Genomic DNA, 115,343 nt, shown 5'->3' with positions numbered 1-115,343 from the left:
TTACAATTAGCCCGTAGCTTGCCGGACTTAAACCTTGCAGTCATAGGCAACACTATCGCCCTAGAATCAGGTCTAAACGTGACGAAAGATGCTATTTTCGTTGAGGAATTGGATGAGAATGCCAATGGCACGATCAATGTGATTGCTACTGCAGCAGGCAACGAAGACGATGAAAACATACAGAAATTGTCTGATTTATACCATTCTGAAGAAGTTCAAGACTTTATCTCTGAAGAGTTCGATGACACCAAATTAGAAGTCCAAGTGCCGATTGAAGACGTTTGGTCAGCGGAATAGGTCGTCGGTGTGTCAAGATCAGTGTCATATTTCCTGTCATCATTGGAGGATAAAACGACTTTTTTGGTTAAATGTAATATTATTTTATACAAATAATTGATTTTATGCAAAGTACAGAATCTATACAAAATCTGATTTTACGCGTTTTTTATGTATATGAGAAAACTTTAATTTTTCGATTAAAGATAATTTTGCAATCTTAATAACTTATATAATATGTTAGGCGAAGCATTGATTTAACAGTATTTAAAACCATTTTGTTAGCGAAAGGGTATATTTAATAATTTTAAAGTTTAGTCATATGCAAACTTTTGCAAAGAATTGACGGATTTTGATAAAATCCGCTAGTTTTCAAAGCATTTTGTGATTGTATTTGGTAGATTTTACTTATATACTTGAAACCGGATACAAGTGTCCAAATTTTATTTAGGGAGGTTTAATAGGATGATAGGAATTATTTTAGCGAGTCACGGTAAGTTCGCTGAAGGTATTAAACAATCTGCTGAGATGATTTTCGGAGAACAAGAAAATCTGCAAGCAGTGACCTTTATGCCTGAAGAAGGACCGGATGATTTACGTGCCCATCTTTTAGAAGCAGTCGAATCTTTCGATGACACGTTACAAATTCTATTTTTAGTTGATTTGTGGGGAGGTTCACCATTCAACCAGGCCAATGCTATTCATGAAGAAATGCCAGAACGCACAGCAATTGTAAGTGGGTTAAATCTACCAATGCTCTTAGAAGCTTTGGGTCAACGATTTGGTTCTGACCAAGTGGCGGATGTTGCCAAACACATTTTGACAAGAGAAGTGTCAGGTATTCGTGTAAAACCTGAAGCACTTGGGGAAGGCATTGACGCCCCAGCAGCTGCAGCTAGCGAAGGTAGTCAAGAAGAGGAACAAGTTGGTACCTTAAAACCTGGTACTGTATTAGGTGATGGGAAGATTAAGTATGTCCTAGCACGCGTGGATACCCGTTTATTACACGGTCAAGTAGCCACTGGTTGGGTAAAATCAGTTAACCCTAACCGTATTATCGTTGTATCGGACAAGGTTGCCCAAGATGACATGCGTAAATCATTGATTCAACAAGCAGCGCCAACAGGTGTTCGTGCCAACACAATTCCAGTATCTAAATTAGCGGAAATTGATAAAGACCCACGTTTTGGTAAGACAAAGGCATTATTATTATTTGAAACTCCACAAGACGTATTAGCAGCAATCGAAGCTGGTGTAGATATTAAGGAAGTAAACTTAGGTTCAATGGCGCATTCTAAAGGGAAAACAATGATTTCAAGATCATTGTCAGTAGACGAGGAAGATGTAGCTACTTTACAAAAATTAAAAGACCTTGGGGTTAAATTTGACGTACGTAAAGTCCCAGCAGACTCAGACGAAAACTTAGATAAACTGTTGAAAAATCATAACTTGATTTAAAAGGGAGGTCGACAGAAAAATGGATATTTCAATTTTTGCAGCTATAGCTATTTGTGTTATTGCATTATTCGCTGGTTTTGAAAGTGTGTTGGACTCATTCCAATTACACCAACCAATTATTGTTTGTACATTAATTGGTCTTGCAACAGGAAACTTAACTGAAGGACTACTATTAGGTGGTCAATTACAATTAATCGCTTTAGGTTGGATGAACATCGGGGCAGCGCAAGCACCAGATGCTGCCTTAGCAGGTGTAATCGCTGGTATCTTAGTATTAACTAAAGGTGCTTCTGTAAACGAAGGTATCGCCATTGCAGTGCCTTTAGCAATCGCTGGTCAAGTATTAACAATCTTCGTTCGTACAATGACAGTAGGTTTGGCACATTATGCGGATGCTCAAGCAGAAAAAGGCTCTATTCGTGGAGTTGAATCTGCCAATATGATGGCTTTAGGTCTTCAAGGTTTACGTGTAATGATTCCAGCAATCGCTACATTAGCTTTACCAGCTTCAGCTGTACAAGGCGCTTTAGCAGCCATTCCAGACTGGATCACAGGTGGTCTAGCTGTTGGTGGTGGTATGATCGTTGCTGTAGGTTACGCAATGGTTATCAATATGATGGCAACCAAAACAACATGGCCATTCTTCTTTATCGGTTTTGCTTTAGCAGCCGTTACAGAATTGAACTTAGTGGCAATGGGTATTATCGGTTTGGCCTTAGCACTTATCTACATTGAATTGTCTCCACAATTTAATGGCGGTGGCGGTTCAGGATCTGGTGGTTCAGGTTCAGTTGATGCCCAGTTAGACGCCATTTTAGAAGACTATTAAGGAGGGGTAGACATGACTGAAGAAGTAACAAACCGCGTAACATTATCAAAACGAGACCGGATGGTCGCAAACTGGCGATTAACTTTCGTTCAAGCTTCATGGAACTACGAGCGTATGCATAACGTTGGTTGGGCTTATGTACTAGCCCCAGCAATCAAAAAATTATATACAAGTAAAGAAGACCGTACGGCAGCTTTACAACGTCACTTGGAATTCATCAACTCTCACCCATACGTTGAGGCACCAATTTTAGGGGTAACCTTAGCCATGGAAGAAGAGAAAGCAAATGGTACAGTCATTGAAGACCAAGCTATCCAAGGGGTTAAAGTTGGGATGATGGGTCCTCTTGCTGGTGTGGGTGACCCAATCTTCTGGGGTACTTTACGTCCAGTAATCGGTGCCTTCGCTGCATCGCTTGCTTTAAGCCAATCAATCATTGGACCAATCTTATTCTTCGTACTTTGGAACTTAATCCGTGTAGCCTTCACTTGGTACACACAAGAATTAGGTTACCGTGCAGGTTCTGAAATCACAAAAGACTTGTCTGGTGGTATCATTCAAAAAATCACTGTTGGGGCATCTATTCTAGGGATGTTCGTTATGGGGGTATTGGTACCTCGTTGGACAACAATGAATTTCCCAAGAGTAATTTCTGAGGTAACAAACCAAAAAGATGCTATTGTAAACTTTGATGGTTTAGTTGAAGCAGCTAACAACAGCAATGTAACAGCTGACAGCTTCCGTGATGTGATTAACCAAATTTCATCAGGTCAATTAGTAAATACAACAACAGCAACAACATTAGGTGATGTATTCAACCAATTATTACCTGGTATGATGCCATTACTATTAACATTAGCATGTATGTACCTATTAAAACGTAAAGTGAGCGCAACTACCTTGATTTTCTCTATCTTTGTGATCGGTATCGTGCTTTATGTATTAGGTATCATGGGTTAAGATGACAGCTCAATTAAATACAGAAGTAACGTTCGTCTCCAAAGCGAATGCGATGATCAACCCTATCGACCCTAAGTCAGGCTTACTGATGGTGGGCGATGAGGGTGTTGAATTTCGCGAGGAGAACGGACCAGGCTTCATTCAAATTCCATGGGTTAACATTACACGCATCCGCGTGCAAATGTTCTTCAAAGGACGTTACGTCCGCGGCTTCTATTTTGAAACCGATGAAGGCCAACTCCTGGAATTTGTTGTCGATGAAGCTAAAGATAGTCTTCGGGCAATGCGCAAGTACCTGCCCCGAGAAAAATTCGTCGCACAACAAAGTAACCTAGCTAACTTATTCAAAAACCCCTTTAAACGAGGGAAGAAAGACAAGGAGTAGTGACGATGCAAGAACCCATATTCTTAAAAGCCTACCTAGAAGAAAAAATCTGGGGTGGACAAAAATTACGCAGTCAATTCAATCTAGACATCCCTTCAGACCAGACGGGAGAAGCGTGGGTCATCTCAGGACATGAACATGGGCAATCTATCGTGACGTCACCTGAATCCCTTGCCGGCTTAAGTCTATCTGACTTGTACCAAAAACACCCAGAAATCTTCTTGGGAGAAGCGGCTGACCGTTTTCCATTATTAATCAAAATTATTGATGCCAAGGAAGACTTGTCCGTCCAAGTGCACCCTGATGATGAATATGGACTAGCCCATGAAAATGACCTTGGGAAGACGGAGTGTTGGTATATTATGGACGCTGATCCAGGTGCCTATCTGATTTACGGCCACAATGCCCAAAATAAACAACAGTTCTTAGAAATGGTCGAAGAGAACGAGTGGGATCAACTGTTACGTAAAGTGCCCGTTCATGCCGGTGATTTCTTCGCCGTGCCAGCAGGGACTATCCATGCTATCGGTGGTGGCGTATTAATCCTCGAAACCCAACAAAGTTCTAACACCACCTACCGGGTTTATGACTACGGACGTAAGGACGCAAACGGTAATGAACGCGACCTACACATCCAACAGTCAGCGGATGTCACCACTTTCCCGCACCAGGATACCCTAGCGGATGGGCACATCACTGAATTACCAGGCGGGTCTATCCAGGAATTTTGGACCAATGAATACTTCTCCGTGGCAAAATGGACTGTCGAAGATAACTTGCACATCAAATTATCCGACAAGTACCAATTGTGTACAGTTCTTGACGGCCAAGGACAAATCACTGTTGGCGACAAGACTTGGGACGTGAAAGCAGCAGATGCTTTTATCCTACCAAGTGGCCTAGGAGAAATTACATTGACAGGCCAATTCAGTTTGATGGTAGCAGAAGAAGCATAAATGGCTAGCGGTTGTTCAACCTGTTGAACGAATAAGAACCATAAAAATAGACCAAGGAGACATCAAAGCAGATGCAACCCTTGGTCTATTATTTTTTTAGGATGTTCTATGTAAATCGCGCGGTATTCTTTATACTTTTCTGGATAACTCATCATCTGGACTTAGTCGAGATATCCTGTTTCTTCACTATTTAGGAAGCTATACCCTAGCCCCATGATAACACCGCCACCTACTAGATTGCCCATAAAGGCGAAGATCCAATTAATCAACACGGCCATCATATCCATGTCATTACCTGAGAAGAAAGCGATACTCATTAGCGAGAAATTCGCGATTACATGTTCAAATCCGCCATAAACAAAAAGGAAAATAACAGCTACGATAAATAGCAAGCGGGCGGAATCATCCTTCATTTTCATCTGCCCCATAATGGTGATATTGACGAAGATATTTGCGAGAATCCCGTCTATGAATAAGGTCCAAATGTCTTTATCCAATTTCGCATTAATCATGGTCATGATCGCAGAATCAGCATTAAAATAATGTGCGATACTAGAATGCCCAATGAGTATACCAACAATAGCAGCCCCTAGTAGGTTCATGCATGTGCAAATAAAGATAATGGTTAATGCTTTTGACCAAGATAATTTCCGGCGATGCGCACCTGCGAAAAGGTACATCATATTTGAAGTAGCCAACTCACCGTTCAAATAAATAATCATGGCTAAACCTAGCGGAAATATCAAAGCGTAGCTTATTTTACCTAAAGACGTGTAGTCTACAGCAATGGCATCCCAAACCAAGACACCAATAGCGGTTGGCAGGGTTAAGAATATACCCGCGTAAATAGCCCGCAACAAATATCGGACTTTTGATTGGTCAAAAAGGGCATCCTTCTTGGCAACTGCACCGTCGATTTTACTCATGAAATTCGAAATATTCATATCGCTCATAGCTTGTCTCCTTACAATATTTTTTTAATATTATAGTCAAATTTCTCATAATGGTAGCCTAGCACAAACGTGAAGCGATTGTTTAAAAAACAAGACATTAAATAGTTATAAGTTATACAAAGAGAAGTGTTTTGATAATTTTTTCACAATATCGACAAATCATGTACGGGATTGTATTAATTGGATTCGTAATATTGTGGGCGCAAATGGCATAAAAAAATCGTGCAAAATACCGGGAGAATAGATACTATTGAAGGTGAAAAGCAAATATTTTGGAGGCGAAATATATGAAAGACAAATCAATTTGGATCGACCACTACAAGATGGTAGGACATGAAGAAGGCGGCTTCTTCTATCAAGTATTGAAATCAGACCAAACCACCCAGCTAAAAGGCCAAAAACCACGTGCCCTATATACCAGTATCTACTTTCTCCTAACAAGCAACAATCCATCAAGATTCCACCGTTTAACAGCCGATGAAATGTGGTACTACCACTACGGTAGCCCACTAACTGTCCACATGATTACAGCAGAGGGTGACTATCAACAAGTCGCTTTAGGCACAGACGTCGAACAAGGGCAAGTTCTTCAAGCAGTCGTACCAAAGGGGACTATTTTTGGCTCAACAGTTGAAGACGCAGATAGCTATTCACTAGTCTCATGCATGGTTAGTCCAGGATTTGAATACGATGACTTTGAACTATTCAAACGAGCAGATTTACTGAATCAATATCCAGATTATGCAGATATTATTCACCGACTAACCCTAGCAGATTAGGCATACCGACTACCTTAAACTATTCCTAAAGAAAACATCATATAAACACCATAATTTGGATTGAGATGTTCACCATATCTTCAAACGTATCGCCTATTATATAAGCATACCCAATAAAGAACCAAACTTTTTTCTTCATAAATCTTTCTCCTCCTAAAACGAAAGATTACAAGTAGACCAGTCGTCCTCCCAACGGCTGTTTTTTTTTATTGTTGTTTGAAAAAAGGTTTAAACTTTTATACTTTTAAAGTCATAGAAACAACACAATTTTTGACGAAATCTTCACAATATCTTCAAAGCTATCGCCTATTATATAAGCATACCCAATAAAGAACCAAACTTTTCTTCATAAATCTTTCTCCTCCCAAAACGAAAGATGACAAAAAACCAGTCGTCCTCCCAACGGCTGGTTTTTTAATGCCCATATTTGAAAATAGACATAGAAATATTTTTGGCAATACAAACTATTTTATAGACCATAGTTGAATAAGCTTAGCAAAGACTACATTTTATATTCAATAATCTTGAAAATCCTTATTTATGGATTATTATTTAATGAGAAATTCCAAGTCATGAGATCTGTAATATCAAAGCTAAGGCTGACGCTTTCCTAGCATGCCTTAGCAGTAAAAAGGAGGGATGGCCCACAACAATCTGTTTGGCGTGTACGCCTTACAGATTGTGTCGCCAGACAAGTCTTCAAACCGAGACTGAAGACGGTCCTACTGCTTTTAAGGCAATGATAGGAAAAAGCAGAAGCCGAAGGCTTAGAAAATTTACTACACCTCTTTAAAACTTACTAATTTACTACATAATGTATAAATACTACTTCTATCCCTTTCTCGTGATAAAGTTGAAATGTCTACCAGGTGTTTTGTCTAAGCGGTATGAAAAACCATCAACCATTGCTAAAGTATCTTGATCAGACAAACGAATATTGTCTGCCAATATACCAACACGTTTTAATTGCTCTGCAACCGTTGCTTGATTATCCACTAAATACTTCCCGTGACCATCATCCCATTGAATAAAATCATCCGCATAACCAAGCGCCTTGAATTGGTCAGCAACATCTTTGTCCACTTCAAAAGATTTCTGTGCAATCGAAGGACCGAGAATAACTTTGATGTTACCCATGTAAATATCTGGGTTTTCATTTTTGATTTGTGCAAAAGTGGCTGACACGATATCTTGAACAGTCCCTTTCCAGCCTGAATGGATGGCACCGATTAAACCAATATCTTCGTCATAAAAAATCACAGGTACACAATCTGCCGTAAAGACGCCAACAACCACATCGCTTTCGTAAGTGTACAAGGCGTCCACATCATCCACCGCATCTTCAGTCGACAGACTACCGCGTCCCCGGTCCCAAGCTTTGACACGATAAGCTTTTTTGGAATGGGTTTGATTAGCGAAAACGAACTGGTCGGCGTCAACCTGTAATGCATCCGCTAAAGTTTGTCGATTTGCCACAACTTGCGTCGGATTTTCTCCAGTATGTAAGGCCAAATTGCCGTTAAGGGCTTGGTTGGGATCTTTTAAGGTCGTTCCGGCAGTAATATTTTCTGGTGTGTCATAGAATTGGCTCTTCATAAAAGTCATCCTTTCTTGGTTGTTTTATTTCTATTATAGCAAATAAGCGGTCTGACTAATAAAGTCCTGCAAAAACTGTTAGAATAGAAGGAAACAAGAAAATGACCGATAAGGAGATAATTCTATGACAACCAGCTTGAACACAGGGGACCAAATGCATGGTTTCACCCTTGTAGACAGTCAATTTATTCAAGATGCTAATGCCCAAGTCCACACCTTTGCCCATGATAAATCTGGCGGCCAAGTGATTTGGGTTGAAAATGACGACCAAAACCGTTCATTTGGGATTGGTTTTAAAACACCACCAAAAGATTCAACTGGTGTTGCCCATATCGTGGAACATTCAGTCCTTTCTGGGTCACGTAAATACCCAGCAAAAGATCCATTTATGACCATGTTGAAAACGTCAATGAACACCTTCCTAAATGCCATGACTTTTTCAGACATGACCATTTACCCAGTGTCATCTATGAATGAAGAAGACTTCCATAACCTAACGGATGTCTATTTAGACGCCGTTTTCTTCCCTAAAATGACCAGTGAAGAAAATATTTTCCGCCAAGAAGGATGGCATAAAGAGTTATTCGACAAGGATGAGCCAATAGTCTATAACGGAGTCGTTTACAATGAAATGCGTGGAGCTTATTCAGATGCCGAGCGCATTATTATGCAAGATGTTACGGCAAATATGCACCCAGGCTCGACCTATGCCCACGAATCAGGTGGCTATCCTTACGACATTCCTGACTTGACCTTTGAAAACTTTAAACAATTCCACGCCGACCACTATCGTCCAGACAATGCTTTAGCCTATGTCTACGGAGATATTGATATCGACCGTACTTTGAGTCAAATCAACGGCGATTTCTTCAGCGAATTCTTGAAAAAAGACCAGCAAGTTCTATTTGACTTGCCAGAAACAAAGAATGGCCACAGCGAGTACCAGGCCTTTTATGACGCTGATGAGCGCAAGACAGCCGAACATGATTCTTATCTTACCTACATGACCCATGTAGGCGCATCTACAGACTTGACCAATAATTACGTGGCCAATATTTTAAGCGACGCTTTAATTGAATCTGAAGCTGCACCAATTCGCCAAGCCCTTATCGAAGCAGGGCTAGCGGAAGAAGTTGAAGCCATTGGGTCAGACGGTTACTACCTAGATTTCGGTCTAGTCCTGAAACAGTTCAATCCAGCCAACAAGGACAAGGCCCTTGCTGTAATCAATGAAACCCTAACTGACCTAGTAGCCAACGGGATTAACCGCGACCTACTCGAAGGGGTCATCAATACGCGCGAATTCGCAGCCCGTCAAGCCGGCGGTGCCATGAAGGGGATTACCTATGAGATCCAAATGACTATGGCATGGCGGTATGGCATGTCTCCGACCGAAGTCCTTCATTTTTCGAAATATTTCGACGATTTAAGAGCGAAATTAGCCACTGACTTCTATGAAAAATGGCTTCAAGACAACTTGCTAGCGGCAGATGCCAGCTTAGTCGGTATTTACCAACCGAAAGTTGGCTTATTCAAAGAACAGGACGACCAACTAGAAGCCAAGTTAGCTGCTGAAAAAGCCGCAATGACTGACCAAGACATTCAAGCATTAATTCAGGAAAACCAAGCACTGCGGGTCTACCAAGACACACCGGATACCGAAGAAGCTCGTCAAGCCCTACCGCAATTAGATATTTCTGACGTACCGCGGACAACCCAAGCGATAGCTGAAGAAACATTAACCGGCCAACAAGGGGTGCCCGTCCTTTTCCATGAACAAGACGCATCAGGCATTCGGTATGTACAAATGGCTTACAAATTAGACCATATTACAGCGGAAGACTTGCCATACGTGAATTATCTAACGATTTTATTAGGGTTATTGGACACGGAAAATTATGATTATCGTCAAATGGACATTGAAATGATGAAGGCGACTGCTGGAATTTCTATGCGACCTAAAGTCTTTATTCGTGAAGGTTCCAAAGATGATTATGTGCCAGTTTTAGTGTCATCATTTGCAGCAATTGGCGACCATTCTGCTCGTGGTTTTGAACTATTGCAAGATACGATGAAATTCACTGACTTTTCTGATAAGGCCCGCATTTTAAATGTCTTGCAACGGGTGAAATTCAATATGAGTCAGTCATACGAAGGGGCTGGCCACCGCGTAGCCATTTCTAGACTGCGGTCATTCTACTCACAAGCAGCCAAGTATGAAGACGTCATTTCAGGCCTATCATTCTATGACCACATGACCGACTTAATCGAAAACTTCTCGACCAAGGCAGATGACTTTATTGCTAAATTGATTGAAGTGAATGACAAAATTTGGGATCCTCGCATGTTGACAGTTAGTTTAACAGCAGATTCAGCGGATAAAGCCACATTACTTGAACAAGTTGATCAGTTTATCGATCAAGCTGACCAGACGGATAGCGTTGAACCCGTATCTGTTGAGTTTGATTTAGCGGGCAACAACTACCACGAAGCTATTCAAACAAATGGTAACGTCCAATACGTATCCGTAGGTGGTCGCGTGCCAATTGAAGACTACAATGGTCGTTATGTTGTCTTCGCCAATATCTTATCTAAAGACTACTTACACGAAAATATTCGTGCCAAAGGTGGTGCCTATGGTGCGGGCATCAGTCTAACATCATCAGGTGACGTCACAACCTATTCATACCGGGACCCGAACGTAGATAAGACAGTAGATGTATATCATAAGCTACCGGATTTCTTAGCCAATCCAGGACTAAGTCAAGACGACCTTGACCAACTTATTATTGGTTCAATGACCGCCTTCCATTATCCACTAACACCAGCTAGTGTGAATAACTTGATGGTGACACGTCACTTTAGGGGCATGAATAAAGATATGGTAGATGAACGATTAAGCCAAGCATTAGATACCAAGGTTGCGGATCTAGTTGCCTTTAAAGATCAAATCCAAATCGCACTGGACGCAGATAATTTAGTCGTTTTTGGTAACAAGCAAAAAATCGACGACTCAACGCAAACATTCAACAACAAACGTACGATTTAAGCAAAAAAATTAAAAGAGAGAAAAAAGATTTCACTTCGAAATCTTTTTTCTCTCTTTATTTAGTTAATTGAGATTTGTATTGTCCCAGTCTCAACTCAATATTTAAAAGATAATATTCCACGGCATACAATAAGAATAACAAATAAATAGTTTATTTGGAAAATGTTATTCATTTTGCTTATTGAAGTCCTAGTGCTTCACCAAATGTGAGCGCAACAAAGGCCAAGAGTAATAAGACGCCACCGACCACCTTTAATCGGGCTTGTTGGGCGGCAGTCATACCTTCAGGGGTTTGCCCCTTCCAGACAATATATATGTTAACTAAAATACATAAGATGGCAAAGATGGTTCCAACTAAATAACGGCTCATATAGGCTCCTTTAATTATAATTGTGACAATTTCACTTCGACGGAAGTTGTCAAAGTTTGATTGTTGATACGACTAGTCCCAGAAATGGTCCACTCGATTGATTTAATTTCATTCGTATAACGGTCAGTCACCAATTGAATTTGGTGGACAGCGTCGTTGTTGTAAGACTCCCTCACAATACCATTCAATAAATTGGTTAATGGCTCATTTTCCCCAGAGAAAGAAACGGTTTGGTCACTTAAAGAACCGGTCCATTCACCAATCGTATCAAGCGTCGTTAATATACTATGGATTTGACTAAGAGATAGGACATTTAAACGGTCCAAGTGAGAGTCATTGGTTAAACTTTGTTGCCATTCGCTGCCATTTTCCTTGTAGGTAGATTGGGCGTCATGTGTTTCAACTTGTAAGATGGCATCATCACTGTCAGAAGTAAGATCTTTTTGAATAAGTGTTCCAGAAAAGTTATCAGCATTATCATAAGAAAGGGTCGACATAACCGTTTCAGTGTTTGCGGGTTCAGATGTTACCTGTTTGATTGTTGTGGACTGCTTGTAAGCAGTTATTTCAGACAAAGTTTCGTTAATAGCATTACCTAGTTTAGTAGAGGATTCGCGCGCTTCAACGTGGTTACCAACTAGTAACATGATGCATGCTAATAAAACCCATTTTAATAGTTTTCGCATTTCAGGCACCCTTTATATTTATATTTTTAATATTTCGAAGATTGGGAATGTTTATGGCGATATACGCCAAAGGTGGTTTCACCTAGTGTCTCCATTCTATAGGACTTTTGTGAAGATTTAAAGACCATTTGCTTAAAATATCACATTAATTTTCATTGATTTCAACCACTTGGAAGGGGTCACAGATTTTGAAAAATTATTTGCAGTATTTTGCTGATTTATGATGTATAAACTAGTAAGGGCTTTAAAAAAATGCTAATACGATAGCTTGGCGAAGCTAAAATTATCTCATTGAAGAAAATTTCGGTATAATAACTGTAATGTGATATTGAATCTCATCAATCACAAAGCAAGAAACTGAAATTGAGGCGTGAAATAATAGAGATAGACATTAAGATTAGGCGAAAGCGGAGGTTAATGATATGGTGATGAATGGCGTATTAATGCAGTATTTTGAATGGGATTTACCGGACGACGGGACTTTATGGAAAAAGTTAGCGGAAGATGCTGAACACTTGGCATCAATTGGGATTTCTCATGTGTGGATGCCGCCAGCAACTAAAGGTCAATCGAGTGACGACGTTGGCTACGGGACTTACGACTTATTTGATATTGGGGAATTTGATCAAAAAGGGACGATTCGTACCAAATACGGGACTCGTGCAGAATACCAAGCGGCAATTGATGCCTTACATGAACAGGATATTTGGGTGCTAGCGGATGCCGTTTTAAACCATAAGGGTGGGGCTGATGAAACGGAAGTATTTCAAGCCTATCCAATGAACCCAACAAATCGACAAGAAAAGCTTGGTGAAGCTCGGGATATTGAAGGTTGGACCAAGTTTACCTTCCCAGGCCGTAACGGGGAATATTCTGATTTTATTTGGGATTTTAACTGCTTCTCTGGGACTGATTTTGATCAAAAAACGGGTGAAAGTGGCATCTTTATGATTAAAGGTGAGAATAAAGGTTGGGCAGATGATGAAGCAGTGGACGGAGAGAATGGTAACTTCGACTATTTAATGTTTGCAGATATCGATTATGGTAATCCTTATGTTCAAGAAGAAGTCTTAAAATGGGCGTATTGGTACTTAGATTCTTTTAATTTAAATGGCTTTAGAATGGATGCCTTAAAACATATCGATTTTGCTTTTGTCGACCAGCTAATATCTGCTTTACGAGAAAGTAAGCCAGATATTTATGTTGTAGGGGAATACTGGCAAAGTAATACCGGTGTACTTTTCGATTATTTAGCGGAAACGGATTATCAAATTGACCTATTTGATGTGGCCTTACATCAACGTTTTAAACAAGCGGCGACTTCTTGGGATCAATTTGATATGGGATCACTGCTTGAAGGATCATTATTAAAAGAACGACCTGATTTAGCTGTGCCTTTTGTCGACAACCACGACTCACAACCAGGGCAATCCCTTGAATCTTGGGTGGACGAATGGTTTAAACCCATTGCTTACGGGGTGATTTTGCTGCACCAATCCGGCCTACCAGCTATTTTTTACGGAGATTATTATGGTATTGAAAGTATCGACTACAAAGGTTTCCAAGATACCTTAGATAAGCTTTTAGCCTTAAGACAGGAAAATGCCTACGGTGATCAACATGATTATTTTGACCATAAAAATTGTATTGGTTATACCCGAACTGGCGATGATGAACATCCAGATGGACTCGCTTTTATCGCAACCAATGGTGAACAGGCGAAGAAGCGTATGTATGTAGGAGAACTTCATGTAGGAGAAGAGTGGGTAGACGCGATGGGTGAAATTGAAGGATCGGTAACCATTGAAGAGGATGGTACTGGTGTATTTAAAGTACATGCTGGTTCAATGTCCGTTTGGGTCAACAAGTCTGATGCAGAGCATATTGACGGTGAAGCAGATGAAGATTTTGAAGATACTAGCTATTTTGAAGAAACCCCTACTGAAGAAATGGCTGAACCGGATGTAGAAGCAGCACAAGTGGAGGATGATGAAGTGGTTGCTGCTGACCAGAGCGAGTAAGTAGCACTGAATCCACATGGTCTAACGTTTAGAAATCTGCTAATCAATGGTACAATAGGTCAGTAAAATTCAAGTATGCGTAGTAAAGGATGGAATTTGTTTATGACAGTAGAAAATACACGAGGATTTGAGAAAATCTCGGCCTATGCTAATGATGAGGCAATTACATTACCAAGACGATCAACAACTCTATCGGCTGGCTATGATATCGCAGCGGCTGAAGATATTATTGTACCGGCAATGTGGAAGACCGGTGTGAAGCATGTGCTAAAAGACCTTGCTCATTTAAATGTAGCAGGTGAAGTAGACGAAAGTGCTATGAAACCAGTGCTAGTGCCAACAGGTTTGAAAGCTTATATGGGCGAGAATGAGTACTTACAATTAGCTTGTCGGTCTTCAAACCCCCTTAAACGTGGGCTTTCATTACCTAATGGGATAGGTATTGTTGATGCAGATTACTACAATAATGAAAGTAATGAAGGTCACTTATTTGTTCAATTAGTAAACTTTGGTTTACGTGACGTTCAGATTAAAAAGGGTGAGCGTATTGCGCAAGGGATTTTCCTTTCTTTCTTAACGACTGCTGATGACCAGCCAAGTGATCAAGTGCGTGCAGGTGGTTTTGGCTCTTCCGGTCAATAATAGTCAGTTGTCATTTTTCAAATAAATAGAAAGGAGTGAAGTCCAATATGGCGAAGAAAACGACAACGAGATATGTGTGTCAGGCTTGTGGTTATGAGAGTGTGCAGTTCTACGGCAAGTGTCCAAATTGTGGGGCCTGGAACCAAATGGAAGAAGAACGCTTATATGGAAAGACTATTGATCATCCTGAAACACGCGCTGGGCAAGCCAATTCAAGCCGGATGAAGCCACAAAAATTAGCGACGGTTAAAGGGGAAGAAACCCCGCGTATCCAGACCCAATTAGGCGAATTAAATCGCGTCTTAGGTGGCGGTGTGGTGCAAGGTTCGCTGGTTTTAATTGGTGGTGACCCAGGAATTGGGAAGTCAACCTTGATGCTACAGGTATCTGCTGAATTACATCAGAGTGCTGGGCCAGTTTTATATGTGTCGGGAGAGGAATCGATGCATCAAATCAAACTACGAGCAGACCGACTAGGATTTGAAGGTGCAGATTTCTATGTTTATGCAGAAACGGACATGGCGGCTATCCAAGATGCTATTTATGACTTACAACCGCGCTTTGTAGTGATTGACTCTATTCAAACTATGACCCACGAGGATGCGACATCAACGGCTGGATCAGTTGGCCAAGTCCGCCAAACAACAGCAGAGTTAATGAAATTAGCCAAGTCACAAAATATCGGTATTTTTATCGTTGGGCATGTGACGAAAGAAGGAAACATTGCTGGACCGCGTATTCTAGAGCATATGGTGGATACTGTACTGTATTTTGAGGGTGAGAAGCATGATACTTTCAGGATTTTACGGGCAGTGAAGAACCGGTTTGGATCGACCAATGAAATTGGGGTCTTTGACATGCAACAAGACGGCTTGCATGAAGTGGCTAACCCGTCTGAACTCTTCTTAGAAGAACGGCTAGCTGGCACTAATGGATCAGCGGTTGTTGCCTCGATGGAAGGAACACGACCAATTTTAACGGAAATTCAAGCGCTACTTACACCTACCTCATTTGGGAATGCCCGTAGAACAGCTTCTGGTTTAGATTATTCACGGGTATCACTAATTATGGCCGTACTAGAGAAACGAGCGGGCTTGATGCTCCAAAACCAAGATGCCTATCTTAAATCAACTGGTGGTGTCCGTTTAGATGAACCAGCGATTGACCTAGCTATCGCAGTAGCTGTGGCTTCTTCATACCGAGAAAAAGAAACGAAACCAACTGATTGTTTTGTTGGTGAAATTGGTTTGACTGGCGAAATTAGACGGGTAACAAGAATTGCGGAACGTGTTCAAGAAGCTGAAAAATTAGGTTTTGAGCGGGTTTTTATCCCTAAAAATGCCTTATCAGGTTTAACTGGCAAACAAAAAATACAAGTAGTTGGTGTAACTACTGTAAGAGAAGTGTTGAATGCGATTTTTCCGAAATAGATAAATACTGGAGAGTTTGGACCGAACAGTAGCCAAGCTCTCTTTTTATCTAGAATATGCGTCATATGTTAATTTCAGGTTAAGATGATAAATACTGGACTGTATTTTAAGTCAGCTTATTGTGTAAATGTATACAAAAAGTTATACTATAAAAAGCGGTAGTATAGTAAAGAAACCGCTTCATAATTTATTTTTTTAGAAAAGGAGGTGAATAAAATGAACGAAAGATTTTGGAAAATATTGTCTCGCGTACTCACTGTGATACTAGGGTCTTCAATAGGTTATTATGTATTACCGTTACTTTGGGACATGATCAATATCAACATTAGCTTTTTCTATTCTCCATTGTTTAACATCGTACTTGGTGCAATTATTCTTTTTCTTATTTACGGGTTAACACAGCCTTTATTGATGCGTTTTATTCGCAATATCGAGCGTGACATGCGTCAGTTATCGATCGAAAAGGTTTTAGTTTCTGCAGTAGGTGTTATTATTGGACTAGTTTTAGCTTGGTTAATCAACATTCCCTTAGTGGCGATTGGTTGGCCATTCATTTCAAATATCTTGCCAATTGTCTTAACCATTGTTTTAGGTGTATTAGGTTTCTATATCTTCTCTAATAAGAGCGTTGAGATTATGGAAATGCTTACCCGTTTTCCGCAGGTGAGACGTAGTGAATCAGCGGATACGGCTATTACTGAGGATGTACAATTAGATAAGGAAACACGTGAAAGTGACTTATCAACTCACTCAGAAGACCTTGATATGTATACGGATGCCTTACTATCACTTAGACAAGCTGCAGATGAGGCTTACCAACCCTATAAGATTTTAGATACATCAGTGATTATCGATGGACGGATCTTAGATGTCTTAAAAGCCGGATTTATCGAAGGCGTGATAGTGGTACCCAACTTTGTATTGAAAGAATTACAATACATTGCAGATTCAGCAGACTCATTGAAGCGAGTTCGTGGCCGACGCGGTTTGGATATTTTAAATCAAATTCAAGCGCTAGATGATGTAGTTGTAGATTTCTACACGGGCGATTTCGATGATGAACCGGAAGTAGACTTAAAATTATTGCGTCTAGCCAAATTAGTTGATGGTGTTGTGGTAACCAATGATTATAACTTGAATAAAGTGAGTCAATTCCACAAGATTAAAGTATTAAACATTAATGAGTTAGCTAATTCAGTGAAATCTGTTGTGATTCCTGGCGAAACGATTTCTGTACATATTGTAAAAGCTGGTACAGAGCGACAACAAGGGGTTGCTTATATGGATGACGGGACGATGATTGTTGTTGAAGAAGGGAAACATCATATTGATGAAACCCTTTCAGTAGAGATTACATCAGCCATTCAAACCAATGCAGGACGCATGGTCTTTGCCAAAATAGCTGACTAGATATATAATTATAATGATGGAAAATTAGGTTGGTATTTTTACCAGCCTATTTTGATTGAAAGCACAAGATAAAAGGAGAAATCAACATGTCAGATAAAGTACGCGTACGCTATGCGCCAAGTCCAACTGGCCATTTACATATCGGGAATGCTCGTACCGCCTTGTTCAACTATTTATTCGCTCGTCACAACGGCGGGGAATTTATTATTCGTATTGAAGATACCGATACAAAACGAAACCTTGAGGACGGAGAAAGATCTCAACTAGAAAACCTACAGTGGTTGGGTATTGAGTGGGATGAAGGTCCAGATAAGCCAGGTGAATTTGGACCTTACCGTCAATCTGAACGTAAGGAAATCTACGACCGTTACCTAACAGAATTACTAGATAAAGGCTTAGCTTACTATGCATTTGATACTTCTGAGGAAATCGAAGCAGAACATGAAGCCCAAGTCGCAAACGGTGAAACACCACGTTATATTGGTAAATGGCGCGATAAATCACAAGAAGAAATCGACGCAGCACGTGCAGAAGGTCGCCCAGAAACAATCCGTTTCCGCGTACCTGAAAACACCACTTATACCTTTGATGACATGGTAAAAGGGGACATCTCTTTTGAGTCAGCAGCCATTTCAGGTGACTTCGTTATCCGTAAACAAGACGGTATGCCAACTTACAACTTCGCCGTTGTTGTTGACGACCACTTGATGGAAATCACTCACGTATTACGTGGTGACGACCATATTGCGAACACACCTAAACAATTAATGATTTATGACGCTTTAGGATTTGAACGTCCAACATTTGGTCATATGACATTAATCGTTAACGCTGAAACAGGTAAAAAATTATCTAAACGTGACGGGTCAATCTTACAATTTATCGAACAATACCGTGACTTAGGTTACCTACCGGATGCAATGTTCAACTTCATTACATTATTAGGTTGGTCTCCAAAAGGCGAAGAAGAAATCTTCTCACACGATGAATTGATTGAGATCTTTGATACAGACCGTTTAAGTAAATCACCAGCAGCCTTTGATAACAAAAAACTAGAATGGATCAATAACCGTTACATGAAAGCTGCAGAAGCTGAAGATGTAGCGAAATTAGCGATTGAACATCTACAAAGAGCTGGCCGTGTATCTGAAACTTCTACAGCAGAAGAACGCGCTTGGACTGAAAAATTGGTTTCATTATACAAAGATGAAATGTCATATGCAGCTGAAATCGTTGATTTATCAGATATGTTCTTCCAAGATGAACTACACATCGCAGATGATGCTAAAGAAGTATTAGCTGGCGAAGGTGTGGCGGATGTTTTAAAAGCCTTCCAAGCGAAATTAGCGGAAATTCCAGCTGATGACTTCAAAGAGGAAAACATTATGGCAGCCATCAAAGCTGTTCAAAAAGAAACTGGCGTAAAAGGTAAAAACTTATATATGCCAATCCGTGTAGCCACTTCAGGTGAACAACACGGTCCTTCAATTGGTTTAACAATTGAAGTATTGGGTAAAGAAAAAGTAGCCCACCACTTAGACCAAGCATTAGCAAGTCTATAATCAAACATTTAATACCCCCTATCTAAGCGTAAAAACTTGGATAGGGTTTTTTTTTATATTTAAACGCTACAAAAAGACGTGTATAACTTAATAGTTTAAAAAAAGCTATAAGTAAATACAAAAATTGCTTACATTTTATCGAAAATCACCATCGTATTTTTGTATAAAATATAAAACGTTTAAAGACCCCTAATTTATCATATTCTATAAAAATTAGAAGATACAATTTGTTATTTCTTTTATGGAACTTGTGAATAAGGATTGATAATAGTTCATCTCCACCCCTATACTATGACTAGATTAAACACAATATATAGGGTTAAAAAATAAACAAAGCACAATTTATTGTGTTTTTTAATAAAAAGCGAGGAGTAATGACCATGACAATCACAGTTTATGCAAAGAGTGGCTGCCCACAATGTGTATTTGCTAAGAAATACCTTGAAGCTAAAGAGATTCCTTTTGAAGAGAAACGGGTAGATCTAGAGGACATGTATCTAGATGAAGTAAAAGAATTAGGTTACTTGTCTTTACCAGTAATTGCAGACTCAACAGGAAACCATTTCAATGGTTATGTACCTGAAAAGATGGAAGCTTTGGTGGAAGCATGGCAAGCATAGTTTATTATTCATTGACGGGTCAAACTAGACGTTTTATCAATAAAGTTCAAGGCTTCGATACTTATGAAATTTCATCAGCAATAGCACCAGTGACAATGACTGAGCCTTTTATTATGGTGATTCCATCATATGAAAGTCATGTGTATGGTGACGTGATTGAAACGGCTGAAGAATTTTTAGAATGGGCGGATAATGCTAAGTTATGCAAGGGCTTTTTTGGTGGGGGTAACCGCAACTTTGCCCAATTATTCTGTGTAACAGTAAAAGAACTATCTGCTGAGTTCGATATTCCTGTCTTACATGGATTTGAGTTCCAAGGATCTGCCTATGACGTGGCTAAGTTAACAGAGGAGTTAGAGAAAATTGACAGATACCAAGAAATTAAAAATTGAAAATACGAAAGACATTACTTACTTTAAGCTTAACAATATGGTAAATATCCCAACTGCTGACAAGAAAATCCAATTAAATAAAGATCGTGAAGCGGTTAGGGCTTATTTCTTAGAATATGTGAACCCAAATACGGTTTTCTTCCATACATTAGAAGAAAAATTACAGTATTTAGTAAACAATGATTATATTGAAGAAGGCTTCTTAAATAAGTATTCTTTCGATTTCATCCAATCCTTGTTTGATCATTTGTATAGCCATAAATTCCGTTTCAAGAGCTTTATGGGTGCTTATAAGTTTTACACGCAATATGCGCTAAAAACCAATGACAACAAACGATTTTTAGAAAGATATGAAGACCGAATTGCTTTTACTGCTTTGTATTTAGCAGATGGCGATGAAGATTTAGCTTGGCATATTGCTGAAGAGCACATTGAACACCGTCTACAAATGGCGACACCTACCTTCTTAAACGCAGGTAAGAAGCGTCGCGGTGAGATGGTTTCTTGTTTCTTAATTGATGTCCAAGATAATATGGAGTCAATTGGCCGTGCAGTAAATTCCTCACTTCAACTGTCTAAACGCGGTGGTGGTGTAGGAGTTAACTTGTCTAACCTTCGTGAAGCCGGTGCCGCAATAAAGGGTATTGAAAATGCGGGTTCAGGCGTCGTGCCAGTCATGAAACTTCTAGAGGACGCCTTTTCTTATGCTAACCAATTGGGGCAACGGAATGGTGCTGGGGTTGTTTATTTAAACGCCTTCCACCCGGATGTGTATGAGTTCTTATCTACTAAGAAAGAAAATGCAGATGAGAAAATTCGTGTGAAGACCCTGTCTTTAGGACTGGTTGTGCCGGATAAGTATTACGAACTATTGAAAACAAATGAACCCATGTACTTGTTTAGTCCATATGACGTGGAAAGAATCTACGGCGAGCCATTTGGTTACGTGGATATCACTGAACACTACGAGGATATGGTCGCCAACAAAGAAATCAAGAAATATAAAATCAATGCCCGGGAACTAGAACAAGAGATTTCTCGTCTGCAACAAGAGTCTGGTTATCCTTACATCATGAATGTGGATACGGCCAACCGTGAAAATCCAGTCAACGGGACCATTACCATGTCTAACTTATGTTCTGAAATCATGCAGGTCCAAAAACCGTCTATTTTAAACGAGGACCTCACTTACGAGGAAGTCGGACTAGATATTTCATGTAACTTGGCTTCAACTAATATCACGGAAATGTTGAAGATGAATGACTTTGAAAAAGCTGTGGATACAGCTGTACGGGCTTTAACTGCTGTTTCTGATATGACATCAATCCAAGCTGTGCCAAGTGTTGAACGTGGTAACTCAGCTTATAACTCGATTGGATTAGGAGCGATGGGATTACATACAGCACTGGCAACTAATCAAATCCACTACGGTTCGCCAGAAGCGTTAGAGCTAACGGATGCTTACTTTATGGCATTACGTTACTATGCTTTGAAAACTTCAAACCAGATTGCTAAGGAACGTGGAGAAAGCTTCTTTGAATTTGACCAATCAGCTTATGCCGATGGTTCTTACATTCGTGAGCGTTACATTGATAACCAAGAACCGTTCGTTTTCCAATCTGAGAAGGTCGCTAAGCTATTCGACCATATCCATATCCCAACACCAAATGATTGGGCGGCATTAAACCAAGCCATTATGGCGGATGGACTATATAATGCTTACCTATTAACAGTTGCACCAACCGGATCGATTTCATATATCAATGAAGCTTCATCCTCTATTCATCCAATTGTGCATTTAATTGAAAACCGTCAAGAAACGAATATTGGTTCAATGTTTTATCCAGCACCATACTTGGATAATGATACTATCCAGTACTACAAATCTGCTTACGAAACGGATATGCGTCAAGTAATCGATACTTATGCAACAGCACAAAAACATATTGACCAAGGGATGTCCTTGACCCTGTTTATGCAATCAACTATTCCACAAGGTTTATATGAATGGAAAAATGGTAATACGGACAAAATGACTACCCGTGACCTTAACCGCTTGCGTAATTATGCTTGGGCACAAGGGATCAAATCGATTTACTATGTGCGGACTTATACAGATGACTCCGATAAAGAAATCGGTGTTGACCAATGTGAATCATGTGTGATTTAAATCGTAAACGAGAGGAAAATTAATAATGACACAAGAAAATAAAGAATACTTTAACCAGATTTTGAACGGTGAACCAACCAACCACAACGTTTTATACTACAAATCAATTGATTGGGACCGCGTAGAAGATGCGATTGATAAATCAACTTGGGAAAAATTGACCTCACAATTTTGGTTGGATACACGTATTCCAGTTTCAAACGACCGTGATGATTGGCGAATCCTAACTGACGAAGAACGCGATGTAGTTAACAAAGCCTTTGCTGGCTTAACAGCTTTAGATACTCTACAGTCTGAAGAAGGGGCAAACGTTATGCGTGATGCTGTTCGGACACAACACGAAGAAGCTGTATTGAACAATATCCTATTTATGGAGTCAGTACATGCTAAATCTTATTCAACAATTTTTATTTCATTGAATACGACTCGTGAAATTGATGAGATTTTTGACTGGGCTAACAACAACGAATACCTTCAATACAAGGCACGTCGTATCAACGAAATTTATCAAAATGGAACCGGATTACAGCAAAAGGTTGCTAGCGTATTTCTAGAAACTTATCTATTCTATTCAGGTTTCTATGCACCATTATGGTATTTAGGTAACAATAAACTAGAGAATGTCGCTGAAATTATCAAGTTGATTATTCGCGATGAGTCTGTACATGGTACTTACCTGGGCTACAAATTCCAATTAGGTTACAACCAACTTTCAACTGATGAACAAAATGAATTAAAAGACTGGATGTACGCGCTGCTATTTGACTTAATGGAAAATGAAGAGAAATATACCGAAGAAATCTATACACAAGTAGGATGGACGAAGGAAGTTAATACCTTTGTACATTATAATGCCAATAAGGCCTTACAAAACTTAGGATTTGAACCTTTCTATCCAGATGGTACAGCAGAAAATGTTAACCCAATTGTGATGAATGGTATCTCAACAGATTCAAGTAACCATGACTTCTTCTCACAAGTTGGAAATTCATACTTGATGGGTGAATCAGAAGCGATGGGCGACGATGATTACGACTTTTAAATTTCCAATCAATATATGTAAAAAAACTGGTTCTCAAGCCAGTTTTTTTGTGGTTAAATAAGCTTTTTATCCGGATCAACCGGTATCCATTAGAAATTGTTCGTAGGTTCGCCGAACAATGCCTTGCAATTGGAATATATTGTTCGTACAATGGAAGTAACAAAAATAAAGGGGCTATTTATCATGAACTACTTACAAAAACGTATTTTAAAAGACGGTCAAGTCATCGATGAAAAGATTTTGAAAATTGACTCATTCCTAAACCACCAAATCGACCCGAAAGTGATGCATGACATCCAAAGTAACTTTTTTGATTACTTCAAGTCACGTGAAATTACCAAAGTATTAACCATCGAAGCAAGTGGTATTGCACCTGCTATCATGGTGGCTGCCCACTTCCAAGTGCCAATGCTTTTTGCCAAAAAATCTGAACCATCAACACTTGCTGGACAAGATAAATTCTCAACATTAGTACATTCATTTACTAAGAATAAAACAAGCGAAATTATCATCTCTAAAGAATACTTAAATGAAAATGATAAAGTACTGATCATTGACGATTTCTTAGCGAACGGTGAAGCGAGTCTAGGGTTAATTGACTTAGTGAAACAAGCTGGTGCAGAAGTGGTTGGTGTGGGTATCTGTGTAGAAAAATCATTCCAACCTGGACGTCAACGCCTTATTGATGCGGGTGTAGATGTTTACTCAGTTTGCCGTATTGCTTCATTAGCAGGTAATAAAGTGACTTTTGTAGATGAAGAAGATGAAAAGTTAGCATAGCGGGTGGCCATTTTGAAGAATATAAATTTTAAAGATGTCTTCTCAGCTAAAACTACTTTTCTTTCACTACAACATTTACTAGCCATGTATGCCGGTGCTATTGTGGTACCGTTAATTATCTCAAGTTCTCTAAACTTCACAACCCAACAGACGCTATACCTTGTCTCAGCAGATATTGTTATCTCAGGGATTGCAACATTCCTACAACTTTACCGGGGTAAATTTATCGGTATGGGCTTACCCGTTGTAATGGCTTGTTCATTTACAGCTATTGGGCCAATGGTTCAAGTGGGTGGTCAATATGGCTTAGGCACCATGTTCGGTTCAGTCCTAGTAGCTGGTGTCATCATCCTACTATTGGCGCCGATCTTTGCTAAACTATCCCACCTATTTCCACCGCTAGTGACAGGGACTATCGTGACCTTAATTGGTGCGACCTTGATTCCTGTTGCGATTAATAATCTAGCAGGTGGCGAGGGTAGTGCAGACTACGGGAATATCGATAATCTAATCTTGGGGTTAATGACTTTCTTGATTATCCTCTTACTATATCGCTTTACTAAAGGCTTTCTTCAATCTATCTCTATTTTGATTGGACTAGTTGCGGGTATGATTATTGCTATCTTTATGGGTAAAATGGACATGCAGCCTATTTTAGAGGCATCATGGGTACAACTACCGATGCCTTTTGCTATCGAATCTCCAAGCTTCAATCCGGCAGCGATTTTATCGCTAACAGTGGTTGGTATTATTTCTATGATTGAAGTAACAGGTATCAACTATGCTTTAGCTGGAATGTACGATAAAGATATCGATGAAGCAGATCTTCGTCGTTCATATTTCTCAGTAGGGATTGGGTATTTACTTGCTGGTATCTTCAATACATCACCACAAACTGCTTTCTCTCAAAACGTTGGGGTAGTACAAATGTCAGGTGAAAAGCGGAAATCTATTTTCGTTAACTTGATTATCCTAATGCTACTATGTGGGTTAATTCCAAAAATTGGTGCTATTGCAACTTCGGTACCGTCAGCCGTATTAGGTGGTGCCATGATTTTCTTATTTGGTAACGTATTATCATACGGAATCAGCGTATTAGGTGCTCAAGATTTAGCAGATAATCGTAACCAACTGATCATTGGCGCTGCAGTTACAATCGGTTTAGGTGTAGCTATTGCACCTGCAGCCTTTGCGCAGTTGCCAGAATGGATTTCTTGGTTAACATCTTCAGGAATCGTAGCTGGTGGTGTAACAGTGGTCTTATTAAACGCCTTCTTCCATGGCGTGAAGAAATAAATTATTTTAAAAATATCTCGTTTAAATAGACGATAAAACTCCTTGAATTTAGTTATGCTAGCTAAATTCAAGGGGTATTTTTATGGCTATGATCTTTGCAATTTTAGTCATAAATGTTAAATTACTGTGTAAAAAAACGGATAATTGCTATTGACTAAGGATTGAAAGCAATATATGATAGCGTAATTGTGGTGTTTCCATTAAAAATGCTTATAGAGAGGTTTATATATGTTTAAGAAAATAAATAAAGTACCTGCAGGGATGTTTTTGATTCCCTTGGTAGTATCACTGGTATTAGTGTCTATCTTTCCTAATATGTATGATGCAATCGGTGGTACAACACAACAAACGTTTCAAATGGGGACGAACGTTGTTATTGGGTTATTGGTATTTTCAGCAGGGACAAGTTTAGATTTAAAACAAATTGTGCCCTTACTAAAACGTCATTTACCAATGATTCTATTTAAGTTAGTGATTTCAACAATCTATATTTTAGTTTTCTACTGGTTGTTTGGTTTAGATGGCATTTTTGGCATTAACCTGTTGGCTTTTGCTTGTGTGATCTATTCTTTAAACCCAGCCGTAGCACTAGCTATCCATTCAAGTTATGGGGATAAACAATTTGGTGCCGTATATGGTATTATGGGCCTGATTGGTATGCCTTTTGCACCTTTAATTTTATTAAGTATTTTAACGGCAGATGGTGGGGCAGCCGGGATTGACTGGCAACCGATTATTTCAATCTTTGTGCCTTTAGTAGCCGGTACTATTCTAGGTAATCTAGATAGAGATTTCACCGACTTTTTTGTGCCGATGATTGCGCGTTTACTACCTTTCTTAGGGTGGAACCTAGGTGCAGCGATGAATATTCAATCAGCTATCGCTGCAGGATTGCCAGGTATTTTGATGGCCGGAATCTTCATGGTGTTATTACTACCCCTAATTCCATTTGACCGCTACATCATGAAACAAAACGCAGGGGTAGATGGTGCAGCTATTTGGAATGTAGCAGGCATGTCAGTAGCTAATCCTGCTAGTATCGCGTCTGCCTTACCATTAGTCTTCGCGGATCAATCAACAAGTGCTACAGCTATTGTAATGATGGTATGTATCATTACTTCAATCATTTCACCTATTGTTGCACAGAAACTATATGTAAAAGAGTATGGTATTCAATCATTATAATTATCTCAATGCTTACAGAAGAGTCATGATTACATGGCTCTTTTTTGATGTAATAAATTCATATATTTAAAAAGGCCAAATTGGACAAATAAGGCATTCAAAACCTAGGCTTATTGCAATGTAATTATGGCTTTGTATGCGATAATATAATATACGAGTGATAATTTTGCCGAAATCATTTACCTGGTGATGACACAATTTTATCATGCGCAATTTTAAATGATCTACATACACCTTGTAACTTGAAAGGAGTTATCATGAACGATTTTTTCTTAACGTTAATGGAACGTAAAGACCAATTATTCACTGCTACTTACGAACATATGGCTATTTCCTTACTTGCCTTGTTCATCGCCTGTGTTATTGCAATTCCACTAGCCATTTGGCTGAGTGACCACCGTAAATATGCGGAACCCGTATTACAATTTGCTAGTATCTTACAAACGATTCCCTCATTGGCTTTGTTGGGATTGTTAATTCCCTTAGTAGGGATAGGTTCAGTACCTGCACTTATCGCCTTAGTTGTCTATGCGATTTTGCCTATCTTACAAAATACCTATACAGGTTTTGTAGAAATTGACCCGACAATTGAGGAAGCTGCAATCGCTTTTGGGATGCCTAGACGGCGTCGCCTCTTTAAGGTGGAATTGCCGATTGCCATGCCGGTGGTCATTTCAGGTATTCGGACCTCGTTAGTATTAACTATAGGAACAGCGACCCTAGCGACTTTAATCGGTGCTGGTGGCCTTGGGTCTTTAATTATGTTGGGGATCGACCGAAATGATAGCAATTTAACTCTTATCGGTGCTATTGCATCATCTTTATTAGCGATTATTTTTGGTGCCCTCATTAAATGGTTAGAAAATAAGAAAATGAAAACCGTCCTTATTAGCTTGCTTGTTTTATTTGTAGGAATTGGTGGGCCAATATTAGCGCAACGATTGACTGGTCAAGTTACGAATGTCACTATCGCCGGTAAATTAGGGTCAGAACCAGAGATACTAATTAATATGTATAAAGAAATAATTGAAGCAGATAATGACGATGTCAATGTTGATGTAAAAGCCAATTTTGGTAAAACAACCTTCCTCTTTTCTGCCCTAGATAATAATGAAATCGATATTTATCCAGAGTTTTCAGGTACAGTCCTTGAAAGTTTAGTTGACGTAGATGAAGCTACTGATACAAGCGACTTCGACCAAGCAGATACCTATCAATTAGCGCGTGACTTATTAAAAGAACAGTATGATATGACTTTTCTAGAACCATTTTCTTTTGAAAATACCTATGCATTAGCCGTGAAACGTGATTTTGCGGAGGAGAATAATCTAGAAACGATTTCAGATCTAGCGAAAGTCGAAGACGAGATCACAGCTGGCTTTACGTTAGAATTTATTGACCGTCAAGATGGCTATGCTGGTATTCAAGAATTATACGGGTTGACCTTCCCATCAGTGAAAAGTCTTGAACCTGCGCTTAGATACAATGCTATCAATAACAATGAAGTCAATGTGGTTGATGCATATTCGACTGATAGCCAAATTTTAGAGTATGATTTGGTTACGCTTGAAGATGATTTAGGGCTCTTCCCTGATTATCAAGGAGGTCCATTGATGAATGTAGACTTCGCTGAAGACCATCCAGAAATTGTGGCATCTCTAAACAAATTAAGTGGGTTAGTAACCGAAGATGAGATGATCCAAATGAACTATGCTGTAAACGTTGAAGGGCAAGAGCCTAGCCAAGTAGCCCATGATTTCCTAGTCGACAAGGGCTTAATAGGGGAGGATGCATAATGGCGAGTATAATTGAATTTAAAGATGTAGAGAAAGCATATGAAGACAAACGTGTGATTGATGACTTGAACTTAACCATTCATGAAGGAGAATTTTTTGTCTTAGTGGGTCCTTCAGGTAGTGGGAAAACGACGTCACTTAAAATGGTAAATGGCTTGACTGAGCCAACAGGTGGAGATGTTTACTTTAAAGGACAAAAAATTAAAGATCATGATATTGAGAAGATGCGCTGGAATATGGGGTACGTCTTACAAAAGATTGCCCTTTTCCCAACAATGAATGTTAGTGAAAATATTGATGTTATTCCAGAAATGATTGGTTGGCCAAAAGAGAAACGTGTAGCTAGAATTGACGAACTACTCAATTTAGTAGGTTTAGATCCCGAAATTTACCGGAACCGACCAGTTGATGAATTATCTGGTGGGGAGCAACAGCGAATTGGTATTTTACGTGCGATTGCAGCTGAACCGGATATTATTTTAATGGACGAACCTTTTTCAGCCCTAGACCCAATTTCTCGTAACCAGTTACAAGACCTCGTAGTCGATATTCATCAGCGGTTGAAGACAACCATCTTATTTGTCACACATGATATGGATGAAGCCATTAAATTAGCTGACCGAATTGGGATTATGAACCAAGGTCGCTTAATTCAAGTGGATACGGCTCAGGAAATTCTGACAAATCCAGAAAACCAGGTAGTGGCTTCCTTATTTAACCAAGAGAAAGAAGATGTCTTTGGCTTAAATATCTTCCGACCAGATATTCAACCACTTTCAGGAGACCATCCAGATTATCCGCAAATTGATATCGCTAGCCATCAAAAAGATTTATACGCCTTACTAGCGGCTGATGAGGTAGTTGAGATCACGGAAAATGATACAAGTTTAGGAACGCTAGATAGACAGGCTGTATTTGCTCGGCTAAAAAGTATATAAGGTGTTATGATATAAAGAAAATCAGAGAGGTGTGGTGGCATGTTTCAAACCCCAATTGATGACAAATTATCAATCAAAATATTAGAAGAGCGTGATGTAGAAGCTTTGTACAAGTTAATTGATCATTCACGTGATTACCTCGGTGAGTACTTACCTTGGGTGAAATTCATGAAAGCTACAGAAAATGAATTACCTTTTATTAAAGAGGGGCTACAACAATTTGCCAATAACGATGGTTTTCAATGTGGGATTTGGTTTGAAGGTCAATTAGCTGGTGTGCTTGGTTTGCATTATATTAAACACCTAAACAAGTCAACTTCACTAGGTTACTATTTAGGAGAAGAATTCCAAGGTTCAGGGATTATGACCAAGTCTGTAGCTTTCCTACTTGATTATCTTTTTAATGACTTAGCCTTAAATCGTGTAGAAATTCGAGCAGCGGTTACCAATCATAAAAGCCAGGCGATTCCAAAACGTCTGGGCTTTACTGAAGAAGGGATTCTTAGACAAGATGAACAACTAGATAGTGGGCCATCAGACTCAGTGGTATTTTCCTTACTAAGAGATGAATACTTAGCCCAAAAGGGATCATAAACTTAATAGATATATAAGGATATGGGACGAATGACTAATGTAGAAAGTCATTGGTCCTTTTCATGGTCCTTTGACTTTTGCGATACTTCGGTTGAGAAAGTTACTAAGTGTGGGATATCTTTTAGATGATCAATCGTGAATAGATAATAATTTAGCCTAAACAACAAAGTAAGAGAAATAAAAAAGTGGATTAATTGAACAAGCGGTATCACAGGCAAATAACTATTATCAGTTGATTTATAGGACATTATTAAATCAGAATATGCGTAGCTAGTGATAGCATTAGGCTATCAAGGATAATGGTAATTTAGTATCTCGATTGAATTGCAATGATGATTGGTTTTTCCTACAATAAATGAATGATAAAAAATCATTTGGAGGCAATATTATGAAGAAAATTTTCCGTGCATTGGGATTGGCACTAGTGGTATTAGTGTTAGCTGCTTGTGGCCAAAGTGAAGAAACGACTAAAGTGAAACTAGGTGTGGTTGGCGATAAAAACGACCAATGGGAGTACCTACAAGAAGAATTGCTAGAAAAAGAAAACATTGAAATTGAATTAGTGAAATTCACTGACTACCGTCAACCAATCGTATCATTAGACGATGGTTCAATCGATATGCATTCAGCTCTAACAGAAATTTACATGGATTCAATTAACGAAGAAGGTGGGTATTCAAACACAACACTTGGCTATACAACCTTAAATCCAATGGGTGTCTTCTCTGAGAAAATTGACTCTTTAGATGAATTACAAGACGGTGCCTTAGTCGCAATTCCAGACGACGTATCAAACGGATCGCGTGCTTTATTACTATTACAAACAGCTGGTTTAATCGAATTAGACGAATCAAAAGGTCTATTACCAACAACAAGTGACATCACTTCAAATCCTAAAAACTTACAATTTGAAGAAATGGCAGCCAACCAAACAGCCCGTGCCTTAGCTGACGTTGATATCTCATTAATCAACAACGATATGGCAACAGACGCAGGTTACGTGCCAACACAAGACTCAATTTACCTTGAGCCAGTCGCAGAATCATCAAAGCCATACTACAATGTCATTGCAGTACGTGAAGACGAAACAGACAACGAAGTCTACAAGACAATCCTTGAATACTATCAAACAGACGAAGTCGCAGCAATCATCGACGAAATGTCAGCAGGTTCAAGCATTCCAGTATGGGAAGGTGCACCAACTGCAGAATAATCTAGTGGCTTTAAACTACCAGGTTTAAAGTGAATCAATAAAACTCAATTAAAGAACGTCTCCTAGTATTATTGGGAGGCGTTTTTTAGTTGTAAATTGCTGAGACCAGGTGCTTGAGTATCCTATGTTAGTTGATAAATCTTATTTAAGTGAGTCCGGTGATATAATAAGGTATAATAATAAAAACAAATATTGTATTAATTCTTTTTTTAATGCCCTAAAATGGCCCTTATATGCAAGAAAACTATGCATTAATACGCTAATTTTGCTCCCTTTGAAGGTCTGAAAATATTATAAATCGTGATTTTTATGCATTTTTAAAAAGACAAAAAATTGAAAAGACCGTTAGATCAACGTTTTGAATTTCGATTATTAAATTACAATGAGATAAAAATGGGTGTTTTTTAAATATATTAACTTATATTATATAAAATGAACGATTTTGAAAAGCTAGTAACTATTTTTCAACATTAATATCTTATATAAGTTATTTAAATATTTCATTCATTTCTACAATACTGTCAAATATGTTAGAATGATAAGGATTGAAGGGTGTTGTTTTCTCTCATTAAAATGCCATAATTCAAAAAATGGCAGCTTGTATTTTTTTGCAAAATGCTTCTATAATGAGCCTATACGAAACAACTCGTTACTTGCATGCAAACGACTTATTCGTATCGCCTCGAATAGACCGTTTGCTTCATCGCTGAACAAATTATCGGACATAGGAAGGGCAAATTTATGTTAAAAATTTATAATACATTAACCAATCAGAAGGAAGAGTTTAAACCACTAGTGCCAGGAAGTATTTCAATGTATGTATGTGGTCCTACTGTTTATAACTACATTCATATTGGGAATGCCCGGTCTACGGTTGCTTTTGATACAGTACGTCGTTACTTTGAATACCGCGGTTTCGATGTGAAATATGTCTCTAACTTTACGGATGTGGATGACAAGATTATTAACCGCGCTAGTGAAGAAGGGTTAACGCCTGAACAAATTGCGGATAAGTATATTGAAGCATTCTATGAAGATACCGATGCTTTAAATGTTAAACGTGCTACTAAAAATCCACGTGTTGTGGAGAATATGGATGATATCATTCAGTTTGTGGCTGATTTAGTTGATAAAGACTTTGCATATGTAGTGGACGGTGATGTGTACTATAGAACGCGTAAATTTGAGAAATACGGTCAGTTATCTGATCAAAATATTGATGATTTACGGGCGGGGGCATCTGAACGTTTAGAGGCAGACAGCCAATCGAAGAAAGAAGATGTTGTAGACTTTGCCTTATGGAAGTCAGCTAAACCTGGTGAAATTTCTTGGACTTCTCCTTGGGGTGAAGGTCGCCCTGGTTGGCATATTGAATGTTCTGTGATGGCAACGAAACTGTTAGGCGATACTTTAGATATCCATGCAGGTGGTCATGACTTAACTTTCCCTCACCATGAGAATGAGATTGCTCAATCCGAAGCGCATACAGGTCATACCTTTGCCAATTACTGGATGCATAATGGTTTTGTAACAATGGGTGATGACGATGAAAAAATGTCTAAATCTTTAGGCAACTTTGTCTTAGCGCATGACTTAATCCAACAAGTCGATCCACAAGTGGTTCGCTTCTTCTTAGCTTCAGCACATTACCGGTCGCCTTTAAGATTCAATGAAGAAAATATTCAAGATGCAACCAACAACTTAAACAACTTGAAAACTGCTTATGCGAACTTAAATTACCGTTTTGAAGATGCTAAAGAGAGTTTAGATAACGATGCGGAAGTATTGGCAAAAATCAAAGCTTTAGAGAATGAATTCATGGAAGCTATGGATGATGACGTCAATACGCCAAATGGTTTAACTGTTGTGTACCGTTTGATGCGTGATATGAATGTGTATACAAATCAAAAAGAAGTATCTGTACCAGTTCTTGAAGCTTTCAAAGAGGCTTTCACAGCACTATTAATCGTCTTTGGTGTGACTTTATCGGACGAGAAAGAGTTGTTGGCGGATGATATTCAAGCCTTAATCGATGAACGTAACCAAGCCCGTGCAGATAAAAACTTTGCGCGTGCGGATGAGATTCGTGACCAATTAAAAGCTGAAGGCATTATCCTTGATGATACTGCCCGAGGTACGCGTTGGAAACGTGCGCAAGCCTAGTTGTGGTCTATAATAATGAAAATCAATACAGAAACGAGTCGACTAAATGTCAGAGAATAAGTCTTTAACAAAAAATGAAATAAAACAACTAAGTGGCCTAACCTTAGCTTATTTAGGCGATGCTTCTTGGGAAGTAGTGGTCCGCGACCATTTGGTTCAAAGCGGTCTAACGAAGCCCAAAGATTTACACAAAGCAGCGACTGAATTTGTGTCTGCAAAAGGACAAGCACTATTAATTGAAGCGATGCAAGCTGAGGAAGGGTTCCTTACTGAAGATGAAATGACGATCTTTAAAAGAGGGCGTAACGCTAAAAGTCACTCAAGCGCTAAAAACGCAGATATTCATACCTATAGAATTGCAACCGGATTTGAAGCGTTGATGGGCTTTGCCTATTTAAATGATCAAAACCGTTTTAAGGAAATTGCAGCTTTCTGTATTCAATACATTCAACACGCACAAAAAGAGGAGCAAGAAAATGGCTAGAGACAATCAAAGACAACAAAATAGAGATAGAAGACCCCGCAGTACAAATAACGAAGAAGAACTGGATCAATCTCCTGATTTCGTCTATGGTTTCCATGCCGCTATGGAAGTATTAGAAAGCGACCATGATGTGAATAAAGTCTTCTTACAAACTGGCTTAAACGAGAAGAATGCCCAAGCTATTTTAAAAGCAGCCAACAAGCGAAATATCTTGGTATCTAATGTACCAAAGGAAAAATTAGATACCCTTTCTGATGGCGGCAATCACCAGGGTGTTGTCATGGCTATTGCAGCATACAAATACGCTGAACTAGAGGATATCTTCAAAAAAGCTGAAGAAGCGAATGAAGACCCAATTATCATGGTCCTAGATGGTATTGAAGATCCACATAACTTAGGTTCTATTTTAAGAACAGCTGATGCTTCAGGGGTTCATGGTGTCATTATTCAAAACCGTCGCGCTGTGGGATTAACGCAAGTTGTTGCCAAAACTTCAACTGGTGCGATTGAGCATGTACCAGTTGTACGTGTAACCAATATTTCTAAAACCATTGATCTGTTAAAAGAACGTGGTGTATGGGTATTTGGTACCGATATGAAGGGTCAATCAATGTGGCAAATGGATGCAACGCTCCCAATTGCTGTTGTGATTGGTAATGAAGGTAAAGGCGTATCACCAGGTGTGAAGAAACATCTAGACGGTATGATTACAATCCCAATGCGCGGGCATGTGCAAAGTTTAAATGCCAGTGTTGCGGCCGGTTTATTAATGTACCAAATTTACCAAAGTCGAATGAGTAAAGGTTAATTGACGAGTTGATTTGAGCAAAACGTGATGAAGAAAGGAGGGTATAGCATGGCTTTAAGAAAAGAACGCTTAATTGTTGATGGCTATAACATGATTGGGTCTTGGCCCTTACTTGTAAAATTAAAGAATCGAGATGAAATTGAGGCAGCAAGAGATTTACTATTGGAAATCCTGTCCAATTATGTAGGTTATCACGATATTGAAACATGGGTAATTTTCGATGCCATGTTTGTCCCTGGCATTTCTAAGTCATATGATCAATTTAACCTACATGTCGTCTTTACCAGTGAAGGACAGACCGCTGATTCATACATCGAAGAGATGATTGTGGATTTAGTGAGTCCCCTACACAATGTTACTGTGGCGACTAGTGACCTAGCTGAACAGCGTATTGTATTTCAAAAAGGTGCCTTGAGACAATCGGCACAAGAACTATTTAGAGATGTACAAAAAACCAATGTGGAAATTGCACATGGTGGTAATGATTATGAATACAACAAATATCAAAGATCCATACCATGGTCAGTCCATCAGCTAGATAAATTAAATGACTTTTATAGAGATTTAATTGATAAAAAAGGTGAATAGTAGGATTTTGATGTGTTTGGTCTTTTGGATTGAGCTTGGATGATCTATCTTGAAAGGATAATCTATGGCAAAACATAAACAAAGTAAAGACCAGTCACAGGTATTGGATTTAGTGTTGCAAGGTAAAGATGAACTTACTGAAGAAATATTCGATGAATTATACCAAGCAGTTTTACCTACCTTATACGCTAACCGTTGGCGCGTCCCTAAATATATTTTGGAAAATGATGATTACTATCAAGAAGCTAGAATTAGTCTGGTACAAGCTATTCAAACATACCGTAGCAATAGTAAGGCAGCCTTTACAACTTACTTTGCTAATGTATTCAAAAATAGGTTGCTCGATATTCGCCGTATGCACATGACGGATAAACGGATTGCTAATTTGAAAGTGGAACGTTCGCTAGATTTATTTGCAAGTGAAGGTGAAGAAAACAATATAGAAAACCGCTTGAGAACCAAAGAGTTTCCACCTGAATATGTATATCTCTTCAATGAGACAATTAATAGATATGAAAAAAGTTTGTCTGATATGGAAAGAACGGCATATAGTTATTTCAAACAAGGTTTTTCTTACGAAGAGATGGAAAAACTCACGGGTTTTACCAGAAAACAGGTCCATTCGTTAATCGCTAAATGTAAACGAAAGTATCGCCGAATACTATCTGATTATTTTGATGATAAGGATTGAAATAAAATTGTGCCATGCATGGGTTGAAACTGTGCATGGTTTTTTCTTTGTTTATCTATGGATTAATTTTTATGGGGTAGCTTACATTTAAATAGTGGAAAAGTGAGCGAAGTAGTTTATGATATTTTTGGAAGTTGGTGAGTTTTTGAGAGTTTTGCCAGTTTTTCATTTATATGGGCGGTTTGCAAGGACGCTTGTAAATACATTTTAGGAGATTGTGTATGGAAATCTTGGGTATTATTGGTGTGTTTATCGGTATTTTACTGATTATTTGGTTTTCTGTTAAAGGGTTGCATATTATTATTGCGGCACCTTTATCTGCTTTGGTTGTAATTCTCGCTAACCAGATGGATATTTTTGGGTCTTTGGTTGGTCAAGAGAATTCGTTTATGACAGCTTTGGCTGGTTTCTTGATTAATAACTTTGCGATTTTCTTATTGGGTGCTATTTTGGCACAATATATGGAAAAGAGTAATGCGACAGTGTCTATTGCCAACTTCATCTTGAGTAAGGTGGGGATGGGATCTAAATACACGATTATGGTAGCGATTATGGCTATTGCAGCATTGTTAACTTATGGTGGGATTTCTTTATTTGTGGTTATGTTTGCGCTAGTACCGTTAGCCAAGCGAATCTTCAAACAAATGGATATCAACTGGGAATTGTTCCCTATTCCTTTATTTTTAGGTGCTGGGACCTTTACTATGTCTAGTTTGCCAGGAAATCCTTCGGTTCAAAATGCAATTCCAACTACAGCTTTGGGGACATCGTTAACGGCGGCACCTATTCTAGGGTTAATCGGGTCTGCAGTTCTTTTAGCTTTTGGCTTGCTGTATATGAAATGGTGCTTGGACCGGTCTGTGAAGAACGGCGAACATTTTGATACCTATTTAGAAGGTAAGGTAGATCTTAAAGGGGTAGCTGGTGATGTAGATGAATCGAAATTGCCATCTATTTGGCTTTCATTAGTGCCGATTGTTACCTTGATTGCCATTATCTTGATTTTTTCTAGTGTGGCAAACATTATTTTAGTGGCTTTAGCTGCAGCGATTGTCTTATCAGCTATTCTATACCACAGCTACATTCCATCACAGAATATGACCTTGAATGCGGGGGCGACAGGGGCAGTTATGCCAGCCTTCTCAACTTCATCTTCTGTAGCCTTTGGTTCAGTATTAACCTTGGCACCTGGCTTTGCGGTCATCCAACAAGCGATTACCTCTATTCCCGGTAGTCCAGTGATTGGATTGGCTGCATCCTCTGCCTTACTAAGTGGGATTACCGGTTCTGCTTCTGGGGCGATTGGGATTGTGATGAATACCCTAGCGCCAGATTATATTGCTATGGGGATTAATCCAGAGTTGGTCCACCGAATTACAGTGATTGCGGCGGCAACATTAACGGCGATGCCACACTCTGGGGTCGTGATTACCTTTAATAATCTGACTGGATTATCCATTAAACATGGCTTTATACACCAGTTCATTATTACAAACGTGGCGCACTTGTTGGCTTTGATTGCGGTACTTATTGCTTCAGCCTTTTTATATTAATAAAATAAATTTTTGAGGGAGTTGCCTTATGATAGTGCAACTCCTTTTGCTGTTTGTGGTATAATTAGGGGTGCAGGAAAAATAAATTGACATTGACCATCGGAGTAAGTACCATGTACAATGAATCAGAAATCAAGGAGATTGTGAATTATGGCAACGAAAAAAGTATCACTTGCTTGTTCAGTATGTGGCTCAAGAAATTACACGACAAATAGTAATGCCAATAACCGTACTGAGCGTTTAGAAGTGAAGAAATTCTGTAGACACTGTAATCAACATACAATACATAAGGAAACCAAATAGTCGGTATTGACTAATAGATGGTAGAGGGCGAGGGAAGTAGATGCAATTTTTAAAAGATGTATGGCATGAAATGCGATTGACAATATGGCCGAGTGGTGGTGAGTTGGTGCGCTACACTGGTATCGTATTATCAACTATTATCATGGTTGCCATTTTCCTAGGGATTATTGATACCTTAGCACAATGGGCTTTTTCATGGTTTATTAACTTATAATTGTAACTTGTTATGGCGCGCGCATGGGCGGTGTGTTATAATGGGCACGAATAAAGCGAAGAGAAAACCTTTCATGTGGGGAAGGTTTTTTAATTTGCCTTGAAGTTGATCGATGTTGAATGTATTGAAAGAAGGAGCATATCGATGGTAGAAGAAATCGAAATTGGTAAAGAGTGGTATGTAATCCATACATACGCTGGCTATGAAAATAAAGTGAAACAAAACTTGGAAATGCGTATTACTTCAATGGATATGGAAGATTACATTTACCGTGTAATCGTGCCTGAAGAAGAGCATGTAGAGAAAACGAAATCAGGTAAAGAGAAGATTGTTAAGATTAAAAACTTTCCAGGTTATGTATTAGTTGAGATGATCATGTCAGATGAAGCCTGGTTCGTTGTACGTAATACACCAGGTGTTACAGGGTTCTTAGGTTCTCACGGGCAAGGTTCAAAACCGACACCATTATTGCCTGATGAAGTACGTAATATCTTATCAAGCCTTGGTGAAGGTGGCCGTAACCGTGATATCTCATTCGATATCGATGAAGTGGTTAAGGTTATCGACGGTGCCTTTGATGGTATGGAAGGTCGCGTACAAGAGATTGATGCAGAACATGGCAAATTGAAACTGACTGTTGAAATGTTTGGACGTGAAACATTAGCAGAAGTAGACTACGACCAAGTAGATAAATTCTAATTTGCGATATTTTTCAAATCATAGTTGAGGTAAAATAAACCATAGTTAAATGAATAAATAGCGGGTAAAGATTCTTAAACAAAATCCTTACCCGCTATTTTTCTCTATTAATCAATATTCATTTTCTAATTGTTTATTTTTTATCCTTCCAGCGGTAAAGATACATGTAATTTAAAATATCGTACAATATATAACCGGAAATTACCGCATGCATAAAGGGGAATGTGTATAGTGAACAAAAACTACCATTAAAACGTAAAGCGTTAGAGAAGAGGCGAATGAGAAACCGTAGATGCACAAAAAATCAGTTGCTTTTATGGGCAACTGATTTTTTCTATTTATATTATGTAGATTTTAATCGTTTAAGTTCACGATGTCTGCATCTTCTGTATAAATAACGCGTTCGCATAGGTTTGTCGCATAATCACCGATACGTTCGATATCATGTAAAATGGCATTAATCGCTGAACCTGTTTGAACAGTTTCGGGTTGATTCTGCATGATCACTAAAATTTGATCGACAAGTTCTCTAAAAGCACTGTCTACTTCGTCATCCATAGCAGCGATTTCTTTAGCGCGTTCGACGTTATGTTGGCTAAAGGCATCAATTGCTTGTCCAAGCATGTTTTTCGCTAACTCACCTACGGCAAAAACATCATCCATAACTGAATCAAATGGTGCTAAGTTTTCAACACGTAAAATACCTTTCGCTACGGATACTGCGTGGTCGGCTACGCGCTCTAGGTCAGAACTTGAAGCAAATACTGACAGAATCATACGTAGGTCTGTACCGATTGGTTGTTGACGAGCGATTATACGCATTACATAAAATTCGATTTCTTTCTCTAGCTTGTTAATCTCAGCATCGCTCTCAATGACAGTTTGTGCGCCACTGTGGTCATTGGTTTTTAATGCTTGGAAAGCTCGTTCTAACATAGCCGCCGTACCAAATCCGAGTTTTGCGTGCATACCCTCCAAAGTCTTTAGTTGGTCATCGTAAAATTTTCTTACTGGACGTTCCATCATTATCACTCCTTTGCAATGTACTTTTCCTCTATTAAGGATACAGTTTACCATATTTTGTTGGTCTTGTCACTTAATAAATATTGTAAACTAGGCAATGTAAACCTTTACAATATGTTTACAAAAATAAACTTAAAGATTATATAGCAATTTTTCAAAAAAGGCTTGCAATTACGACTTTTATGTGGTTAAATAGGATATTGTGTGTAGACACATGAAGTGGGAGGAGGAATCTTAACTCCATTAAACCACAACGCGAAAAACAAGGAGGAATGTTTCGTGGCTAAAAAAGTACAACAAATCGTTAAATTACAAATTGAAGCTGGTAAAGCAAGTCCAGCTCCTCCAGTAGGTCCTGCATTAGGTCAAGCTGGTGTGAACATCATGGGATTCACTAAAGAATTCAATGCGCGTACACAAGATCAAATGGGTATGATTATCCCTGTAGTGATCACTGTATTCGAAGACCGTTCATTCACATTTATCACTAAGACACCACCTGCTGCAGTATTATTGAAAAAAGCTGCTGGCGTGGCTAAAGGTTCTGGCGAACCTAACAAAAATAAAGTCGCTACAGTAACTCGCGACCAAGTTCGTGAAATTGCAGAAACAAAAATGGAAGACTTGAACGCTGCAGATGTAGAAGCTGCTATGCGTATGGTTGAAGGTACTGCACGTTCAATGGGCTTTGTAGTAGAAGGCTAATTGTCACACTGTAATACATGAAACCCGTACGCCACAAATCAATTGCGATTTGTGAGTGGGAGGATTATCCGCTAAAACCACATAGGAGGAATATATATAATGGCTAAACAAACAAAAAACCAAAAAGCTGTTTTCGAAAAAATCGAAAAAAATAAAAAATATGCTTTATCTGAAGCAATTGAATTGTTAAAAGAAGTAGACTACGCTAAATTTGATGGATCAGTTGAAGTTGCATACCGTTTAGGTATCGACACTAAGAAAAATGACCAACAAATCCGTGGTGCTATGGTATTACCTAACGGTACTGGTAAAGACCAAACTGTATTGGTTTTTGCTAAAGGTGAAAAAGCGCAAGAAGCTAAAGACGCTGGTGCTGACTACGTTGGTGATGACGAGTTCATCCAAAAAATCCAAGGTGGCTGGTTCGACTTCGACGTGATCGTTGCGACGCCAGACATGATGGGTCAAATTGGTCGTTTAGGTCGTGTATTAGGTCCTAAAGGCTTAATGCCTAACCCTAAAACTGGTACTGTAACACAAGATGTTACTAAAGCAGTTCAAGACATCAAAGCTGGTCAAGTTGCTTACCGTGCTGATAGCGCTGGTAACTTACACTTACCTGTTGGTAAAGTATCATTTACTACAGATGCATTAGCTGAAAACGTAAAAGCTGTTCAAGAAATGGTATTACGTGTGAAACCTGCATCTTCTAAAGGTACATACATCAAGAACTTAGCAATTACATCTACTATGGGTCCTGGTATCCAAGTTGATGTTTCATCAATCTAAGATTAATTAAAAATAATACTTGACCCACTTATGCTATTCTGTTAGTATAAGTGAGGTTATTTATATAGCTTACCGAAGACAGTTGGTGGCATTGCCTTAATTTTGCCAACCGAGGGAGATACGTTGTTCACTACTAGATGGTGAACTTTATCCTCTATGTCTTCAGTGACATAGAGTTTTTTTATTTAAAAAACTCTAATAAAATCAGTGGAGGTGAAATATAAGTGAGTGAACAAGCAATTGCTAAAAAACAACAAGAAGTAAATGAAGTCGTTGAGAAAATGAACGCTGCAAATTCTTTAGTTGTGGTTGACTACTTAGGATTATCAGTAGCAGAAGTGACTGAATTACGTAAACAATTACGTGAAGCGGGCGTTGAGTTTAAAGTTATTAAAAACACAATCATGCGTCGTGCTTTAGATTCTCAAGAGTTCGAATACCATGAAGAAGTTTTCCAAGGACCTACAGCTGTAGCGTTTGGTATGGAAGACGCAGTTGCCCCAGCTAAGATTCTTTCTGATTTTGCTAAAAAAGCAGAAGCATTAGAACTTAAAGGTGGTATCTTAGAAGGTAAAGTACTTTCTAAAGAAGAAATTCAACAAATTGCGAAATTGCCAAACCGCGAAGGTTTACTTTCAATGCTATTATCAGTATTGCAAGCTCCTGTCCGCAACGTGGCATACGCTGTCAAAGCTGTTGCAGATGCAAAAGACGAAGACGCAGCGTAATTTATTACCAATTTAATCATACAAAACAAACTATTTAAAAACGGAGGAATTTTATAATGGCTTTAAACATTGAACAAATCATTGCTGATTTAAAAGAATCAACAATTTTAGAATTAGCTGACTTAGTATCAGCAATCGAAGAAGAATTTGGCGTATCTGCTGCTGCTCCTGTAGCTGCTGCTGGTGCTGCTGCTGGTGAAGGTGCTGAAGAAAAAACTGAATTTGACGTAGAATTAACTTCTGCTGGTTCAGCTAAAATTAAAGTAATCAAAGCTGTACGTGAAGCTACTGGTTTAGGCTTGAAAGAAGCTAAAGCATTAGTAGACGGCGCTCCAGCGATCGTTAAAGAAGCATTACCTGCTGAAGAAGCAGAAGCTTTAAAAGCTGCTATCGAAGAAGCTGGCGGTACTGCAGAAGTAAAATAATCTTTAACAGATTATCTTATGATGTATATGAGGGGAGTTCGGAATTATCCGAGCTTCTCTTTTTTTCACCATTATTATTAGACTGCATCCGATTTTTGGGTGTGGTCTTTTTTTCTTGCTAGAATCAGTGTGCCTGGTTTTCTAGATCAACTAGCTTGGCAAGGGAGCGTCATTTTTCAAAAAATCTCGGTGAATTAGACTAGACGTTTATGTATTTTTAGGTTAAACTAAAAATATAATTAACAAAAGCTAAGGGTGAGCCTAGTGGTTACCCCTTGAATATTGAAGATAGGAGTGAAGAATTCAAATGAAGAAGATTTGGACATTACTGAGTGTAATGGTTGTGGCCCTAATCTTGGGTGCATGCGCGAGTGGCAGAGACTCAGCTAGTGACCGTGGCGATGTTGCAGATGAAAAACCTGTTGTCACAGTATCCACCTCTTTTCTACGGGATATGGTAGAACAATTGGCGAGAGACCAAGTGACGGTTGAAACGATTATTCCAGCGGGCGAGGACCCTCATGGCTACTTAGCACGTCCTGATGACTTAAAGAAAATCCAAGGGGCAGACTTAGTTTTATACCACGGTTTACACTTAGAGGCGCAAATGGTTAAAGCCTTGGAAGCGACAGGTGTGGCGGTGACGAAAGATTTCACTGAAGAAGATTTAACGATGGTCAACCAAGACGGGGAAAGTGAAGTAGACCCGCATTTCTGGTTTGATATCACTCTTTACCAAAAAGCAGTGGATACAGTAGCAGCTGAATTGGTGTCTTTAACTGGTGACGAGTCGATTAACGACGCGGCGATGGCTTATAAGGAAGAGTTAACTGAACTGGATATTTGGGCGCAAGCTGAAATTGATTCGATCCCAGAAGGTCAACGTTACTTAATTACACCACATGATGCCTTTAACTACTTCTCACAACGTTACGGAATTGAAGTAGTGGCACCACAAGGGATTTCAACGCAATCTGAAGCGTCCAACGCAGATATTTCAGCTATTGCAAGCTTTATTGTAGAAAACGAAGTGCCAGCAATCTTTGCGGAATCAACAACTGACCCAACGCGTATGCAACGTATCCAAGAAGCAGTAAGTGCTGATAGTGGCGAAGTGACAGTTGTTTCCGGTGAAGGACAAGAATTGTTCTCAGATTCACTTGCGAGTGAGGGACAAGAGGGCGATACCTATATTGATATGCTTAAACATAATGTGAACTTAATTGTATCAAATCTTAAATAGATAAGATTTAATTAGATAAATTTTGATGATGATGGAATGAGAGGATGACAGAGAAGATGCCAGCAATAATTAAAGTGGAGGACTTGGCCATGTCTTATGACGACCAACTCGTATTAGAGGATATAAACATTGCCATTAAGGCAAATTCGAAGACGGCAATAATCGGGCCAAATGGTGCCGGTAAGTCGACTTTGTTGAATTGTATGCTTGGTTTTTTGAAGCCCTTGAAAGGTGATGTAACCTTCTATGGTAAGGCATACAAGGACTATTACAAGAAAATCGCTTATGTACCCCAATCATCTTCGGTGAATTGGGACTTCCCAACAACGGTTTTAGATGTTGTTTTAATGGGACGGTATGTACATCAAGGCTTTTTCAAAAAGGCTAGCCAGGCAGATAAAGACCGGGCGCTTGCGGCCTTAGCGAGCGTCAATATGACTGACTACGCTGACCGGCAAATCGCTCAACTTTCTGGTGGGCAACGGCAACGGGTTTTCTTAGCTCGTGCCATCTGCCAGGATGCGGACATTTACTTTTTGGATGAACCAATGAAGGGGATTGATATTAAGACGGAGAAACTTTTCGTAGGGATTATTAACCAATTTCAACGCGACGGGAAGACCATTATTATTGTTCACCACGACTTGGCGACAGTCCGTGAGTACTTTGATCATGTCATTTTATTGAATAAGACAGTCATTGGCCAAGGTTCAGTTGCGGAAACCTTTAATGAAGACAATATTGCAGCGGCATATGATCAAAGGATTGGTGAGATTTATGGCCATATTAACTGATTTCTCCTTTCAAATCGTCTTACTGGGGACAGTCGTCCTAGCTATGGCATCAGGTGTCGTCGGGACAGTCACTGTCCTTAGAGGGCAGAGTTTGATTGGGGATGCGATTGGTCACGCTACCTTTGCGGGTATCGTTATCGCCTTTATGCTTTTTCAATCAAAGAATACCCTGATTTTAACCCTGGGTGCTTTGGTTGCAGGTATGGTGGCCTTCTACTTTATCGAGTTGATCCATAAGCATTCCTTGGTCAGTCTCAATTCGGCCTTGGCTTTAGTTTTGTCCTCTTTCTTTGGTTTGGGGATGGCTTTGAAGTCTTATATTCAAGGCAATCCGCAATTTGGTGACGCATCACAAGCAGGACTGCAACACTATATTTTCGGGCAGGCAGCCTTTTTGCTGAAATCAGATGTCTGGTTAATCATCATCGCTTCAGTGATCGCCTTAACGATATTCATCGCTTGCTACCAACAAATCAAGATTTTTGTCTTCGACCCGAATTACGCGAAGGCGATAGGCATCCAGGCTAACGTCTTGAACTGGGTCATTCTCCTAATGGCTATTGTCATGATCGTTGTCGGGCTAAAGGCAGTCGGCGCCATCCTCATCTCCAACATGTTGATCACACCAGCGATTACCGGCCTGCAATGGTCAAAAAGGTTCCCAGTGGTCTTGTTGGTAGCTGCTATATCTGGCGGAATTTCCGCTGGTATCGGGACCTACTTGTCATCAACCATCTCTAACCTACCAACCGGACCAACCATTATCGTGGTTATGTCGATCGTCTCGCTACTCTCTATTATTTTTGGGCCAAGAGGCTATGTGGTCGCTTATTTACGGAAGAAACGGTATTTAGCGACTCATCAAGATGACGCGTTTGAGACAGAGGAGGTGGCATAATGGGGGCTTTATCAGTTGTAATGGTTACGGCCGTTTCTTGCGCCTTGCTCGGTGTATTCCTAGTCTTGAAGAATATGGCTATGGTGGCTGACGCCTTGTCGCATACGGTTTTACTAGGTATTGTCCTTGGTTACTTTATTTCCGGCGACCTAGATTCACCCATCCTATTTGTTGGGGCAGCCCTATTTGGTGTGATGACTGTCTATGCCATTGAATACGTGGTCGACAAGTTTGCCATTCAAAGTGATGCGGCCACTGGCTTGGTATTTACCTTGCTTTTTGCCATTGCTATCATCCTGATTTCGAAATACGCGCGAAATGTTCACCTAGATGTGGATGTGGTCTTGAACGGGGAAGTGGTCTTTGCGACCTTAAATACTATGGAAATCTTTGGTATCCAGGTACCGATTTCCTTCGCCCGGATGTTTGTCATGTTGGTGATTAACCTAGCCTTTGTCGCAGTGACCTACCAACAACTCAAAGTCAGCATTTTTGACCCCATATACGCGAAGTCCATTGGTGTAGCAGTTGGGTTGTTGAATCTAGTCCTGATGACAATAGTATCCATCACCACCGTTGTCGCCTTCGATACCGTCGGTGCCATCCTGGTGATCTCCCTAATGGTTGCACCAGCCTTGAGTGCCCACTTACTGTCAAAACGGCTATCCATCATGTTGCTAGTGGCCTTATTATATGGGGTAATCAACAGTGTCCTTGGTTACTATGTAGCCATCTACTTCAACGTGTCCATTTCAGGAACCGTCGCCTTCGCAGGTTTCATGACCTTCTTATTGACGCTCTTGTTTGCACCAAACGGTTTAATTGGCAAGCGGTTCAAGCGGGCTAAGGAAGCCTAGATTTTGATTTAAAGAAAGTAAAAGTATATAAATCAGCGTCTTATTCAGTCTGCATGGTCTGAGTGGGGCGCTTTTTCTTTTTGACAAAAGTATCAAGCAGACTTTACCTACTTGCGCCTAGTCCCCACAAACTATAAAATGAGAGATGATAATGAACATTTATGAATATGAATGAAAATAGTAACGATATAGAACGGAGGGTGCTCATGAAAGAGAGTCATCAGTACTTCGAAAACAATGAAGATCTTGGACACGACTTTAAACAATACGAGACCGTGATTTTTGACCGGCCATTTACCTTCAAGACCGACTCAGGCGTCTTTTCTAGGGATAATTTAGATTTTGGGACCCGGGTCATGCTTGAAGCCTTGGATTTTGACCAACTTGCACCGGGAGACCTGCTTGATTTAGGCGCTGGTTACGGGCCTGTTGGTGTCATTATGGGGACTATGCTGCCTGACCGTGCCATTTATGGGGTAGATATCTCTGAGCGGGCGATTGGTCTGGCTAAGGACAACGCAGCAGCTAACCATGTCGACAACGTCACTTTTAGCGTTTCAAATGCCTATGAAGCCATTGGCAAAAGAGATTTCGGTGTCATTCTGACGAATCCACCAGTTCGCGCGGGTAAGGAAATGGTTCATCATTTTATGAGCGAAGCCATTCACTATTTAAAACCGGGTGGCGAAATTTATGTAGTTTTACAAAAGAAACAAGGGGCACCTTCAGCGATGAAGAAATTAGAAGAAGTTTTTGGTAACGCTGAAGAAATCGAACGCCGTAAAGGCTATTGGATTTTAAAAAGTGTAAAAGAAAGCGAATAGACCATCATGGTGGGCATTGCATCCTTTGGATGTAATGCTTTTTTATTTGGGTAGGAAAGTTTTCAAATAGAACAATGCTTGTACTTTTGTGAGTTTGTGAAATTAAGCCCTTTCATTTTTAGTCTAAAGGGGGTGTAGAAAGTTAACATAAAAATGTTCGATTTATGAAAACGCGTCAAATCAACCTTTTTAAGGAGTGTTTTTTGAAAATTTTCGGTGTGCATGTTACGGTAATATGGTGAGTTACGTCGCTTTTTGTAACAAAGTGTCAAAATAAAGGAGGATTATGATGACTACAGCAGTAAAAATTGAGAATTTAACCAAAATTTATGGATCGCGCGCTCAAACTGAGAAAGCGAAAAAACTATTAAATGAAGGAAAGTCTAAAGAAGAAATCGTTCAACAAACAGGTGCCACAGTCGGGGTCGACAACGCCAGTTTAGATATCAAGCAAGGTGAAACATTCGTAATCATGGGATTATCTGGTTCAGGTAAATCAACTATGTTACGTATGATCAACCGTTTAATCGAACCAACAGCGGGTAATATCACAATTTTAGGTGATGACGTGACAGGTGCTAATAAAGATGAATTGCGTGAAATCAGACGTAAAAAAGTGAGTATGGTATTCCAAAGCTTCGCCTTATTCCCACATAAAACAATTCTTGAAAATACAGAATTTGGTTTGGAGATTCAAGGTGTCAGCAAAGAAGAACGTCAAAAAGCTGCTGAAAAAGCACTAGAAAACTCTGGTCTATTAACTTTTAAAGACCAATATCCAAACCAATTATCTGGTGGTATGCAACAACGTGTTGGTTTAGCACGGGCCTTAGCAAATGACCCAGAAATCCTATTAATGGATGAAGCCTTCTCAGCGCTTGACCCATTAATCCGTCGTGACATGCAAGATGAGTTAGTTGATTTACAAGAACGTGTAAACAAAACAATCGTCTTCATTACCCATGACTTGGATGAAGCTTTAAGAATCGGTGACCGTATCGCCTTAATGAAAGACGGAGAAGTCGTTCAAGTAGGTACTGGTGAAGAAATCTTAACGAATCCAGCTAACGATTACGTTGAACGGTTTGTTGAAAGTGTTGACCGTTCTAAAGTCCTTACTGCAGAGCATGCTATGGAACGTCCAAACTTCTTATTAAATGTCGAGAAGCATGGTGCCAGAATGGCCCTACACCGTATGGAAGAAGAAAACTACAGCTTCCTAATGGTGACAAATAACAAACGTGAATTATTAGGTTACGTTCGTGACACTGATGTTGTCAAAATAATTAAAGGCAATCAAAATAAACAATACTTATCTGTTGAATCTATTATTCGTACAGACCACCCAACAGTTCATCCAGAAACATCTATTAATGATATTTATGATGTGATGGGTAATGCATTTATGCCAATTTCAGTAGTAGATGAGGAAAACCACTTATTAGGAATGGTAAGCTCTAAGATGGTTATCAATAGTCTAGCAAATGACAATGGTGATAATGAAGTTGAAGAGGAGGAAGAATTGAATGTTTAATTTAGCTATGTATCCCATCCCAAAACTGCCAGTGGCGGATTGGGTTGAAGCAGCAACAAACTGGTTAACCGTAACTCTATCAGGACTTTTTGGTGCCATTCAAAATGGCGGTTCAGCCTTTATGAACGGTATTACTAACTTACTGTTAATAATCCCCCCATTTGCCTTTATACTAATTGTGGCCGTGATTGCTTACTTTGTGAATAAGAAGCAACTGTCATTATCTGCCTTTGCTTTGGTCGGTTTAGGTTATATCTTAAACCAAGGTTTATGGTCAGAATTAATGAACACAGTAACATTGGTACTTGTATCAAGTCTTGTTTCGGTTATTATCGGTGTTCCTTTAGGAATTTGGTCTGCAAAAAATAAAACTGTACACAATATCCTAAAACCTATCTTGGACTTCATGCAAACAATGCCTGCCTTTGTATACTTGATTCCAGCCGTTGCTTTCTTCGGTATTGGTATCGTACCAGGAACGTTCGCGTCAGTTATTTTTGCATTACCACCAACAGTACGATTTACTGAGTTAGGTATCAAACAAATTTCCACTGAATTAGTAGAAGCAGCAGATGCCTTTGGCTCAACTGGTAAACAAAAACTATTCAAAGTAGAATTACCTTTAGCAAAATCGACAATTATGGCTGGTGTAAACCAAACAGTTATGCTTGCTTTATCTATGGTTGTCACAGCGTCAATGATTGGTGCACCAGGTCTAGGTCGCCAAGTATTAACAGCTCTACAACGTGCCTCAGTAGGTTCAGGATTTGTGTCAGGTCTAGCAATTGTTATCTTAGCAATCTTGATTGACCGCTTAACAAACCGTTTCACAGCTGATAAGAATAGCTAATTTAAAGAAAGGAGAATCCATTTTGAAGAAGAAACTTAAGGGTATCTGGATTGCAGTCATTGCAATCTTGGGATTAGTTCTTACTTTCGGGAGTGCAGATGCTTACAGTTCAAATGCTTTTAACCTTATTTCTGTTGGAACTAAAGGAAACATTAATTTATCTTACGTAACATGGGATACTGAAATTGCTTCTACAAATGTTATCGCAGAAGTTTTACGTCAAGCAGGCTATACAGTAGAAACTACGCCATTAGATAATGCCATTATGTGGTCATCAGTTGCGTCAAATGAAGCCGATGCGATGGTTGGTGCTTGGTTACCAAATACGCACGCACCTCAATATGAACAATACGGTGATCAAATGGAGGACTTAGGTCCAAACTTAGAGGGTGCGATTACAGGTTTAACCGTACCAACTTACATGGAAGATGTTAATTCAATCGAAGACCTTAGTGATCAAGCCAATAAAACCATTACAGGTATTGAACCTGGTGCGGGTGTTGTAGCGGCTGCAGAAAATGCAGTAGGTACATACAGCAACCTAAGTGATTGGACAGTTCAAACATCATCTTCAGGTGCGATGACCACTGAATTAGGGACATCTATTGCGAATGAAAAAGAAATCGTTATTACCGGTTGGTCACCACACTGGATGTTCCAAGAGTACGACTTGAAATATCTAGAAGATACTGAAGGGGTCTTTGGAGACGGTGAAACAATCAATACAATGGTTCGCCAAGGATTAGAAGAAGACATGCCAGAAGCTTACCAAATCTTAGACAATTTCCACTGGGAAGTTGCAGATATGGAGTCTGTAATGTCAGAGATTAACAATGGTACAGATCCGCAATCTGCAGCCCAAGCATGGATTGAAGAGAACCAAGAAACAGTTGATCAATGGTTGGCTGTTGAAGAATAATTGAATAAAAGCTTGACAATGCTGTTCGTGATAATTAATGAACAGTAACGTCTCAACGAGCTTATAACAGGAGTGAGGCACTAATAGCCCCTCCTGTTTTTTTTTATAAAAAGTAAGCAGTCGAACATTTGTAACTAAGGAAGATTATTTTCGGGAGTGTAAAAATGTTTAAGAAAATTAGTTTAGTCGTAGCAATTATTGTTGGGTTATTATTTACCTTTGGCAGTGAAGATTCGTATAAAACGACTGTAGGTTCTGATTCTGGTGGCCAAACAGTGACTCTAGCAACTGTGAATTGGGAGTCTGAAATAGCTTCAACAAATGTCCTGGCACAGGTGCTAAAAGAAGCAGGATTCAACGTACAAATTACAACAGTAGACCCAGCCATCATGTTTAGTTCGGTTGCTGAAGGACAGTCGGATGCTATGGTCGGCGGTTGGGTGCCTACAACGCACCAGGCCTATGCAGAGAAATATGGTGACTCGATGGTTGATTTAGGGGCTAACCTAGAAGGTGCTATTTCAGCATTAACTGTTCCAGCATATATGGAAGATATCAATTCGATTACCGACCTCACGGATGAAAATGACTCGACTATTACAGCAATTGAACCAGGGGCAGGTGTTACCAACAGTGCCCAAAATGCTGTTAAGGAGTATGACAATCTATCCGATTGGGAGGTTTCTGTGAGTTCAACAGGTGCAATGATTGCTGAATTAGAGCAAGCTATCAATAATGAAGAGGATATAGTTGTGGTTGGTTGGAAGCCACATTGGATGTTCATGGATTATGATCTTAAGATGCTTGACGATCCAGAAAATGTCTTTGGTGGCTACGAGGAAATTCATTCATACGCAAGAGAAGGGCTAAAGGAAGATAATCCAGAAGCCTATAAGATTATTGATAACTTCTACTGGGAAGTTGAAGATATGTCTTCTGTTATGGAAGAATTAGCGACAGATGTAGAACCAGAAGAAGCAGCAGATAATTGGATCGAAGCCAATCGTGAAACCGTTGATGGTTGGTTAGAGTAAAAATTAGAGGTATGACAAAAGTCGCTAAGATTCGACGCGCTGGACCAAAAGGCGAACAATTACTGTTAAGTAATTGGCGTATTTAGAGAAGTATCGGAAGCGTTTGACTTTTGGAACCGGATATCATGAGCTACATAATAGAAGAAAAGACAGGCGAGTAGATTAAATGAGAGTCTACCGCCTGTCTTTTATTTGTTATAAAGAATGTTATATATCTGTGGTGAAAAAGTGGTTTTCGTTTGGATTAGAAAATCATTGTGTCTGCGCCGTAAGGTTGACCTTGTGCTTCTTGCGCTAGGACATTTAAGAAGTTCCAAGGACGGTTGAATTCTGGTTGGAAGAAGAAATCAGCTTGTGCTAATTGGTCTACAGTCCATTCAGCTTCAATCGCAACAGATACAGCATTAATAGCTTGAAGAATGTCGTAAGTTGACATTAATTGAGCACCTAATACGCGACCGTTATCTGCATCATAGTGAAGTTTCATTAATACTTTTTCTTCGTCATGCATAAATGAAGGACGGATTAAGTCTTCTTTGTAAACAGATTTCACGTTGCCCTTGTATGAGCTAGCGTTAGCATCTTTGATACCAGTAGTTGCGAATTTGTAGTCAAATACAGCAAGACCTGATGTACCGTTTACGCGACCAATTTTAGCGTCTGTATCACCACTTGCGTGACGAGCCATGATGACACCTTGGCGACGAGCATTAGTTGCTAAAGCAATGTAAGCTTTCTCGTTTGTTGGTGCAAAAGGAATGGCAGTTGCATCACCGGCAGCGTAAACATCTTTAACTGAAGTTTCCATGTGCTCATTGACTTCAATAAAGCCACGACCATCAAGGGTTAACGTGTCTTTCAACCATTGTGTATTTGGACGAACACCAACACTGATAACAACTGTATCGGCTTCGTAAGTTCCTTTATCTGTTACAACAGCAGTTACTTCGTTGTTTTCGTTAACTTTAAATTCTTTCACGCCTTCGCCAGTTTTAATCTTCATACCTTTGTCTTCCATATGTTTTGTTAGAAGATCAGTGAATTCACTGTCAAGATAAGTTGGTAAGATTGAGTCTACGAAGTCAACAACTGTAACATCAATACCAGCTTGTGCATAAGCAACTGCTACTTCGATACCGATGTATCCTGCACCAACAACAACGGCTTTTTTAGCTGATGCCATACGGTTTTTCACTTTATCTGCCCAGTTTCTACCACGTAAGTAGAAGATGTTTTCGTGTTGGTCATCTACATTAGGGATAGTTCCTGGCACGCCACCTGGAGAAAGTAATAATTTGTCATAACTTTCTGTTGCTTCTTCACCATTAGCATTTCGTGTAGTGATTTCCTTAGTATCAGGGTTGATGGCAATAACGCTTGTGTTCATGCGGATGTCAACGCCTTGTTCTTTATAAGATGCTTCATTTGCGTAGTGTAATTCATCCAAAGATTTTGCAATGTCTTCTAGATAGGACTGAATACCACATGACAAGAAAGAAGCGGTTGATCCAGCTTCAAATACAACGATTTCTGCATCTGAGTCTTTTTTCAATAGAGTTTGCACAGCTTCAAAACCAGCATGTGAAGTTCCTACTATAACGTATTTCATTCGTATTACCTCCAAAGGTCAATGTTTGTCGTAAGCACCGCCTGCTTACATCATACATTATACAACTAATTGTGAAAAAAATCGAAAATTTGCATATTTGACAATTTTTCTTACTTTTAGGAACAATTATGTACAAAAGTATACAAATAACATATATTTCGGCTCCATTTCCATAGACCAGGATAGCTAACATTTAACTAGCAAAAATGATTGACAATTTATAGGAAAGGTGTATAATGAAATCTGTATATTATTAATTGGATTGGAACGTTCCGAAATATTGTCCGGACGCGTTTCTAGGCGAAAACAAAAGGTAATGACAGGAAAGTCAAATAATCTTTTGTTATTTTTTTGCCCTTTTTTAGGGTAAAAAGGCCTTAATGGGTAATTTCTTAGCAAATTCTCATTAAATTCTAACAGTTTAAATTTCGGAGAGGTGGCTTTTAATGACTGGGCATAATGTCAATTTCGGTAAACATCGCGTTCGCCGCAGTTACTCACGTATTAATGAAGTGCTAGAATTGCCAAACTTGATTGAAATCCAAACGGACTCATACAAATGGTTCTTGGATCAAGGGATGAAAGAAATGTTTGAGGACATTTCTCCTATTGAAGATCATGCTGGTAAATTAGCCTTAGAATTTGTTGATTATTCATTTAAAGAAGCTAAATACAACTTAGCAGAAGCGCGTGCACATGACACAAACTACTCAGCGCCAATTTATGTTAAATTGCGCTTAATGAACAAAGAAACTGGTGAAATCAAGGATCAAGAAGTGTTCTTCGGTGATTTCCCACTAATGACTGATGGTGGTACGTTTATCATCAACGGTGCGGAACGTGTAATCGTTTCTCAGTTAGTGCGTTCTCCAGGTGTCTACTTCCACGACAAATTAGATAAAAATGGTCGCCAATCTTTTGGTACCACTGTAATCCCTAACCGTGGTGCATGGTTAGAAATGGAAACAGATGCGAAAAACATCTCTTATGTACGTATTGACCGTACACGTAAAGTGCCAATGTCAGTATTGATGCGTGCATTAGGTTTCTCTTCTGATGACCAAATTCGTGAAATCTTCGGAGAAAGCGAAACATTAGAATTAACTTTAGAAAAAGATGTCCACAAAGACTTATCTGATTCTCGTACAGAAGAAGCCTTAAAAGAAATTTACGAACGTCTACGTCCAGGTGAACCAAAGACTGCAGACTCATCTCGTAACCTACTAACTGCTCGTTTCTTTGACCCACGTCGCTATGACTTAGCAGCTGTTGGTCGTTACAAAGTAAACAAAAAATTAGATATCAAAAACCGCTTATTCAACCAAATCTTGGCTGAAACTTTGGTTGACCCAGAAACTGGTGAAATCTTAGCAGATAAAGGTACTGAATTAAACCGCGAAATCATGGACAAATTAGAGCCATATTTTGAAAATGGTTTAAACGTGACAACATTGTATCCAAATGACGATGCTGTCCTAACAGAACCTGTTGATTTACAAATCGTTAAAATCCAAGCACCTAAAGATGCTGACCGTGTAATCAACGTTATTGGTAACGCGAGCCCAGGTAAAGAAGCTCGAGCCTTAACAATTGCTGACGTGTTAGCTTCATTAAACTACTTCTTAGGTTTATATGAAGGTATTGGTAAAACAGACGACATCGACCATTTAGGTAACCGTCGTATCCGTTCAGTTGGTGAATTATTACAAAACCAATTCCGTATCGGTTTATCTCGTATGGAACGTGTTGTACGTGAACGTATGTCTATCCAAGACATTGAAAAAGTAACGCCACAACAATTAATCAACATTCGTCCAGTCGTTGCGTCAATTAAAGAGTTCTTCGGTTCTTCTCAATTGTCTCAATTCATGGACCAAACCAACCCATTAGGTGAGTTGACGCACAAACGTCGTCTATCTGCCTTAGGACCTGGTGGTTTGACTCGTGACCGTGCCGGATACGAAGTTCGTGACGTTCACTACTCTCACTATGGTCGTATGTGTCCAATCGAAACACCTGAGGGACCTAACATCGGGTTGATCAACAACTTGGCGTCATATGCGAAAATCAATGAATTTGGTTTCATTGAAACACCGTACCGTCGTGTTGACTGGAACACACATAAAGTAACAGACCGTATCGACTACTTAACAGCTGACGAAGAAGATAATTTCGTTATCGCCCAAGGTAACTCTATCTTAAATGAGGACGGTTCATTCGCAGAAGAAGTTGTTATGGCTCGTTACGTTGAAGAAAATATCGAAGTGAAACCTGAACGTGTAGACTACATGGACGTTTCACCTAAACAGGTAGTATCTGTTGCAACAGCTTCAATTCCTTTCTTAGAAAACGATGACTCTAACCGTGCCTTGATGGGTGCCAACATGCAACGTCAAGCTGTGCCATTGTTACAACCACATGCACCACTAGTTGGTACTGGTATGGAACATAAAGCTGCAGCTGACTCCGGTGCAGCAGTCATTGCCCAATTTGATGGTGTTGTTGAATACGTTGATGCACGTGAAATCCGTGTACGCCGTGAAGATGGTGCTTTAGATAAGTACCCATTAATCAAATACCACCGTTCAAATGCCTCAGCATCTTACAACCAAACACCTAACGTGACTATTGGCGAATCTGTTACAGCTGGCGAAATCCTAGCTAACGGACCTTCAATGGAAAAAGGGGAAATGGCTTTAGGCCAAAACCCATTAATCGCCTTCATGACTTGGGACGGCTATAACTACGAGGATGCGGTTATCATGTCTGAACGCTTAGTGAAAGACGATGTCTACACTTCTATTCATATCGATGAATTAGAATCTGAAGCGCGTGACACTAAATTAGGACCTGAAGAAATCACACGTGAAATTCCTAACGTTGGTGAAGATTCATTACGTAACCTTGACGAACGCGGAATTATTCGTATCGGTGCTGAAGTTAAAGATGGTGACATCTTAGTTGGTAAAGTAACGCCTAAAGGTGTAACTGAATTATCAGCAGAAGAGCACTTATTACACGCTATCTTCGGTGAAAAAGCACGTGAAGTTCGTGATACATCATTACGCGTTCCACATGGTGGCGGCGGTATCGTTAACGACGTGAAAGTATTCTACCGTGAAAACGGCGACGAATTATCACCAGGTGTTTCTATGTTAGTCCGTGTTTACATTATCCAAAAACGTAAGATCCAAGTTGGGGATAAAATGGCCGGACGTCATGGTAACAAAGGGGTTGTGTCTCGTATTTTACCTCAAGAAGACATGCCTTACATGCCTGACGGAACACCAGTTGATATCATGTTGAACCCTCTAGGGGTACCTTCTCGTATGAACATCGGACAAGTATTAGAGTTGCATTTAGGTATGGCCGCACGCGAAATGGGCATCCACATTGCAACACCAGTATTTGACGGTGCCAACGAAGAAGACGTATGGGAAACAATCAAAGAAGCAGGTATGGCAAGCGACGCTAAAACTGTTCTTTACGATGGTCGTACCGGTGAACCATTCGACAACCGCGTTTCTGTAGGGGTAATGTACTACTTGAAACTGTCTCACATGGTCGACGACAAATTACATGCGCGTTCAACAGGTCCTTACTCACTTGTTACACAACAACCTTTGGGTGGTAAAGCACAATTTGGTGGACAACGTTTCGGTGAGATGGAGGTTTGGGCACTAGAAGCATATGGTGCGGCATACACATTACAAGAAATCTTGACTTACAAGTCAGATGACGTTGTAGGACGTGTACAAACATACGAAGCTATCGTTAAAGGTGAACCAATTCCAAAACCAGGTGTACCTGAATCATTCCGTGTATTAGTTAAAGAGTTGCAATCATTAGGTCTAGACATTGAAGTATTAGACTCTGATAAGAAAGCAGTAGATTTACGCGACATGGATGAAGTAACACCGGGCTTCCCTAAAAAAGATCAAGAAAACAAAGAAAATGCAGTTGATGCAGATGCAACTGTTGAATCACAAGCAAGTGAAATCACTGCACAAAAACAAGTAAACGAATAATTTGGGCAAATTAGATAAGGGAGGTTGGCCCCTTGGTAGATGTAAATAGATTTGAAAGCATGCGTATCGGGTTAGCTTCACCAGACAAGATCAGATCATGGTCTTACGGTGAGGTTAAGAAACCCGAAACCATCAACTACCGTACACTTAAATCAGAAAAAGAAGGTCTATTCGATGAAAGAATCTTTGGACCTTCTAAAGACTGGGAATGTTCTTGTGGTAAATACAAGGGCATTCGCTATGCTGGTGTTGTCTGTGACCGTTGTGGCGTTGAAGTTACACGTTCTAAAGTACGTCGTGAACGTATGGGTCACATTGAATTAGCGACACCTGTAACACATATTTGGTACTTCAAAGGTATCCCATCTCGTATGGGCTTGATGTTAGACATGAGCCCACGTTCGCTTGAAGAAGTTATCTACTTCGCATCTTACGTTGTAACAGATGCTGGTGATACGCCATTAGATTACAAACAATTGTTATCTGAAAAAGAGTACCGCGACAACAAACGCGAGTACGGCGAAGGTTTTAAAGCAGCAATGGGTGCTGATGCCATCAAGACCTTGTTATCACAAGTTCAAATTGATAGCGAAGTTATTGAATTAAAAGAAGAATTGAAAACAGCTAAAGGTCAAAAACGTACACGTGCAATTCGTCGTTTAGACGTTTTAGATGCTTTCCGTAAATCAGGTAACGATCCTGCGTGGATGGTAATGGATGTTATTCCAGTTATCCCACCAGAATTACGCCCAATGGTTCAATTAGATGGTGGCCGTTTCGCTACGTCTGACTTGAACGACTTGTACCGTCGTGTAATCAACCGTAACAACCGTTTGAAACGTCTATTAGACTTAAATGCACCAAATATTATCGTGCAAAATGAAAAACGTATGTTACAAGAAGCGGTTGATGCGCTATTCGATAACGGTCGTCGTGGTCGTCCAGTTACTGGTCCAGGTAACCGTCCATTGAAATCATTGTCACACATGCTTAAAGGGAAGCAAGGACGTTTCCGTCAAAACTTACTTGGAAAACGTGTTGACTACTCTGGTCGTTCAGTAATCGTTGTTGGTCCTTCATTGAAGATGTACCAAGCTGGTTTACCAAAAGAAATGGCCCTTGAATTATTCAAACCATTCTTAATGCGTGAATTAGTTGCCCGCGATATGGCAATCAACGTGAAACATGCAAAACGTAAAATCGAACATCACGATGAAGATGTTTGGGACGTTTTAGGCGAAATCATTCGTGAACATCCGGTTCTATTGAACCGCGCACCTACCTTACACCGTTTAGGTATCCAAGCCTTTGAACCGGTATTGGTTGAAGGTAAAGCAATCCGTCTTCACCCCCTTGTGTGTGAAGCTTACAATGCCGACTTTGATGGTGACCAAATGGCCGTCCATTTACCATTAGGTGAAGAAGCGCAAGCAGAGGCGCGTTTATTAATGCTAGCTGCTACGCATATCTTGAACCCTAAAGATGGTCAACCAGTTGTTACACCGTCTCAAGATATGGTCTTAGGTAACTACTACCTAACAATGGAAGAACCTGAAGTAATGGGTGAGGGTATGTTAATGTCTTCTATTAATGAAGCGCATATCGCCTACACTAACGGTTACGTGCAATTACATACACGAGTTGCCTTCCCAACAGATGCACTACCTAAAAAACCTTGGACTGAAAACCAAAAAGGTAAATTGATGGTGACAACTATCGGTAAATTATTCTTTAACGAGGTAATGCCTGAAGAGTTCCCATACATCAACGAACCAACAACTGAAAACTTAGAATCATCTCTATCTGACAAGTTCATCATGGAACCAGGTACAGACGTAAAAGAGTTCATCAGTCGTCAAGATATGGTTTCACCATTCAAGAAAAAATACTTAGCGCGTATCATCGCACAAGTATTTAAAGTATCTAAGATTACTGAAACTTCAATTATCTTGGATAAAATGAAAGACTTAGGTTTCAAACACTCTACACGTTCAGGTATTACCGTAGGTGTGGCAGATATTACAAACCTAGAATCAAAAGCGGCGTCTATCCAAAAAGGACATGACCGTGTTGACAAGATTACAAAACAGTACCGTCGTGGTTTGATTACAGACGACGAACGTTATGACCAAGTTATCGACACTTGGAACAAAGTAAAAGATGAAATCCAAATCGCCCTAATGAACTCACTTGATCAAGATAACCCATTCTTCATCATGTCCGATTCAGGCGCCCGTGGTAACATTTCTAACTTTACCCAACTTGCTGGTATGCGTGGTTTGATGGCTGGACCTAACGGTAAGATCATCGAGTTACCTATCTTGTCTAACTTCCGTGAAGGTTTGACCGTACAAGAAATGTTTATCTCGACTCACGGTGCCCGTAAAGGTATGACCGATACGGCCCTTAAGACAGCCGATTCAGGTTACTTGACTCGTCGTCTTGTTGACGTTGCCCAAGATGTCATCATTCGTGAAGCAGACTGTGGCACTGACCGTGGTTTAGCGATTGAAGCAATCAAGAATGGTAACGAAGTGATTGAAACACTTGAAGAACGTGTGACTGGCCGTTACTTACAAAAAGAAGTACGTCATCCAGAAACTGGCGAAATTATTGCGCATCACAACGAATTAATCGACGAACAAACTGCTCGCCGCATCGTTGAAGCTGGTATTGAGCAAGTAACGATTCGTTCAGCCTTCACATGTAACACTCGTCACGGTGTATGTAAACATTGTTACGGACGCGACCTATCTACTAACCAAGAGGTTGAAGTAGGGGAAGCAGTTGGTACAATTGCTGCACAATCTATCGGTGAGCCAGGTACACAGTTAACAATGCGTACATTCCATACTGGTGGGGTTGCCGGTGATGACATCACTCAAGGTCTTCCTCGTATCCAAGAGATTGTTGAAGCACGTCATCCAAAAGGTCGTGCCGTGATTACTGAGGTTGCTGGAGAAATTGAAGCAATCGAAGAAGACGAAGCAAGCCGTACGAAGACAGTATTTGTTAAAGGTATGACAGACTCTCGTGAGTATAAAGTACCTTATACAGCGCGTATGAGCGTTGCTGAAGGCGATACTGTTCACCGTGGACAACAATTAACAGAAGGTTCAATCGATCCTAAAGACTTACTACGTGTAACAAACACACTAACTGCTGAAACATACATGTTAGATGAAGTTCAACGTGTATACCGCTCTCAAGGGGTAGACATCAATGATAAACACGTGGAGGTTATGGTTCGTCAAATGCTACGTAAAGTACGTGTCCTTGACCCAGGTTCAACAGACTTGTTACCAGGTAAGTTAATGGATACTGCAGACTTTACAGATGCCAATACGGAAGCAATTCGTTCAGGTGAACTACCTGCAACAGCGCGTCCAGTATTATTAGGTATCACTAAGGCAGCCTTAGAAACTAACAGTTTCCTATCTGCAGCCTCATTCCAAGAAACAACTAAAGTCTTAACTGACGCGGCTATCCGTGGTAAAGAAGACCACTTACTTGGATTGAAAGAGAACGTTATTATCGGTAAGATCATCCCTGCAGGTACAGGTATGGCTCGTTACCGTGAAATGGAACCGAAAAAAATCGGTGACACGCAACAACTAATCTACGGCGAAGAAGCAGATGAAGATACTGAAATTAGCCAAATTGACTACTCAAGTATTCAAGAAAACTAATCCACCATTGTAGAAACGACAAATGAATATTCAGACGAGAAAAAATCCCTAGGCCAAATTGGTCTAGGGATTTTGTGTTTTATAGAGAGAAGATTTTGAAATTTACGACCGGGCCATTACTTTGAAGGCAATATAAGACCGGTCATCAAAGCTGACTTGGTCAGGGTTGACGCCTTTTGTAGAAATAAATTGGTCAATTAAATTCGGATCATTGTGAATAATTTCTTGCAGGTAAGTTTCAGTTTCTTCAAAAGTTGGTCGAATATCTGGATAACCATCTGATGTTAGGACAATTTCATCCCCAGCTTGAACAGGTATAGTTGTGATTAAGTTGCTTGGGATTTCCTGTCCGTTTAAAACCGAATAACCAAACCGTGTTTCAGCCTTGTTGGCAAATGTGTTTGAGGAAATTAAATAGGGCATAATGGCATTTCTGGCCTCTTGGCGATGGTTAGGGTTGATATGCAAGATGAGCGACCGGAAGGCGCTTAAAATATCATCAGAGGCCTTTGGTTGGGTATATAATTGCCCGTTTACACTAGCTTGGCAATCCCCAATTAGGTAGATACACTTGTGGAAATCAGAATAGAAAGCCATAGCAGCTTGAGGACCATGTTCGATTCGGTCTAGCGGGAAATCCACATGTGTATAAAACTTGTCCTCAAAAGATTGGTTAACACCTGAAATAACCGTTTCGATAGATGCTTGTGGATCTAATGTGGCTAAGAAATCCTGGATGATATTGGACGCTATTTTGCCAGTCTTCATGCCTTCATGGGTGAAATTCGACTTGGACGTTACCCCGTCTATAACAGCGATGAAGTGGTCATTTGTAAAAAGAGCGTCCTCGCATAAAGCTGGCTGGTCATATTTACCTTGGATGAAAGTGTGTTGAATTTGCAAATTCTCTCCCTCACATTCTATACTTTGCTAATTACAGTATATAGAAGACGATGGGATAGGCAAAGAATAAGTAAGGGATAAATGGCAGACCAGTCGGCGGGTTTACATTTTTTATTTTCACATAACAGATGTGACAGAGGGCTAGACCACTAGCAATCAACAGAAGATATGAGAAGGTTAAGGGACCGAGCATTAGAGCTAAGACTGCCAGTGTTTTAATGTCACCACCACCTATACCTTGATGAAGTAGGTGATTGCAGGTGATTAAAGTGGTGAGGACCAGCAAGGAAAAGGTAACATGGGTTAAGTATGCTAGGTTCGGGTGTCGGTAAAGATAATAAATAACAACTAATAATAATATGACTTGAAATCGGTCTGGTATGATTTGTAAAGCCAGATCGGCACTGGTCATAATGAGTAGGATGGCGAAAATCATGCAGAGAAGAATAGCCGTTTCAGTCGGGTGGTTTAGAAAAAACAAGAAGGAAAATATAGCGAAAAAGCCTTCACAGAATGGATAAATAAAAGGTATTGAGTGGTGGCAAGTCTGGCATTTACCTACTGATAGTCCGTAACCGATGATTGGTATCAAGGCTAAGGGTGAAAGCGTGACTTGGCAATTATCGCATTTGGAACGACCGTGGATAAAGGATTGTCCAAAGACTGTTCTTGAACCGACCACCATAAAAAACGAAGCAAGACTAGCAAAAAGGACCAATAAAATGCTATAATAAACAAACAATATCATTTTCAACCTCCATATGTTTTATATACGTATTTTTTCTGCCGATGTGCTAAAAAATGACGAAAAATAAAATTTTTATGGAAATTGTGTTGACAGTGTCTAAATCAGATGGTATTATTTAATAGTTGTCTTTGACAGATAACCAATTGAAATATTTACGGAGAATTAGCTCAGCTGGGAGAGCGTCTGCCTTACAAGCAGGATGTCGGGGGTTCGAGCCCCTCATTCTCCACCATGACTCGTTAGCTCAGTCGGTAGAGCAACTGACTTTTAATCAGTGGGTCGTAGGTTCGAATCCTACACGGGTCATATTCATTTTGAATAAAAAATATTTGCCGGCTTAGCTCAGTTGGTAGAGCATCTGATTTGTAATCAGAGGGTCGAGGGTTCAAGTCCTTTAGCCGGCATATATAGAAAAACTCCTTCATCGAAAGATGGAGGAGTTTTTTTGGGGTTCTATAATAAATAGTGTCAATGAGATTCAATATGAATTCTCACCAACACCATTTATTATAGAACCAGTATAAAGATGAAAATGAATAATGGAAAAGAGTATATAAAAAACCAGGCAATCTAAAAATTACCTGGCGATTAATACTCATCAGTCCTATTTGACGAAGAGCCCACTTTATTGCTTCAAACTGTCGACCTTATCTGTTTTTTCCCAAGCAAAATCTTGGTCATCTCGACCAAAATGGCCATATGCAGCAGTTTTACTGAAGATTGGTTGGCGTAGTGATAGCATGTCGATAATACCATTTGGTGTTAAATCGAAGTTATTGCGTACTAGGCCTACTAAATCAGTTTCTGATAATGCGCTAGTATTGAATGTATCAATTGAAATAGATACAGGTTCTGCAACCCCAATGGCATAGGCTAATTGGATTTCAACTTTACGCGCTAAGCCAGCTGCAACCAAGTTTTTAGCAATATAGCGAGCCGCATATGAAGCAGACCGGTCAACTTTAGTAGCATCTTTACCTGAGAAGGCCCCACCACCGTGGTGAGCAGATCCACCATAAGTGTCGACGATAATTTTACGACCAGTTAAACCTGAATCGGCTTCAGGACCACCGGATACAAACTTACCAGTTGGGTTGATGAAGTAACGCGTGTTTTCATCTAACCAGTTTTCAGGCATAGTTGGCTCAACAACGTGTTTAATCACGTCTTGGCGGATTTGGTCTAGTTCAATACCTTCAGTATGTTGTGTTGAAATGACGATGGTATCAATGCGTTGTGGTTGGTTGTTGTCATCATATTCGATGGTTACCTGAGTCTTACCATCTGGACCTAAGTAGTTTAATTCACCACTTTTACGGACTTCAGCTAGTCGACGAGATAGGCGGTGACTTAAAGCAATTGGCATTGGCATTAACTCTGGTGTCTCGTCCGTAGCGTAACCGAACATAATCCCTTGGTCTCCGGCACCAATCAACTTGTTGTCCACTTCACCCTTTTCCCGAGTCTCAATAGCATCATCTACACCTTGTGCGATGTCAGGTGATTGTTCATCTAGTGAAACCAATACGGCGATGGAGTCAGCGTCAAATCCGAATTTTCCATCACGATAACCAATTTCACGAACGGTATTGCGAACGATTTTTTGGATATCCACATATGCGCTAGTTGTTACCTCACCGAATACTAGGACAAGTCCTGTATTGACGGCAGTTTCGCAAGCGACACGAGCTTGTGGGTCTTGTGCAAGAATCGCGTCAAGAATGGCATCAGAAATTTGGTCAGCAACCTTATCTGGATGTCCTTCTGTGACTGATTCAGAAGTAAATAGTCGTTTATTCATGTTGTTTCCCCCAAAATATAAATTTTATGGTTACAAGGAATTTTTGCCTAAGCAAACCCTATCGGGAAGAATTTATTGTAACGTCCCCCATTATACATGATATGAAGGGAATAGTAACGGGAAAATGGCGGTATTTTCAATTTTCTGATAAGTTTTTATAGACTATTTTTAAGATTAAGATAACCCTGCATTAATTGCCTTACTATAGTTTCATTTACAAGAGGCTGGGACAAAACTACTTTTGCGAAAAAAGTAGTCCCACTTTCGTTTATTTTTATAAAGATATAGAAAAATACACTCCCACTACTGAACAAAAAAGTTCATAGTTTTGGGAGTGTATTTTTTTGAGAGACCTTTTGTCCCAGCCCCTCTTTTTGTTGATTTTACTAGGTTATCGTTTATGTTTTCTCTAAATAGATAGTATAATGTATTTTAAGAGAAAAGAGGTGATAAGATGCAGTTAACGAAAACGATTAAAGTGCAATTATACCCAAGTGCTAGTGATATTGAAAAGTTCGAAGAAACCCAACAACAGTTTTTAAACGCTTGTAATTTTGTTTCGACATATATCTTTGACCATGACTTTGAATTAGGTCAAACGACTTTGCACAACGCCTTGTATCATCAGATACGTCAGGATTTTGGGCTGCAATCGCAAATGGCCCAGTCCGTGATGCGTACGGTAATCGCGAGATATAAGACCGTGAAAACACAGTTTAAACAAAAACCTAAGCGTTATAAAGATATCCATACAGGTAAATATCATACGCTATATAAAGACCTTTACCATTTAACGAAACCCCTAGGGTTTAAGCAACCAGTAGCTGTGTTCGTACGTAATCGTAACTACGCTTATCACCAAAACAATACCTATTCACTGACGACCAATCAAGGACGAATTAAAGTGTCTTGTGATAAGCAACATATCGATTATCTTCAACAATTTAGCCAGAATGCTTACAAGTTCGGTCAAGCTGAATTACTCTGTCGTAAGGGTAAGTGGTTCTTACACGTGTCCGCAAGTAAAGAGATAGACAGCCCAGATGAAACTAATATTCAACGTATTGTAGGCATTGACCGTGGTTTAAGACAGATACTAACTATTGCGGATGATACAGCTCATACTACCTTCTATTCGGGTAAAAGCTTGATTAAGAAAAGACGGCGTTTTAAGAAATTGCGCCAGTCCTTACAAGCGAAGAACACCAAATCAAGTCGTAGACGCCTTAAAACAATTGAAAGACGAGAGAACCGCTGGATGAATGATGTGAACCATCAATTATCAAAGACACTCGTTGACCGATACGGGGCCAATACCTTGTTTGTGGTGGAAGATCTTACGAACGTTACTTTTAACACGACTCACCACCGTAAGCAAGATGCACGGTATGAACACCATTCTTGGCGATTCTTCGATTTTGAAGAAAAGTTAATGTACAAAGCTTTAGAAAGTGGTTCGCAAGTTTTAAAAGTATCCGCACAATTTACGTCCCAACGTTGTCCGAAATGCGAATCAATTGATAAAGCTAATAGACAACAAGGTAAGCACTTGTTTACTTGTCAGAATTGTGGGTATCAATCAAATGATGACCGTGTGGCAGCTATCAATATTCAAGAATTGGGTCACCGATATCTGTCGAGTGAGAAAAACCCGCGGTTTGAAAAAGTTGTGCCAATACAAAATTATTAAACGTAAAACAATATTCGGTAAGTGTCTACAGACCGCTTACTGATGGGGTGCCAGTCAACCATCCCTTAGTGTCTTTAAACGGTTGGAGATATTATATCGTTTGTACAACCACCATGTTTAGGACAAACTCTCTGTTTTAACAGAGAGTAGTTGATGTTATAATGTTCGAGATGATTAAATGTAGCAAGTTTAAGGAGGCAGCGATGAGTTACCAAGCATTATACCGCGTTTGGCGGCCGCAGACATTTGGAGATATTGTTGGCCAAGAGGCTGTTGCGCGTACGCTGCAAAATGCCATTCGAACTGGCAAAACGAGTCACGCTTACTTGTTTACGGGTCCAAGAGGTACTGGTAAGACGAGTGCGGCTAAAATTCTATCGAAAGCGATCAACTGTCCAAACCAGGTGGATGGGGAACCATGTAATGAATGTGAGATTTGCCGGGCCATTACGGACGGCACTTTGCCGGATGTGATTGAAATCGATGCAGCTTCTAACAACGGGGTTGAGGAGATTCGTGATATCCGTGATAAGGTTCGCTATGCGCCAACGGAAGCGCAATATAAGGTCTATATCATTGATGAGGTCCACATGCTTTCAACGGGTGCTTTCAATGCTTTATTAAAAACCTTAGAAGAACCGCCAGCTAATGTCATTTTTATATTAGCAACGACTGAGCCGCATAAGATACCTGCAACGATTATTTCAAGAACCCAACGTTTTGACTTTAAACGCATTTCACGTCAATCGATTGAAGACCGGATGGCTTTTATTTTAGACCAAGACGGGATTGAATTTGAGAACGGCGCTTTAGCTGTGATTGCCCGTGCGGCGAACGGTGGGATGCGGGATGCCTTATCCTTGTTAGACCAGGTGATTTCCTTTTCCGATGGGACTTTATCACTTGAAACGAGTCGTTTGGTAACGGGGGCCTTGTCTGAAGAGCAGTTGGTTGAATATACGGAGGCCTTAGCTAATGGACAAGTGACGGCAGCTTTAGACCACTTACATGCTTTAATGGCTGGTGGTCAAGATGCGGCGCGTTTTGTGGAAGAGCAGTTGGTTTTTGTGCGTGATTTAATGATTGCCAAGGAAACCAAGGCGGATACGGCTGAAATTGAAGATTTGACCCAACGTTATGACGAAGCCTTTTATAGTCTAGCGAAAACGATTGATGTGAATGTCTTGTATAAGATGATGAAAGTCTTCCGAGAAACACAGGCAGAAATTCGTTTTTCATTGCAACCAACGATCTATCTAGAGGTCGCGACGGTCCAGGTAGCCAGTCAAATCGGTGGTCAGGCGGCTGTTGGTCAAAGTGGTAACCAACAAGTGGTGGCTAACCAAGAAGGTGAACATGTCTTGCCAACGCAAGTGAGTCAAGCGTTAGCTGAATTGCAAGAACAAGTGGCAAATTTAACGGCACAGGTTCAAAATGGGAGCAAAGAGCCAGCTAAACCTGCACCAAGTAAGCCGGCTAAGCGGTCAGGGAATGCGACGGCCTTTACGCCAAATCTGACGAAGGTCTTCCAAGTCTTAAATCAAGCGACTAAGAAAGACTTGAATGATATTGCTAATTTATGGGAAGGTCTAATTGAGAGTCTACCAAGTATGCAGGCGGCCTTATTAAAGGCAACTTTCCCAGCGGCAGCATCACCAAATGCCTTCGTAGTTCGGTTTGATTATGAAATCTTGTGCAAGAAGGTGGATGACGATACGGAGACCCGTCAAGAAATTGAGCGGTTGCTATCTAATCAATTAGGTCATCCAACGAAGATGTACTATTTAACGAGCGACCAATGGCAGTCTGCCCGTCAAAGTTATGTCCAAGCCATGAAGAATGGCGAACTGGGCGACTTGGTGGGGAATGATGCAGTGGCTACTAAGGGGTCGGCAACGGATGCTGAGGCCTTTACCCAGGAAGATGAAGCGGTGGATGATGGGCTGGATGAGAACGGATTGAATGATGAAGAATCTCGTTTGCGTCAAGAGCAGATCGATCAAGCAACTTCACTATTTGGTAAGGATAATGTTACAATAATAGATGATTAGGTCATGGGGCTTGATGCCAAAATGACAATGAATATGTAAGTTAAAAAATATGAAAAGCTAAAAGGAGACGATAAAATGGCAGGCGGAATGGCAAATATGCAACAAATGATGCGTAAAATGCAAAAGATGCAACAAGAGATGGAGTCAGAACAAAAGAATCTTGAAACAAAAGAGTTTCAAGGGACTGAACCATCAGGCATGGTGAATGTGACGGTAACAGGTGACCGCCGTGTGAAAGCAATCAACATCAAACCGGATGCAGTCGATCCAGAAGACGTTGATATGTTACAGGACTTATTGATTGAAGCAGTCAACAACGGACTTGAAAAAGTAGACACTGAAACTGCAAACGTTATGGGTAAATATACAAAAGGTATCCCAGGACTATAGTCAAAACAAAGTTTATGGTTGACCATGAACAACCATTTTTTACCATGGGTAGGAGACTATCCATGGTATTTTTGATAAGATAGGGTATTACAGACAGGGACAGTTAGATTATGAGCATAGCTACCTAGTGTTGGTGTCTCATTTTGTCAGCGTGTTATCCTTTTATCAAAAAGGTTTAAAATGTAAGGAAAGTTAGATGCAGGGGTGTAGAGAATGCAATATCCAGAACCAATTGCCAAGTTAATCGATTCTTTTAGTAAGTTACCAGGGATTGGCGCAAAGACAGCGTCAAGGTTGGCCTTCTTCGTCTTGGACATGCCTGAGGCGGATGTACTTCAATTTGCGTCTTCCTTGGTAGATGCCAAGCGTGAGCTACGTTATTGCTCAGTTTGTGGGAATATTACCCAGTCTGATCCTTGCGAAATCTGTGCGGATGAAAACCGCGACCGGTCACGGATTTTAGTGGTGGAGCAGGTGCGTGATGTGGTGTCTATGGAACGAATGCGTGAGTATCACGGCCTCTACCATGTCTTGCACGGGGTCTTGTCACCAATGGAAGGGACTGGACCGGAAGATTTGAATATCCAACCTCTATTGACCCGTCTGCAAGATGACCAGATCAAGGAAGTGATTGTGGCGACCAATGCGACAGCTGAAGGGGAAGCGACCGCAACCTACCTGTCTCGTTTGATTAAACCTGCAGGCATTCAAGTATCGCGGATTGCTTATGGTTTATCTGTCGGCAGTGACATTGAGTATGCGGACGAGATGACCCTATTGCGTGCCCTTGAAGGCCGCCGTGACATCGATTAACTAGTCTATAACAGATTTTAAGGAGACCTCATGGATACACAAAAATTTTCTGGGAAATTTATTACTGTTGAAGGACCCGATGGCGCAGGCAAAACAACCCTTATTCAGGGACTGACACAAAAGCTTGAAGACAAGTTAGCTGTACCCTTAAAGCTGACGCGCGAGCCAGGTGGCGACCCGATTGCGGAAGATATCAGAGAAGTGATTTTAAGTCCGGAAAATGTGGCCCTAGATCCTAAAGCTGAAGCCCTTTTATACGCAGCTAGCCGTCGTCAACATTTAGTCCATACCGTACTGCCTGCACTTGAAGCTGGGCACATGGTCTTATGTGACCGGTTCGTCGACTCGTCAATTGCCTACCAAGGCTACGGTCGTGAAATTGGGGAAGAGGGGATTATTGCCATCAACCAATTCGCAACAGATGGCCGCCAACCCGACTTGACCTTGTATTTAGATATTACGGCTGAAGAGGGGATTCGCCGGATTCAAGCCAACCGCAGTCAGGCTGAACAAAACCGCCTGGACGTTGAAGCCATTGATTTCCATCAACGGGTTCATAAAGGGTATGGCGTCTTGAAAGACCGTTTTCCAGAACGGATTCAAGTTATTGATGCCACCCAAGACCCTGAAAGTATGCAGCGGGATGCCTTGGCTATTTTAGAAAGCCATTTCCCAACTTTATTTCGTTAATTCAGCTAAACATTCAAATCTTTAAAGCGCCTTAAAGCAATGGAAAGGAGTCCATCAATGGCACACGAACATTTTGATATCGCCAAGAAGCAAGCGGATTTAACCGCTATGATGGACCGGGTCCTCGTCAATAACCGCCTTGGCCACGCCTATATTTTTGAAGGCATGGTAGGTTCTGGTCAAGAAGATATGGCCCTATATTTAGCGGCCTATTTGAATTGCCTCAATCCAGCTGACAAGGGGATACCTTGCGGGACATGTAACCATTGTCGTCGGATATTGTCCGCTGACTATCCGGATGTTTTTCATATTCAACCGGACGGGAATACCATTAAAATTGACCAGACGAGAGATTTAAAAGAACGGTTGTCCATGTCCTCACTTGAAGGAGACAACCAAATTTTTATTATCCATGAAGCAGAGAAAATGACTGTCAATGCAGCCAACTCTTTGTTGAAGTTTATCGAGGAACCACATGAAAATGTCTATATTTTCCTCCTCACCAATAATAGGGACGCGATCCTGTCCACGATTGTGTCTCGTTGCCAGATGATTCATTTCCCCCAATTAAACAAGGTGGACTTACAAGTCCTATTTGAGGAAGCGGGGATTAAGCCAAGTATGGCGGCGACTCTGACTGCTTTAACAAATGATGTGGGTGAAGCGACGGCGTTGGCAGAGAATGAAGATTTCCAGCAACGACTCAACTGGTCCTTGCAGTGGGTGGATTTAATCGTGAAAAAGGACCCTCGTGGTCTAACCATGGTGGCGTCAGACTGGATGAAGGGTCCTAAGGGTAGGGCGGATATGATTCAGGCCCTAAATCTAGTGGCCTTTCATTTCCATGATTTATTATATTTACTCCTGCATGCAGATCAGGGACAAGACAATCAAGCACAATTGGTCTTCCCTAATGACTTTGGTAAATACCAAGGCATGCTGGCTAAGATTACGGTCGAAGAAGCAACAAAAGCCCTACATTTAGTAGGGCAAGCACAGCGGATGATTCAATCAAATGTGAGTGTACAGTCCGCTATGGAATATATGGTATTAGCCTACTGGAAGAAATAGACTTAAATCTTTATAAGACACCAATAGTACCAAAGATAGAGGTAGCTGCTAGTAAAGATAAGAACTTTTGTTTCATGATTTCGTCTCCTTTTTGTTAGAATATAGCAGAGTTATGGGAAAATTTTATTTATTGTCATATATTACAAAGGAGCAACAGCGTGAACATTGGTACAATATATAGAGATTTAAGAATGGAGCGAGGGTTAACCTTAAAGGATGCAACCACCGGGGAGATTTCTTATTCCCAACTCTCAAAATTCGAACGTGGTGAATCTAGTATCACAATTCATCATTTGGTGAACTTAGTTCATAATCTAGGTATATCCTTTTCAGAATTTATTGCTGCTATTGAGAAATTCGATAGTCCATATAAATTATATATTGAAGAAATTGATAGTGCTTATAAACAAGGCGATATTGCTGCATTGAAAGTGATTATACAAACCCATGAAAAATTGTACCTTGAAACCAACCAGGTATTGTTTAGATACAATGCCATTATGACGAAACTGTTACTAAATGATTTAACTGAGGTTGAGATTGCTGAAGCAGATAAGGTAGCCATTAGCGATTACATTTTGAATTGTTCAATCTGGACAACTTATGAAGTGATTTTATTAGGGAATTCCCTTAGAGGATTAACAATGCCTTTGCAAGACTTATTAGTCCATGAAATGGTTAAAAAACTGCCTACTCTACAAGACACAGACGCTATCAAAAGTCACTTGTTCAGCATTCTAATCAATGTATGCTTTGACCGTTTACGGTCAGGGCGGACTGAAGAAGTGAAAGATATCGTAGCTGAAGTCCAATCTGAACTTAGCACAAATGCTTATTATTTCAAAAATCGACTTTTATTTTTATATGGGATTATCAAAATTGTTGAAGGACAATCGGATGAAGGATTAAGTAAGTGTCATAAAGCCATCCAAGTTTTTGAACTATTTGACCCACCATTTGCTAAAATGCACCGAGATGAATTATCTTGCTATCAAACTATCCTTACTATTTCAGTATCAAATGATGGTAAAGATGGTGAGAGTTCAAGTTCGCATACATTATGATAAAAAGGCCGAGACGGTTAAGTCTCGGCCTTTTTATCATAATGTAAGGGCTATTTCTATAGGGCTAATCGTTTCTTCAAGGCTAAAGCTAGAGAAATGGCCGCTAAATTTTTAATGATATCAGTTGGTAGGAAAATAATCATACCTGACATAAGTGTTTGCATCCAAGTGATTGGTGAATCTAGTAAGAAATTCAGTGCCAAGTACATGTATGTTAAACCACATAAGAATATGATGACATTCATAATAATTGCACGCATGGTTAATACTTTCCAACCATTTTCAAGGGCTGGATTTTGACTGGCAAAAATCATGGCTACAATAAAGCCGATGATAAAACCAAAAGAAGGGCTGTAAATAAAGGCACCTTTAAACATAAATAAAAGAATGGCGTTTAATAGCATAGCAACTGCTGCATATTTTCTTGGTAGTAATAAACCTGTTAAAATAACCGCTAAGGTCTGTAGTGTGAAAGGAATTGCACCGAATGGTACAACAACATATGAAGCAATGAATGTAATTACGCTCATAAGTGCTGAAAGTACCCAGTAGTAAGTAGATGATTTTGTCATATTGTTCTCCTTTTTATTGAGTCAACCGTATTTTATTTACGGTTGACCATTTATTTTATACATGGATGTGTGCTAAATGATCACACATCCAAAAGTTGTTGCTATAGTTAAGTTTCAGTACGCTTTTGGTCGGCGAATTGCTGACTAGAGAAAGACACTTCGCCAGATACAAGGGTTCGTACTTTACCTTCAGGTGTTTCAATTGAAAGATGACCAAGTTCTGTTACACCAAGGATTTTACCACGGTAGTTTTCGTGGTTTTCTGTATAGTTAACCCATTGGTTTTTACCTAATAAGTGACTGCGGTAATAGTCCAAGAAAGCCAGACTAGATAAATCATCATAGTAGGATTTAAATTTAATTACAAAGTTTGTAATTAAATCGTTCGTATTAAATGTTCTTGGTAATTGTGATCCAAATAAGGTACCTGCAACGGATTGATTTTCTGCATTTTCTTTGGCAAAGTCACCCGCAAGGTTAGACCCAATCCCTAGTACCAAATGTGAAATGGTCTGACTTTCCATATCAAAGGTTGCTTCAGTTAGGATACCGACAACCTTTTTCCCTTGATAAAATAGGTCATTCACCCACTTAATCATGACATCATCAGATAAATAGCTAGATAATGTTTCTGCATAGGCTGAAGCAGAAGCTATGGTCATTGAAGCGACCAGGTCATTATTGACACCACTTGGAGGCGTCATCACTAATGAAAAGTAAAGTCCTTGGCTAAGAGATGAATAAAAAGTACGACCGCGACGGCCACGTCCAACTGTTTGCTTACTCGAAATAAAGAGGGCAGGCTGGTTAGGGTGATCTGCTGCATGTTTACGGCCAAGGTCATTGGTTGACGAGGTAGATTCTTGGTAGTAAACCTTTAACTCTGGCCAAACGTTTTGTAAGCCATGGCTAATTTGGCTAGGATCAATGGCATGGTTTAGGTTTTCTAAGGCATAGCCATTTTTAGGGTGACGGATAATTTCATATCCTTCAGTTTCTAGTTGCTTCACAGCTTTCCAAACAGCGTTGCGACTGACTTGGAAGTGGTCGGCTAATTCTGGTCCAGTATGAAAATGTCCAGGATGGTCTAATAGGTAGGCCAATAACTTTGCTTTAACTGTCATGACATGTGTCCTTTCTTTTTATACAAGCATTAGATTAGCAAGTTAATTATATATTGTCAACTGATTTTTAAATACGGGTGACGAACTATACTTAAACGTAGAATAAAAACCCTTTATTCATGTATTTTCGACGCTAGTGAATCAAAAGATTTAACACGTTTAAAGGGTTTTTGTAATACTTCTTTTATTCATCTTCAAATGCTTCGAATTCATCAAAGTCATCAAAAGAAGCATTTTCAAGCATATAAGCAACTGGGTCAGCTTGGTAAGTTTGGATGTCTTCAATGATGGGGGCTTCGATTTTTCGATTTAGCCCAATTTGCATACCCTGGTCTTGGTAGCCTTGTTTTACATACATGTCATAAGGGGTATCGTCAGCATCAGCAGACAGGATAACCATTTTACCTTCAGCTAGGGCTTTATCACATACCCATTGTTGGAAGAGTGAACCGATTCCTTGACGCTGGTAATCGTCTAAAACTTGGAAATTATCAATTTCATAGGCGTGTGCTAGGCGGATGATGTCTGTAATAGCGACTAATTTGTCATCGATATAGACAGCTAGCGCAGTAGTATTATTTTCCGCTAAAAACCATGGGTAATAATTTAACTTTTGTGTTGCAAATTGGCCTGAGTCATCAATCGCTTTATCAAAGACTTGGTTGAAATTAAAGTAGTCTTGTTCAATAGAAGGATCTACTTCTTTTAAGACGAGACGGTCGCCGTAGGTATCTTTGGCTTTTGTTGTAGCTTTGAAGTCAGAGGGATCTAGCACCATCAACTTGGTTAGGGAAATTTCATAGCCCACTTCACCGATTGAAGCGAATAGGTCCGGGGCTAGTGGTTGATTCATAGGTAGTACGAAGCTGTAGTAGGCGAGGTTTAAGTCATAAGCGTAATCTAGAAAATTGTCTTCTAGAATATCTAATTCTTCGGCTGTAGGGACGAAATCTAGGACGATTTTGTTGTTACTATACATGCTAGGGACCTTGCGATTACCAATGAAATAGTATAATTCGGTTTCATCGTAGGTATCAGCTAGGGTAAACATATTGTCAAAGGTAAATGCTTGCATGAGTGTGCTCCGTTCCTTGCGTAAAATTTTGTCTATATTATTGTTCCTATTTTAGCACAGCTTAGACTAATCGTTTAGGAAAATAAATCGTGCTGGTTAGGTATAACTTGCTAGCTCCTCAGTGAAAATATGATTTACTTGAGTTGGATTTAGCGTAATTACTAATCAAAAACCGAACAGGTGTGCTATAATTGACGCTAGTTGAAAATGAAGTTTTCATTTAGGTTAGCCACATCATGTGGTATCATGGAGAGTGAAAAAAGCGTAGATATTGCGTTTTAACTGAAATGATTCGATAGCCAAATAGGCTTTGGCTAAACAGGTATAGGATGACTAGTAGAAAGTAGGTGTGGGAACGTGGATGAACATCATGTAGCAGAAGAAATTACTGCATTGAAGAGTGATTTGCAGGGGATGATTGAAAAAATTGATGCTATCAATGAGGAATGGGACAAATTATTGATTTCTTCCCATAACTTGAAAATGGAAAATTTTTATTTACGTGAACGGGTACAAGAGTTAACGGAATTAAACGATAGTTTATCGCAAAATACTGCGAAAACAGATGAACCTGCTGACGAGGATACGCCACAGGTGATGTCAAAAGCCCGTCAAAATCTTATGAATATCTACGAAGATGGCTTCCATATTTGCAATATTTCCTACGGCCAACGCCGTGGAAATGACGAGCAGTGCATGTTCTGTTTAGATATTCTGTATGGTGAGCGTGCTGGTGAGGGGAATCAAGGCTAATGGAGACACCCTTATTACAAGCAGGCGAACGGTTGGATGCCCTAATTCCGCAAAATCTTGAAATTATTCAAAGTGACCTGACCTTCTCCTTTTCAGTAGACGCAATTTTATTGGCGCATTTTGCCCAGGTGTCTTCGAGCCGGGTGAAACAGGTCATTGATTTTTGTTCGGGTAATGGGGTGATTCCTTTATTACTGTCGGCTAAAACGAGTGATAAAACCCAGATTCATGGGATTGAAATTCAACCTCAAGTAGCAGACATGGCCAAGCGATCGATGGTACATAATGACTTGGCGGACAAAATTACGGTTCACCAGATGGATTTAAAAGCTGTCCGTGATGCCTTTAAAAAGGATTCTGTGGATGTAGTGACTTGTAATCCACCATATTTTAAAAAATATGATGAATCTAAGGTCAATTTATTAGATGCGAAAACCTTAGCGCGTCATGAAGTGGCCATGACAGCGGAAGATATTTTCCAGCAGGCTCAGTTTGTCCTACGTAACCGTGGTAAATTATATATTGTCCATAGACCTGAGCGGTTGAGTGAGTTGATTGTTTTAGGTAACCAATACCATTTAACTTTGAAGCGGCTGCAGTTTATCTATCCTAAACCAGGTAAAGAAGCGAAAACTATTTTGCTCGAATTCATGAAAGATGGTCACGATAAAGGATTGCGGGTCTTGCCACCTTTCTATACCCAAACCGTTTCAGATGAATATACACCGGAGATGAGACAGTTAATTTATGGCGAATAAGTCAGAAAAATGGCACTACTTCTATGTGCTAGCCTGTTCAGATAATACCTTGTATACGGGTTATACGACTGATCCTGATCGTCGGGAAATGGTGCATAACCAAGGTAAGGGGGCTAAGTATACTCAGGCAGCTGGGCGTCGGCCAGTTCATATGGTTTACAGCAAGCCTTTTACCTCCAAGTCGCGGGCCATGTCAGCGGAGTATCGGTTTAAACAGTTGACCCGGCGTCAAAAGGAGGCCTTCCTTAGTGATAAGGGGGTCAAGCGGGTTTGGCCACCGAGTGCGTGGGTGGACCGGGTGGCTGACAGCGTGGAGAGTGGTTTACCCTTTTTGCCGGACAAAGAAAAAACAGTTAAAGATGAGGAGTGAGGGCATGGTTCAGGTACAACATTCATTTACAAAGCAGGAGAATGAAGGGTTTGGGACCTTGTATTTGGTGCCAACGCCGATTGGGAATTTGGAGGATATGACCTTTCGTGCGGTCAATACGTTGAAGTCTGTGGAGATAATTCTAGCGGAGGATACGCGAAATACGCAGAAATTGTTGAATCATTTCGAAGTGACGACAGGCCAGATGTCTTACCACCAACACAATAGTCAGGCGCGGATTCCACAAATTTTAGCTATGCTGAAGGACGGGCAGAATTTGGCGCAGGTGTCGGATGCTGGTATGCCAGCAATTTCTGATCCGGGATTTGAGTTGGCGCAAGCAGCCATTGCAGAAGGTATTCGGGTTGTGCCGCTTCCGGGGGCTAATGCGGCCTTAACGGGGCTGGTGGCGTCAGGTTTGGATACGAATCAGTTTGCCTTTATTGGATTTTTGCCGCGTAAGAAGTCTGAGAAAAAGGCTTTCTTGGATGACCTGGTGAATTTTCCCTACACGATGATGTTTTATGAATCGCCTTACCGCTTGGTGCAAACTCTTGAGGATTGCCGAGATGCCTTCGGTCCTGACCGGTCTGCGGTAGTGGTACGGGAGTTAACTAAGAAGTTTGAAGAGTTTAACCGAGGCAGCCTGGATGATTTGGCTGTGCATTTTGACCAAAATGGACCGATTAAAGGTGAGATTTGCTTCTATATTGCGGGTAACGATGCGCCAGTGACTGAAGCAACGATGTTGCAGGATGCTTTAGAGGAGATGTCCTTGAAAGACCAGGTGGACTGGTGGATGGGGCAAAAAGACTTGTCGACAAAGGATGCCATTAAACAAGTGGCCAAGCAAACGGGCGTGAATAAGCGGGACGTGTACGCTGCTTACCACGAAATCTAGGAGGCTTTATGATTCCATATCTCATAGCGCTGACATGTTTTCTTGTTGGCATCGTCATTTTAGTGATTGCACCAAGGAATTTGGTGGATAATTTCCTGTTTTTAGCGGGTTTTATTATTTTGTTTTTCGCGATTTTAAATGATCCGACTTTTAACAACCATCCCTTCTTCCAACATGTCTTTTATTGGTTGGACAGGTATGTCCGGTTATTAGCGCCTTTATTTACCATGATTTTTGGGATCGGGATGATTTCCTATGCTTTGAAAGTCTATCGGATTGAAAAGTCAAAATTGCAGTTGACGGTAGGTTTACTACTGGCTGCTGTATTGATTGGCGGGACTGTCTTCCAATATGTTGCCAGCTTCTTCTACTCGACCCTTTTTCACCAGGAAGTGGTAAGGGTCTTCCAGTTTGCGATGGCCTATTTCGTGCTCGCTTTCGTCAATTATTTGGTGGTAACCTTGCGATTGACCTTGTTGGAGGATGAGAGCCAACAGGATTTTGTGGTCATTTTAGGGGAACAGTTGTCTAAGGACGGGAAGCCTTCGAGTGTTTTGGAGAGTCGGTTGGATATGGCAGTGGATTATATCGAGCGGCAACAGTTCCAATTTCAATCGGTACCACGGATTATCGTGAGCGGGACGTCGACTGGGGCGGAGTCGCAGGTGAGTGAGGCGCGGATTATGGCCGATTATTTGGTGGACCATGGGGTGCCACCTGAGATGATTTTGCTTGAGGACCAGGCGCGAAATACCCATGAGAATTTTATTTATGCAAAAGGGATTATGCAGGCGAATGTGAAGCAGTTGAAAACGACGAAAGCGGTCTTTGTGACGTCATCTTACCATTTATATCGCAGTCAGTTGTACGCGAATATGGAGGGCTTGTACCAGATGTCTGGTGTGGGTGCTCAGGCGACGATGATGGAGCGGATTTTAAATTGGGTGCGGGAGTTTGTGGCCATTATTTTCATGCACCGAAAGCTACATCTGGCGGTTTCTTGCTTGATGATTGGTTTGGGGGTCATTAATTTCGTACATTTTTAATACAATATTGAAACATTTAGCTTGGAATTGTACTTTTTTGTATGGTTTTAGGCTATTTTTTTACAAAAAATAAGAGATATGGTTTAATAAGTTATGTATTATTAATCATATTTTATTTAGGGGAGGAAACAAAAATGTTAAAAGAATTCCGCGATTTTATCGCTAAAGGTAACGTTTTAGATATGGCAATCGGGGTTGTAATGGCGACTGCTTTTACTACTATCGTGAACTCATTAGTAAATGATATTATTATGCCATTTGTTGGATTATTTTTGGGGTCAACAGATTTTACATCTATCACAGTTCAGTTAGGTTCAGCTGTATTAACTATAGGTAACTTCATCCAAGCAGTGATCACATTCTTAATTATCGCATTGGTATTATTCTTCGTCATGAAAGCTGTAGCATCATTGAAGAGCCAATTCGAAAAAGATGGTGTTGAAGAAGACGACGAGGTAGCACTTGTTGATAGCCAAGAATTACTATTAACAGAAATCCGTGACTTATTAAAAGAACAAAATAATAATTAAGGTGTGAGCTTTGGCGTTTAGGCAGGTAGCACTGGAAGGAATATGCCGTAGCAAGTTTACTTGCTGCAAATATTCCTGAAGTGAACACCTGACTGCCAAAGCGAGTCCGATTTTAGGATGCGAGATCCTCGAGCTCGACTATAAGGTGTGAGCCCGATTTTAGGCGCCGTCCTTTAATCTACCTTCATCTATTTTGAATAAAGTAAAAGGCCTAGCTGAGTATGTAAGTATACTCAGCTAGGCTTTTTTTAGTTGGCATAATGTACTTATTTGACTTTCACTTGTCCTAGTAAGTCAGTTAAGACGCAGATATCAACGTTTTCGATATCTTTGATGGTAGCAGCAATCTTATCTGCTAGGTCAGCATCGATTTTACTTGTAAGACCCTTGTATTTTTCCATTAAGACGTCCCAATCGGCAGGGTGGGTGTTGAAGCCGTGGTAGTCATTTTTCTCAATTTCAAATACTTGGCCGTCTTTGGTTTCTAGTTCAATACGGCAAGCCATTTCTGCTGGGAAACGGTCGCTGTATGCTTGAACTGGTTCAACATGGACTTTTTGTAAGAGGTCTTGAACGTCTGAACTAGTAATGCGGGCTGGTTCGTATTGGTCAGGCATAACTTGTCCGTCTAAGTAGGCGACAGCGAGCATGTAAGGTAGTGAATGGTCTGCTTCCTCTTTGAATTGGATGTTCTTTTTGCCACCTTCCTCGCCACCACCGATAATATTGAAGGCCACATCAAAGGTGTACAAGCGAATTTCCTTAATGTCATCAGCGGCAATATTTTCTGCGTCTTTCAATTCCAACAAACCTTCAATAGAAGATTGGGAATGAATTTCAGCATTGTAGCGTTTGGTGATGGTTTTGGTTACCCGGTTTAAATCTTCTTTCGACCAGTCGATATCAAATTTACCAGCAATCGAATCCATGAATCCTTTGTTTCCTTCAAATACTTCTTTAGGTCCAGTAATGCCGTAGCTAGCGAGTAAAGTCGCATGCATAGCACCCATGGCCGTGTTTGGATAAGCCAACCCTTTCCAGTGAGATAGGGCACCGGTTCTAGTCACCCGCAATGAATTGTAGCCTGTACCTGCAATGGCAATCGCATTTGCGGTCTTATCAGCGTCTAATTTCAAGGCAGCGGCCGCACCTGCAGCGGCACCGTAACTCCCTTGTACGGTATGGTCAAAACCATGGTCTCGTACAGGGGCAACGTCAGATAAGCGGGTTTGGACTTGGTAGGCGATGCCTAAGCCAAGTAAGAAGTCTTTCCCACTACCACCAGCGTATTCAGTGGCGGCTAATACTGGGGCAATATTGTCAGATGGGTGGCAGGTTTCGTTTTTCGCTAGGTATGAATCGTTGTAGTCTAAATAACGGATAGCCGCCCCGTTATAAAAGGTTGCGTAGTCAGGACTGGATTTACCGCCACCAAGTAAGGTTACTAGTGGGGCGCCACCTAAATCTTCTGTCATCTTGCGGATATCTTTCACGGGTTGGCCTTCTAAGGCGCCGATCCCGACTCCGATACTATCTAAGAGACGTAATTTTAATACTTTAATGGCTTCATCTGATAAGTCATCATAGCTACGGCTTTCTACCCAGCTTGCAAGTTGTTGAACCAATGTTTGTTTATCATTTGACATCTATTCGACCTCCGATATGTTATTCAGTCTATTTTCTATATAGATATATAAGAAGGGTATGGTCAAAAACGCACACCCCTTATAGTTGACGTTTATATGACTACTTAGTTTTTACCGTCGTTTAAGGTAATTACACGGCCGAATAATTCGTTGTTACCCCAGATACCGCGACGAATACCTTCTAATTGTACGATTTGACTATGGTCAACGAACAAGTTCACGTCTGGACCGTAGTTTTTAATGTACCAAGAGAATACATCCGGATCAGCTGCTTCAAACATGACTTTTTCAGTACCTAATTCTGAAGCGAAACGGGTAGCAATTTCTGTTCTCCAGCTAGCCACACTTTCAGTGATTCCTTCAGACTCGATCATCAACATGTAAGCCCCAGCTTCTAAACAACGTTTACCTACTTCGATCGCTTGAGCTGGATCAAGTAGACCGGCTGCTTCATTTTGTTCGATTGTGTTGGTACCACCTGAACCAAATTGCACACCGATTTCTGGTTTGGCTAATAGACCTGCATCTTGCACGCGTTCTACTAAACGGACAATATCATCAGTTGGCATGGTAATAAATCCTGTAGAGATTTCAATGATGTCAAAACCAACACGTTTACATTCGCTAATGTAGTAGTCTACCGCTTCGATTCCTTGTGTTAAAACATATTCCATGAATCCACCTGTAGATACTTTGACACCATATTCATGCGCCAAGTCTAAAATTTTAATCAATTCTTCTTCAGGCATTAAGGTGAAAGAACCACCAGCAAATTTCAAGATATCTACATGTTCACCCATTGTTTCTAACACATCGCGTAAGTAGCGTTCACCCATAACCGTATAGTATGGTCCACGGATTTCTGTAATCCCGCGTGTACGTGGTTTTGCTTGACGGTTGTTATGTTTAATTTTAGCAAATGCTTCTTTGTTGTTTAAATCAGTGTTGTTTCCCATAGTAATCACTTTCCCTTTCGTAAACCAGAGTGTCTGTTGTTATTTGATCCTTACTTGATAGCTAGTTGACTGTGTTTGCTTTGCCTATCTTCCATGGCAAGGTAGGCCTTGTTTTCGGAAATGTTGACATAAGCTGGGCGGATAATTTTCGGGTCTTGAATTTGTTCCAAGCGATGGGCGCACCAACCGGCAGTTCGTGCGACGGCAAAAATTGGGGTATAGAGGTCTGGACTCAGTCCAAGCATTCTATAAACAAGGCCCGTGTATAAATCGACGTTGGCACAAATTTCACTGCCAGGGCGCTTTTCATTGATGAGTTCTTTGGTGATGGCTTCGATGTTACTTAGGAGGTTGAAGTCATCGCAATAGCCTTTTTCAATGGCCATTTCTTTCGCCTTATCTTTCAGCAAAACAGCTCGTGGGTCTGACTTTGTATATACTGCATGCCCCATACCGTAGATGAGACCTGACTGGTCAAAGGCTTGCTTATTTAAGATGTCACGTAAGTATTTTTCAACTTGGTCCTTATCCGTCCAATCAGCCGTTGTGGCTTTTAAATCTTGCACCATGGCTTCTACCATGGAATTGGCGCCACCGTGTTTTGACCCTTTAAGCGAACTTAAGGCTGTTGAAATGGTTGAATAAGTATCCGTTCCAGTTGAAGACACTACGTGAGTAGCGAAGGTTGAATTGTTCCCGCCACCATGTTCGGCATGGATAATCAAACATAGGTCTAATAACTTGGCTTCCTCATCTGTAAATGTCGTGTCTGGACGAATGAGATGAAGAATTGTTTCAGCTGTCGACATATTCGGCTCCAGGTGATGCAAGATAAGTGACGCATCATCGTAGTAATACTTTTTACCTATGTAGGAATAGGCAAGTATGAGTGGCATCTTCGCAATGATGGAAATGACTTGAGAGATTTGATTTTCAAAATCACGATCTTCCGCCTTATCATCAAAGGAATAAAGTGCCAACAATACCCGCTGCATATTATTCATTACGTTTTCAGATGGTGAATTAATAATGAAATTTTCAATGAAGCTATCGGGGAGTTTTCGATTCTCCTCCAGTAACTCATCAAAAGCAGCCATTTCTCCTTTAGTTGGTAAACTGCCAGAGAGCAAGAGGTAGATGGTTTCTTCATAGCCGAACTTATCTTCTTTAAAATAATTCTCTACTAAGTCTGTCAATCGAATTCCCCGATAACGGAGCTCCCCTTCTGTCGGCATTATTTTATTATCTAGCATTTTATAACCTGAAACTGAAGCAATCCCTGACACCCCAACTAATACCCCTGTACCATCGTCATTCCGTAGACCGTGTTTCAAGTCATAGGTAGAATAATAATCAGGAGAGATGGTCGTGTTAGCTTTTACTACATCAACAAATTGACGTCCAAACGCTCTGTTATCAAAATCGATAGACAAGATATACCGCACCCTTTCTTTAATTTTAATAAAACATGCAAAACTAGAATCTTGTAGAAAACGCTACAAGTCAGTTTCGATAACTGTATCCTAGTCATTTTGGATTTGAATGTCAACCACTATTTTAAGAATACGATGAGAGTGAGTCTAATCTTTTACTTATTTCACACGGGTTTGCGCCGTGTAAAATAATTTAAAAATATTTTCAAAAAGGTAACATAACAGAAAAATACCTCACATGATTCTCTCATCAATGTAAGATTATCTCCGCAATTCATGTTATATTTGTAAGGGAAAGCACAGAACTGAAAAGACTGAAAAAACAAGTTAAAAGTTATGGAAATTAAATGTGCAAAAAAAATAAAAATGAATACAAAAAAGCCCTTGCTGATTCATTTGAGACAGCAAGGACTGTGTATTGTATTGTTTAGTTGAAATGGTTTGAAAGACTTTCCTACTATTGGACACGCTTTTGGATATAATTTTCAACGGCATAGTCGCTAGGATCAAGGGCGGTTTCTTCATTGTTGATTAACCGACTGATCTCTCTAGCAATCAAAGGGCCGGTTGTTAAACCGGATGAACCCAAGCCGGATGCCACATAAACATTTGATCGGTCAGGTAATGGTCCATAGAAGGGCGCATAGTCAGAGGTATAAGCCCGGCTACCGATTTTATAGTCAGTGACTGGATAGTTAGCCAATTCAGGGACTAGTTGATAGATTGTGGAAAAGATATCCCCTAATTGACTTGGGTCTGTGGATAAATCAAAACCTTGTTCGTCTTCATGACTAGCACCCACAAAGATTTTTCCGTCTAAATGGGGTATAAAATCACCTTCACCTTCAGGCATAATCAGGGGTAATGCTTGGGTATCCCAGTCGGTTTCAATCACTGCCAGTTGGCCTTTTTGAGGGCGGATATCTACTTGGTAGCCCAGTGGGTCAAGGACCTGACCTAGCCAAGCACCAGTCGCTAAAACCATGGTATCATAGACTTCCTGATCATTTTTCACCATAACTTTACCATTATCTAAGAAAGTTAAATCAGCCCGACCATTCACAACTTTTAGATTTTTCTCCCTAGCTGCGGCAATTAAATCCTGACATAAAGCTTGACCGTCTACTACCGCACCGCCGTCCGTTTCAATCAGGTCGTTGTCATAGTGAAAATGGGGAAATCGAGCCTGTTGATAAGTTGGGGATAACTTGTTAATTTCTTGGATTAAAGGAGCTTCTGCCTGGCGTTTTTGAGCAATCGCCATCAAATCATCGATTAGTTTGGGCTTCTTCTTTAACAACCAAGTCGTTTTTTGTTGATAAGCCTGGGTCACTATCCCAGCGTCCGCCAAATCTTTCAATAAGTCTCGGTAGAAATGGGCCCCACCATTGGCTAGACGGTACCAGGGTTTATTGCGACGTTTAGAGAACCAAGGGCAGATAATACCGGCCGCCGCTTTAGTAGCTTGTCCAGTTCCGTCGTCATATAGGGTTACATCATGGTCTTTGGTTAAATAAAAGGCAGCGGTCGATCCAAGGATCCCGCCACCTATTACTGCTATCTTCACTTAGTTAGCTCCTTACTATATATCAGTACAATAGATTAGTACTATTAATCAGTACCAAAATCAGCGTCTCTCAGCTTTTGCTAGCTTTTATTTTTTACGGCGCTGACTGGTTTTGTCAGATTCGCTATTTTTCTTATCGTCTTTATCTGCCTTATCAGTGTAACCATCGCGTTCTTGACGGTCCTGCATTTCCCGGTAAGTCTTCCGGTTAATAATCGGACGTTTTAACATGATAGTATTCCACAAGTTATTTAGATGCATGGGTTCATCAGAGACTGCCAGTTTTTCCTCATTATTACTATCAGGTGTTTGGTCTAATTCCCGAACTGGGGTTAAATCCTTGTCGTCATTCCCCGGTTGACCTGTTAAATAGGCGCCTAAAGTTGGTGAATAGGTGTCGTCATCACTTAAGGTCGACTGCGCTGCTCGGTTTGAAATCCACAAGTCTACTTTGTCGCCCACATTAAAGTAGGAGACTAAGAAGTAGTATGCGACAGCGATAATGGCAATGGCCCATACCAACCAGACTGGTAGGTTAATCTGCGCTACCCGGTATGAATGGATCATGTAGGGTAGGGTGAAGACCAGAGCGGCAGAAAAGATTCCGGCCAATAAATATAAGACATTAAAGCCTTGATACCACTTGCGGCCAAAGGCAGTATTGCGGCTGAAAGTCACCCAGAAGAAAATGGCTGTGAAAATCACGAAAACTTGTAGGGGCAATCCTAAAATCGATACCGCAACGGGCATCTGGATAGCAGAAGCAAAGTCACCCCACCAAGCAAAGCCGGCAATAAACATATAAGTCGCATAAATGGTTAAAGTTAAAACTACAAATGATAGAACAGCTGGTACATACTTAGCTAAATTAAAATCATATCGTTCAATATTCAAGCGACGCAGGGTCAACTTACAATAATCCTCCCCCGACATCCCTAGCACTTCCTCAGCTGAAATTTGTCGCAGTTCCGCTACCTGCAATCGGTCCACCAATTTCGATAACTCCTGATAAATCGCAGGTTGCGCCGGACCACTAGTTAGAAAATACCCCTCACAATCCTGGAAGAAGGACCGCATATCCGCCGACAAGGCGTTGGCTTTCTCATGCGTCTCCGCCCGCAAAGCTTGCGTTTGGTTGACACTCGCATCCGTATTATATCTCCGTTGTGCCATCGTATACACTCCTTATTATTACACTTGGTACATTTATTTAGAAAAAGGGGGGATCGCGCTTTTGCTGGCACCCCTTATTTTTCCACTTCCTTTTCATTATATACTACCAAAAGTCAGACCAATAGCGGTAGCCTTTAAATCTTTTGTAATTTTTAAAGCTTAGGAACTGCCCTTTTACAAAAAGGTTTAGAAAACGCATCACGATTTTGGGGGATAAGTGCTACAATATAGGAAATATGCGGTTGGAGGACTGGCCGATTAATGAGAGGATTTTTGTGGTATGACGATTAATGAGCGATTGAAGCAGATTACGCCGTCTGAGATTCGGGCTTTTGATGCGCAGGTATCGACGATTCCTGGTTTGTTGAATTTTACGATTGGGGAGCCGAATTTTGATGTGCCTGAATTTATTAAGGATGCGATGAAAGAGGCTTTGGATAAGAATTTTACCCATTATGCGGCTTCGGATGGTTTACAGGAGTTGCGACAAGCGATTGCTAATTTCTACCAACGTCGTCATCAGCTGAAGTTAAACTGGCAACAAATTATGGTGACGGTGGGGGCTAGTCAAGGTTTTATGATTACCATGATGGCCTTGTTGAATCCTGGCGATAAGGTCCTAATTCCTTCGCCATATTTCCCACTATATGGCTATTCTACTATTTTATCTGGTGGGGATTCGGTTTTTGTGGATACGTCTGCTGATGGTTTTGTCTTAACGCCTGAAGCTTTGGACCACCAGCTACAAGGTCATCCTGAGATCAAGTTGTTGATGCTGAATTACCCAAACAATCCAACTGGGACCACTTATTCTAAGGATCAGGTCAAGGGATTGGCGGAGGTCTTGCGGAAGTATCCGGATGTTTATGTCTTGTCGGATGAAATTTACGGGGATTTGGTTTATGAAGGTGACCACTATTCAATGGTTGACGAATTGCCTGACCGGACAATTTTATTGGCAGGCGCGTCTAAATCTTATGCCATGACCGGCTTTAGACTAGGCTTCTTACATATTCCAGCTGACCTATATGAAGAGTTGTTCAAGATTTTCCAAACCATGGTAACCTGCGTATCAACACCTGACCAGTGGGCTGGGGTAGCTGCTTATAACGACGGCGACCAAGCCATTGATGACATGAAGGGTGAATACAACCACCGCAGGAAGATGATTGTGGACCGGATGACAGCTATGGGATTTGATATCCCGCATCCAGCTGGCGCATTTTATGTATTCCCCCGCATTCCAGCCAAATACGGCGACGATGACCAGGCCTTTGCCCTAGATCTAGCGGAAAAAGCGAAAGTCGGTGTCATTCCTGGCTCAGCCTTTGGACCAGGCGGCCAAGGTTACTTCCGTTTCTCTTATGCCGCGGCCTACGAGGATATTGCCGTAGCCATGGACCGGATGAAAGCCTTTATGGAAGCATTATAGAAAGATAAATAGATTAAATACAGTCGGGGCCACTGGTCTCGATTTTTTTGTTTCGTCAAAGTGGGTTTCAATTTGATCAAAAAATGAATATAAATTGCCTGTACATAGCCATTTGAACGCCTTAAATATCGACAGGGACGGCTTGGTCGAGTAAGATGGAAGACAAAGAAAGTTTGAAATATGGGGGAGATTTCCATGAATGAAATCAATAAACAGGCAAATAAAAACTGGTTAAGGGATGTCGCTTTATTCCTAACCAGTCAGGGGATTTCCCTATTCGGCTCATCCATCGTCCAGTATGCCATTATGTGGCATATTACGATTGAAACAGGGTCCGGTGTCATGATGACCTTGTATATCATCTGCGCATTTTTACCAACCTTTTTACTATCACCAGTAACAGGGGTCTGGGCTGATCGGTTTAACCGTAAGCAATTAATCATGTGGGCTGATGGTGGGATTGCGGTGGCTACGCTGATTTTAGCCTTGTTGTATATGCAGGGTTACCAAGAAATTTGGATGTTACTGATTGTGGCGGCCATTCGTGCCTTTGGGGCAGCCGTCCAAACACCGGCAGTGGGTGCTATTTTGCCACAAATCGTCCCAAAATCAGAATTAACTCGGATCAACGGCCTCAACTCCTCTATTCAAGGGATCCTAAACTTCGGGTCGCCCTTGATATCAGCGGGTTTGCTAGCAGCTTGGCCACTGGCTTATATCTTCCTAGTCGATGTGGTTACAGCAGGATTAGCGATTGTCACCATGTTATTTTTGAAAGTTCGGACCCATGACAAGGCAAGTAGGGACCAGTCAGCGTCCTATACTGCTGACTTTATGTTGGGTGTCCGCTACGTCAAAAACCATGACTTTCTAAGAAACCTATTCATCTTCTTCGGAATCTTCATGTTACTAATCGCGCCAGCCTCCATGTTACCGACTTTAGTTGTGACAAGGACATACGGAGACGAAGTGTGGCGGTTGTCAGCTATTGAAATTGCCTTCTCAGTCGGGTTCGTCTTAGGTGGCGGTTTGATTTCTTGGTGGCAAGGATTTCCCAACCGAATCAAGACCATGGCCTTGGGTTCCTTTATCTTGGCAGCCTGCACATTGGGATTAGGTTCGACCAGCAACTTCTGGTTGTATGTCGTCCTGATGGTCATTACAGGGATCGCCGTCCCTTTATTCAATACCCCATCTATGGTTTTGATTCAAGCCCATGTGGAAGAAGCCTATCTAGGTCGGGTGTTTGGTGTTATGTCTATGATCAACACCGCCATGATGCCTTTAGGAATGGCCTTATTTGGCCCCTTGGCCGACTTTATGCCCATTTCTTATATCCTATTATTTGCAGGATTGGCCTTAGTCATCCTGTCATTTGGCTTTTTGCGGAATAAAGCCTTGTTAGAAGCGGGGAAACCGATAGCTAAAGTGAAATAAAGCAAGGTGTGACAAAAGTTGTTTAGACTAGACGCGATGGATCAAAAGCCAAACCATTACTGCTAAGTAATTGGCGTATTTTGGGAAGTGTCGGAAGAGTTTGATTTTTTGAAAGCCAATTGTAAGCGAGGTTTCATTTACAAGCTGTCAGCTAAGGAAACCTAGGTATTGATACCTAGGAGGAATTAGCGAAATAGACAGCTCTTTTTGTTGATTTTACTAGGTTATCGTTTATGTTTTCTCTAAATAGATGGTACAATGTATTTAAGAGAAAAGAGGTGATAAGATGCAGTTAACGAAAACGATTAAAGTGCAATTATACCCAAGTGCTAGTGATATTGAAAAGTTCGAAGAAACCCAACAACAGTTTTTAAACGCTTGTAATTTTGTTTCAACATATATCTTTGACCATGACTTTGAATTAGGTCAAACGACTTTGCACAACGCCTTGTATCATCAGATACGTCAGGATTTTGGGCTGCAATCTCAAATGGCCCAGTCCGTGATGCGTACGGTAATCGCGAGATATAAGACCGTGAAAACACAGTTTAAACAAAAACCTAAGCGTTATAAAGATATCCATACAGGTAAATATCATACGCTATATAAAGACCTTTACCATTTAACGAAACCCCTAGGGTTTAAGCAACCAGTAGCTGTGTTCGTACGTAATCGTAACTACGCTTATCACCAAAACAATACCTATTCACTGACGACCAATCAAGGACGAATTAAAGTGTCTTGTGATAAGCAACATATCGCTTATCTTCAACAATTTAGCCAGAACGCTTACAAGTTCGGTCAAGCTGAATTACTCTGTCGTAAGGGTAAGTGGTTCTTACACGTGTCCGCAAGTAAAGAGATAGACAGCCCAGATGAAACTAATATTCAACGGATTGTAGGCATTGACCGTGGTTTAAGACAGATACTAACTATTGCGGATGATACAACTCATACTACCTTCTATTCGGGTAAAAGCTTGATGAAGAAAAGACGGCGTTTTAAGAAATTGCGCCAGTCCTTACAAGCGAAGAACACCAAATCAAGTCGTAGACGCCTTAGAACAATTGAAAGACGAGAGAACCGCTGGATGAATGATGTGAACCATCAATTATCAAAGACACTCGTTGACCGATACGGGGCCAATACCTTGTTTGTGGTGGAAGATCTTACGAACGTTACTTTTAACACGACTCACCACCGTAAGCAAGTTGCACGGTATGAACACCATTCTTGGCGATTCTTCGATTTTGAAGAAAAGTTAATGTATAAAGCTTTAGAAAGTGGTTCGCAAGTTTTAAAAGTATCCGCACAATTTACGTCCCAACGTTGTCCGAAATGCGAATCAATTGATAGAGCTAATAGACAACAAGATAAGCACTTGTTTACTTGTCAGAATTGTGGGTATCAATCAAATGATGACCGTGTGGCAGCTATCAATATTCAAGAATTGGGTCACCGATATCTGTCGAGTGAGAAAAACCCACGGTTTGAAAAAATTGTGCCAATACAAAATTATTAAACATAAAACAATATTCAGTAAGTGTCTACAGACCGCTTACTAATGGGATGCCAGTCAACCATCCCTTAGTGTCTTTAAACGGTTGGAGATATTACATCGTTTGTACAACCACCATGTTTAGGACAAACTCTCTGTTTTAACAGAGAGTAGTTGATAAGTAAAAGAGGTCGAAACGAATATTACGACCTCCACGTATCCAAGAGTAGCGATTTGCTGCTCTTTTTTATTTGAAAAATGACTCAGTGGTTTTTACGCTGAAATAGCTTGTATAGGTCATTCATGGCAATCACTAGAAATGCTAAAACAAGCACATTGACAAAGGGTGACGTAATCAAGTCAAAGAGGGAAATGATATACTGGCTCACCGCAACAACTACTATAAGCGTGATAGCCAACTTCGAATCCTTGATAAAAAATCCCTCCTTAATTTTAAGCTTATTTGCTTAAGACTAGTTACTTAAAACTATTTATTCAAAATAGCTTTGACTCTTTCTAGATCCCAATGTGGTGCTTGGTTTGATTGTCCAGTATCCAAGCCTTTCAGTTCATTATATTAAGTAAATAACAACATCTTATTCTATCTGAAGGCTAGATAAATGTATCCACTAAAATTCATCTACCAAGTTTTCGTCTAGTGGTGTGATTTTACCTGTTTTGGTCATGGCGTGGATTTGCGTCAAGATAGGTTCAAACAAGGTAATGTTGTCACGGTTTTTCCCGTAGAATAATTCATTTGGTAAGAATAACCGTTCATCTCCGCGTTGTTGACCAGTAAAGGCTGCGATTAAACTCGAAGCTTTTGACAATTCAACCATATGGCCATTTTTCTCAACTAATTCAATTTGCGTACGTGGTTTCTCGGCACTTGGTCGGTAGAAATCATATGGTAAATCAAAGCGCGAGTTCATCGCAACATAGTATTGGATGTCGTAGCCTAATTTGCCCACTAAGTCGATCAATACTTTCACGTCTTCTTGGTTTTCAACCTCGTTATAAGTGACTGACTTAAATGGTTTTCGGTTGATAAAGCGGTCAGCTAAGTCCCGCAATATTGGGTCTTCTGCATAGAAAATCCAGTGTTGGAAATAAGTTTGTAAGACCCCGTCATCTAGGCGCAGGTAGTCTTCTAATGTCCAGTCCTGAGTAAAAAATGGTTCTAAGAATGAAGCGTGGGTATCACGACTGGTAAATTCATTTTTTGTCAGAAACAATTCCTGTGCACGTTTCAGTAAGTGGTGGAGTAGCATTTCCATCCCTCTTGAAACAGGGTGGAAGTAAACTTGCATGTACATTTGATAACGACTTGTAATATAGTCCTCCACTGCATGCATACCGTTGTAGTCAAAACGAATACCATCTTTATAAGGGTGCATCACTCGTAGAATCCGGCTCAAATCAAAGTTCCCGTAATTAGTGCCAGAGAAGTAAGAGTCACGGAGTAGATAATCCATTCGGTCAGCGTCTATTTGACTAGAAATCAACTGAACAACTTGCGGATTTGGATAGGTTTTATCAATAACAGACGCTACTTGTCTTGGGAAATCAGCTGATACCCCTCGTAAAATTTGGTTGACCTCAGTGGCTTCTGACAAAATGATTTCTCTTGTCATGGTTTCGTGGTCAGTATTGAAAATATTTTCAAAGGTATGAGAGAAAGGTCCGTGCCCAATATCATGTAAAAGGGCTGCACATAAAACAACTAACCGCTCAGAATCATCCCAAACCCCGCCGTTTTCAATCGAAAAGTTACGGACGAATTTATCACAAATCTTCCGAGCAATTTCATACACACCCAATGAATGGCTAAACCGTGAATGTTCCGCCCCGTGGAAGGTATAAGAAGCCGTCCCCATTTGTTTAATTCGGCGTAGGCGTTGCATTTCTTTAGAATTGATCAGGTCCATAATTACCTGGTGTTGGACGTGGATGTAGTCGTGCACGGGGTCCCGAAACACCTTCTCGGGTATGCGTTTACTCGCTTCTGCAATACTCATAACAGTCTCCTTTGTCAAATTCTGCCTCTCAATATTTATACGTGAAGGCGGGTGGTTTCTATCTATTGATTTGCTAATATGTCGTAAAGGACTTGGTTTCGTTTCTGCATCCGTTCGATATAAGTCGCCGTATCTAAAGCCTCTTGACTTCGTTTGTCTAATTCAACCCCAGCATCCGCAATCACCGTTAACAGGTCATCAACAAATTTTTCGACCGTATCAATAGGCGCAAAGTCGGATAAGTTGGCCATAAAACTAGGGTCCACGTTTGGATACCGGCCTTTTTCATCTTTAGCTGCTTGACCGGATTCGTACATATCAGCGACTAATTGGCCACGACTGGATTGGTCTCCGGTGATTGACATGTATAGGTAAATCCCTACCGCATGACCGATTCTACGTTGGGCAATACCGGCTACTTTTCGCCCACGAATGGATAGGTCAAATTTACCAGGGCAGTAGGATGTAGCGACTTCGCCAACTTCTAGCGATACACCATGTGCGTCCATCATTTCTTGTAAGAGTGCGACGATAAATTCATACGCCTGATCAATGGTAAAGGCTTGATTTTTGGTGTCCATCAATAGGGTGACATTCAAGACATTTGGGTCAGATACCACCGCTAAACCACCAGCAGGTCGTACAACTGGCAAAATGGCTTGGTCTTCATACAGCCAAGTCACAGCCTGATTAAAGTCTGGTAGCCTAGTGTCCAACCCCCCAAGGATAACGGTTGGGCGGGTTGGCCAGAAATGAATGGCTAATGGGGCTTCAAAAGTTTCTTGGTTAATGGCATTCAAGATGGCATCATCAACCGCAAAGGGTAGCAAGGCTGCATCTGCCTCCTCTAAACTATAGGCTTGATTATTTTTAGTAATGTCTTTATAGACCGCCATAGTCAGCGGTTTGTCGCTTGTTTTAAAGTCGTCAAACATCATGTGATAGTCCTTCCCGCTAATTTGTCTATATTGTACCATAAAAGTAGCTATTCCCCCTATTTGACGGCGGTTTCAAAGGTATCTAATCTTTGAAGTCTAAGCGAACCATGTTAGAATAGGAGAGGTTAAATATACAAGAAAAATTGTCATTAGAGGAGGTTGCCAAATGGCAAATGCTGGTAAACAAGCAATCCAGTTAAAAGTTAAAAACTATATCCAACAAGATCGTGACGGCCAACAAGTGCAAGAGGAATTTACCACTAAAACAAAGGGTTACTACTATGAAGTAGGCGAGGCTATTTATGTAGAATATGAAGAAAAAATCACCGAAAACATCGTAGCGGTTCGGTTAAAATTTGAAGCTAACGATAAAGTGACCATCCGTCGTCAAGTGAACGGTACAGAAACGACAATGAATTTAGTCAAAGGTAAAAAAACCGATATCCTCTACCATGTGACAGATGCACAAGCAATTACTTTCCAAGGACAATTAAATTTACTTAATGTAGACCAAAACGATGCGGATACCTTTAATGCCCGGATGGCATACAACTTATACCAATCAGAAGAAATGATTGGTCAATACCAAATCGAATTGCAAACAAGGGTCCATGTGTAGTAATATATAATGGATATACTAGACGATTAATCACAAGTGCGTTGGTTATAAGGCGAAAGGATGAACTAGTAGTGGAATTAAAAGGATTTGCTGGTCAAAACAAAGAACAGTTATCAATGGTCGAAGTCGCATACCAAATTTTAGTAGAAACGAATAATGTATTCGAGTTCAATGATTTATTAGCTGAAATTCAAGATTTCTTGAATATGCCACAAGATGAATTAGAAAGTAAAATGGCGAATTTCTACACAGAAATGAACTATGACGGTAGCTTTATCTCTTTAGGAGACAACCGTTGGGGCTTACGTGAATGGTATGCAGTTGATTCAATCGATGAAGAAATTGTTTCGTCAATTGATGATGACGATATCAAAGCTAAACACAAAGGTAGCAAGAGTCTATTGGCTTCTGTTGAAGATGAAGACTTAATCGACTACGCGTCTGATGACCCAGAAGATGTGGACTACGTTGAAGACGAAGAAGATTACGATGACGAAGAAGAAGATGAAGAAGACGAAATTTCAGCTTACTCTTCTGATTTAGGTGAATTAGGCGACGACGAGGAAGAAGAAGATCTTGAAGATGGTCTTGAAGGCGACCTTAGCTTAGTTGACGAAGATGATGATGAGGAAGACGAAGAAGACTTCTAGCAAAGATTTCTAAACCTCTATAAAAAAACATGTTGTTTTTCCTTGACTCAAATAAGTGAATGAATTATTATTCTATTTGGGCACTTTAGTTTCATAACTATTGTGAGATGAACACGTTACTCCCTGTCTTTCTTAGGAAAGATGGGGATTTTTTTATTTTTCCTAAGAAAAATAGTTATCCGCATCTCCCTTCTTATTGTAAGCATAAAAATTTTTAAAAAAGGAAGGATATCATGACAAAGTATATTTTTGTAACCGGTGGGGTAGTTTCTTCAATCGGTAAAGGTTTAGTAGCAGCATCTTTAGGACGTTTATTAAAAAATAGAGGTTTAAAAGTAACCATTCAAAAATTTGATCCATACATTAACGTTGACCCAGGTACTATGAGCCCTTATCAACACGGGGAAGTATTTGTATTAAACGATGGAACTGAAACTGACTTAGACTTAGGTCACTACGAACGTTTTATTGATATCAACTTAAATCAATATTCAAACGTAACAACTGGTAAAATTTACTCAGAAGTTATCAACAAAGAACGTCGCGGGGACTACTTAGGGGCAACTGTCCAAGTAATTCCACACATCACTGACTCAATCAAAGATAAAATCTTACGTGCAGGTGATACAACAGGCGCTGATGTCGTGATTACTGAGGTTGGTGGTACTGTTGGGGATATTGAATCAACACCATTCGTTGAAGCGTTACGTCAAATGCGTTCACAAGTTGGTGCTGACAACGTTTGCTACATCCACACAACTTTACTACCATATGTCGCAGCGGCTGGTGAATTGAAAACAAAACCTACACAACACTCGGTGAAAGAATTACGTGGTATGGGGATTCAACCTAATATCTTAGTTGTACGTTCAGAGCATCCACTACCAGACGGTATGACTGCAAAAATCGCACAATTCTGTGACGTTGAAGAAGACGCCGTTATCGAAAACCGTGATGTAGAAACAATCTACACACTACCATTGCGTCTACAACAAGAAGGTTTAGACGATAAAGTATGTGAAGTATTAGGTCTAGACGAAACACCAGAAGCTGATATGCGTGAATGGCGTAACCTTGAAAATCGTGTACTAAACCTATCTAAGAAAGTAAAAATTGCTTTAGTAGGTAAATACGTATCGCTTCAAGACGCTTACCTATCAGTAGCAGAATCATTACGTCACGCCGGCTATGCCCATGACGCAGAAATCGACATCGATTGGATCGACTCTGAAACCATCACAGCGGAAAACGTACAAGAGATCCTTGGCGATGCTGACGGTATCTTAGTGCCAGGTGGTTTCGGTAACCGTGGTATTGAAGGTAAAATCCAAGCCATCAAATATGCACGTGAAAACAATGTACCATTCCAAGGGATTTGTTTAGGGCTACAAGTGGCTTCTATTGAGTTTGCCCGTAACGTATTAGGTTATACTGATGCGAACTCTACAGAAATCAATCCAAACACTGAACACCCAGTAATCGACTTGATGACAACACAATCAGGACTAGAAAACTTAGGTGGGACACAACGTTTAGGTTTATACCCATGTGCCCTTAAAGAAGGTTCTAAAGCACGTGAATTATACAACGATGAAGCCTTAGTTGAAGAACGCCACCGTCACCGTTGGGAATTTAACAATGCTTACCGCGAAGAATTCGAAGCAGCTGGTATGGTCTTCTCTGGAACATCTCCAGATGGTAATCTAGTTGAAATCGTAGAAATTCCAGAACACCCATTCTTTGTGGCATCTCAATTCCACCCAGAATTTATTTCACGTCCAGACCGTCCACAAGCAATCTTTAATGGATTCATTGGCGCAGCCTTAGAAGCATAAGTAATAATAAGATAAAAATGCAAATTATCCGTTCTTTTTGTACGTTTTGTATAAAGGAACGGTTTTTTTATTGGTACGATAATTGATTTGACAGTCTTTAATCGTAATTGTAAATATTTATTAAAATATATGTTGACTCTTTCTTTCTAAGTCGGTACAATAGCCAACAGAGTAAAAACAGGGGAAACTGCACTAGCGTAAGGATGCCCTGCACATAAGAGCTGTTCGCTCACAAGAATAACCATTTTATATTGTCAGTGAACAAATTTTAAGACCAGCATCCGCTAGTATATAATCAGCAACCTTGTTTCGTTGTTGGTTATTTTTTTTGCCCATTTTTAGATAAATGAGAGAAAAATGAAGAAATAATAGAAAGATATGAGAGGAAGTGCCATGTGGATTCGAAGAAACCAATTATTGCCTTAGATTTTCCTAATCAAGAAGAGGTGTTTGCGTTCCTTGATCAGTTCCAAGGTCAACAATTAAATGTAAAAGTAGGTATGGAATTGTTTTATGCTGGTGGGACAGCTTTCTTAAAAGAGTTACAAGCAAAAGGCCACGACATTTTCTTAGACTTGAAATTACATGATATTCCAAATACGGTTGAGCGCGCAATGGCCATTTTAGCCAGTACTGGTGTTGCAATGGTCAATGTACATGCGGCAGGTGGGAAAGAGATGATGCAAGCAGCACTTCGTGGTTTAGAGGCAGGTTCGACAGGTAAACGCCCTATGTTAATTAGTGTCACTCAATTAACGTCCACTTCTACTGAGCAAATGAACGAAGAACAAGGTATTCCAGGTGAAGTATTGGATTCAGTATTGCGCTACGCTAAATTAACTAAAGCAGCAGGCCTTGATGGTGTGGTTTGTTCACCACTTGAAGCAGCAGCTATTAAAGAGGCTTGCGGGGAAGACTTCCAAACGATTACACCGGGTATCCGGCTAGCGACTTCTGTGGCAGACGACCAAAAACGGATCATGACGCCTAGCCAAGCAGCCAAAGGTGGTTCTGACTACATCGTTGTGGGACGACCAATTACACAAGCTGAAAATTCAAAAGAAACTTACGACCAAATCACAAATGATTGGTCTGGACAATAAGGAGGGTGCAAGATGACAGTAGAAAAGGCGGATTTAGTAGCACAAAAATTACTAGAAATTAAGGCAGTAAACTTTAGCCCTGAGGCACCATATACTTGGGCAAGCGGACTTAAAGCCCCGATTTATACAGATAACCGACTAATCATGTCATACCCAAGTGTGCGTTCAACAGTGGAAGATGCTTTGGCTGAATTAATCAAAGAAAACTTTCCTGATGTAGATGTGATTGCAGGGACAGCAACTGCTGGTATTCCTCATGCAGCCTTTGTAAGTGAACGTTTAGATTTACCAATGATTTATGTGCGTTCTTCTGCCAAAGATCACGGTAAACAAAATGCTATTGAAGGTGCTTTAGAAGCGGGCGCAAAAGTAGTGATCATTGAAGACTTGATTTCAACTGGTGGTAGCGTGATTACAGCAGCTGACAAGATTCAAGAAGCGGGCGGAGAAGTTATTGCAGCAGTAGCTATTTTTGACTATTTATTGGCAGCTTCAAAAGATGCTTTCGAACAAGCTGGCTATCCTTTAGTGACCTTGACAAACTACGTGAAGATTTTGGATTATGCAGTAAAAGATTCTAAATTATCACCGTACTATGACAAGTTGATGGAATGGTATCAAGATCCTAAAGCTTGGTCTGAAAAACACGGTTAAGTCGGCTTAATCTACTATACAAATAACAGCTTTACCAGATTTACAACCTTATTTTTTTTTGCCCATTTTTATTTTTAAGGTGATTAAATGAGGGAATTACACCAGGTTTACCAAAAGAGGAGCACAAAAATGGAAAAAACGATTGAAAAAAATACAAGAAAAGATGCATTACAAGCGGAAGATCACAAATTAAACAAATCGCAACGTAATGCCTTGATTGCTGCTATTATTGCATCAGGGACAGATGATTTAAACGTGATGTTCTTATCATTTTCAATGTCATCTATCATCAGCCAACTAGGGATTTCAAGTGTAGCTGCCGGTTGGATTGCCACTATTACCAACTTAGGGATGCTAGCTGGAGGTTTACTATTCGGTGTCTTAGCTGACCGTTGGGACAAAATGAAGGTTTTCTACTTAACGATTCTAACTTTCTCTATCGCAACAGCTTTAATCTTCTTCACGCCAAATATTCAATACCTATATCTATTGCGCTTTATCGCGGGTATCGGGGTTGGTGGTGAGTACGGGGTGGCCATCTCGATTATGGCCGGACTTGTTCCTGCTAAGCAACTAGGCCGGATTTCATCCTTGAACGGGGTTGTCGGTCAAATCGGCTCAATTTCATCAGCCTTACTCGCAGGTTTTATCGTGCCAACGCTTGATTGGAGAGGCTTGTTCCTATTCGGTATCTTACCAATCCTAGTGGTGGTATGGGCGAAATTAACTATTAAGGAAGATGAATTAGGGATTAATACAGATGAAGTCACAGAAGACTTAGTAGGTATTAATAAAAATGAAAAACCTTCTATTAGCGAATTATTTAAGACACCAGGGCAAACCTATCAAACAATCATCTTAATGGTGATGACAACTGTTCAAATCGCTGGCTACTTTGGGATGATGAACTGGTTACCAACAATCATGCAAGAACAAGTTGGTGTGACGGTTTCTGGGTCATCTACTTGGATGGTAACGACAATCTTGGGTATGTGCTTGGGAATGCTGACATTTGGGCAAATTTTAGATAGACTAGGACCAAGATTGTCTTATGGTTTGTATTTAATTGCATCAGCAGTTTCAGTGTATCTGTTCACTTTTGCCAATTCAGCATTAACCATCTTAATCGGAGGCGCTATTGTAGGTTTCTTCGTAAACGGCATGTTCGCAGGCTACGGGGCAATGATTTCTCGTTTGTATCCATTTAAAGTGAATGCCATCGCCAATAACACTATTTTGAATGTTGGACGTGCAGTGGGTGGTTTTTCATCAGTTATCATTGGTTTTATCTTAGATGCTTCAGGTGTAGGTATGGTAATGCTTTTCTTAGCAAGCCTTTATCTAGTCAGCTTTATCGCCATGATGAGCTTGCCGCAACTAAAACAAGCGAACTATGAACAACATCAATTAAATATTCGTCATAAGGCGCTAGATAAGTAATACAATTTGGTTCAAGATTGATAATAAAATAAGACATATTTTAGAGGGTGTAACACAAATGTTGCACCCTCTTTTTAGTATTTGGATATTTCATTGACGGAATAAATATAATTTGGTAATTTGAGGTAGACCTATCATGTGAATGTTTTCTCAAGGAGTGAGTAATGGAAATGAGGACTATTAAAGAAAAGGGTTTTCTAATTTTTGGTTTGTTAAGTGTGGTCCTAGGGAGTGTAGGAGTCATATTGCCCGTTCTACCTACAACCCCTTTCTTGTTGCTTGCTGGCTGGTTTTTCACGCGAAGTTCACCGCGATTTAAAAACTGGTTAGAATCTACTCGTTTATATGAAAACTATGTAGGCGAATTTAAGCGACAGGGTGGTATCAGCAAACGCAAAAAAATTCATATCCTAATGACAACTTATCTTGTGATGGGTTTATCAATGTTACTTATGCCATTGAGAGGTGTACAAATTTTTGTAGGCGTTTGTGGTTTAATTTTTGGTTACTGTCTACTATTCAGGGTGGACGAGGTTTAAGGAGTTGGAGGCTAGTGATTTGGACTTTGAGCAACGGCATTCTATAAATTTGATGGGTACGACGATTGACCTAATGGTTGACCATCCAAATAGTCATTCTTTATTACTTGCTGCAGTCCATCGTTTGTTTCAATTGGAGGCCCGTTTTTCAGCAAATGATCCTTCGTCTGAATTGATGGCAGTGAATCAAGCTGCGGGGATAAAAGCAGTTCAGGTTCATCCAGAGTTATTTCATCTCATTCAAATTGGTAAAAAAGAGAGTGTTGCATCGGGACGAAAGCTAAATATAGCGATTGGGCCTTTAGTTAACTTGTGGCGGATTGGTTTTTCGGATTACCGTAAACCTAGCCAGCAAGAGATTGATGATCGGCTGACTTTAGTAGACCCGAATGAAATTCATCTGGATGAAATAGAGAAAACAGTTTACCTTGCTAAACCAGGTATGTCGATTGATTTAGGTGCGCTTGCAAAAGGGTATGCGGCAGATGAAATTATTGCTTATTTCAAAGATCAAGGCGTAACCAGGGCATCTATTAATCTTGGTGGTAACCTTCGATTCTATGGCCATCGACCCAGTCATACAGAAAGTACACAATGGCGTATAGGTATCCAAGATCCTGACCAAACGCGTGGTTATAACAAGGCCATTGTCGATTTAGGTAACCGATCGGTTGTAACGTCTGGGGATTATGTACGCGTATTCGAACAGGATGGACATCTCTACCATCATATTTTAGATTCCACAAATGGTAAGCCCTTTCAAGCGGACGTTCGCAGTGTTACTGTGGTAAGTGAATCTTCGTTAGATGGTGAGATTTGGACTACTCGATTGTTTCCCTTATCTAAGGAAGCAATTATCAATCAAGCAGAACAAATAGACCATATTGAAGTGTTGGTTGTTGACCAACAAGGACAAGTTACCTATACATCTGGTTTAGAGGGCAAAGTTGAACTTATTTGTTAGCAGGTTATATTTCTACTATGGAAAGGACAGAAAATCATGAAGCATATTATCGGAATCGTAGGTACAAATTCTAAGAAATCTACTAATAGAAAACTTCTGAAATATATTCAGAAACATTTTGCAGATCAAGCTGAAATTGAATTATTGGAAATCCGTGATTATCCAATATTTACTAAACCAGAAGATAAGACACTTCCAAATATTGTTGAAGAGGATGCTAAAAAAATCGAGCAAGCGGATGCGGTTATTATTAGTGCTGCAGAATATAATCATTCCATTACTTCTTCACTAACTAATGCCTTACATTGGTTAAGCTATTATATTTATCCCTTAGCAGATAAACCAATTATGATTACTGGTGCTTCTAACGGTCGTTTAGGATCTTCTAGAGCACAAATGCACTTGCGCCAAATTCTAGACTCACCAGATATTAGAGCACGTGTGATACCAAATTCAGAATTTTTATTAGGAAATTCTTTACAAGCTTTTGATGATGATGGTGATTTAAGTGACCAAAAATCTGTTGAACAATTAGAAGCTATTTTTAAAGAATTTATTCAATTTATTGATCATACACAAGAATTTACGCAGCTAAGAACTGAGACAAAAGCAGCTGCTGAAAACTACGAGTGGACCAAGTAGAAAGGACTAGGATGACAAAATGAAAATTGTTGGAATTGTTGGCTCAACTGCTGAAAAATCATATAACCGTTTATTGTTACAATATATTCAAAGAGAATTCACTGATTTATTTGATCTAGAGATTCTTGAAATTGACCAAATACCTTTATTTAACCAAGATAACCCGGAGTTAGCGACGGAGGGGCCTGTTCACACATTGAATCGGAAAATCCGCCAAGCAGATGGTGTGATTATTGCTACAGCGGAGCACAACCATACAACGCCAGGGCCTTTGAAGAGTGCATTGGAATGGTTATCCTTCACAATTCATCCATTGAAAAACAAACCTGTAAAAATCATCGGTGCTTCTTATCTAGATCAGGGAACATCACGATCACAATTACACTTACGTCAAATTCTTGAGGCACCAGGAATTGATGCTTTAGTCATGCCAGGGCAAGAGTTCCTATTAGGAAATTGTAAAGAGGCAATCAACGCTAATGGTGATTTAGTTGAACCTAGCACTGTAAGTTTCTTGAAAGGTAGCTTAGAGAAGTTTATGAAGTACGTTGAATCTGTTCAACCACTTAAAGATAACCCCGTATTCCCTGAGGAAGATTTAACTGCAACTAAGCATTGTGACACAACCATTGAAGGTGTAGATATGACCGCACCGGATTGGGTTGAGCAAGCTGCAGCAAGAGTGGGCGCTGTCGAAGGTGATACCTATGTGAAACTGGATAGAGGGTTGTTAACAGTAGACCAATTAAACTGGTTCCTAAAGACAATTCCTCTTGAATTGACTTATGCAGATGAAAATAACCAATACATCTATTATAATCGCGTGAAACCTGGTCAAGACATGTTTGCTTCTCGTTACGAAAAAGATGTTGGTAGCCCACTTGGTGCTGTTCACCCACCACGTGCTGTGAAGAACGTTTCTTGGGTAATCTCTCAATTGCGGTCAGGAAACATGGAAGGTGTTCATGTACACGTACCAATCCATAAAGAAAATTATGTTGTCCATAATTATGTGGCTATTCATGATGAAGATGGTAAGTATCGTGGAATCAACGAGCATGTTTTAGACTTGCAACCTGTAATTGAGTGGTATCTAGAACAAACAGGACAAAAGTTAGTGAAAATTGAGGAAGATACAACTGATGCTTCAACTAGCGCTTCAATGAATGGTGCATGGAGTCACGATGACAAAAACGCTGTGGAAGCTGATGCTAAAAGTGGTGCAAGTGATGCAGAAGTAGCAGATACAACCCCTGCAGCTATTGCTACTGATGAAGATTCGAGTGCTAGCCAGTCTTAGTCAGTGTAATAGCCTGGTTTAGGGGAAAATGATTATTTTCAGTCAAAAAAGCCTATAAACGATTAGGATTATTATTGCAAAAATTGTATGAACAGAATAATAAAAACGATGTATGCGTTTGCGAATTGTTATTTTATGGCATCAATTAATATTTAATTTTTTATGAGGCAAAACTCTTGTAAAATGCAATTGATAAGGGTTACAATAAGCACGAGCACATCAAAATTAAAAATCAGGGGGATCTATTTATGCCATTAGAAAACATGGTCGACATGCTGACAAAAGCGAAAGACGGTCAATATGCAGTAGCACAATTAAACATTAACAACTTGGAATGGACTCAAGCTGTTTTAGAAGCAGCCCAAGCAGAAAACTCACCAGTAATTTTAGGTGTTTCTGAGGGTGCTGGTAAATACATGGGTGGCCCAGAAGTTGTTGCCGCTATGGTTAAAGCTTTAATTGAAACAATGGAAATCACTGTTCCTGTTGCATTACATTTAGACCACGGTTCATCTTTTGAAACTTGTAAACGTGCAATCGACGCTGGATACACTTCAGTAATGATCGATGGTTCTCATCACCCAATTGATGACAACATCGCTATGACTAAACAAGTTGTAGAATACGCACACGAACGTGGCGCTTCTGTTGAAGGTGAAATCGGTACTGTTGGTGGTACTGAAGACGGCGTTACTGCTGGTATCAACTACGCAGATAAAGAAGAATGTAAACGTATCGTTGAAGAAGCTGGTATCGATGCATTAGCTGCAGCCTTAGGTTCAGTTCATGGTCCATACTCTGGCGAACCTGTTTTAGGTTTCGATGAAATGAAAGAAATTTCTGAATACACAAACACACCATTAGTATTACACGGTGGTTCAGGTATTCCAGAAGAGCAAGTTAAAAAAGCAATCGAACGCGGTCATGCGAAAATCAACGTAAATACTGAATTACAAGTCGTATTTACTGCTGCAGTTCGTGAAAACTTAAACAACGATGACAAAGTATACGACCCACGTAAAGTTTTAGCACCAGGTAAAGCTGCGATCGTTAAAACAGCACGTGAAACATTACGTATGTTTGGTTCATCAAACAAAGCATAATTCATTTTAGCCAGTGAATTTCCGCTTTATATATCCTTTTTCGAGCAATGACCTTTTGGTTGTTGCTCTTTTTTTGTACTTGAAATCCTCAGATTTACGTGAAATTGCCCTTTTTGCAAGATGTTTAAACCTTTCGAATGAATAATGGTTGATTCATGGGTTATAATAAATTAAATGGCTCCCATAACTGATTGTATATATGTCAAATTTTACATAGAAGTTAAAAAAACAATTAAAATTGGCGGGGACGGTAGTTATATCATAGAGAATTAGGTATAATCAATCTTGCATTATCTATCATAGAATCGGAAAAAGTGTGTAAAAATAGCATGTGTGACGAGTATAGGTAATTAATGAACAAACAAGAGTTAGTCTATGAAATTAACAGAATGAAAAATAGCGTAAATAAAACGAAAATGAAAACGATGAGTGAGGGGTTTTATAATGGAAAAATTTATCATCAAGGGTGGTAATCCGTTAAAGGGTGAGATTACAGTTTCTGGAGCGAAGAATAGTGCAGTAGCGCTAATTCCTGCAGCGATTATGGCGGATTCACCGGTGGTAATTGAGGGCGTACCGGAAATTGACGACGTGTTCGCTTTAATTGAAATTTTGAAAGACTTTAATGTAGACGTTGATTTCAATGAGCACGTGATGCGTATTGACCCAACGAACATGGAAAATATCCCAATGCCTGATGGTAAGATCCAAAGCTTGCGCGCATCTTACTACTTCATGGGTGCCTTATTAGGTAAATACGGTGAGGGTGTTGTTGGTTTACCAGGTGGTTGTAACTTGGGTCCTCGTCCAATGGATTTACACTTAAAAGGTTTTGAAGCTTTAGGTGCTGAAGTAAGCAATGAATTAGGTGCTATGCATTTAACAACTAACGGTAACGGCCTAACTGGTACTGAAATTTACCTAGATGTTGTCAGCGTTGGTGCAACAATCAACATTATGTTGGCAGCTTCTCGCGCTAAAGGGACAACTGTCATTGAAAATGCAGCCCGCGAACCTGAAATCATTGATATTGCAATGCTTTTAAACAAAATGGGTGCTAAGATTAAAGGTGTGGGTACTTCTACTATCCGTATCGAAGGTGTGGACGAGATGCACGGTGCTTCTCACCAACAAATTCCTGACCGTATCGAAGCCGGCACTTATATTGCAGCTGCTGCGGCAGTTGGCCAAGGGGTTACTGTCAATAACGTCATTGCTGAACATATTGAAAGCTTCCTAGCGAAATTACGTGAGATGGGAGTCAAAATGGACATCAGCGATGATGCTATCTACATTCATCCAAATGATGGTCAATTAAAAGCTGTAGATGTTAAAACAGCACCATACCCAGGTTTTGCAACTGACTTACAACAACCTGTTACGCCATTATTATTAACAGCGAATGGTAACGGTAAATTAGTAGATACGATTTATCCAAAACGTGTGAAACATGTACCTGAGTTAGCGCGTATGGGTGCAAATATTGAAGAACACAATGACCAAATTACTTACAATGGTCCTAACCAATTAACAGGTGCAACTGTGACGGCTTCAGACTTACGTGCTGGTGCTGGTCTAGTGATTGCTGGGTTAATGGCTGAGGGTGAAACTGAATTATATGGTGCCGGTAATATTTTACGTGGTTATGACCATATCGATGAAAAATTGTCAGCTTTAGGTGCTGATATTCAATTGGTACAATACGATTATTCTACAGTAAACTAATGTTGTCGCTGTAGTGATGCATGTTAGGACTGCGGCAAGGGTGTCGCAGTCCTTTACATTTTTACCCAAACAACAAGCAAGTCCTCTCTTAACACTTCTTAGACCCAAGGAGCTCCTGGCTTCATGATAGCTAGCGATATCTTTAAGCACTCAGCTTCAAGGCGGTCGTCCTTTTCCAGAAAGTAACTAAGTATTGATAGAAATGAAGGTTTTTTTATGTCAGATAATGAGCAAGAACACGTGAAGTTGCATAGTTTGCAGGCCATGACTTTGAAGGAGATTTACCAGTATGCGAAGGCGTATAAGGTCCCTTATTATAGTCAAATGAATAAGAAAGAGCTGATTATGGCTGTCTTGCGGGCACAAGAGGTGAGTCAGGGCTTTATGAATGTCGAGGGTGTGCTTGATATTACGGGGTCTGATTTTGGTTTCTTGCGGTCGATTAATTATTCGCCTAGTCAGGAGGATATTTATATTTCAAATTCTCAGATTCGCCGGTTTGGTTTGCGGAATGGGGATTTGGTGTCGGGTACAGCTCGTCCGCCTAAGGCTTCTGAGCGGTATTTGGGTTTGATGCATGTGTACGCGGTGAATGGTAAGGACCCGGATGAGGCGAAGGAACGGGCGCATTTCCCAGCCTTGACCCCTGTTTATCCGAATGAACAGTTACGGTTGGAATCGACGCCTGGACGTTTGTCTGCGCGGATGATTGATTTGATTTCGCCTGTTGGTTACGGTCAACGTGGTTTGATTGTGGCACCTCCTAAGGCTGGTAAGACGGTCTTGATGAAGGAAATCGCCAACGGGATTACAGCTAATAATCCGGATGTTGAGTTGATTATGCTTTTAATTGATGAGCGGCCTGAAGAGGTAACGGATTTGGAGCGGTCAATTGATGGGGAAGTGGTTTCGTCTACTTTCGATCAACGACCTGAAAACCATGTGCGGATTGCGGAATTGGTTTTAGAAAGGGCTCGCCGTTTGGTGGAAGATAAGCGTGATGTGGTCATTTTGATGGATTCAATTACGCGTTTAGCCCGTGCTTACAACTTGGTTGAGAAGCCGAGTGGCCGGACGCTATCTGGTGGTATTGATCCAGCGGCTTTCTATAAGCCGAAGAAATTCTTTGGATCAGCCCGAAATATTGAAGATGGGGGTTCCTTAACTATTCTGGCGACAGCTTTAGTAGATACGGGTTCTCGTATGGATGATATGATTTATGAGGAGTTCAAGGGAACGGGTAACGCTGAGATTCACTTATCTCGTGACTTGGCAGAGTCTCGTGTCTTCCCAGCGATTGATATTCGTCGTTCGTCTACACGTAAGGAAGAGTTGTTGCATGATGAAGCAACCTTGAAAGTTTTATGGAAATTGCGCCAGACGATGAAGGGTGATATGTTGGTTTATACCAATGAAATGCTGAAGGAAATGAAGAAAACTGAAACCAATAATCAATTTATTGACCGGCTTGATGTCTTCTTATCCAAAGGGAAAAACAAGGGTAAATCATAAAAATCTACTTGAAAGTGATGGGGCATTATGATAGACTACTCGTGTTATGTTAAAAATAATCTCTGGGCTGCAGAAGTTCAGGGCGAAAAGGAGAGTATGTACAAATGAAACAAGAGATTCATCCAGATTACCATCCAGTAGTATTTATGGATACAAGTACAGGATACAAATTCTTATCTGGTTCAACAGTTAATTCTGCTGAAACAGTTGAGTGGGAAGATGGTAACACTTACCCATTAATCCGTGTTGAGACTTCATCAGACTCACATCCATTCTACACTGGACGTCAAAAATTCACACAAGCAGATGGTCGTGTGGACCGTTTCAACAAAAAATACGGTTTCAAAGACGAAAACGCTGCAGAATAATAAAAAGACTGAGTTTATCAGTTTTCAAGGGTATCCATGTTGGATATCCTTTTTTTATGTATTTAAATTTAGGTCATCATATATCTAATGTTTATAATGATGATAACCCTAAAAGGTGGATAGGGAACTCTTTATGTTAATTTAACCATCGACAATTCTCCTAATTTAGTAAATAATAGATATAGAAGATTAAAAAATAATTAGAGGAGATGTTATATATGACAAAAAAAGCAATTGCAACTGAAAAGGCACCAGCAGCTCTAGGGCCATATTCTCAAGCCATTAGTGTGAATGGGACTGTTTATGTGTCTGGACAATTACCAATTGATCCAGCAACGGGTGAATTTGCGTCTACTGATATTCAAGGGCAAACCCGTCAATCATTAACCAATATTCAAGCTATTTTAGCGGAAGCGGGATTGGATATGTCTAATGTAGTAAAGACAACCGTTTTATTGGATAATATTGATGATTTTGCGGCTATGAATGAAGTCTATGCTGAATTCTTTACAGGTGTAACGCCTGCTCGTGCTGCTTTTGAAGTAGCCGCGATTCCAAAAGGCGCGCTTGTTGAAATCGAAGCAGTTGCCGTCGAAGGTTAGTGACTGAAAAATAAAGTATAAGATTTGAAAGAGTAGCTTTCCAAGCAGAATTATAAAAAAAGAAAATATTGAATAGCTTTTATGCGTGTTGGTGAATGATCTCATCAACGCGTTTTTTATTTTGTTAGTATTCTAATAGAAAACGACCTGCCTTTTTGAATAGACGGGTCGTGAATCTTGTTTATAAAATATCTTCTAATGTCGTTTTAAAGGTCTGCATGCCCATTTTTTCATAGAAAGATTTGGCGGAGTTGTTGAAGGCCCAAACGTTTAAGGTGATGCGGCGACAACCTGTATCGGCGGCTAATTCTTTAGTGGCTTGGTAAAGGGCTTGGCCGACATGTTTGCCGCGGGCGTTTTGATCAACACAGATATCATCAATGTATAAGAATTTCTCGCCAACTAAAAACTCACTTTCAGCGGTTACTTGGTAAATCCCAAACATGTAACCAAGTATATGATTGCCTTCAACAGCGACTAAAATTGGGCGTTGTGGATCTTCAATAATGTTCGCAATTTCATCCGAAGTATACTTAGGCGCTTTCTTCAGGATGTCCGGCCGAGCATGGTGGTGGATTAAGTTGACTTGTTCTAGTAGTTTTAAAATATCAGGAATATCTATATCCTGTGCGAATCGAATATCCATATGTGCCTCCAAAAGATTTAATAAGTCCATGATACGCCTTTAATCCTTATTGTCAAAATGGTTATCCCTCTTTTCCTGATAGGCAAATACAATCAAAATCCTTCAATTATTCAGTAGCCTTAAAGTGAGCAAAGCAATTGCTAATGGCTAATGAAAAAGGTACTATTCGAGTAGATAGTTGACTTGTCTTTCAGTTAGAAAAAATTGTAGAAAACTCTTGAGAAATGCAGAGAAGTATAGCGTGAAAGCAAGTAATCAAAAAATGATGATAGCTTATATATGGAGGGAATTTATGTTATTTGAAAATATTGTAGACGCGATTGGGTATACACCCTTGGTCAAAATTAATGGTTTGGATGAAGATTCTGCGGATATCTATGTCAAATTAGAGAAAAATAATCCATCCGGTTCGGTAAAAGACCGTCCAGTAAAATACATTGTCCAAGACTTGTTGGATTCCGGTAAAGTAGCAGTTGGCGGAACGATTGTTGAGTCAACTTCTGGTAATACGGGTGTTGGATTAGCTATGGTTGGTGCGGCTTTAGGCATCAATGTCGTGATCGTGATGCCAGAATCAATGAGTATCGAGCGTCGTCAATTGATCCAAGCTTATGGTGCGGAACTGATTTTGACAGATAAATCTGGGGGTATGGCATTGGCTGGTGAAACCGCTGAAAAAGTTGCGGCTGAACGTAATGGTGTGGTCTTTGGTCAATTTACAAACGGAGCCAATGTGACTGCCCACGAGGAAACAACTGCCAAAGAAATCTTAGCTGACTTACCGAATGTTGACGGCTTTGTTGTTGGTATCGGTACTGGTGGTACGGTTTCAGGTGTTGGTCATGTCTTAAAAGAGAAGAATCCAGCTACTGTTATTTGGGGTGGTGAGCCAAGTGATTCACCGCTATTAACTGAAGGTAAGGCAGGTCCTCATAAGATTCAAGGGTTAGGTGCCAACTTTATTCCTAAAGTTTTAGATCAATCTATTTTAGACAAAGTAGCGACTGTTTCAAATGAAGATGCGATTGCGGCAGCCAAAGAATTGGCGACTACTCAAGGGATTTTCGCTGGTTTCTCTTCAGGTGCTAATTATGTAGCGGCAAAAGCACTCGCTAAAGAGTTAGGTAAAGGTAAGGTTGTTGTCACCGTATTACCAGATTCAGGTGAACGTTACCTATCAACCGGCCAATTCGGTGATGGGCATGCTGAGTGATGAATTAAATGAAGCCCACCGCGACTTCGCCCAATATATCTATGACCACGATCCAGCGCCCCATTCCATAGAAGAAGTCTTTCTATATCCAGGTTTCCAAGCAGTGATCCGCCATATCACTGAGCGAGAACTTTATTTACAAGAAGACTATTATGGTGCCCGGAAAATGGCAGAAGCCACCCGCAAGGATACAGGCATTGAAATCCATCCTGGTGCCCAAATTGGGGAAAATGTCTTTATCGACCACGGTATGGGCGTTGTCATTGGGGAAACGGCTATTGTTGGCGACCGAGTCAAGTTATATCACGGGGTCACTTTAGGTGGGACTGGTAATGACAAGGGGGCGAAGCGCCATCCGACCATCCAACATGACGCTGAAGTGGGGGCTAACGCTACCGTTTTAGGTAATGTCACAGTTGGGCACCATGCCAAAGTTGGGGCCAATGCTGTTGTGATTCATGATGTGCCGCCCTATGCGACAGCCGTTGGGGTACCTGCTCGCATTATTTTGCATGACAAGAATTGGAACCGGATTGGTGAATACAGTATTTAAAATAGGGGAGTATTGCCCTTTATTTAATACCGTAATCTTGAAAATGGGGATAAATTTCATGACTCAGTGGATATATATGGCTAAAACCGCCTTCATCCACAGTAAATCAGGAAAAGGACACTTTTTAAGGCAAAAGTGTCCTTTTTTGCCTGCATTTTGTGTGTGAGTCTGTGGATTTGTGGATAAGTATGTGGGTAAATGGGGGTGTTTTTGTGTAAAATCTGTGTAAATAATTGGATACTTATCAACAACCTGTGGGAAACATGTGTAAAAACGGTTGAAAACTTGATAAATAAGGCTGTTATTTTTCAAGTGGTGTGAATAAGTTGGTGGAAAGTCATAATCCTGTCTGTGGATTGAATTTGTGACAAAGGCTTAGATAGCGGATGGTTGGAAAATATGTCATAATGAGCCTAGAAAATAATGCGAATTGGAAGTAGGTGTCTATTGATGAGAAGATTGGGCTTTCGTCGGATTTTAGGACTGATATTATTGGGGATTGGGATAGTCATTATGGTCCACCAGGCTTGGCCAGTGGTACAGGTGTATTTAAACCAGCAGGATGTGGCGGTAGCGAATTATACAGCTGAAGAGCTGCAAGAAAACGCGACAGACCAGTCAAATGGCCAGTTTGATTTCAATGAGGTCCGTAATGTGTCGGCGGTAGAAGTCAACCAAGTGCGGTCAGATATTGAATCTGGCGAAGCGAACTTGGATATCTTGGGTGCAGTAGCTATTCCGGAGGCCAATTTAAATACCGCGGTCATTAAAGGGTTGTCTGATGCGGCCATGGTGTCGGGTGCAGGGACCATGTTCCCAGACCAAGTCATGGGCCAAGGGAATTATACTTTAGCTAGCCACCATATCGGCTACGGGACAGATATCTTACTGAATAACATTTCGGATTCAGTGACGGTTGGGGATAAAATTTACTTGACAGATTTGACCAACGTTTACGTATACGATACTTTTTTCGTTGAAGCAGTGAATCCTGATCAAGTGCAATATATTTCGCAAGAAGTGACAGGTGATCCTATTATTACCTTGATGACGTGTACAGCTGATTTGACCCAACGATGGATTGTGCAAGGGGATTTAACAGAGACAGTGGCTTTTGGTGAGGCGCCAGCTGAAGTGAAAGCATTATTTCAGTAGAGCATTCCAATAATGATAAAATAATAGAGACAAAAAACGGCTAGCCCAGTTGAAAGGGTTAGCCGTTTTTAAATAGCATCCTATAAGGATAAAATTGATTTGTGGCTTTGGCTGTAAGTATTCAAGGCTGTTTGGAATTGGTCGAAGGGTTTTGTACCGAAATGAGCTAGCAAGTTTTGCCAGTCATTTTGCCATTCTTGCCCTAAAAGGGGGCCGTAGTCTGCCAGTAGATTGGCGATTTCTTGGAAAGACTTGGCCTGTAAGATGGCCACATTCACCCGGTGATAGGAGACTAATGTTGGTGCTGGTAGTCCTAAAAACCGGTGTTCGAATAGGTCTAAAAAGCTAGCGAAGTCGGGCGCTAAAATGCTGACTTGATCTAAGCCGACATCCATATAGGCTACGGCCGGTTCGCCTTTGTCGCTGACTCGACTAAAGTCGAAATAGGCGACGCGGTCTTGATCTTCGTAAAAGATAATCCCAGTATCTGGAATATTAGGTCGGTGGACGAAGTCATTTTGCCTAGTGATGGACGGGATATGGTAATCGGCGCCTGGTTTCTGTTCGTACATACCAGCGATATAAGGAATATAGACGGCGGTAAGAGCGTCTCGACTTGGGCGTTTACTTGCCACGTAACTGTGTGAGGTATAGCCCCCATTTTGTTGGTTGACCAGATTATGATAAGAAATTGGTAAATCTGCGATAGAATACTGTTTATATATTGGTGATTTAGGTAAATAAGTGTAAAATTGTTTTTGCAATGGAGATGCAATCAAGTGCATGTTGAAAAGCCTCCTTAAAGATTTGACTATCAATCATTGGTATTTTAAAGCTTTTATCTGACGAAAGATAGTGTTTTGAAACGTAATTTGATAAAATATTTACTGGAATAAGAGGTGCACAGCTGTGACAAATGACTATATATACATTTTTACAAACCCTATCTCGAATCAGGTACAATCATTAGGAGTGGGTCTGAAATATTTTACAAGTGCGGTAAATACAGTACCAAATAACTTGTTACTCATCAAGAATCCAAACCATTTAGGTCGTTTTGATGAATTTACCCGTTTCCATATAGTGAGCGGACACGAGGCTGTGAAAGACTTTATTGATGGCCAAGCCAACGAAGTCCAAGCCAAAACCAAATGGATTGATTTTAAATATGAATCCCTATTCCAGCAGCTATCTGACCAGGAAATTGCGGAGCTTTTATTTTTAGGCCATACGGATGCACCGTTGAACCAGCCGACTTTCTATAAGTTGGGTAACCGATTTACCTTTTTCGGTTCAACCTATCCGAATTCATACCCAACAACTAAAATGTACTACCGTGACATTCACGACTTCTTCAGACAACTAGGCTACGTCTTAGCTGAAAAAGTGACTGAAGACATACAGGAGCAAAAGCCCATGTTTTTATTCCGCAAGAAGACGGTCGTGAAAACAGTCAAGCCAGTTCCGATACCGACCAAGCCTATTTTAGGCCACTTAGCTCGGTTGAGTTACGACGGTATCGTCATTACCTTTGAGGGCGCTGACCACGTCGGTGCCAATAAACGGGAATTTCGCGTATACCTAGCTGATGATAACCCACGTTTTGTTGAAACAGACAAGGCCTCACATTTATTATTCGGTAGACTCACCTATGATTTAATAACAGAAACTTGGGACTTCCAAGCTTAAAAACTAACAGATTTTAATAAGACAGACAATCGACGGAGGAATTTTCATGGAAATTATCGTTTTATTCGGTGGAAAAAGTGCGGAGCATGATATTTCTATCTTAACCGCAACAGCCATCATGCAAAATATTCAATACAATCGCCATAGCGTAACACCGGTATATATTGACCGCCAAGGCCACTGGTTTAAAGGTGCGAACATGACCGAAAAACCAGATGCGCAAGCAAACTTCCAGCTAGACCAAGTGGGCCAAGCGATTGTGCCTACTGACGTTTTGCTAGAAGGGACTGACCAAATCGTTTTCCCAGCACTACACGGACCAAATGGGGAAGACGGAACCATTCAAGGTTTATTCGAAAGTTTAAACGTGGCTTACGTTGGTGCAGGCGTCTTAGCGTCGTCGGCTGGTATGGATAAGATTGTCTCAAAACACTTGTTCGACCAAGCGGGCTTACCGCAAGTGCCATTTGTGGCTCTAACTTCATATGATTGGGAGAAGGACCAGGAAGTGGCCATTGAAAAAGTAACCAATGAACTGGCCTACCCAGTATTTGTGAAACCAGCCAATATGGGGTCAAGTGTTGGGGTATCTGAAGCGATTGATGATGCTTCATTATTAGCAGCTTTAACCCTAGCCTTCCGTTACGACCGCCGTGTTTTAGTTGAAACCAGCGTGCAAAATCCGCGTGAAGTGGAACTAGCAGTCTTGGGGAACGACGAAGTTTTCGTTTCAGTGCCTGGTGAATTAGCGAAGGGGCAAGGTTTCTACAACTATGAAGAGAAATACTTGAACAATACCACTGAGATGATCATTCCGGCAGCGATTGACGAGCCAACGGTGGCGAAATTGCAAGACTATGCACGTAAGGCTTTCCTAGCCCTAGATGGGTCAGGTTTATCGCGGGCGGACTTTTTCTTAACGGAAACTGGTGAAATCTATATTAACGAGGTGAATACCTTACCAGGCTTCACCCAATTTTCTATGTACCCAGCTTTATGGGAAGCAAGCGGTAAATCTTACGCTGATTTATTAGAAGAATTGATTCAATTAGGATTAAGTCGCTATAATAAGAAACAAAGTATTCAGCAGTCACTCTAGTCACTGTAGCAAGTCTGATAGGATACCTTAAATAAGTAGTCTAAATAGTCACTAAATCACAGAAGTGATTACAGCTAAGGCGCTGGATGCAAGAATGAGCGACCTTTAATAGTTAGAGAGGCAAGTATGAAACCCACACAGATTAAAGATATCGTAAAAGTCGTTGATGCCATTGATTTCACATCAACTGCTCGGTTTACAGAAATTGATTCAGTCGAATTCGATTCACGATTAATTACCCCAGGCGCCCTGTTTGTACCCTTGAAAGGTGTGACAGATGGCCATTCTTATATTGATAAAGCCATTGAAAACGGGGCGGTAGCGGCCTTATGGTCGAACGACCCCAATGAGGCGCCTGTTGGTTTTCCAATTATTCAAGTAGAAGATACCCTGGTTGCCATGCAGGCGTTTGCCAAGGCTTACCTAGGATGGATCAAGCCGAAAGTGGTTGGGATAACCGGTTCTTCTGGGAAAACAACGACCAAAGATATGACGGCAGCAGCCTTATCGACGGCCTTAAAAGTCCACAAGACAAACGGTAACTACAACAATGATATTGGTTTACCTAAAACCATCCTTGATATGCCAGAAGATACTGACGTTATTGTCCTAGAGATGGGTATGTCAGGTGCTGGTGAAATTTC

Annotated in this window: 103 protein-coding genes, 3 tRNA genes, 2 pseudogenes, 1 riboswitch and 1 other annotated feature (2 of these 110 only partly in view); of the genes and pseudogenes, 87 read left to right on the top strand and 21 right to left on the bottom strand. The window is 40.4% G+C overall.

What is annotated here, in order from left to right; all coding sequences use genetic code 11:
* From A6J77_RS03735 to manA, 6 genes are all read left to right on the top strand, one after another.
* On the top strand, window positions 1-297 hold the 3' end of the coding sequence (locus A6J77_RS03735; protein WP_083068323.1) for a MetQ/NlpA family ABC transporter substrate-binding protein. 546 nt of this gene lie to the left of the window's left edge; 297 of the gene's 843 nt are visible here — the last part of the coding sequence; its start codon lies beyond the left edge, outside the window; its stop codon occupies window positions 295-297.
* Between the two features lie 444 nt (window positions 298-741).
* Window positions 742-1,734 (top strand): mannose/fructose/sorbose PTS transporter subunit IIA, encoded by a 993-nt coding sequence (locus A6J77_RS03730; protein ID WP_083068321.1) that lies wholly within the window; start codon window positions 742-744, stop codon window positions 1,732-1,734.
* Between the two features lie 19 nt (window positions 1,735-1,753).
* Window positions 1,754-2,563, top strand: a complete 810-nt coding sequence (locus A6J77_RS03725; RefSeq protein WP_083068319.1) for a mannose/fructose/sorbose family PTS transporter subunit IIC — start codon at window positions 1,754-1,756, stop codon at window positions 2,561-2,563.
* Window positions 2,564-2,575: 12 nt separating this feature from the next.
* Window positions 2,576-3,523, top strand: a complete 948-nt coding sequence (locus tag A6J77_RS03720) for a PTS system mannose/fructose/sorbose family transporter subunit IID (RefSeq protein WP_083068317.1) — start codon at window positions 2,576-2,578, stop codon at window positions 3,521-3,523.
* A gap of 1 nt (window position 3,524) precedes the next feature.
* Complete coding sequence (locus A6J77_RS03715) at window positions 3,525-3,908, top strand: DUF956 family protein (protein WP_083068316.1); 384 nt, start codon at window positions 3,525-3,527, stop codon at window positions 3,906-3,908.
* Between the two features lie 5 nt (window positions 3,909-3,913).
* Window positions 3,914-4,864 carry a mannose-6-phosphate isomerase, class I gene (manA, locus tag A6J77_RS03710; protein WP_083068314.1) on the top strand — a complete coding sequence of 317 codons (951 nt, stop codon included), beginning with the start codon at window positions 3,914-3,916 and terminating at the stop codon, window positions 4,862-4,864.
* Between the two features lie 161 nt (window positions 4,865-5,025).
* Here the strand turns inward: manA and A6J77_RS03705 are convergent, their stop codons facing one another.
* The gene (locus tag A6J77_RS03705; RefSeq protein ID WP_083068312.1) at window positions 5,026-5,817 is read right to left on the bottom strand and encodes a formate/nitrite transporter family protein; all 792 of its coding nucleotides are present in this window, start codon (window positions 5,815-5,817) and stop codon (window positions 5,026-5,028) included.
* Window positions 5,818-6,104: 287 nt separating this feature from the next.
* Between A6J77_RS03705 and A6J77_RS03700 the strand changes: the two genes are divergently transcribed.
* Window positions 6,105-6,596, top strand: coding sequence for a cupin domain-containing protein (locus A6J77_RS03700; protein ID WP_083068310.1), 492 nt, complete (start codon window positions 6,105-6,107; stop codon window positions 6,594-6,596).
* 831 nt (window positions 6,597-7,427) lie between these two features.
* Here the strand turns inward: A6J77_RS03700 and pgeF are convergent.
* Window positions 7,428-8,192, bottom strand: coding sequence for a peptidoglycan editing factor PgeF (gene pgeF, locus A6J77_RS03695; protein ID WP_102950013.1), 765 nt, complete (start codon window positions 8,190-8,192; stop codon window positions 7,428-7,430).
* Between the two features lie 124 nt (window positions 8,193-8,316).
* On the opposite strand from pgeF, the gene A6J77_RS03690 reads away from it, so the two are divergent.
* Window positions 8,317-11,241, top strand: a complete 2,925-nt coding sequence (locus tag A6J77_RS03690) for an insulinase family protein (RefSeq protein ID WP_083068306.1) — start codon at window positions 8,317-8,319, stop codon at window positions 11,239-11,241.
* Window positions 11,242-11,419: 178 nt separating this feature from the next.
* On the opposite strand, the gene A6J77_RS03685 is transcribed toward A6J77_RS03690, so the two are convergent.
* The gene (locus A6J77_RS03685) at window positions 11,420-11,611 is read right to left on the bottom strand and encodes a hypothetical protein (RefSeq protein ID WP_083068305.1); all 192 of its coding nucleotides are present in this window, start codon (window positions 11,609-11,611) and stop codon (window positions 11,420-11,422) included.
* Window positions 11,612-11,625: 14 nt separating this feature from the next.
* A complete protein-coding gene (locus A6J77_RS03680; protein ID WP_083068303.1) occupies window positions 11,626-12,297 on the bottom strand; it encodes a hypothetical protein in 672 nt (223 codons plus the stop codon).
* Between the two features lie 425 nt (window positions 12,298-12,722).
* Between A6J77_RS03680 and A6J77_RS03675 the strand changes: the two genes are divergently transcribed.
* The 25 genes from A6J77_RS03675 (at window position 12,723) to nusG (ending at window position 38,891) form a co-directional block, all read left to right on the top strand.
* Entirely contained in the window at window positions 12,723-14,318 is a 1,596-nt protein-coding gene (locus A6J77_RS03675; protein WP_227645183.1) for an alpha-amylase, read from the top strand.
* Between the two features lie 102 nt (window positions 14,319-14,420).
* On the top strand, window positions 14,421-14,960 hold the full coding sequence (locus A6J77_RS03670) for a hypothetical protein (protein ID WP_083068301.1): 540 nt from the start codon (window positions 14,421-14,423) through the stop codon (window positions 14,958-14,960).
* Between the two features lie 47 nt (window positions 14,961-15,007).
* Window positions 15,008-16,390, top strand: coding sequence for a DNA repair protein RadA (radA, locus tag A6J77_RS03665; RefSeq protein WP_083068300.1), 1,383 nt, complete (start codon window positions 15,008-15,010; stop codon window positions 16,388-16,390).
* A 216-nt stretch (window positions 16,391-16,606) separates the two neighbouring features.
* On the top strand, window positions 16,607-17,800 hold the full coding sequence (locus A6J77_RS03660; RefSeq protein ID WP_083068299.1) for a PIN/TRAM domain-containing protein: 1,194 nt from the start codon (window positions 16,607-16,609) through the stop codon (window positions 17,798-17,800).
* A gap of 86 nt (window positions 17,801-17,886) precedes the next feature.
* Window positions 17,887-19,362 carry a glutamate--tRNA ligase gene (gene gltX, locus A6J77_RS03655; RefSeq protein ID WP_083068298.1) on the top strand — a complete coding sequence of 492 codons (1,476 nt, stop codon included), beginning with the start codon at window positions 17,887-17,889 and terminating at the stop codon, window positions 19,360-19,362.
* 380 nt (window positions 19,363-19,742) lie between these two features.
* Window positions 19,743-19,982: a glutaredoxin domain-containing protein gene (locus A6J77_RS03650; protein ID WP_016896486.1), complete on the top strand. Its 240-nt coding sequence runs from the start codon at window positions 19,743-19,745 to the stop codon at window positions 19,980-19,982.
* On the top strand, window positions 19,970-20,374 hold the full coding sequence (nrdI, locus tag A6J77_RS03645; protein ID WP_083068297.1) for a class Ib ribonucleoside-diphosphate reductase assembly flavoprotein NrdI: 405 nt from the start codon (window positions 19,970-19,972) through the stop codon (window positions 20,372-20,374). Before A6J77_RS03650 ends, nrdI begins: the two co-directional genes overlap by 13 nt.
* Entirely contained in the window at window positions 20,346-22,544 is a 2,199-nt protein-coding gene (nrdE, locus tag A6J77_RS03640) for a class 1b ribonucleoside-diphosphate reductase subunit alpha (protein ID WP_083068296.1), read from the top strand. The genes nrdI and nrdE overlap by 29 nt, the downstream gene beginning before the upstream one ends.
* Before the next feature lie 25 nt (window positions 22,545-22,569).
* Window positions 22,570-23,586, top strand: coding sequence for a class 1b ribonucleoside-diphosphate reductase subunit beta (nrdF, locus tag A6J77_RS03635; protein ID WP_083068295.1), 1,017 nt, complete (start codon window positions 22,570-22,572; stop codon window positions 23,584-23,586).
* 183 nt (window positions 23,587-23,769) lie between these two features.
* Complete coding sequence (locus tag A6J77_RS03630; RefSeq protein ID WP_016896482.1) at window positions 23,770-24,366, top strand: xanthine phosphoribosyltransferase; 597 nt, start codon at window positions 23,770-23,772, stop codon at window positions 24,364-24,366.
* 3 nt (window positions 24,367-24,369) lie between these two features.
* Entirely contained in the window at window positions 24,370-25,662 is a 1,293-nt protein-coding gene (locus tag A6J77_RS03625) for a nucleobase:cation symporter-2 family protein (protein ID WP_083068293.1), read from the top strand.
* 228 nt (window positions 25,663-25,890) lie between these two features.
* A complete protein-coding gene (locus A6J77_RS03620) occupies window positions 25,891-26,847 on the top strand; it encodes a 2-keto-3-deoxygluconate permease (RefSeq protein WP_083068292.1) in 957 nt (318 codons plus the stop codon).
* Window positions 26,848-27,104: 257 nt separating this feature from the next.
* Window positions 27,105-28,643, top strand: a complete 1,539-nt coding sequence (locus A6J77_RS03615; protein WP_083068290.1) for an ABC transporter permease/substrate-binding protein — start codon at window positions 27,105-27,107, stop codon at window positions 28,641-28,643.
* Complete coding sequence (locus tag A6J77_RS03610) at window positions 28,643-29,581, top strand: ABC transporter ATP-binding protein (protein WP_083068288.1); 939 nt, start codon at window positions 28,643-28,645, stop codon at window positions 29,579-29,581. Before A6J77_RS03615 ends, A6J77_RS03610 begins: the two co-directional genes overlap by 1 nt.
* A gap of 39 nt (window positions 29,582-29,620) precedes the next feature.
* A complete protein-coding gene (locus A6J77_RS03605) occupies window positions 29,621-30,175 on the top strand; it encodes a GNAT family N-acetyltransferase (protein ID WP_083068287.1) in 555 nt (184 codons plus the stop codon).
* 388 nt (window positions 30,176-30,563) lie between these two features.
* On the top strand, window positions 30,564-31,388 hold the full coding sequence (locus A6J77_RS03600; protein WP_048729766.1) for a MetQ/NlpA family ABC transporter substrate-binding protein: 825 nt from the start codon (window positions 30,564-30,566) through the stop codon (window positions 31,386-31,388).
* 741 nt (window positions 31,389-32,129) lie between these two features.
* Entirely contained in the window at window positions 32,130-33,551 is a 1,422-nt protein-coding gene (cysS, locus tag A6J77_RS03595; RefSeq protein WP_083068285.1) for a cysteine--tRNA ligase, read from the top strand.
* A 46-nt stretch (window positions 33,552-33,597) separates the two neighbouring features.
* The gene (locus A6J77_RS03590) at window positions 33,598-34,035 is read left to right on the top strand and encodes a Mini-ribonuclease 3 (RefSeq protein WP_083068283.1); all 438 of its coding nucleotides are present in this window, start codon (window positions 33,598-33,600) and stop codon (window positions 34,033-34,035) included.
* A complete protein-coding gene (rlmB, locus tag A6J77_RS03585; protein WP_083068281.1) occupies window positions 34,028-34,843 on the top strand; it encodes a 23S rRNA (guanosine(2251)-2'-O)-methyltransferase RlmB in 816 nt (271 codons plus the stop codon). Before A6J77_RS03590 ends, rlmB begins: the two co-directional genes overlap by 8 nt.
* 48 nt (window positions 34,844-34,891) lie before the next feature.
* Window positions 34,892-35,431 carry an NYN domain-containing protein gene (locus A6J77_RS03580; protein WP_083068280.1) on the top strand — a complete coding sequence of 180 codons (540 nt, stop codon included), beginning with the start codon at window positions 34,892-34,894 and terminating at the stop codon, window positions 35,429-35,431.
* Between the two features lie 64 nt (window positions 35,432-35,495).
* Entirely contained in the window at window positions 35,496-36,122 is a 627-nt protein-coding gene (locus A6J77_RS03575) for a sigma-70 family RNA polymerase sigma factor (RefSeq protein WP_083068278.1), read from the top strand.
* 221 nt (window positions 36,123-36,343) lie between these two features.
* Window positions 36,344-37,675, top strand: a complete 1,332-nt coding sequence (locus A6J77_RS03570) for a GntP family permease (protein ID WP_083068276.1) — start codon at window positions 36,344-36,346, stop codon at window positions 37,673-37,675.
* A gap of 150 nt (window positions 37,676-37,825) precedes the next feature.
* Window positions 37,826-37,978, top strand: coding sequence for a 50S ribosomal protein L33 (gene rpmG / locus A6J77_RS03565; RefSeq protein ID WP_003142586.1), 153 nt, complete (start codon window positions 37,826-37,828; stop codon window positions 37,976-37,978).
* A 40-nt stretch (window positions 37,979-38,018) separates the two neighbouring features.
* Window positions 38,019-38,192 carry a preprotein translocase subunit SecE gene (gene secE, locus A6J77_RS03560; RefSeq protein WP_083068274.1) on the top strand — a complete coding sequence of 58 codons (174 nt, stop codon included), beginning with the start codon at window positions 38,019-38,021 and terminating at the stop codon, window positions 38,190-38,192.
* Between the two features lie 144 nt (window positions 38,193-38,336).
* Window positions 38,337-38,891: a transcription termination/antitermination protein NusG gene (nusG, locus tag A6J77_RS03555; protein WP_083068271.1), complete on the top strand. Its 555-nt coding sequence runs from the start codon at window positions 38,337-38,339 to the stop codon at window positions 38,889-38,891.
* A 354-nt stretch (window positions 38,892-39,245) separates the two neighbouring features.
* Here the strand turns inward: nusG and phoU are convergent, their stop codons facing one another.
* On the bottom strand, window positions 39,246-39,914 hold the full coding sequence (gene phoU, locus A6J77_RS03550; RefSeq protein WP_227645112.1) for a phosphate signaling complex protein PhoU: 669 nt from the start codon (window positions 39,912-39,914) through the stop codon (window positions 39,246-39,248).
* A gap of 279 nt (window positions 39,915-40,193) precedes the next feature.
* Here phoU and rplK point away from each other — a divergent pair, with 279 nt between their 5' ends.
* From rplK to A6J77_RS03485, 12 genes and pseudogenes are all read left to right on the top strand, one after another.
* Window positions 40,194-40,619 (top strand): 50S ribosomal protein L11, encoded by a 426-nt coding sequence (gene rplK / locus A6J77_RS03545; protein ID WP_029315747.1) that lies wholly within the window; start codon window positions 40,194-40,196, stop codon window positions 40,617-40,619.
* 99 nt (window positions 40,620-40,718) lie between these two features.
* Entirely contained in the window at window positions 40,719-41,408 is a 690-nt protein-coding gene (gene rplA / locus A6J77_RS03540; protein WP_003142595.1) for a 50S ribosomal protein L1, read from the top strand.
* 54 nt (window positions 41,409-41,462) lie between these two features.
* Window positions 41,463-41,600, top strand: a sequence feature (ribosomal protein L10 leader region).
* A gap of 32 nt (window positions 41,601-41,632) precedes the next feature.
* Window positions 41,633-42,136, top strand: coding sequence for a 50S ribosomal protein L10 (rplJ, locus tag A6J77_RS03535; RefSeq protein WP_083068268.1), 504 nt, complete (start codon window positions 41,633-41,635; stop codon window positions 42,134-42,136).
* A 56-nt stretch (window positions 42,137-42,192) separates the two neighbouring features.
* Window positions 42,193-42,561, top strand: coding sequence for a 50S ribosomal protein L7/L12 (gene rplL / locus A6J77_RS03530; protein ID WP_083068266.1), 369 nt, complete (start codon window positions 42,193-42,195; stop codon window positions 42,559-42,561).
* A 307-nt stretch (window positions 42,562-42,868) separates the two neighbouring features.
* The gene (locus A6J77_RS03525; protein WP_083068264.1) at window positions 42,869-43,804 is read left to right on the top strand and encodes a metal ABC transporter solute-binding protein, Zn/Mn family; all 936 of its coding nucleotides are present in this window, start codon (window positions 42,869-42,871) and stop codon (window positions 43,802-43,804) included.
* Window positions 43,805-43,860: 56 nt separating this feature from the next.
* Window positions 43,861-44,598 (top strand): metal ABC transporter ATP-binding protein, encoded by a 738-nt coding sequence (locus tag A6J77_RS03520; RefSeq protein ID WP_083068263.1) that lies wholly within the window; start codon window positions 43,861-43,863, stop codon window positions 44,596-44,598.
* The gene (locus A6J77_RS03515) at window positions 44,582-45,496 is read left to right on the top strand and encodes a metal ABC transporter permease (RefSeq protein WP_083068261.1); all 915 of its coding nucleotides are present in this window, start codon (window positions 44,582-44,584) and stop codon (window positions 45,494-45,496) included. Before A6J77_RS03520 ends, A6J77_RS03515 begins: the two co-directional genes overlap by 17 nt.
* Entirely contained in the window at window positions 45,496-46,353 is an 858-nt protein-coding gene (locus A6J77_RS03510; RefSeq protein ID WP_083068260.1) for a metal ABC transporter permease, read from the top strand. The genes A6J77_RS03515 and A6J77_RS03510 overlap by 1 nt, the downstream gene beginning before the upstream one ends.
* A gap of 206 nt (window positions 46,354-46,559) precedes the next feature.
* The gene (locus tag A6J77_RS03505) at window positions 46,560-47,177 is read left to right on the top strand and encodes a class I SAM-dependent methyltransferase (protein WP_083068258.1); all 618 of its coding nucleotides are present in this window, start codon (window positions 46,560-46,562) and stop codon (window positions 47,175-47,177) included.
* Between the two features lie 289 nt (window positions 47,178-47,466).
* Window positions 47,467-48,711 carry a quaternary amine ABC transporter ATP-binding protein gene (locus A6J77_RS03500; RefSeq protein WP_016897314.1) on the top strand — a complete coding sequence of 415 codons (1,245 nt, stop codon included), beginning with the start codon at window positions 47,467-47,469 and terminating at the stop codon, window positions 48,709-48,711.
* 7 nt (window positions 48,712-48,718) lie between these two features.
* Window positions 48,719-50,480 (top strand): annotated as a pseudogene (locus A6J77_RS09405) (ABC transporter permease/substrate binding protein).
* Between the two features lie 164 nt (window positions 50,481-50,644).
* Window positions 50,645-51,514, top strand: coding sequence for a glycine betaine ABC transporter substrate-binding protein (locus A6J77_RS03485; RefSeq protein ID WP_083068253.1), 870 nt, complete (start codon window positions 50,645-50,647; stop codon window positions 51,512-51,514).
* Between the two features lie 244 nt (window positions 51,515-51,758).
* Here the strand turns inward: A6J77_RS03485 and A6J77_RS03480 are convergent, their stop codons facing one another.
* Entirely contained in the window at window positions 51,759-53,123 is a 1,365-nt protein-coding gene (locus A6J77_RS03480) for an FAD-dependent oxidoreductase (RefSeq protein ID WP_083068251.1), read from the bottom strand.
* A gap of 446 nt (window positions 53,124-53,569) precedes the next feature.
* On the opposite strand from A6J77_RS03480, the pseudogene rpoB reads away from it, so the two are divergent.
* Window positions 53,570-57,035 (top strand): annotated as a pseudogene (gene rpoB / locus A6J77_RS03475) (DNA-directed RNA polymerase subunit beta); the annotation flags it as partial.
* A 148-nt stretch (window positions 57,036-57,183) separates the two neighbouring features.
* On the top strand, window positions 57,184-60,840 hold the full coding sequence (gene rpoC, locus A6J77_RS03470) for a DNA-directed RNA polymerase subunit beta' (protein ID WP_083068248.1): 3,657 nt from the start codon (window positions 57,184-57,186) through the stop codon (window positions 60,838-60,840).
* 102 nt (window positions 60,841-60,942) lie between these two features.
* Here the strand turns inward: rpoC and A6J77_RS03465 are convergent, their stop codons facing one another.
* Both A6J77_RS03465 and A6J77_RS03460 read right to left on the bottom strand, forming a co-directional pair.
* A complete protein-coding gene (locus A6J77_RS03465; RefSeq protein ID WP_083068246.1) occupies window positions 60,943-61,743 on the bottom strand; it encodes a hypothetical protein in 801 nt (266 codons plus the stop codon).
* A 31-nt stretch (window positions 61,744-61,774) separates the two neighbouring features.
* Window positions 61,775-62,491 carry a prepilin peptidase gene (locus A6J77_RS03460; protein WP_083068239.1) on the bottom strand — a complete coding sequence of 239 codons (717 nt, stop codon included), beginning with the start codon at window positions 62,489-62,491 and terminating at the stop codon, window positions 61,775-61,777.
* Between the two features lie 156 nt (window positions 62,492-62,647).
* On the opposite strand from A6J77_RS03460, the gene A6J77_RS03455 reads away from it, so the two are divergent.
* From A6J77_RS03455 to A6J77_RS03445, 3 genes are all read left to right on the top strand, one after another.
* Window positions 62,648-62,723: transfer RNA gene (locus A6J77_RS03455), tRNA-Val, on the top strand.
* Window position 62,724: 1 nt separating this feature from the next.
* Window positions 62,725-62,797, top strand: a tRNA-Lys gene (locus tag A6J77_RS03450).
* A gap of 25 nt (window positions 62,798-62,822) precedes the next feature.
* Window positions 62,823-62,895 (top strand) — tRNA-Thr (locus A6J77_RS03445).
* A gap of 221 nt (window positions 62,896-63,116) precedes the next feature.
* Here the strand turns inward: A6J77_RS03445 and metK are convergent.
* The gene (metK, locus tag A6J77_RS03440; protein ID WP_083068237.1) at window positions 63,117-64,292 is read right to left on the bottom strand and encodes a methionine adenosyltransferase; all 1,176 of its coding nucleotides are present in this window, start codon (window positions 64,290-64,292) and stop codon (window positions 63,117-63,119) included.
* A riboswitch (SMK box riboswitch) is annotated at window positions 64,290-64,378 on the bottom strand. It overlaps the preceding gene by 3 nt.
* A 368-nt stretch (window positions 64,379-64,746) precedes the next feature.
* Here metK and A6J77_RS03435 point away from each other — a divergent pair.
* The 7 genes from A6J77_RS03435 to A6J77_RS03405 all read left to right on the top strand — a co-directional run bounded on the left by A6J77_RS03435 (window position 64,747) and on the right by A6J77_RS03405 (window position 72,061).
* The gene (locus tag A6J77_RS03435) at window positions 64,747-65,982 is read left to right on the top strand and encodes an RNA-guided endonuclease TnpB family protein (protein ID WP_083068235.1); all 1,236 of its coding nucleotides are present in this window, start codon (window positions 64,747-64,749) and stop codon (window positions 65,980-65,982) included.
* A gap of 203 nt (window positions 65,983-66,185) precedes the next feature.
* A complete protein-coding gene (gene dnaX, locus A6J77_RS03430) occupies window positions 66,186-68,033 on the top strand; it encodes a DNA polymerase III subunit gamma/tau (RefSeq protein WP_083068233.1) in 1,848 nt (615 codons plus the stop codon).
* 75 nt (window positions 68,034-68,108) lie between these two features.
* Window positions 68,109-68,423 carry a YbaB/EbfC family nucleoid-associated protein gene (locus A6J77_RS03425; RefSeq protein WP_083068226.1) on the top strand — a complete coding sequence of 105 codons (315 nt, stop codon included), beginning with the start codon at window positions 68,109-68,111 and terminating at the stop codon, window positions 68,421-68,423.
* 213 nt (window positions 68,424-68,636) lie between these two features.
* Entirely contained in the window at window positions 68,637-69,236 is a 600-nt protein-coding gene (gene recR, locus A6J77_RS03420; RefSeq protein WP_003141630.1) for a recombination mediator RecR, read from the top strand.
* A gap of 30 nt (window positions 69,237-69,266) precedes the next feature.
* The gene (tmk, locus tag A6J77_RS03415) at window positions 69,267-69,926 is read left to right on the top strand and encodes a dTMP kinase (protein WP_083068224.1); all 660 of its coding nucleotides are present in this window, start codon (window positions 69,267-69,269) and stop codon (window positions 69,924-69,926) included.
* A gap of 57 nt (window positions 69,927-69,983) precedes the next feature.
* Window positions 69,984-70,997, top strand: coding sequence for a DNA polymerase III subunit delta' (gene holB / locus A6J77_RS03410; RefSeq protein ID WP_083068222.1), 1,014 nt, complete (start codon window positions 69,984-69,986; stop codon window positions 70,995-70,997).
* A 158-nt stretch (window positions 70,998-71,155) separates the two neighbouring features.
* The gene (locus tag A6J77_RS03405) at window positions 71,156-72,061 is read left to right on the top strand and encodes a helix-turn-helix domain-containing protein (protein ID WP_083068220.1); all 906 of its coding nucleotides are present in this window, start codon (window positions 71,156-71,158) and stop codon (window positions 72,059-72,061) included.
* Between the two features lie 56 nt (window positions 72,062-72,117).
* Here A6J77_RS03405 and A6J77_RS03400 read toward each other — a convergent pair whose 3' ends face one another.
* From A6J77_RS03400 to A6J77_RS03390, 3 genes are all read right to left on the bottom strand, one after another.
* Window positions 72,118-72,633, bottom strand: coding sequence for a biotin transporter BioY (locus A6J77_RS03400; RefSeq protein WP_083068219.1), 516 nt, complete (start codon window positions 72,631-72,633; stop codon window positions 72,118-72,120).
* A 107-nt stretch (window positions 72,634-72,740) separates the two neighbouring features.
* Window positions 72,741-73,757: a biotin--[acetyl-CoA-carboxylase] ligase gene (locus tag A6J77_RS03395; protein WP_083068217.1), complete on the bottom strand. Its 1,017-nt coding sequence runs from the start codon at window positions 73,755-73,757 to the stop codon at window positions 72,741-72,743.
* 184 nt (window positions 73,758-73,941) lie between these two features.
* A complete protein-coding gene (locus A6J77_RS03390; protein ID WP_083068210.1) occupies window positions 73,942-74,832 on the bottom strand; it encodes a GNAT family N-acetyltransferase in 891 nt (296 codons plus the stop codon).
* 357 nt (window positions 74,833-75,189) lie between these two features.
* Between A6J77_RS03390 and A6J77_RS03385 the strand changes: the two genes are divergently transcribed.
* The 6 genes from A6J77_RS03385 (at window position 75,190) to mscL (ending at window position 79,190) form a co-directional block, all read left to right on the top strand.
* Window positions 75,190-75,585 carry an initiation-control protein YabA gene (locus A6J77_RS03385; protein WP_016897868.1) on the top strand — a complete coding sequence of 132 codons (396 nt, stop codon included), beginning with the start codon at window positions 75,190-75,192 and terminating at the stop codon, window positions 75,583-75,585.
* Window positions 75,585-76,343 carry a tRNA1(Val) (adenine(37)-N6)-methyltransferase gene (locus A6J77_RS03380; RefSeq protein ID WP_026465672.1) on the top strand — a complete coding sequence of 253 codons (759 nt, stop codon included), beginning with the start codon at window positions 75,585-75,587 and terminating at the stop codon, window positions 76,341-76,343. Before A6J77_RS03385 ends, A6J77_RS03380 begins: the two co-directional genes overlap by 1 nt.
* Window positions 76,333-76,713 (top strand): GIY-YIG nuclease family protein, encoded by a 381-nt coding sequence (locus tag A6J77_RS03375; RefSeq protein WP_083068208.1) that lies wholly within the window; start codon window positions 76,333-76,335, stop codon window positions 76,711-76,713. Before A6J77_RS03380 ends, A6J77_RS03375 begins: the two co-directional genes overlap by 11 nt.
* 4 nt (window positions 76,714-76,717) lie before the next feature.
* Window positions 76,718-77,614, top strand: a complete 897-nt coding sequence (gene rsmI, locus A6J77_RS03370; RefSeq protein ID WP_039935959.1) for a 16S rRNA (cytidine(1402)-2'-O)-methyltransferase — start codon at window positions 76,718-76,720, stop codon at window positions 77,612-77,614.
* Between the two features lie 119 nt (window positions 77,615-77,733).
* Complete coding sequence (locus tag A6J77_RS03365; RefSeq protein WP_227645111.1) at window positions 77,734-78,660, top strand: YdcF family protein; 927 nt, start codon at window positions 77,734-77,736, stop codon at window positions 78,658-78,660.
* Window positions 78,661-78,794: 134 nt separating this feature from the next.
* Window positions 78,795-79,190, top strand: coding sequence for a large conductance mechanosensitive channel protein MscL (gene mscL, locus A6J77_RS03360; RefSeq protein ID WP_039935958.1), 396 nt, complete (start codon window positions 78,795-78,797; stop codon window positions 79,188-79,190).
* Window positions 79,191-79,456: 266 nt separating this feature from the next.
* Here mscL and A6J77_RS03355 read toward each other — a convergent pair whose 3' ends face one another.
* From A6J77_RS03355 to A6J77_RS03335, 5 genes are all read right to left on the bottom strand, one after another.
* A complete protein-coding gene (locus A6J77_RS03355) occupies window positions 79,457-80,836 on the bottom strand; it encodes an MmgE/PrpD family protein (RefSeq protein ID WP_003142302.1) in 1,380 nt (459 codons plus the stop codon).
* Between the two features lie 104 nt (window positions 80,837-80,940).
* Window positions 80,941-81,792 carry a phosphosulfolactate synthase gene (locus A6J77_RS03350; RefSeq protein WP_003142301.1) on the bottom strand — a complete coding sequence of 284 codons (852 nt, stop codon included), beginning with the start codon at window positions 81,790-81,792 and terminating at the stop codon, window positions 80,941-80,943.
* Between the two features lie 50 nt (window positions 81,793-81,842).
* A complete protein-coding gene (locus A6J77_RS03345; RefSeq protein WP_083068205.1) occupies window positions 81,843-83,225 on the bottom strand; it encodes a citrate synthase in 1,383 nt (460 codons plus the stop codon).
* A gap of 457 nt (window positions 83,226-83,682) precedes the next feature.
* Window positions 83,683-84,792, bottom strand: a complete 1,110-nt coding sequence (locus A6J77_RS03340; RefSeq protein WP_083068204.1) for an NAD(P)/FAD-dependent oxidoreductase — start codon at window positions 84,790-84,792, stop codon at window positions 83,683-83,685.
* Window positions 84,793-84,879: 87 nt separating this feature from the next.
* Window positions 84,880-85,965 carry a hypothetical protein gene (locus A6J77_RS03335; protein WP_083068202.1) on the bottom strand — a complete coding sequence of 362 codons (1,086 nt, stop codon included), beginning with the start codon at window positions 85,963-85,965 and terminating at the stop codon, window positions 84,880-84,882.
* A gap of 280 nt (window positions 85,966-86,245) precedes the next feature.
* Between A6J77_RS03335 and A6J77_RS03330 the strand changes: the two genes are divergently transcribed.
* The 3 genes from A6J77_RS03330 (at window position 86,246) to A6J77_RS03320 (ending at window position 90,356) form a co-directional block, all read left to right on the top strand.
* Window positions 86,246-87,397: a pyridoxal phosphate-dependent aminotransferase gene (locus A6J77_RS03330; RefSeq protein ID WP_083068200.1), complete on the top strand. Its 1,152-nt coding sequence runs from the start codon at window positions 86,246-86,248 to the stop codon at window positions 87,395-87,397.
* A 195-nt stretch (window positions 87,398-87,592) separates the two neighbouring features.
* Window positions 87,593-88,834 carry an MFS transporter gene (locus A6J77_RS03325; RefSeq protein ID WP_083068198.1) on the top strand — a complete coding sequence of 414 codons (1,242 nt, stop codon included), beginning with the start codon at window positions 87,593-87,595 and terminating at the stop codon, window positions 88,832-88,834.
* Window positions 88,835-89,120: 286 nt separating this feature from the next.
* Window positions 89,121-90,356, top strand: a complete 1,236-nt coding sequence (locus tag A6J77_RS03320; RefSeq protein WP_083068197.1) for an RNA-guided endonuclease TnpB family protein — start codon at window positions 89,121-89,123, stop codon at window positions 90,354-90,356.
* Between the two features lie 605 nt (window positions 90,357-90,961).
* Here the strand turns inward: A6J77_RS03320 and A6J77_RS03315 are convergent.
* Both A6J77_RS03315 and A6J77_RS03310 read right to left on the bottom strand, forming a co-directional pair.
* Window positions 90,962-92,350: an HD domain-containing protein gene (locus A6J77_RS03315; RefSeq protein WP_083068195.1), complete on the bottom strand. Its 1,389-nt coding sequence runs from the start codon at window positions 92,348-92,350 to the stop codon at window positions 90,962-90,964.
* Between the two features lie 62 nt (window positions 92,351-92,412).
* A complete protein-coding gene (locus A6J77_RS03310) occupies window positions 92,413-93,327 on the bottom strand; it encodes a biotin/lipoate A/B protein ligase family protein (protein WP_193756631.1) in 915 nt (304 codons plus the stop codon).
* Window positions 93,328-93,454: 127 nt separating this feature from the next.
* On the opposite strand from A6J77_RS03310, the gene A6J77_RS03305 reads away from it, so the two are divergent.
* The 15 genes from A6J77_RS03305 (at window position 93,455) to A6J77_RS03235 (ending at window position 108,344) form a co-directional block, all read left to right on the top strand.
* On the top strand, window positions 93,455-93,907 hold the full coding sequence (locus A6J77_RS03305; RefSeq protein WP_083068192.1) for a DUF1934 domain-containing protein: 453 nt from the start codon (window positions 93,455-93,457) through the stop codon (window positions 93,905-93,907).
* Window positions 93,908-93,978: 71 nt separating this feature from the next.
* A complete protein-coding gene (rpoE, locus tag A6J77_RS03300; protein WP_083068190.1) occupies window positions 93,979-94,557 on the top strand; it encodes a DNA-directed RNA polymerase subunit delta in 579 nt (192 codons plus the stop codon).
* A 233-nt stretch (window positions 94,558-94,790) separates the two neighbouring features.
* A complete protein-coding gene (locus tag A6J77_RS03295; protein WP_083068188.1) occupies window positions 94,791-96,392 on the top strand; it encodes a CTP synthase in 1,602 nt (533 codons plus the stop codon).
* A 395-nt stretch (window positions 96,393-96,787) separates the two neighbouring features.
* Entirely contained in the window at window positions 96,788-97,495 is a 708-nt protein-coding gene (gene pyrF, locus A6J77_RS03290; RefSeq protein WP_083068187.1) for an orotidine-5'-phosphate decarboxylase, read from the top strand.
* 12 nt (window positions 97,496-97,507) lie between these two features.
* Window positions 97,508-98,149 carry an orotate phosphoribosyltransferase gene (gene pyrE, locus A6J77_RS03285; protein ID WP_083068185.1) on the top strand — a complete coding sequence of 214 codons (642 nt, stop codon included), beginning with the start codon at window positions 97,508-97,510 and terminating at the stop codon, window positions 98,147-98,149.
* Window positions 98,150-98,278: 129 nt separating this feature from the next.
* Window positions 98,279-99,589, top strand: a complete 1,311-nt coding sequence (locus A6J77_RS03280) for an MFS transporter (RefSeq protein ID WP_083068183.1) — start codon at window positions 98,279-98,281, stop codon at window positions 99,587-99,589.
* Window positions 99,590-99,753: 164 nt separating this feature from the next.
* On the top strand, window positions 99,754-100,128 hold the full coding sequence (locus A6J77_RS03275) for a YbaN family protein (protein ID WP_083068182.1): 375 nt from the start codon (window positions 99,754-99,756) through the stop codon (window positions 100,126-100,128).
* Between the two features lie 19 nt (window positions 100,129-100,147).
* Window positions 100,148-101,092 (top strand): FAD:protein FMN transferase, encoded by a 945-nt coding sequence (locus A6J77_RS03270; protein WP_083068180.1) that lies wholly within the window; start codon window positions 100,148-100,150, stop codon window positions 101,090-101,092.
* Between the two features lie 36 nt (window positions 101,093-101,128).
* Window positions 101,129-101,734, top strand: coding sequence for an NADPH-dependent FMN reductase (locus tag A6J77_RS03265; RefSeq protein ID WP_083068179.1), 606 nt, complete (start codon window positions 101,129-101,131; stop codon window positions 101,732-101,734).
* Window positions 101,735-101,753: 19 nt separating this feature from the next.
* Complete coding sequence (locus tag A6J77_RS03260; RefSeq protein ID WP_083068177.1) at window positions 101,754-103,034, top strand: NAD(P)H-dependent oxidoreductase; 1,281 nt, start codon at window positions 101,754-101,756, stop codon at window positions 103,032-103,034.
* A 248-nt stretch (window positions 103,035-103,282) separates the two neighbouring features.
* Window positions 103,283-104,137, top strand: coding sequence for a class II fructose-1,6-bisphosphate aldolase (gene fba / locus A6J77_RS03255; protein WP_083068176.1), 855 nt, complete (start codon window positions 103,283-103,285; stop codon window positions 104,135-104,137).
* A 444-nt stretch (window positions 104,138-104,581) separates the two neighbouring features.
* The gene (locus tag A6J77_RS03250; RefSeq protein ID WP_083068174.1) at window positions 104,582-105,862 is read left to right on the top strand and encodes a UDP-N-acetylglucosamine 1-carboxyvinyltransferase; all 1,281 of its coding nucleotides are present in this window, start codon (window positions 104,582-104,584) and stop codon (window positions 105,860-105,862) included.
* A gap of 216 nt (window positions 105,863-106,078) precedes the next feature.
* Window positions 106,079-107,374, top strand: a complete 1,296-nt coding sequence (rho, locus tag A6J77_RS03245; RefSeq protein ID WP_083068173.1) for a transcription termination factor Rho — start codon at window positions 106,079-106,081, stop codon at window positions 107,372-107,374.
* 104 nt (window positions 107,375-107,478) lie between these two features.
* Window positions 107,479-107,742, top strand: a complete 264-nt coding sequence (locus A6J77_RS03240; RefSeq protein WP_083068171.1) for a type B 50S ribosomal protein L31 — start codon at window positions 107,479-107,481, stop codon at window positions 107,740-107,742.
* Window positions 107,743-107,960: 218 nt separating this feature from the next.
* Window positions 107,961-108,344 (top strand): RidA family protein, encoded by a 384-nt coding sequence (locus A6J77_RS03235; protein WP_083068169.1) that lies wholly within the window; start codon window positions 107,961-107,963, stop codon window positions 108,342-108,344.
* 181 nt (window positions 108,345-108,525) lie between these two features.
* On the opposite strand, the gene A6J77_RS03230 is transcribed toward A6J77_RS03235, so the two are convergent.
* Window positions 108,526-108,990 (bottom strand): GNAT family N-acetyltransferase, encoded by a 465-nt coding sequence (locus A6J77_RS03230; RefSeq protein ID WP_227645110.1) that lies wholly within the window; start codon window positions 108,988-108,990, stop codon window positions 108,526-108,528.
* A 292-nt stretch (window positions 108,991-109,282) separates the two neighbouring features.
* On the opposite strand from A6J77_RS03230, the gene cysK reads away from it, so the two are divergent.
* From cysK to A6J77_RS03215, 3 genes are all read left to right on the top strand, one after another.
* Window positions 109,283-110,203, top strand: coding sequence for a cysteine synthase A (gene cysK / locus A6J77_RS03225; protein WP_083068166.1), 921 nt, complete (start codon window positions 109,283-109,285; stop codon window positions 110,201-110,203).
* Entirely contained in the window at window positions 110,193-110,756 is a 564-nt protein-coding gene (gene epsC, locus A6J77_RS03220) for a serine O-acetyltransferase EpsC (protein WP_083068164.1), read from the top strand. Before cysK ends, epsC begins: the two co-directional genes overlap by 11 nt.
* Window positions 110,757-111,206: 450 nt before the next feature.
* Entirely contained in the window at window positions 111,207-111,911 is a 705-nt protein-coding gene (locus A6J77_RS03215; protein ID WP_083068162.1) for a class A sortase, read from the top strand.
* A gap of 80 nt (window positions 111,912-111,991) precedes the next feature.
* Here the strand turns inward: A6J77_RS03215 and A6J77_RS03210 are convergent, their stop codons facing one another.
* Window positions 111,992-112,696, bottom strand: a complete 705-nt coding sequence (locus A6J77_RS03210) for an SMI1/KNR4 family protein (RefSeq protein WP_083068160.1) — start codon at window positions 112,694-112,696, stop codon at window positions 111,992-111,994.
* A gap of 124 nt (window positions 112,697-112,820) precedes the next feature.
* Here A6J77_RS03210 and A6J77_RS03205 point away from each other — a divergent pair, with 124 nt between their 5' ends.
* From A6J77_RS03205 to A6J77_RS03195, 3 genes are all read left to right on the top strand, one after another.
* Entirely contained in the window at window positions 112,821-113,600 is a 780-nt protein-coding gene (locus A6J77_RS03205; RefSeq protein WP_083068158.1) for a hypothetical protein, read from the top strand.
* 46 nt (window positions 113,601-113,646) lie between these two features.
* On the top strand, window positions 113,647-114,699 hold the full coding sequence (locus tag A6J77_RS03200; RefSeq protein WP_083068157.1) for a D-alanine--D-alanine ligase: 1,053 nt from the start codon (window positions 113,647-113,649) through the stop codon (window positions 114,697-114,699).
* 126 nt (window positions 114,700-114,825) lie between these two features.
* Window positions 114,826-115,343, top strand: the 5' end (the start) of a protein-coding gene (locus tag A6J77_RS03195) for a UDP-N-acetylmuramoyl-tripeptide--D-alanyl-D-alanine ligase (RefSeq protein ID WP_083068155.1). It continues 883 nt past the right edge of the window; the window shows 518 of its 1,401 coding nt (coding positions 1-518); it begins with the start codon at window positions 114,826-114,828; its stop codon lies off the right edge, out of view.

The sequence above is a fragment of the Aerococcus viridans genome (genome assembly GCF_002083135.2).
GTDB classification, from domain to species: Bacteria; Bacillota; Bacilli; order Lactobacillales; family Aerococcaceae; genus Aerococcus; species Aerococcus viridans_C.
The sequence above is the reverse complement of the archived record's forward strand: the minus strand, read 5'-3'. Positions and strand labels throughout refer to the sequence as shown.

Excerpts from the sequence above, each read along its gene's own strand:
- A6J77_RS03730 (WP_083068321.1), top strand. The coding sequence starts at position 742 with ATGATAGGAATTATTTTAGCGAGTCACGGTAAGTTCGCTGAAGGTATT.
- A6J77_RS03725 (WP_083068319.1), top strand. The coding sequence starts at position 1,754 with ATGGATATTTCAATTTTTGCAGCTATAGCTATTTGTGTTATTGCATTA.
- A6J77_RS03720 (WP_083068317.1), top strand. The coding sequence starts at position 2,576 with ATGACTGAAGAAGTAACAAACCGCGTAACATTATCAAAACGAGACCGG.
- A6J77_RS03715 (WP_083068316.1), top strand. The coding sequence starts at position 3,525 with ATGACAGCTCAATTAAATACAGAAGTAACGTTCGTCTCCAAAGCGAAT.
- manA (WP_083068314.1), top strand. The coding sequence starts at position 3,914 with ATGCAAGAACCCATATTCTTAAAAGCCTACCTAGAAGAAAAAATCTGG.
- A6J77_RS03705 (WP_083068312.1), bottom strand. The coding sequence starts at position 5,817 with ATGAGCGATATGAATATTTCGAATTTCATGAGTAAAATCGACGGTGCA.
- A6J77_RS03700 (WP_083068310.1), top strand. The coding sequence starts at position 6,105 with ATGAAAGACAAATCAATTTGGATCGACCACTACAAGATGGTAGGACAT.
- pgeF (WP_102950013.1), bottom strand. The coding sequence starts at position 8,192 with ATGAAGAGCCAATTCTATGACACACCAGAAAATATTACTGCCGGAACG.
- A6J77_RS03690 (WP_083068306.1), top strand. The coding sequence starts at position 8,317 with ATGACAACCAGCTTGAACACAGGGGACCAAATGCATGGTTTCACCCTT.
- A6J77_RS03685 (WP_083068305.1), bottom strand. The coding sequence starts at position 11,611 with ATGAGCCGTTATTTAGTTGGAACCATCTTTGCCATCTTATGTATTTTA.
- A6J77_RS03680 (WP_083068303.1), bottom strand. The coding sequence starts at position 12,297 with ATGCGAAAACTATTAAAATGGGTTTTATTAGCATGCATCATGTTACTA.
- A6J77_RS03670 (WP_083068301.1), top strand. The coding sequence starts at position 14,421 with ATGACAGTAGAAAATACACGAGGATTTGAGAAAATCTCGGCCTATGCT.
- radA (WP_083068300.1), top strand. The coding sequence starts at position 15,008 with ATGGCGAAGAAAACGACAACGAGATATGTGTGTCAGGCTTGTGGTTAT.
- A6J77_RS03660 (WP_083068299.1), top strand. The coding sequence starts at position 16,607 with ATGAACGAAAGATTTTGGAAAATATTGTCTCGCGTACTCACTGTGATA.
- gltX (WP_083068298.1), top strand. The coding sequence starts at position 17,887 with ATGTCAGATAAAGTACGCGTACGCTATGCGCCAAGTCCAACTGGCCAT.
- A6J77_RS03650 (WP_016896486.1), top strand. The coding sequence starts at position 19,743 with ATGACAATCACAGTTTATGCAAAGAGTGGCTGCCCACAATGTGTATTT.
- nrdI (WP_083068297.1), top strand. The coding sequence starts at position 19,970 with ATGGCAAGCATAGTTTATTATTCATTGACGGGTCAAACTAGACGTTTT.
- nrdF (WP_083068295.1), top strand. The coding sequence starts at position 22,570 with ATGACACAAGAAAATAAAGAATACTTTAACCAGATTTTGAACGGTGAA.
- A6J77_RS03630 (WP_016896482.1), top strand. The coding sequence starts at position 23,770 with ATGAACTACTTACAAAAACGTATTTTAAAAGACGGTCAAGTCATCGAT.
- A6J77_RS03620 (WP_083068292.1), top strand. The coding sequence starts at position 25,891 with ATGTTTAAGAAAATAAATAAAGTACCTGCAGGGATGTTTTTGATTCCC.
- A6J77_RS03615 (WP_083068290.1), top strand. The coding sequence starts at position 27,105 with ATGAACGATTTTTTCTTAACGTTAATGGAACGTAAAGACCAATTATTC.
- A6J77_RS03610 (WP_083068288.1), top strand. The coding sequence starts at position 28,643 with ATGGCGAGTATAATTGAATTTAAAGATGTAGAGAAAGCATATGAAGAC.
- A6J77_RS03605 (WP_083068287.1), top strand. The coding sequence starts at position 29,621 with ATGTTTCAAACCCCAATTGATGACAAATTATCAATCAAAATATTAGAA.
- A6J77_RS03600 (WP_048729766.1), top strand. The coding sequence starts at position 30,564 with ATGAAGAAAATTTTCCGTGCATTGGGATTGGCACTAGTGGTATTAGTG.
- cysS (WP_083068285.1), top strand. The coding sequence starts at position 32,130 with ATGTTAAAAATTTATAATACATTAACCAATCAGAAGGAAGAGTTTAAA.
- A6J77_RS03590 (WP_083068283.1), top strand. The coding sequence starts at position 33,598 with ATGTCAGAGAATAAGTCTTTAACAAAAAATGAAATAAAACAACTAAGT.
- rlmB (WP_083068281.1), top strand. The coding sequence starts at position 34,028 with ATGGCTAGAGACAATCAAAGACAACAAAATAGAGATAGAAGACCCCGC.
- A6J77_RS03580 (WP_083068280.1), top strand. The coding sequence starts at position 34,892 with ATGGCTTTAAGAAAAGAACGCTTAATTGTTGATGGCTATAACATGATT.
- A6J77_RS03575 (WP_083068278.1), top strand. The coding sequence starts at position 35,496 with ATGGCAAAACATAAACAAAGTAAAGACCAGTCACAGGTATTGGATTTA.
- A6J77_RS03570 (WP_083068276.1), top strand. The coding sequence starts at position 36,344 with ATGGAAATCTTGGGTATTATTGGTGTGTTTATCGGTATTTTACTGATT.
- rpmG (WP_003142586.1), top strand. The coding sequence starts at position 37,826 with ATGGCAACGAAAAAAGTATCACTTGCTTGTTCAGTATGTGGCTCAAGA.
- secE (WP_083068274.1), top strand. The coding sequence starts at position 38,019 with ATGCAATTTTTAAAAGATGTATGGCATGAAATGCGATTGACAATATGG.
- nusG (WP_083068271.1), top strand. The coding sequence starts at position 38,337 with ATGGTAGAAGAAATCGAAATTGGTAAAGAGTGGTATGTAATCCATACA.
- phoU (WP_227645112.1), bottom strand. The coding sequence starts at position 39,914 with ATGGAACGTCCAGTAAGAAAATTTTACGATGACCAACTAAAGACTTTG.
- rplA (WP_003142595.1), top strand. The coding sequence starts at position 40,719 with ATGGCTAAACAAACAAAAAACCAAAAAGCTGTTTTCGAAAAAATCGAA.
- rplL (WP_083068266.1), top strand. The coding sequence starts at position 42,193 with ATGGCTTTAAACATTGAACAAATCATTGCTGATTTAAAAGAATCAACA.
- A6J77_RS03525 (WP_083068264.1), top strand. The coding sequence starts at position 42,869 with ATGAAGAAGATTTGGACATTACTGAGTGTAATGGTTGTGGCCCTAATC.
- A6J77_RS03520 (WP_083068263.1), top strand. The coding sequence starts at position 43,861 with ATGCCAGCAATAATTAAAGTGGAGGACTTGGCCATGTCTTATGACGAC.
- A6J77_RS03515 (WP_083068261.1), top strand. The coding sequence starts at position 44,582 with ATGGCCATATTAACTGATTTCTCCTTTCAAATCGTCTTACTGGGGACA.
- A6J77_RS03510 (WP_083068260.1), top strand. The coding sequence starts at position 45,496 with ATGGGGGCTTTATCAGTTGTAATGGTTACGGCCGTTTCTTGCGCCTTG.
- A6J77_RS03505 (WP_083068258.1), top strand. The coding sequence starts at position 46,560 with ATGAAAGAGAGTCATCAGTACTTCGAAAACAATGAAGATCTTGGACAC.
- A6J77_RS03500 (WP_016897314.1), top strand. The coding sequence starts at position 47,467 with ATGACTACAGCAGTAAAAATTGAGAATTTAACCAAAATTTATGGATCG.
- A6J77_RS03485 (WP_083068253.1), top strand. The coding sequence starts at position 50,645 with ATGTTTAAGAAAATTAGTTTAGTCGTAGCAATTATTGTTGGGTTATTA.
- A6J77_RS03480 (WP_083068251.1), bottom strand. The coding sequence starts at position 53,123 with ATGAAATACGTTATAGTAGGAACTTCACATGCTGGTTTTGAAGCTGTG.
- A6J77_RS03460 (WP_083068239.1), bottom strand. The coding sequence starts at position 62,491 with ATGATATTGTTTGTTTATTATAGCATTTTATTGGTCCTTTTTGCTAGT.
- metK (WP_083068237.1), bottom strand. The coding sequence starts at position 64,292 with ATGAATAAACGACTATTTACTTCTGAATCAGTCACAGAAGGACATCCA.
- A6J77_RS03435 (WP_083068235.1), top strand. The coding sequence starts at position 64,747 with ATGCAGTTAACGAAAACGATTAAAGTGCAATTATACCCAAGTGCTAGT.
- dnaX (WP_083068233.1), top strand. The coding sequence starts at position 66,186 with ATGAGTTACCAAGCATTATACCGCGTTTGGCGGCCGCAGACATTTGGA.
- A6J77_RS03425 (WP_083068226.1), top strand. The coding sequence starts at position 68,109 with ATGGCAGGCGGAATGGCAAATATGCAACAAATGATGCGTAAAATGCAA.
- recR (WP_003141630.1), top strand. The coding sequence starts at position 68,637 with ATGCAATATCCAGAACCAATTGCCAAGTTAATCGATTCTTTTAGTAAG.
- tmk (WP_083068224.1), top strand. The coding sequence starts at position 69,267 with ATGGATACACAAAAATTTTCTGGGAAATTTATTACTGTTGAAGGACCC.
- holB (WP_083068222.1), top strand. The coding sequence starts at position 69,984 with ATGGCACACGAACATTTTGATATCGCCAAGAAGCAAGCGGATTTAACC.
- A6J77_RS03400 (WP_083068219.1), bottom strand. The coding sequence starts at position 72,633 with ATGACAAAATCATCTACTTACTACTGGGTACTTTCAGCACTTATGAGC.
- A6J77_RS03395 (WP_083068217.1), bottom strand. The coding sequence starts at position 73,757 with ATGACAGTTAAAGCAAAGTTATTGGCCTACCTATTAGACCATCCTGGA.
- A6J77_RS03390 (WP_083068210.1), bottom strand. The coding sequence starts at position 74,832 with ATGCAAGCATTTACCTTTGACAATATGTTTACCCTAGCTGATACCTAC.
- A6J77_RS03380 (WP_026465672.1), top strand. The coding sequence starts at position 75,585 with ATGGAGACACCCTTATTACAAGCAGGCGAACGGTTGGATGCCCTAATT.
- A6J77_RS03375 (WP_083068208.1), top strand. The coding sequence starts at position 76,333 with ATGGCGAATAAGTCAGAAAAATGGCACTACTTCTATGTGCTAGCCTGT.
- rsmI (WP_039935959.1), top strand. The coding sequence starts at position 76,718 with ATGGTTCAGGTACAACATTCATTTACAAAGCAGGAGAATGAAGGGTTT.
- mscL (WP_039935958.1), top strand. The coding sequence starts at position 78,795 with ATGTTAAAAGAATTCCGCGATTTTATCGCTAAAGGTAACGTTTTAGAT.
- A6J77_RS03355 (WP_003142302.1), bottom strand. The coding sequence starts at position 80,836 with ATGTCAAATGATAAACAAACATTGGTTCAACAACTTGCAAGCTGGGTA.
- A6J77_RS03350 (WP_003142301.1), bottom strand. The coding sequence starts at position 81,792 with ATGGGAAACAACACTGATTTAAACAACAAAGAAGCATTTGCTAAAATT.
- A6J77_RS03335 (WP_083068202.1), bottom strand. The coding sequence starts at position 85,965 with ATGGCACAACGGAGATATAATACGGATGCGAGTGTCAACCAAACGCAA.
- A6J77_RS03330 (WP_083068200.1), top strand. The coding sequence starts at position 86,246 with ATGACGATTAATGAGCGATTGAAGCAGATTACGCCGTCTGAGATTCGG.
- A6J77_RS03325 (WP_083068198.1), top strand. The coding sequence starts at position 87,593 with ATGAATGAAATCAATAAACAGGCAAATAAAAACTGGTTAAGGGATGTC.
- A6J77_RS03320 (WP_083068197.1), top strand. The coding sequence starts at position 89,121 with ATGCAGTTAACGAAAACGATTAAAGTGCAATTATACCCAAGTGCTAGT.
- A6J77_RS03315 (WP_083068195.1), bottom strand. The coding sequence starts at position 92,350 with ATGAGTATTGCAGAAGCGAGTAAACGCATACCCGAGAAGGTGTTTCGG.
- A6J77_RS03310 (WP_193756631.1), bottom strand. The coding sequence starts at position 93,327 with ATGGTACAATATAGACAAATTAGCGGGAAGGACTATCACATGATGTTT.
- A6J77_RS03305 (WP_083068192.1), top strand. The coding sequence starts at position 93,455 with ATGGCAAATGCTGGTAAACAAGCAATCCAGTTAAAAGTTAAAAACTAT.
- A6J77_RS03295 (WP_083068188.1), top strand. The coding sequence starts at position 94,791 with ATGACAAAGTATATTTTTGTAACCGGTGGGGTAGTTTCTTCAATCGGT.
- pyrE (WP_083068185.1), top strand. The coding sequence starts at position 97,508 with ATGACAGTAGAAAAGGCGGATTTAGTAGCACAAAAATTACTAGAAATT.
- A6J77_RS03280 (WP_083068183.1), top strand. The coding sequence starts at position 98,279 with ATGGAAAAAACGATTGAAAAAAATACAAGAAAAGATGCATTACAAGCG.
- A6J77_RS03275 (WP_083068182.1), top strand. The coding sequence starts at position 99,754 with ATGGAAATGAGGACTATTAAAGAAAAGGGTTTTCTAATTTTTGGTTTG.
- A6J77_RS03265 (WP_083068179.1), top strand. The coding sequence starts at position 101,129 with ATGAAGCATATTATCGGAATCGTAGGTACAAATTCTAAGAAATCTACT.
- A6J77_RS03260 (WP_083068177.1), top strand. The coding sequence starts at position 101,754 with ATGAAAATTGTTGGAATTGTTGGCTCAACTGCTGAAAAATCATATAAC.
- fba (WP_083068176.1), top strand. The coding sequence starts at position 103,283 with ATGCCATTAGAAAACATGGTCGACATGCTGACAAAAGCGAAAGACGGT.
- A6J77_RS03250 (WP_083068174.1), top strand. The coding sequence starts at position 104,582 with ATGGAAAAATTTATCATCAAGGGTGGTAATCCGTTAAAGGGTGAGATT.
- rho (WP_083068173.1), top strand. The coding sequence starts at position 106,079 with ATGTCAGATAATGAGCAAGAACACGTGAAGTTGCATAGTTTGCAGGCC.
- A6J77_RS03240 (WP_083068171.1), top strand. The coding sequence starts at position 107,479 with ATGAAACAAGAGATTCATCCAGATTACCATCCAGTAGTATTTATGGAT.
- A6J77_RS03235 (WP_083068169.1), top strand. The coding sequence starts at position 107,961 with ATGACAAAAAAAGCAATTGCAACTGAAAAGGCACCAGCAGCTCTAGGG.
- A6J77_RS03230 (WP_227645110.1), bottom strand. The coding sequence starts at position 108,990 with ATGGATATTCGATTCGCACAGGATATAGATATTCCTGATATTTTAAAA.
- cysK (WP_083068166.1), top strand. The coding sequence starts at position 109,283 with ATGTTATTTGAAAATATTGTAGACGCGATTGGGTATACACCCTTGGTC.
- epsC (WP_083068164.1), top strand. The coding sequence starts at position 110,193 with ATGCTGAGTGATGAATTAAATGAAGCCCACCGCGACTTCGCCCAATAT.
- A6J77_RS03215 (WP_083068162.1), top strand. The coding sequence starts at position 111,207 with ATGAGAAGATTGGGCTTTCGTCGGATTTTAGGACTGATATTATTGGGG.
- A6J77_RS03210 (WP_083068160.1), bottom strand. The coding sequence starts at position 112,696 with ATGCACTTGATTGCATCTCCATTGCAAAAACAATTTTACACTTATTTA.
- A6J77_RS03200 (WP_083068157.1), top strand. The coding sequence starts at position 113,647 with ATGGAAATTATCGTTTTATTCGGTGGAAAAAGTGCGGAGCATGATATT.